The organism is Peribacillus faecalis (assembly GCF_014712675.1).
Lineage (GTDB): Bacteria > Bacillota > Bacilli > Bacillales > DSM-1321 > Bacillus_AD > Bacillus_AD faecalis.
Genome location: NZ_JACXSI010000070.1, coordinates 1 through 109,910, shown reverse-complemented (window position 1 = coordinate 109,910; position 109,910 = coordinate 1). Strand labels below are relative to the sequence as shown.

The following is a 109,910-nucleotide window of genomic DNA, read 5'->3' as shown; positions in this document are numbered from 1 at the left end:
CCTGAAAGATGATCAGGTTGATAGGTTGGAGATGGAAGTGCGGCGACGCATGGAGTTGACCAATACTAATCGAACGAGGACTTAACCAAATAGAAAAGCGAAGGCGACTGTACAGTTTCGTTAGGAGCCGTAGCTGGACAATACAACGTGTTTTTAATGCAAATTACTTACCTTCTGTTATCTAGTTTTGAAGGAATAAAAATTTCTTCTTGCAATTTTTGAAGAAAGTATTATAATAGTACTTGTCTTTGAAAAATGTCTGGTAATGATGGCGAAGAGGCCACACCCGTTCCCATTCCGAACACGGAAGTTAAGCTCTTCAGCGCCGATGGTAGTTGGGGGTTTCCCCCTGCGAGAGTAGGACGTTGCCAGGCTACATATGGAGGATTAGCTCAGCTGGGAGAGCACCTGCCTTACAAGCAGGGGGTCGGCGGTTCGATCCCGTCATCCTCCACCATATATTGCCGGTGTAGCTCAGTTGGTAGAGCAACTGACTTGTAATCAGTAGGTCGTGGGTTCGACTCCTATCGCCGGCACCATTTTTAAGATAAATGAGCCATTAGCTCAGTTGGTAGAGCATCTGACTTTTAATCAGAGGGTCGAAGGTTCGAGTCCTTCATGGCTCACCATTTATAGATTATGCGGGTGTGGCGGAATTGGCAGACGCACCAGACTTAGGATCTGGCGCCGCAAGGCGTGGGGGTTCGACTCCCTTCACCCGCACCACTTTAATTAAATATTTGCGGAAGTAGTTCAGTGGTAGAATACAACCTTGCCAAGGTTGGGGTCGCGGGTTCGAATCCCGTCTTCCGCTCCAATATATCAATGCCGGGGTGGCGGAACTGGCAGACGCACAGGACTTAAAATCCTGCGGTAGGTGACTACCGTACCGGTTCGATTCCGGTCCTCGGCACCATTGATATTTTAAAAAATGCGCCCGTAGCTCAATTGGATAGAGCGTCTGACTACGGATCAGAAGGTTATGGGTTCGACTCCTTTCGGGCGCGCCATTACAATTCTAATAAGAAAAGAACGGGGAGTAGCTCAGCTTGGTAGAGCACTTGGTTTGGGACCAAGGGGTCGCAGGTTCGAATCCTGTCTTCCCGACCATTCTTTATGGGGCCTTAGCTCAGCTGGGAGAGCGCCTGCCTTGCACGCAGGAGGTCAGCGGTTCGATCCCGCTAGGCTCCACCATAAAGTTTTGATATAATAATATAATTTGGCGGCGTAGCTCAGCTGGCTAGAGCGTACGGTTCATACCCGTGAGGTCGTGGGTTCGACTCCCTCCGCCGCTACCAAATTATTGGACCTTTAGCTCAGTTGGTTAGAGCAGACGGCTCATAACCGTCCGGTCGTAGGTTCGAGTCCTACAAGGTCCACCATTTCTATAATCATTTGGAGGTATACCCAAGTCCGGCTGAAGGGATCGGTCTTGAAAACCGACAGGGGTGTAAAAGCCCGCGGGGGTTCGAATCCCTCTACCTCCTCCATAATTTTTCTTCAGCAAAAATATGTAATTTATATCGTCGCGGGGTGGAGCAGTCTGGTAGCTCGTCGGGCTCATAACCCGAAGGTCGCAGGTTCAAATCCTGTCCCCGCAATAATAAGTGGTCCCGTGGTGTAGCGGTTAACATGCCTGCCTGTCACGCAGGAGATCGCGGGTTCGATTCCCGTCGGGACCGCCACTTTTTATTGCAAAATATGGCTCAGTAGCTTAGTCGGTAGAGCACGAATGAGTAATCTTCTAAGAAAACTCATCAAGCGTACAGATTGAGAGTCAACATGAATAATCCTTCTGAAATCTGGACGAAGGATAAAGCAGAATCGTATAAGCGGTTGAATATATGAATATGGCTCAGTAGCTCAGTCGGTAGAGCAAAGGACTGAAAATCCTTGTGTCGGCGGTTCGATTCCGTCCTGAGCCACCATATGAAATCAAAAGATAACGGCGATTGTGGCGAAGTGGTTAACGCATCGGATTGTGGTTCCGACATTCGAGGGTTCGATTCCCTTCAGTCGCCCCATATATACGCGGGTGTAGTTTAATGGTAAAACCTCAGCCTTCCAAGCTGATGTCGTGAGTTCGATTCTCATCACCCGCTCCATTATGGGCCTATAGCTCAGCTGGTTAGAGCGCACGCCTGATAAGCGTGAGGTCGATGGTTCGAGTCCATTTAGGCCCACCATAATAATGTTCCGCAGTAGCTCAGTGGTAGAGCACTCGGCTGTTAACCGAGCGGTCGTAGGTTCGAATCCTACCTGCGGAGCCATATTTTTGTCCGGGGAAGTACTCAAGAGGCTGAAGAGGCGCCCCTGCTAAGGGTGTAGGTCGGGTAACCGGCGCGAGGGTTCAAATCCCTCCTTCTCCGCCAGAACTGGCCCGTTGGTCAAGCGGTTAAGACACCGCCCTTTCACGGCGGTAACACGGGTTCGAATCCCGTACGGGTCATACGATGAAAAGATGCAGATTATATCTGCATCTTTTTTTATGTTCTATTAAAGAAAGACTCTCGATCAATCAATCGAAAGTCTTTTTGTTTTTGCTTTTGAATGGTAGATTTGATAAAGAAATAGAGCCAGGATGGATAAAATAGCACCAGAGATGAAAGGCAAATTAATTGAAACAGAGAATAACCATCCGCCAAGTGGCGGTCCGACAATTCTGCCGAATGAGTCAAAGGAAGAAAGTAGCCCGGTTGTATTTCCATATCCGCTGCTTTGATTTTTAGTTAATAGTGCGGATATCGCCGGTCTGATTACTCCGTTACCCATTCCGAATATAGTTAAGAATACAGCTGATGTCCAGAAGTTTGAAGACAACAGAATTAATACAAATCCAATCGCAGATACGATAATTCCAACTCGGATTACTGCGCCCTCTCCGTATTTCTTGGTCATTTTACCGACTAAACCGCCTTGTACAAAGGCGCTGCCTAGCCCCATAATCATAAAAATATAGCCTAATTGGACAGCATCAACACCTGCTCTTTTGGCTGCGAAGTAAGCAAATGTTGTTTCTAGACCGGCGAGAGAAAGAGTTACAATTAACTGCAGTATAAACATGATTGATGCAGGTCCTTTAAGAGCGTTGTCCGTTTTCTTTTCTGTTTGATGGTCCACCCGTTTTTCTGCAGGGAGAGATTCCTTCAAAATCAAGATTACTAATAAACATGTAATTGCAGAAGAAATACCGGCAACTAAAAATGGCAAGGATAAACTAGATTTAGAAAAGATGCCTCCTATTGCCGGACCAAAAATAAACCCGAGACCGGTAGCTGCTCCTATTATGCCCATACCTTTCCCGCGATCTTCTTCTGTTGTGATATCAGCAACGTAGGCCATTGCAGTGGGCATATTGGCTGAAGAAAGAACGCCACCAATTATTCTGGCGATGAATAATCCCCATAATGTTTCTGCACTTGCCGTGACGAAAAATGAAATAGCTAAACCGGCTATCCCGATAATCATCACAGGTTTTCTGCCTACCCGATCTGATATACGTCCCCACATCGGAGCGAATATCAGTTGCATGATTGAATAGATGGCCATTAAAAACCCAAGTTCTGTCGGAGATGCTCCTATTTCCTCAGCTAAGAACGGAAGAACTGGAATAATGATACCGAATCCAACCATTACTAAGAACATGACTAAAAATAGAACAGGAAGTACTTTCTTTGAATCCATTATGAATCAACTCACATTCAGTAATGTAATATGTTCCGCGTAAAGTTAGTCAGTTTTGACTAATCTGAATTATATCGTATATGGTATTGACTGTCATTTAAGAAGACTTAATTAATGTGTATAAAACAGAGAATAAATAATGGAGAGTTTGTGCTGGTGCCATCATATAAATTTTTTAAAGGGGGTGGCTACCTTGAGTAAGGAGAAAGGTTCGGTTTCAACAAAGGTGGTAAAGAACGGTGTTTCATTCGGAGCAGCTTTAGCTATTACTATATCCTGGAGTCTGCATCAATCTGTCTTTTGGGCAATCATTCATGGTTTATTTAGCTGGCTATATGTTATTTATTATTTAATAACAAGATAAATAAGTAAAGATACGCTTCAATTCAACTATTTGAAGAGCGTATCTTTATTTAATATGCATACAAATTTTTGAATTAATCTAACCTTACACCTGGCATGCACGGAGGCTTACAGGATGGAGGTCATATCGGAGAAGACACGCGGACGTGTCGTTTTTAGCCGATGTTCATTACTTGCCATAACTCTGTGAAACCAAAAACGGGTTTCAAGGTGCGACTGTCTTTGTCCTGCAACATGGCTCCTTTTTCATCAAGGTGAATCCAAGTTGCATATCACTGATAAAAAAGGACCGGTGCCGTTTTTTCTTATTCTTCATATCCATCTGTCTTATGCAACGGAATGTTGCCGATAATTGATTCGGTGTCAGCATCGTCTAGCATTTCTTCATATTGTTCATGAGTTTTCGAAGGAGTGATGATGATTTCTTCACCGGTTATGTCGCTGGCAATAAACGATTCTATTGCCTCAGTAAAGCCCTCGTGATCATCACGATCCTCATATAAATTTCCATACTCCTCAAAGTATCCGGTAAAGTCTGCAGGAGTTTCTGATGTACCATAACGGGCGACTTCCTGAAACGTATCTAATCCGTCGTTAATATAATCAGTGCGATTCCTGTCGAAAGAATCTCTTGAAGCAGGCTCCAATAGTTGTTCTTCAACCGGACGATCTGTCGCGATTGTCCGATCAGGTGTATGTTCAATACAATAAACAGAATAAGGAATGACTTCTAAGCGCTCATATGGAATTTCAGCACCGCAAACAACACAGTTTCCGTAAGTGCCGGATGCCATGGCATGAAGAGCTTGATAAACTTTTTCCAATTCATTAGCTGTATGGTCTTCAATGGCGTGATCCTTTTCTCTCTCGAATAGTTCCGTTCCAAGGTCGGCCGGATGATTATCATAAGAAGATAGCTCGGTAACAGAATCCTTTAAACCTCTTTCATTTTCATCCCATGCTGTTTGATCTAACGTCCCTTTAAGTTCCTCTTTCATTTGTTCCAATTGCTCTTTCAAGGATGCGATTTGTTGTGAAGAAAGCATATATGTAAAGAAACCTCCTTTAAGAAAGTATGTATTTCCGGATGGTAAAGATTTTACGAGTCGTCTTACATAGTATAAACAGGAGCAAAAAATTCATGCTAAAAAAAGCTGTTCACCTAATAAGTGAGCAGCTTTGAAAGAACTTATATGAAATAACTGATTAAGAGTCCCAAGGCCAGTAAAAAACCGAAGAAAGTATTTGTTTTTGCCGTTGCGCCCATTGCCGGGGCCATTTCTTTCGGTGTTTGTCCTGCAGAGAAAATTTTAATGGATTTGATCGGCAAAGCGATACTCAGGAAAACAAGTAATAACCAAGGGGATTCTAATTGTAAAATAACTAGGATGGCTACGATTGCATACGCAATAATGAACATTGCCGCCAAAATCAAGATAGCATTTTTTTTGCCGACAACAATTGCTAATGTCTTTCTGCCTCCTACTGTATCTTCGTCGATATCGCGAATACTATTCGATAAAAGAATGGCTCCTACCAATAACGTAATCGGCAATGAGATAAATATGGATAGAATTGTTACATCGCCGGTTTGAATAAAGAAGGAGATCAAAATAAAAAGCATTCCCATGAAAAATCCAGAGAAGATTTCACCAAACGGCGTTGCAGAGATTGGATATGGACCTCCTGTGTATAAATAGCCGACAGCCATTCCGATCAACCCAATAAGGCAAAGCCACCAGGAAGTTTCATTGCAAATATAAAGACCCAGAATCATTGCCAAACCGTATAGGCAAAATGCAATAGTCAAAACTGTTTTGGGCGCGACACCTTCCCGGACGATTGCTCCGCCGATTCCGACAGAATGCTCAGTATCAATACCTCGTTTAAAATCATAATACTCGTTAAACATATTGGTTGCTGCTTGAATCAGCAAACAAGCTAAAAGCATAGACAGGAATAAAGGGATATGTATTGTCCCGTAATGAAGTGCAAGAGCCGTACCGATTAAGACGGGCACAAATGAAGCTGTTAAAGTGTGAGGTCGGGTTAATTCCCACCAGACTTTCCAGCTCGGCTTATTCGGTGCGGACTCTGAATTAGCGTGCATCTGCATGGATTTGTCTCTCCTTAATATAAATAATTACTTTATTATTATAAATGCAAAATATAAAAAATAGTTGAAATATGGTTTATTTGGTGTAAAATTAAGTATTTTCCCTTAAAAACTCTTCTGGTAACCTTAAATGGTAGAGGTTATTTTTAATTTAAAATATAATAGAACATAAGACATAGTATTAAAATTACTGTGTATGGTTAATTTTGTAATTAGATTAGTTAGTCAATTGACATTATTCTTGAAACAAGTGTATCTTTAAGAAGGCTTTAGCAGATATATAGAAAGAAGGGGGGATTCATATGGCTATCGTAGTTGACACAGAGCTCCTTGAAGGTTTGCAGGAAGCAGTAAAAAAAGCGAATGATACAAATACTGCAGTACTTTTCAGTAAAGTAGTGCAAATGCAAGCTTTAAGTCCCCTATCATTTTATGAGATTGGAAGAGAACGCTATTTAGGAGAGCGCCTCTTTTGGCAGGAACCTGATACACATTCTTCCATTGTAGGATTAGGGAAAGTTGAAACAATCCAAACAGAACCATCAGAAGATAGATATAAGAGTATATCTTTTGACTGGAATGAAGTAATCAAAAATAGCATAGTACAATCTGAAAACAAACATATTCCAGCTACTGGTCCAATCCTTTTTGGAGGATTCTCCTTTGATTGTGGAAAGAGTCAATCCTTACTATGGGATCATTTTGGTGATAATTTTTTCTATATCCCTCAATATATGATGACTCTCATAAATGATCAGGCATTTTATACAACGAATATCCTTTGTTTGCCTGGAGGAAATATAAAACGCCTTATAGAAGCATATGAACAAGGTGAACAGCTGATACAGACAATTAAAGGGCAGAAAGTTGCCGTTAGTAATATGCTTGTCTCTAAAGAAGAAGTCGAGCCTGAACAATGGAAAGAGACCGTCAGCAAAGCGGTTCAAACGATTAAGAGCGAGGGTATCGATAAAATAGTACTTGCGAGAGAACTGAAGCTGACATTTAATAGCGCAATTTGTGCAGAGGCTGTTTTAGAACGTTTATTGAAGGAACAAAGCTCCAGCTTCGTTTTTAGCTTGGAGTCCGGAAATGCTTGTTTCATCGGAGCCACACCTGAACGTTTAGTAAAAAAGGAAGGTAATGAAGTGCTTTCTACTTGCTTAGCAGGTTCAATTGCCAGAGGGAAGACTGAAGGTGAGGACGAACAGTTAGGACAAGAGTTGTTACATGATCCGAAGAATTTAATGGAGCATCAATTTGTGGTGAATATGATTCGCAGAACGATGGAGACTACATGTACGGAAGTGATCGTTCCAAGTAGTCCGATTTTAATGAAAACAAAGCATATTCAGCATTTATATACGCCAGTTCGGGCGGTTTGTGAAAACTATACAACGATTCTTGATTTGGTGAAAAAGCTGCATCCGACTCCTGCGCTCGGCGGCTTGCCGCAGGCTGCTGCCGTCAGATGGATTAGGGAAAATGAGTTGCTAGAAAGAGGTTTATATGGCGGACCATTGGGATGGATTGATTCAAACGGAAATGGCGAATTCGCTGTCGCACTCCGTTCCGCATTAATAAAGGGGAATGAAGCGTCTCTTTTTGCAGGCTGCGGCATTGTAGAAGATTCTAAGCCTGAAGAAGAGTATCAAGAAACGTGGATTAAGTTCAAACCGATGTTAAATGCATTAGGAGGCGTATAAATATGAATCATCAAGAGGCTCTTACAGCATTTATTGCAGCATTTATAGATGAGCTTTCAAGAATGGGGGTAAAGCATGCAGTCATTAGTCCCGGGTCGAGATCGACGCCTGTCAGCATGTTGCTGGCAAGCCATCCTTCCATAGAGACACATATGAATATTGATGAGCGTTCTGCTGCGTTTTATTCTTTAGGGTTAGCGAAGGCGACACAAAATCCGGTTGCAATGATATGCACATCCGGAACCGCTGCTGCAAATTATTATCCGGCTATTGTAGAAGCGAAACTTTCAAGGGTGCCGCTCATTGTGATTACAGCTGACCGACCACATGAACTGCGGGATGTCGGAGCTCCGCAGACAATCAATCAAATACATTTGTATGGTGACCATGTTAAGTGGTTCAGTGAAATGTCTGTGCCTGCGGGAGAGGATAGCAGTCTCGCATATGTGCGCAATATAAGCCGCAGAGCCGTCATTGAGGCGAAGAAAAAGCCGGCGGGACCTGTACATTTAAATATGCCGATTAGAGAACCTCTTATTCCGGATATGAAAGAGGATTATTTTCATGCCGGCAGTTTTAATCAAGAAGGACAAAGGCAACTGTGCGATATAGGCAGCATACAGGCTAGTGAAGCAACTTTAGCGGGCTTAGCAAGCAAGCTCGAAAAGTATCAAAAAGGTCTTATTATTTGCGGAGAGATGCATGATGCAACTTTTGCTAAAGAAGTCATTCAGTTAGGAAAACAGCTTAAATATCCAATATTGGCGGATCCGCTGTCACAAGTCAGAACAAGCTCAGACTCGGATGGCATTATCGACTGCTACGATAGTTTACTGAAAGTGGAAACAGTAAAAACACAGTATAAACCGGACATTGTTATTCGTTTTGGAGCGATGCCTGTATCGAAACCGTTAATGCTGTTTTTAAAAGCCTGCAAGGAGGCCATACATATTGTAGTTGATAGCGGCTCGGGCTGGAGAGAGCCGGCTGGCTTATCGGTTTCCTTTATATATAGTGAAGAAGCGTGGCTTTGTGAGCAGCTTACAGAGCTAGTTTCCGCAAGAGAGAGCAATACATGGGATAGAGATTGGAAAGCGCTTAATAGTCAGGCAAAGCAAATACTATCTTCACTTAGGGAAGAAGCTGATCTAAATGAGGGAAAAGTATTCCTTGAATTGCAGGACGTGACGCCGGATAATTGTCAAATTTTTGTTAGCAATTCAATGCCTATACGCGATTGTGATACATTTTTCCATACTCATAATAGTAATAGGAAAATTCACTGTAATCGAGGTGCAAATGGGATAGATGGTGTAGTTTCTTCTGCAATTGGAGTGAGTGCCACAGGTTTGCCGACGTTGCTGGTTATTGGAGATTTAAGCTTCTTTCATGATTTAAATGGTTTATTGGCAGCAAAAATGATGGACAGAAATATCACAATTGTCGTAATAAACAATGATGGAGGCGGCATTTTTTCATTTTTACCACAAGCGTCCGAAAAAGATCATTTTGAAGACTTATTTGGAACACCGCATGGTTTGGATTTTTCACATGCAGTCAAAATGTATGGCGGAGAGTTTACAAGAGTGAGAGATTGGCAGCATTTTAATAAAGCTGTTTCCGATTCTTTCGAAAAAGAAGGACTTAAAGTGATTGAAGTGACAACAAATCGTGAGAAAAATGTCCAATTACACCGAGAATTGCAACAAAATGTTTCCCAGGAAATAAATCTGTCGTTTGACGGTGGAAAATATGGAAATTAACTGTAATGGAGTCTCCTATTATGTCGAATTATACGGAAAAGGTGAGCCGCTCTTGCTGTTGCATGGATTTACAGGAGACCAATCAACTTGGAGTCAACTTATCCAAACGTTGCAGGAAAATTATTTATGCATCGTGCCTGATTTAATTGGGCACGGCAAAAGCGAGAGTCCGCAAGACTTTTCAAGATATGAATTGAAACAGGTCGCTGCGGATTTAAAGAAAATGCTGGGGAATTTGAATATCGCTTCTTGTAACGTGCTGGGTTATTCGATGGGTGGCAGGCTGGCATTGCAATTCAGCGTCCTGTATCCGGAAAGTACAAAAACTTTGCTGTTAGAGAGCGCCTCACCGGGTTTGCTGCTCCCGGAGGAAAGAATGTTGCGCAAAAAGCAGGATAATCAGCTGGCTGACCGTATTGAGCAAGAGGGCATAAAAGCGTTCGTTGAGTATTGGCAGAGTATCCCGCTGTTTAAGACTCAAGAGAAACTATCAACAGAGAAAAAAGCGGCTATTTATGAACAAAGAGTAAGCAATTCGGAACTCGGTTTAGCCAATAGTCTCCGCGGAATGGGAACAGGGATGCAGCAATCGTTATGGGAGGAGCTCACTATCCTTCAGTTTCCAGTTTTACTTTTAACTGGCGAATATGATGAAAAGTTTTGTAAAATTGCAGAAAAAATGAGTAAGATGATTCCAAATTGTGAATGGCAAACGATCTGTGAGGTTGGTCATGCAATTCACGTGGAAGATTCAGAAATGTTTGGTAGAATAGTAAGTGGGTTCATAGAGAACAGGAAGGAGAGAGAGTATGACAATTAATTGGGTACAAGAACGTGAATATGAAGATATTATTTATTCAACGTATAATGGTATTGCAAAGGTTTCAATTAACCGTCCGCACGTACATAATGCATTCCGTCCAAAAACGGTTATGGAATTAATTGATGCATTTTCTTACGCGCGCGAAGATTCTAATGTAGGCGTTATCATTTTAACAGGTGAAGGTGGTAAAGCTTTCTGTTCCGGCGGAGATCAAAAAGTTCGTGGTCACGGCGGATATGTTGGCGATGATCAAATTCCTCGTCTGAACGTATTGGATTTACAACGTTTAATCCGTGTGACTCCGAAGCCGGTAGTAGCCATGGTTGCAGGTTATGCAATTGGCGGAGGTCACGTCTTGCATATCGTATGTGACTTGACGATTGCTGCAGATAATGCTGTATTCGGTCAAACAGGACCAAAAGTGGGTAGCTTCGATGCCGGTTATGGTTCAGGCTATCTTGCACGAATTGTCGGCCATAAGAAAGCTCGTGAAATTTGGTATTTATGCCGTCAATACAATGCACAAGAAGCACTTGATATGGGTCTAGTCAATACAGTTGTTCCTTTGGAGCAATTGGAAGAAGAAACGGTGAAATGGTGCGAGGAAATGCTTGAGAAGAGTCCGACTGCTCTTCGCTTCCTAAAAGCGGCATTCAATGCAGACACAGATGGTCTTGCAGGCATTCAACAGTTCGCCGGAGATGCAACGCTGCTATACTACACAACTGATGAGGCGAAGGAAGGACGCGACTCTTTCAAAGAGAAACGTAAGCCTGACTTTGGTCAATTCCCAAGGTTCCCTTGATCAGCCTAATATAAATAAAAAGAAGCTTGGCAAACTATTATTGTCAGGCTTCTTCTTGCATTTTAGAAATAGAAAGCGGTGTGGGGAAAAGTAATGGAACAAAACAATAATATGCCGAATTGGCTAAAAAAACGTGCGCAGCTCTCTCCGCAACGGACTGCCATCATTTATGAAGAAAAGCAATACTCATTTCAAGAATTGTACGAGCTAGTGATGAAGCTTAGCCGAAAACTGCATAAACTTGGAGTTCGTAGCAATGAAAGAATAGGCTTGTTGATGAATACAAAGTTTGAAATGGTCACAGCTATACACGCTTCTATGCAATTAGGTGCTGAATTGGTGTTATTCAACTCTAGATTGACGAATCAGGAGCTTTTATGGCAGTTTGAGGATTCCCAGTTAGATTGGCTTATCACGGAAGAGCATTTCAAGGGAATTGTCGATAGTAGATTTTCGCCGGTTTTTATTGAAGAAATGGAGTCAGTAAAGGAAAGCGATTCTTTTGAAGAAGCTGAAGAGTTTCATTTGCATAGAACGGCGACCATAATGTATACATCCGGAACGAGCGGATATCCAAAAGCGGTTAGGCAGACGTATGGGAATCATTGGTGGAGTGCGGTCGGTTCAATGCTGAATCTTGGACTGCATGAAAATGATCGCTGGCTCTGTACGATGCCTTTATTCCATATTAGCGGCTTATCGATTTTAATGAGAAGTATCGTGTATGGTATGACAGTCATTTTACATAAGCAGTTCGACGAAAAGCTTGTCAATGAAGATATACGCCGCTATGAAGTGACGATTATGTCGGTTGTCACATCGATGCTTAATCGGATGTTGGTGCAACTTGGCGATAATAATTATCCAGCTTCATTACGTTGTCTGTTGCTTGGTGGGGGTCCTGCGCCATTAAGTATTTTGGAAAGCTGTAAGAATAAAAAGATACCGGTTTTTCAAACGTATGGTATGACAGAAACGTCTTCACAAATTGTGACGCTCTCACCTGAGTATAGCCTTGAGAAGCTCGGTTCGGCAGGAAAGGCACTGTTTCCTTCGCAATTGAAGATTATGGTTGATGGCCGTGAAGCCGGAACAAGGGAGATTGGTGAAATTTTGGTGAAGGGTCCGAATGTAACTGTCGGCTATGTGAATAGACAGGAGGAAACGAGTAAAGCATTTCTCGATGGTTGGCTGAAAACAGGTGATATCGGCTACTTAGATGAGGACGGTTTCTTATATGTGGTTGACCGGCGTTCAGATTTAATTATTTCTGGCGGTGAGAATATATACCCTGCTGAAATTGAAGCGGCATTATTGAAACATCCGTCCGTGTTTGAAGCTGGCGTTACGGGTGCTGAAGATGCGAAGTGGGGACAAGTCCCGGTAGCGTTTGTTGTGGTGAATGATTTAGCAGATCCAGATGAGCTTTTGAATCATTGCCGTCAATATTTAGCTGGATATAAGGTGCCGAAACAGCTTCATTTCGTGTCTGAATTGCCAAGAAATGCGTCTAATAAACTGTTGCGACGTCAATTGTTGAAATTAATTGAACAGTAGAGGTGTCTGGTTATGGATATTCATTCAATTACTTTACGCTATATAGAAGCGCCGCTGAAGGAGCCTTTTGTAACCGCGCTTAATACTGTGAAGACAAGGGAAGCAATTATATTGGAAGTGAAAGATCAAAATGGTACAAGCGGCTGGGGAGAGGTCGTTGCCTTTTCGAGTCCTTGGTATACAGAAGAAACGGTTAAAACCTGTTTATACATATTGAAGGACTATTTAATTCCACTTTTAAAAGGGCAGATCATTTCGCATCCGAATGAACTGCAGAAAGTATTTGCATCTGTACGAGGCCACCATATGGCGAAGTCGGGTTTGGAATGCGCCTATTGGGATTTGTATGCAAAACAAAAAAATATACCGTTGTATAAGCTGTTTGGCGGAAGTAGAAATACAGTGGAAACAGGTGTTGTGATTGCTTCTCACGACTCATCTGCCGCTATCGATCAAATCTCTGAGTATAAGGAGCAAGGATATAAACGTTATAAAGTTAAAGTTAATCCGCAAACGGCCGTTAGTTTTGTGGAGAAAATCCGGATCGCATATCCTGATTTGCCACTGATGATTGATGCCAACTCATCCTTTACGATGGGACAACTTAATACATTAAAACAACTAGATACTTACAACTTAATGATGATTGAACAGCCATTAGCATATGATGATTTACTACAACATCATTACTTGCAGAAAGAACTAGAGACACCTATATGCTTAGATGAGAGTATCACTTCTGTTCAAATGGCAATTAATGCGTGTGAAATGAAGAGCGGACAGATCATATGCGTAAAAATGGGGAGAGTCGGAGGATGGTCTTCTGCTTTGCAAATTCACGATTATTGCCATATGAAAAATGTACGGCTATGGTGTGGTGGAATGATTGAATTTGGTATATCCAAAGCCCATAACATGGCGCTGGCAACTCTAGATGGTTTTCGAATTCCTGGAGACATCTCCTCCTCTTCTCGATATTGGGATGAGGATATTGTTACACCGGATATTGCTGTTGAAAACGGCAGTATCATATTACCTGAAAAACCCGGTATTGGATTTGATATTGATATTCAGGTGTTAAATAAAAGAACGAAATTAATGGAACAATACGGGGTGGGAAAAGAAAACGTTTTCTAAAATAGGGTTAAAAATAGGCGGATAGGTATATTGTCTGTCTGGATAATTATGTATAATAGGTGTAAGCTGTTTAGATCGACATACTATTAATGGATAGGTAGGGGATCTTGCGATGACAAAAGAAAAGAAAGCCTATTTAATAGCTGAAATTTTATTGGAACGAAGCATGCCTGACTATGTAATTAGAGTAATAACCGATCTCGGTGAAGAGGATTTAATGTATTTGAAAGAAAAAACGGATCACATGCATCATTAATGTATAACTATAAGGAGTCGCAAACGCAATCATGGATTGCTTTTGCGACTCTTTATAGTTTTATGAAAGTTAAGGTAAACTAAGCAGAAATTAAAACGTTTTTTCGATATGTCTAACCTTATACCTGACATGCTAGGTCCTAAGCCATCCCACCCAAGAAACCAAAACCGGGTTTCTCGTGCGGGGCTCTCAGGATGAGAGTCACAGCGACGTTGCTACAGGACGTAGCGTTCTTAGTCGCTGTTCCTTCTTAGTCTTTGTCTAGCTGCAGCGGCCACCCCCTCGAGGTCATAAGCCAAATCAATCCAGAAATTTTACAATTTCCTACGTGATTCGTCTTATGCATGTCGGAGGCTCTCAGGACGAGAGTCACAGCGATGTTGCTACAGGACGTAGCGTCCTTAGTCGCTGTACCTTACTTGCGGTCCGCTTCCGCTTTTCGGTTCCCGCATGGCTCCTTTTTCATTGAGGCAATTCCATGTAGCATATACTTAATGAAAAAGGACCAGTGACGGTTTTTCTAATTCTTTAGTGAATTAGAAAATTTCACATTGTGTATAAGTTAAAACAAATGTATCGACGTCCAGCTCCAGCGCCCAGCACCTATTGCCCTTCGGCAACCTCCCTTCGATAAGTCAACGCTGAAATGTGGAATCGGCCCGCATAGCCCCGCCCAGCATAAGACAGCTCTCAGGAGGAAATCCGGGTTTGATTTCCGGAGGAGAGATGGCTTATGCCCCGAGGGGCTGGCCGATGCAACTAGACACATCGAAACACTGTCGTTCTTCGTGTTTCCTATATCTCGGTCGGCGGCCTCCAGTTCATACGGTGCTTTTTAGAGGACGCTTGCGCTTTTGTTCCTATTCCATCAAACCTAGTTGTGTGGCTTGATTGGCGATGATTCGGTCGATATCGGCTGGTAAGTTATGCAATGAACCAAATTCGTAGTTCCAGTAGTTCGTAAATGAATCTACAACAATTGGAAAGGTTACAGTATTGGTTTCAGCAAGCTCCTCTTGAAAGTCTCGGAGCAATCGGTCTTGATTCATCAGTAATCTCCCCTTTATTCTGAAGTTGCGGTTGTAAAATCAGTATAAGGAATCTTTGGGACGAAAGGTTTGGCATCCTGTTTCGCCGCTCGTTCTCGCCCGACCCTCAGAATAAACGTCAATCATAATATTTTTTGCGGAACAACGGTTGCCGTGTTTCCAGAAAAAACAGCTGTTAGCGCTACATTTTACGTCTTTAGCCATGAAAGCACCCTCCTTATACAGATAGCTTTCACTTTTGCCGCACCTAGTATGTTTGGAAAATGTTTAAAGCACTTTGTCGTCAATGCCATTCAGCCAATCACTGATGGTTGTAAGGACATCTTTGACCGTGCCTTCTTTAAAAGGTGACTGCAAGTGAGCAGACTCTACCAATCCAAGGAAGGATTTGCTTCCGCCAAGGTCACAAAGCTGCAAGTAATCATTCCATACGGAAGGGTCATTTTCGATTGAGCGTTTCCAGAACTGGAATGCGCAAATTTGTGCCAATACGTAATCGATATAATAAAAAGGTGAATTATAAATATGTCCTTGAGTTTGCCAATAGCCGCCATTCTCTAAGAAGGTATTTCCGTCATAGTTACGGTGCGGCAAATACTTTTGTTCGATTAAGCGCCAAGCTTGCTTTCGCTCAGCGGGAGATGCCTCAGGATTCTCGTAAACAAAATGCTGATATTCATCGACAGTAACACCATAAGGTAAGAAATTTAAAGCGGAACATAAATGGGAAAACTTATATTTATCAGTATCCTCTTTAAAGAAGAGTTCCATCCAAGGCCAAGTTATGAATTCCATGCTCATTGAATGGATTTCGGCTGCCTCGTAGGTAGGCCAGTAATATTCAGGAATAGACAGATTACGGCTTCGGTATACTTGGAAAGCATGGCCGGCTTCATGTGTCAGCACATCGATATCCCCTGAAGTACCATTAAAGTTTGAAAAGATAAATGGCGCCTTATAGTCCGGCAAATAAGTGCAATAGCCTCCGCTTTCTTTACCTTTCTTCGCGACTAGATCCATCAGTTGCTCATTTAGCATAAAATCAAAAAACTCTTTTGTTTCCGTTGAAAGCTCTGAGTACATTTTCTTTCCGTTTTCGACAATCCAAGCAGGATCTCCTTTTGGAATAGCATTTCCAGTCTGATATTCAAAGCTTTCGTCGTAATATTTTAAATCATCAACGTCGATGCGTTCCGCTTGTCGCTGTTTAAGCTCGTTAACAAGTGGAACAACAGATTCTTCTATTTGTTTGCGGAAACCGGCAACCATATCCGCATTATAGTCTGTACGGTTCATACGGTAATAGCCAAGCTCAACAAAGTTTTTATATCCTAATGTCACTGCTATTTCATGGCGCACTTTCACAAGCTGATCATAGATACTGTCCAAGCGGTCTTCATTATCAGCTAAAAATCCGAAATAAGCTTCGCCTGCTTGTTTTCGGATGTTTCGGTCACGGTTCTCCATAAATGGTTTTAGTTGTGCAAGTGTTCGTTCTTCGCCCTGAAAATCAATTTTTGCAGAAGCAATTAATCGGGAATACTCACTGGATAATTTATTTTCTTTTTGCAGAAGCGGGATAATTTCCGGTGAAAAAGTTTTCAATTGTGCTTCTGCCAAATGAAAGAGCTGGCGGCCGTAGTGTTCCTCTAATTGTTGACGAAACGGAGACTCAATCAATTGTTTATAAAAGTCGCTTATGAACTCTTCGACTAGAGGAGAAAAATCATCCATAAAATCATTTTCCTCTTTGTAAAATGTATCATTCGTATCAATAGAGTGGCGAATGTAACAAAGGTCAAACATTGTTTGAATTGTATTTCTTAGTTTATTAACTGCATCAATGGCTTCAATTTGCTGTGTTGCGTTTGGAGCTTTAATGAATTTTTCAATCGCTTTTGTAAAACCTGCTTTTACTTCTTCTAGTCGTGGACGTTTATATGTATAAGATGAAAAGGTCATTTGAACACTTCCTTTTTAATTTTCTATAAAATCATTGTATAACAAATAATGGAACGATGAACAGCGATATAAAAAGGCCAATCCGATGAATAAATGCATCCTTTGGACTGGCCTTTTACGTTTTTCTTATTTAAGTGCTGTTTTTAATGTTTTTAAATTGTCTTCCATGATGCTGAAGTAATCTCTGCCTTCAGCAATATCTTTATCGGTCAAGACAGACAGGTTGTGCAACGTAAGGGATTCTGCGCCAATCTCTTCTTGAATGATGGTAGTAAGCTTAGAATCGATATTTTGTTCGAAAATAACGTAATGAATATCGTTTTCTTCTGCAATCTTCATAATGTTTTGCAGCTCTTTTTGTGATGGCTCACTTGAATTCGTTAATCCTGTCACAGAAATCTGCTCAAGTCCGTATCTTTCTTCCCAGTAACCATATGCAGAGTGAGAAACGATGATTTTCTTTTTCGGGCTGTTTTCAATAGTATCAGCGAATTCTTGATCTAATGCTCCAAGCTTTGTTTTTATTTCTTCATAGTTTTTCTCGAAATATTCTTCTTGTTCCGGCTTTAGTGTAGCAAGCTCATCTTTAACCGCTTCTGCCATGTGAATCATAATTTCCGGATCAAGCCAAACATGGGGATCGACATCTCCGTGGGCATGGTGTTCATCAGTAGATGCTTCCTCAGAGTCGTGGTCATGATCAGTATCTTCCTCTGTAGCGTGATCGTGATTAGCATCCTCTTCTACTGCATGCTCATGATCTTCTGTTGCTAGTTCACCTACTGCAATGACAGGAACATCTTCATCTTCAAGGATAGATTTAGCGTTGTTAACGAACCCTTCTAAATTGTATCCGATGTATAGGAACAGATCAGATTCAGCCATAGAAACAATATCCTTTTGTGAAGGCTCGTATGTATGCTCGTTAGAACCTGGCGGATATACGGTTTCAACATTTGCATATTCACCACCAATTTCTTCAGCAAGGAATTGTAATGGATAGACTGTAGTATAAATAGTTAATGCATCATCTGAATTGGCATGATCCTTCGTTGTGTCTGAATTTCCGCAAGCTGTCAAGAAAGCGGCGAAAATAAGCAAGAAAGACAATAATAGCTTTTTATTCATAATTACCTCCAATTAATCGTAGTTATTACGATTTATATCATTCAACATTATTAGTATTTGAAAAAGCAAATGATTATACGCTTTTTTAAGCTGACCTCACCAAAAAACGTAACCATTACGATTTACATTCTGTATATTACGGCATAAAAAAAATAAAATCAACAGTTTATTTTCGATTTTGAATAAAAAGTTTATTTGCAATGTCATTTAGTCTTTTTGTTCGGATGTTTTTCCGGTACCATGTCAATTCCGCCTGGATGGAATGGATGGCATTTTAAAATTCTTTTTATCGTAAGATAGCTTCCTTTTAAAGCTCCGAATCGCTGAATGGCTTCTAAACCATAAGCAGAGCATGTCGGATAAAATCGGCATGTCGGAGGTTTCAACGGTGAGATGCATTTGCGATAAAAGGTAATAAGAAGCATTAAAATCTTTTTCATTGTCCGTTTCCTCACATATCATAAAATGAATATTTCTTTGTACATTATACACCGTTTGTATCATTTATTATAATGAACTGTTTTGATGTGATATAGAAAAGAATTTAGCGAAACTAGCTGAAAAATTACTTTATAAATTATATGATGAAAGTAATCATATTTCTTAATTTCATAAGATAGGAGAGCTGGTTTATGAAAGTTTCAACAAGAAAGGTTGCCATTGTAGGTACTGGATTGGTCGGTTCAAGTACGGCCTATTCATTGGTTAATCAAAATATTTGCGATGAAATTATGTTGATTGATATCAATCGGGAAAGAGCGGTTGGTGAAGCGATGGATCTTCAGCATTGTGTCGATTTTACAACTACTGCTCGTACGAAGGTAAGTGTCGGTTCCTATGAAGATTGCGGAAATATGGATATTGTCATCATTACAGCGGGGGGGCCTCCAAAACCAGGGCAAACTCGTTTGGATACCCTGGAGGTAAGCGCCTCTATCGCCAAAACAGTTGTCCAAGGGGTGATGGCAAGCGGATTTAACGGCATTTTCCTCGTTGCATCCAATCCGGTAGACATTATTACATACTTAGTTTGGAAGGAATCCGGTCTGCCGCGCAATCAAGTAATCGGAACAGGCACATCAATAGATTCATCGCGTCTAAAGCAAATCTTGTCGCAACACATAGATGTGGACCCGCGCAGCATTCATGGATTTGTTCTGGGAGAACATGGAGATTCTTCATTTGTAGCTTGGTCGCATGTGACAATTGGAACGAAGCCATTTTTGCAGATTATCGATGAGCATAAAGAACGGTTCAGTGATATTAATTTAAATGAAATTCCGGTACAGGTTCAAAAGGCCGGTTTCGAAATATTGGCTCGTAAGGGAACGACATATTATGCGATTGGAAATGCATTAGCTTATATTACCCGTTCAATCTTTAATGATGATTATAAAGTTATCGCTGTTTCCGCTGTGCTTGATGGGGAATATGGAATGACCGATATTTGTATAGGCGTTCCGGCGATTATTACACGTGAAGGTATTAAAGAAATTGTAGAGTTGAACTTAGCACCGGACGAAAAGGTCAAATTTGCTCAATCGAACGACGTGTTAAAAGAGTATATGACGAAGATTTATGCTTAAATTCACTGCTGGTTTTGATTGCGCTCTTCTGTTTTATTATCAATCGGATCGACTGTATGCTTGAATTGATATGCTTTCGTAGTTGTAACAGCAGCTAAAATGATGACAGCAAAAATGATGATGATTGAGATGATTAATACAACAGTCATATTGGCACCACTCCTTTTATTAATTTTATATCCATATTGTACCATGTGGCGATTCTAAAGAATGTAAAGAAAGTTACGATATTATATAGGAATTGATTTTTTAGAAGGGGGGGGGGCGGGGCTTATGGAACTTAGCGCAAATGATGAGGATTCAATTAGCGAGTCTGCAACAGACGGTCAGTTTGAGTGTTTGCAGAGTCAGCTCTCGACAAGTGCTGCTCAAGCAGTCGTTATGCAAAATGATATGCAGGCAGCTCAGCCGCAAGCGGCACCGCATCCTTATGCTGGCAATATTATTGATTTAAAGACATAAGATATATCAAGTGAAAAGAGACAGTAAGAGATGGTGTGAAATCCAAACTCTTATGTCTCTTTTTTCTGTAACAATATTTTAAGGGCTGCTCCTCCTCAATGAATATTGCGAAAATCATGAGAAGATGGATCTTTAGTGCTTGCCGGATTCGTTAGAGCAAACTTTTCTTTTAAAGTTTCGGTAATGTATACGCCCATAAAGCTTCGTAATTCCAGTTCATCCATTTCTGTTACATATTCCAAAATTTCTTCTTTGCTCAGCTGCTCCAATACAGCGAGAACAAGAATATCGATATCTTCATCGTCACCGGTAAGCTTGGATCGGTAATGCTCGAATAAATCATCAATTAATTTCAAATTAAACACCCCATTTTATGTAAAGTAGTGAAGAAGAACATGCAGATATTAATAGAAATCATATAATAGGTAAGGACAAATATTGCTTATAGCAAATTTGTTTTCTCCCCGTCATACAAAGTGCCACTATAATGAAATACCCTCATTTCTTCAATAATAATCAAATTCCCGGAACTCTCTGTTTAATAGTTAGCAACCTGTTATTTCATATATTTATGAAAGAGGTGTTAAAATGAAGAAGCTAGGTCTTATCTTACCGATTTTTGCATTTTTAAGCGGCAGCATTATTAATGTTAGTCAAAATAGCGCAAATTACACGCAATGGCTGCTCTTAGCATTAGCTGTTTTATTGGGAATAGACTTTATAAGCTATCTTTTTTCCGAGAAAATAGCGAAACAGCTCCAATGGATCAAAGTTTTAAAAGAGGTATACAAAAATATTCTAGTCGGCGGGGTCATTGTCATCAGTTTTATATTGGATGGCATCCTTCAGACAGGAGAAACAATGAGGCATGCTACTATCATTTTTTATATAGGATATGAAATGATGATAATTTTAAATTATGCTGTTCAAATGGGTTTGCCTTTGCCGGCAAAGCTGGAAGAGTTCATGAAAGAATTCAAAAAGTAAGTGTTTCATGAGGAGGACTATATGGATTACACATTTGCTGATGTGCTTGGCTCTCAAGTGCATTTCTCTACCGAATTTCATCCCCTTTCTTCTGAACCGAAGCATGTATTGGTTATTGTGCGAAGTCCGGAAGGCTGGGTATTGACGAAACATAAAACAAGAGGATTGGAGTTCCCGGGCGGAAAGCTCGAGAAGGGAGAAACAATCGAACAAGCGGCGATTCGTGAGGTTTGGGAAGAGACTGGGGCGATTATAAAAGAGCTTCATTATATCGGACAGTATTCAGTGGATGATGGGCAAGATTTTTTTGTGAAAGACGTGTACTTTGCTCAAACGGAAGCACTGCAACAGAAAGAGAACTATTTAGAAACGGACGGTCCGATGATTTTACCGCAATTGCCGGATTCCTTCGATGAAGAGCAGTATAGCTTTATTATGCGAGATCAAGTTATGAAGCTAAGTTTGCAAATAATTAAAGAAAAGCATTCTTTGTAACATTATAGTCCCGTATTTTTACGTTTGGGACTATAATGTTATTTTTAATTAGATAGCTGTCTAACCTTACACCTGCCATGCTCGGTCCTAAGCAGCTTCCCCCAAGAAACCAAAGGCAGGTTTCTTGCGTGATTCTTCTTAGTCCTCCCGCATGGCTCCTTTTTGATTTGTAACCCATATCGTAAGAAGGTATGCATCTGAAGTTCACTGGAAGTCCGGAGTATGCGCATTACCAAAAAGGACCGGTAACGGTTTTTCTTTATGCAGCATCATCGTTTAATTAACTTGCGCTCAAGCATCTCAACTAACTGATACATGATGGTCGCGAATAGGGCAATCATCAGCAGTGAAAGCATCACTAATGTAAAATTGAAGACTTGAAATCCGTAAATAATCATATAACCAAGACCTTTTGCGGAAACAAGAAACTCTCCGACTATGACACCGACCCAAGATAATCCGACATTTACCTTTAAAGTAGAGATAATGACCGGCATTGAAGAAGGGAGAATAGCTTCCTGAAAGGATTGCCGTTTGGTCGCTCCGAATGTTTGCAATACTTTCAGGTAGTTATAGTCGACTTCTTTAAAAGATGTGTAGACGACGATAGTAGTGATGATAACGGAAATGATTGCTCCCATTGCAATAATAGAGGTAAAACCGGGACCTAATGCTACGATTAGTATCGGTCCGAGTGCAACTTTTGGCATAGCGTTCAAAATGACCAAATAAGGATCGGCAATCTTTGAGAAAAAAGGGAACCACCAGAGCGTAGCTGCGAGCAATGTCCCGGCAAGTGTTCCAAGAACAAAGCCGAGAACGGTTTCGAATAAGGTAACACCTATGTTCGATAACAAAGAGCCGTCGTTGATTTTCTCAATGAAGAGGGAAGCAACCTTTGTCGGCGAACTGAAAATAAGCGGGTCAATCCATGAAAAGCGGCTGGCTATTTCCCAAAGCGAAAAGAAAGTGATGAATATCAGAGCCTGATAGATGCGGACAAGTCGCTTCTCTTTTATGATGCTTTGCAAAAATTGATGATGCAATTGTTTAATGTTCATTTGTATGCTCTTCAATGGCTTCAAACTCCTTCCAAATCGTTTGAAATAATGAAGAGAACTTCGCGTGATTTCGCGCTTCAAACGGTGTGATTGTTCTCATTTCATCCGGCACGTCAAATGTACGGAAGACCTTGCCGGGATTAGCTGAAAACAAGTAAATCCGATCACTCATCGCAATAGCTTCCCCGATGTCGTGAGTAACAAGTATAGCGGTTTTTTTAAATGTCTTTAATGTGGAGAAAACGAGATCCTCCAGCTTAAGCTTTGTAACATAATCAAGAGCTGAGAAAGGCTCGTCAAGCAGCAGCACTTTCGGGTCGGTTGCTAAGGTACGCACGAGAGCAACCCTTTGTCTCATACCTCCGGATAGCTGATTAGGAAATGAATTTTCCGTATCGGAAAGTCCGATTTCATTTAATAGCTTCAGCGTTCGGATTTCGAGATTGGGCTGAGGACTTTTTTGGAGCTTCAATCCCAGCAATATATTTTCTTTAATTGTCTTCCATGGAAACAAATAATCTTGCTGCAGCATGTAGCCGATTTCTTGTTTATCACTGGCTGTTAATGGCGCTCCATCCAAATGTAGCGTACCGTGCACAGGATTCAGAAGCCCGGCGATGATTGAGAGCAGAGTCGTCTTGCCGCAACCGCTCGGACCAAGAATTGATATGAATTCTCCTTTTCCGATGCTGAGTGAAATATCTTCAAGGGCTAAGTTTGCTTGCTTTTCAGTGAAGTAAACGTGGTGAATATTGTTAAGAGTAAGGAAGCTCATTTAGTAAAGCCTCCTCACTCATTTTCTAGCGCTTTTTGGGCAAAATCAGTATTGACCAGTGTTGCATGATCAACATCTGAAGGCAGCTCTCCGGCTTCACCCATAATAGCCTTTAAATTATTCCATTCATCTTCATCTAAAATAGGATCAGTCGCAAATGAATCTTGATTTTTATAACGATCGACAACAGTCTCAATCAGTTCAACACTCGTGTCTTCAAAGTATGGCAAAATGACTTCAGCGACTTCTGCAGCGCTTTTATCTTGTACCCATGTTTGTGCTTTTAGGATGGCGTTTGTGAATTTTTGTACCGTCTCTGATTCTTTATCTAAATAACTGGTTTTAGACATGAACGTTGTGTAAGGAACCTTACCGGATTCCATTCCAAAGGAAGCGACAATATGACCTTTTCCTTCTTGTTCAAATATGCTTGCCTGTGGTTCGAATAATTGAACAAAGTCACCTGTTCCTCCCAAGAAGGCATTCGGTATATTGGCAAAATCAACATTTTGAATGAGGTTTAAATCGGAAAACGGGTCAATGCCATGTTGCTTCAATACATATTCTCCAACCATTTGAGGCATGCCGCCCTTGCGCTGTCCTAAAAATTCACTGTCCTTTAACATATCCCAAGAGAAGTCGGCAATCTCTTCACGAGCTACGAGGAAGGTACCGTCTGTTTGTGTGAGTTGGGCAAAATTTATTACAGAGTCTTTCGAGCCCTGAGCATGCACATAAATCGATGTTTCAGAACCGACTAATGCCACATCAGCTCCGTCAGCCAGCAAAGTAGTCATCGTTTTATCGCCGCCCCACGTTGTTGTCAATTTAATCTCCAGGTCTTCTTCTTCAAAGAAGCCTTGTTCAATTGCAACATAAAGAGGTGCATAAAAGATGGAGCGTGTTACTTCCGCGACACGAACTGTTTTTGTTTCAGTACTGCTGCACGCTGTAATGAAGACGGCAAGTGATATAATAAGCGATAATTGGATGAATATTCTTATCTGCTTTTTCAATGCGGGTTCCTCCTTAATTAAGTAATATAGGCACTGCTTAGTACGATATCGTATGCACTATAGAAAATTGTGTGATTGCCTATGGAACTCGAATGATAATTCTTCAATGAACTTTAGGAATAAACGAGAGGTTGATTTCTTTGACACAAATAGATGGAACAATTGTTTCGATACAGCCATTCCCGTCGCCGAATCCGTCCGTCCGCTTATCTACCGTCACCTACATAAGCAGCGGATTGAGAGTGAAAGGATTATTGGCTGAACCGGATGGAAATGAACCGATGGACGGTTTTGTATATTTGCGAGGCGGCATTAACAATGTCGGAAAAGTAAGGCCTGGCCGCATTATTCAATTTGCGGCTGAAGGAATGATTGTGTTTGCTCCTTACTATCGAGGCAATTTAGGCGGTGAGGGCTTTGAGGATTTTGCCGGCGATGATCGTAATGATGCGATAGCGGCAGTCAAGGTTCTTGAGCAACTGAAAAGAGTCAATAAAATACATGTATTTGGATTTTCACGAGGCGGCATTATGGCATTATGGACAGCTGTTTCTGTGTCTGGCATATGCTCTCTTGTTATTTGGGCCGGTGTCAGTGATATGGTGTTGACTTATGAAGAGCGAGTCGATATGCGCAGGATGATGAAGCGAGTCATTGGTGGAACTCCTTCCAAGTACCCGGAGCTATATAATAAAAGAACACCGGATGAAGAGCTAAAGAAGCTGGAGTGTCCAATATTAATTATTCATGGTGAGCGTGACAGCAATGTTTCGATTGAGCAAGCAAAGCTTCTTCAAAGCAGGCTGAAGAAATACGGAAAGAAAATGGAGACGTGGTACTTTGCTGATTTCACACATTTCTTCCCTCCTCAGGAAAATCGAGATACAGTGAAAAAATTAGTAAACTGGATGAAAGCGCATAGCCAGTCATGATAAAATAGGTGAAAAGGGGGAATCATTATGGGAATGCCATTAGAGCTTAATACAATGATTGTCACAAAGGGAAAAGAAAAAAGACTGGGCACTAGCAATGATTTTACTTTAACGAAAAGCGGTTACCGAATTTATCCATTGGATATTCCGATTTCTGTGCAAAAAACAAAGCATAGTGAGTTAATCGGTACCGGTATTGTAAAGAAGGTAACTTGGGAAGACAATCAAACAATAGTTACATATGAATTGACATCACTTCATTCCACTAATTAACAGACCGTAAATGGGTCTGTTTTTTTTCTCTACTATAATGGCTTTGAAAATGGCTTTGAAAAATCATATAGGAAGGTCCATTGGTTGTTATTGAGGTAGATGGTGTCAAACAAGAGCTGATTTCAGGAGACGTTACGGCAGGAGATGTTCTCATATTTAAAGAAGGCAAACGGCAAAAAGATAATGCGGCAACAAAAACAAACCGTATAACACAACAATTAACAATGTAAACCGCACCGATATTTCAGTGCGGTTTTTCTTTGGTATAAAAGGATTTATATGAAAACAACGCCTCTTTTGGTTACTTAATTGGCATAGTAATTAGCTTGTTATTTAACACCGTGACAATAGCTATTGTCAGTTTGCGATTTGGCTTGTTAATTCGCTTGTGAAAACCATAGATGATTAAACGAGAAGGAATACGAGGGAACATAATCGAATATTTAATTAAGGTTAAATTCGGTCTAACCTTATAAAACGAAGGACAGGTTAGTGGAAGAAGGGAGTTGTTTTTTTGTGGCAGGGTATAACTCTCTGTCCCTTATTTTGTTTTGTTTTAGTTATTCAATAGAGCGAATATAATATATAAAAAGCAAGCTAAAAAAAAGGCTGGTATTATCCCTATACTTGCACGTATTAAATATAGTTTAACAGGCTTCGATGTATAATTATCTAATTGGATTTTACTCACATAGTGAGACACAATCAGAATTGTTGAGACTACTATAAAAAAGACAACCGTGCTATTAACCATAGAGAAACACGTCCTTATCCTGTTTTAGGTTTATAATATATGTAGAAAATGGATGGCACAAGAGAATAAAGTAATAGTTTTTATTCAACTAGCAGGGGCGATTGCGAAATATGAGCAGTCGCTTTTTCATTAACGAAGCAGGTTAGCGGATGAAGATGTTAATAATTCAAAAAGCAAAATCTAATGAAAGTTTACGTTATAATGTTTAACAAAGTAGATATGATTTGAGGAGAAGTAATGTGATTAAATACGAAAATCAGTTGATAGAAATTATTAAAACAGACGACTACATAATATCTTTATTAAAAGCCGTTGAGAAGTTAAATTTAAATGATGCTTGGATTTCTGCTGGACTCATTAGAAATAAAGTATGGGATGTTTTACACAACATTAATACACCAATAAATGACATTGATGTTGTATATTTCGATAGGTCAGATACAACTTGGGAAACAGAAAAAGAATTAGAAAAAAAATTAGAAATTATAGTTCCTAATCAACCCTGGTCAGTAAAAAATCAGGCAAGAATGCATTTGAAAAATGGATTTGAACCTTATAATTCTTCTTTTGATGGCGTTGCCCATTTTACTGAAATACCTACTGCAATTGCTGTAAAAATGTGTAATAGTGAATTAGAAATAATGGCTCCATACGGACTAGAGGATTTGTTTAAAAAGATAGTTAAACCTACTCCCTACTATCAAAATGATAGAAAGTTACATTCAATATACAGTGAACGTATGAGGGTGAAAAAATGGGATACAATCTGGACCGGCTTATTTATAGAAGCTTAATGTTATTCTTCAGCGAAGATGGCATTCTTTTTATCCTCTTTTTATGACATTATGCTTGTAAGTAATGTTAACTAGAATTTAGTGTCTCTTTGAGTATGAAAGCTAGGTTGAATTGTGAAATACTTTACTTAAACAAAACCAGCTAATAGTTTGTCAAACATTTCACTTAATCATATAATTTTGACATGCTATACTGAAAATAAGGCATGACAAATAAACTTCCTTCAACGTTATGGAAGTTCCTTGAATATATGTGAAAATTTATTTTAAGCAACATCTTGGAATGTTGTTTTGGTTTTCAAAAGAGCGTAAATCCAACCTAAAAGCTTGTTAGCACAGGCAATAATGGATACTCGATACGGTTTTCCTTCGTCCCGTTTTTTGTCGTAAAACTCACGTAGTCTCTTGTTTCTAGGGATGAGTTCTTTTGTCGTTCGTTTTTTACGTGCATCTCGAATGGCACATCGGACAGCTGTAAACAAGGCATGTCTAAGCCTGCTGGAACCCCTTTTCGTGATGTGATTCTTGGTACCTTTGAAGGTGCCAGACTCGAATACGCTAGGATCGATTCCCGCAAAGGCAACTAACTTTTTAGGGTGATTAAACCGATCTATTTCTCCAATTTCAGAAATAATCGTTGCCGCGATTTTTTCACCGATTCCAGGAATGGATTGGATAATCTTATATTCTTCTATATTTTTTGCTAAAGCATCTATCTCTTCTTCAAGCTTGGATAGATGCTTTTTGTACTCAAGAAGAATCTTAATAAGCATCTCTAAACTAATCAGGTGGCTATGATATAAGGTCTGCTGAAATGGATTTCGCTTAGCTGCTTTCATCAGTTTGGTAGCTTGATTACGGGCCCATTTCTGAGATCGGCTCTTGCACAGTTCCTTAATCTTCATAGATAAGGTCTCTTCACCAGCCTCCAAGATCTCTTCAGAGGTTGGGAAGGCTGATAAAGTAAGTAAAGAGACATCCGAATATAACTCTCCAAATACACCTACATACTCTGGAAATACTTGATCCAGCACGGATTGAAACTGCAACTTCGTCTGCACAAACATACCTGTCAAATTCTCGTGCTGTCTCGTCAGATTACGCAGGTTTAAAAGCTGAATGCCTCGCTTTTTATATGGCTCTAAATCCTCTTTGTAATACAGCTCGCAGAGGTGGTGGGCATCAATTATGTCTGTTTTGACCTTACGTAAACTCGAACTTTTTGCTTTATATGAAATGAGTGGGTTCACAATGATTAACAGATAACCTCTTTTTTCGAAATACTGTACAACAGGCATATGATAATGCCCGGTGGACTCCAAAATGAAGGGAGGTTTTGAGCCTGTTAAGTTTTCTATCTCTTTGACAAATGCATGTAGTTCCTGTAATCCTTCTAGTGTATGTGCGACTTTAAAGCTCTTTTTATAGGGTGTCTTTTTCTCCAAGAATGCTTGAACCTGACTTTCTCCTTTTGCGACATCCAGACCAATGACTGGATTCATGATGATCTCCTCCTCCTCAATAAATTAGCTGGTAACCCCTAGATGGCTCCTTATAGTGTCATAGCTTCGCTTGTTATACGGGATCTAAGTCCCAACCAGCTTCAATCATGTTTCTATAAGTAGGGGGCGAACGGTTTAGTTGTCGGGATTGAATCCCACAGGGGCTTACGTTCTACCCCAGCTACCTCTAGTATTCTAGACCTCAAACAAAAAGGTCAACCAATTAACTTGGTCAACCTTATAATACGAACAGGGGCTTTAGTTTAATAAGAAAAGAGAAACCGTCAGAGAATCTTTAAATTTCCTCTGACGGTTTTTGTGTTAATTGTATATCTAATAAGGGTGCTAATTATCTTATTGAATCGGACCGCCTAATTCTTTAATGCTTGTTGCGACATTAGAGAATTTTTTGAAGTTCTCACGGAATTTCGCAGCTAATTCTTTTGCTTTTGCTTCGTAAGCCGCTTTGTCATTCCAAGTTTTGTGCGGTTGCAGAACATCATCAGGCACACCTGGTACGTGCTGCGGTATTTCAAGTCCGAAAATAGCGTCTTTTACAGTTTCAACGTTATTTAAGTCTCCTTCAAGAGCAGCTTGAATCATAGCGCGAGTATAAGCAAGCTTCATGCGGCTGCCGACTCCGTATTCTCCGCCAGTCCAACCAGTGTTAACTAAAAATACATTTGCGTTGTGCTCGTCGATTTTTTGTCCGAGCATTTCAGCGTAAACCGTTGCAGGAAGCGGTAAGAACGGTGAACCGAAGCAAGTTGAGAAAGTTGCTTCCGGAGACGTAATTCCACGCTCAGTTCCAGCTAGTTTACTAGTGTAACCGCTTAGGAAGTGATACATTGCTTGTTCTTTTGACAGTTTGCTGATTGGAGGCAATACGCCGAATGCATCAGCAGTCAGGAAAATAATTGTGTTAGGGTGTCCAGCGATACTTGGAACGATAATGTTATCCATTGCATCAATTGGATAAGCAGCACGTGTATTTTCCGTTAATGATTTGTCCGCATAGTCCGCTACTCTTGTATTTTCATCTAAAACAACATTTTCTAATACAGAGCCGAATCGGATAGAATCAAAGATTTGAGGCTCTTTTTCTCTCGTAAGGTCGATACATTTCGCATAGCAGCCGCCTTCAATGTTGAATACGCCATTTGAAGACCATCCATGCTCATCATCACCGATCAATTTACGGTTAGGATCAGCGGATAATGTTGTTTTACCTGTTCCGGATAGACCGAAGAATAAAGCAACATCTCCTTCTTTTCCTACGTTTGCTGAACAGTGCATCGGAAGGATTCCTTGCTCAGGCAATAAATAGTTCATTACAGAGAAGATTGATTTTTTCATTTCTCCGGCATATTCCGTACCACCGATTAAAACGGTTTTATGCTTGAATGAAATGATAATGAAAGTTTCTGATTTTGTTCCATCCACTGCAGGGTCAGCTTTAAAATTAGGGGCTGAAATGACTGTGAATTGAGTTTCATGCGTTTTCAGCTCATCTTCTGTCGGACGGATGAATAACTGATGTGCAAATAAATTGTGCCATGCATACTCATTGATGACTGTAATAGGTAAGCGGGATTTCGTATCAGCGCCAGCGTAGCCATTAAATACGAATATTTCGTCTTTTTCTTTTAAATATGACAGTACTTTGTTATACAAGTTTAAAAAGACTTCCTCAGAGATAGGCTCATTGACAGATCCCCAGTCAATTTTGTCTTTAGAAGTTTCTTCTTCTACAGTATATTTGTCCTTAGGGGAACGCCCAGTATATTTACCTGTTTCTGCTTTAACGGCACCGGTAGATGACAGTACACCTTCGTTTCGTTGCAAGACCTTTTCAACCAATTGTGGTACAGACAGTTGTACACTTATGTTAGCTCCATGTAGTAACGCATGCAGCTCATTTGTAATTTCAATTGTATTCATTATGAGATACCATCCTTTATCTATAATGTTATTTTAGATGTTTAATAAACTTATCAAATAGTATAACACATTAAAATAAATAGTCTATACTAATTTGACTTAAATTCAGAAAGTTATTTCAATTAAGGTGCCGGTTGCAGGTCGTCTTTGCATTGTATGCCAGAAGCACTGTTCAATCTAATTATACAATGGTTTGCCTCATTATAAACGAATGATTAGCTTAAAAACATAAAACATTCAAATAATTTCGTTATACTTTTGAAAATCATCACAGAGTGTTATTGTTGACAATTAAATTGTTTGTGTTATCATTCTTAAATGAACGGATTCTCTTATCCTGAGTTGGTGGAGGGAACAGGCCCTACGAAACCCAGCAACCTGCTTATTAAGCAAAGGTGCTAACCTGGTGCAAGGCAATGGTCCTTGAACGATAAGAGCGAAAGGCTAAATGTACAAACGATCACTACCTTTCCTCAAAATCAAGGAGAGGTTTTTTTATTTGCATAAGCGTAAAAAAACTTCTTTTCAACCACTCTAATTTTCTCATTCCAAGAGAAATGAATCCCGTCAACAAAAGAGGGAAAAATGAATAGTAATAATCATTCATATTACCTCGAACACAATTGAGGAGGGTACTTTGATGTCCAATAAACGTAGACTATTTACTTCTGAGTCAGTAACAGAAGGTCATCCGGATAAAATCTGTGACCAAATTTCTGACAGTATTTTAGACGCCATTTTGGAGAAAGATCCAAATGCGCGCGTAGCATGTGAAACTTCCGTAACAACAGGTTTAGTGCTTGTTGCCGGTGAAATCACGACTAGCACTTATGTTGATATACCGAAAACGGTGCGCGATACGATTAAAGAAATCGGCTATACTCGCGCAAAATATGGTTTCGATGCAGAGACATGTGCAGTATTAACTTCTATTGATGAGCAATCTGCCGACATCGCTGCGGGTGTAGACAAGGCGCTTGAAGCAAGAGAAGGCTCAATGAGCGAAGAAGAATTAGATGCAATCGGTGCGGGAGACCAAGGTTTAATGTTTGGTTTCGCGTGTAATGAAACAGAGGAGCTTATGCCTTTGCCGATTTCATTAGCACATAAACTTTCAAGACGTTTAGCGGAAGTTCGTAAAGATGAGACACTTGCATATTTACGTCCGGACGGCAAAACGCAAGTAACAGTCGAATATGACGAAAATAACAAACCGGTGCGTATTGACACAATAGTTATTTCAACGCAACATAACCCTGAAGTAACGCTTGAGCAAATTCAGAACGACATTAAGAAGCATGTCATTAACCCTGTTGTTCCTGCCGAATTGATTGATGAACAAACAAAATACTTCATCAATCCTACCGGCCGTTTCGTAATTGGCGGACCTCAAGGTGATGCCGGATTGACAGGCCGTAAAATCATCGTTGATACGTATGGAGGCTATGCACGTCACGGAGGCGGTGCCTTCTCAGGTAAGGATGCGACTAAAGTTGACCGTTCGGCAGCTTATGCGGCTCGCTATGTGGCGAAAAACATTGTTGCTGCAGGCTTAGCTGATAAAGCTGAAGTTCAGCTTGCGTATGCAATTGGTGTAGCGAGACCTGTATCGATCGCTATCGACACGTTCGGAACCGGTAAAGTCGAAGAAGATGTTCTTGTATCAGCTGTTGAGAAAATCTTTGATTTACGCCCAGCTGGCATCATCAAAATGTTGGATCTTCGCAGACCGATATACAAAGGCACAGCCGCGTATGGTCACTTTGGACGTACAGATCTTGACCTTCCTTGGGAAAGAACAGACAAAGCTGAGGAAATTAAAGCAGCTGTAGCTAATAACTAAATTGAAAAAAAGCCTCATGCATTTGCATGGGCTTTTTTTGCTTCTTAAGAAAGTATAAATTTTTGAACTTGGAAAGCTGTCTAACCTTATACCTGCCATGCTCGGAGGCCTACAGGATGTAGGTCATATCGACAAAGACATTCGGGCGTGGTGATTTTAGCCGATGTTCATTACTTGTTGCCTCCCCCAAGAAACCAAAGGCGGGTTTCTCGTGTGATTGATCTTAGTCCTCCCGCATGTCTCCTTTTCCATTGAAGTAAATTCAAGAGGCGGACTCAAAAATGAAAAAGGACCGGTAACAGTTTTTCTTTCTTTATCGGTATTTAATCATCTGTGATAAAATAGCTTGTATAAGGTGTCAGTTTATTTAGATTGTAAATTTTTGTAGTATTGTCCCTTTTCAGCGTATTCTCGGCTAATACGAAGCATGTCTTTAATATCTTCTTCGTTTAGTTCGCGAACAACTTTAGCCGGTCTGCCGAAAGCCATTGCTCCAGGCGGAATGACTTTGCCTTGAGGAACGAGACTGCCCGCTCCGATGAAGGCTCCTTCGCCAATTTCGGCACCGTCTAATATAATCGAGCCCATACCGATGAGCGCACCTTTTCTAATTTTACAGCTATGCAGAATAACACTATGGCCGATTGTTACGTCATCTTCAAGAATTAGCGGATTATTAGGACTTTGATGCAAAACAGAGTTGTCTTGAATATTGACTCTGTTTCCAATAATAGTAGGAGCTACGTCTCCCCGAATAACAGAGTTAAACCAGACGCTTGATTGTTCCCCGATGACTACATCTCCGGTAACAACTGCATAATCAGCTATGTATGCGCTTTCGTGAATTGTAGGTGTTTTTTGATGATAAGGATAGATTGCCATTTTTTACGCTCCTTTGATAAATTGCCCTTTAAGTTTGGATTATATATAATAGTTTAACTAGACAATGACAGTTCTGTATACTTTTAAGCTTTTAAATAGTTATACATAAGACGTTGACAACAAATATCCTAAAGGAGGATAAAGCATGTATAGATGGGAAGCTGCGGGCGATGCCAAAGCAGTAATCGTAATAGTACATGGGTTTGTGGAGCATCAGGGAAGGTACACTTGGTTAATTGATCAGTGGCGTTCCGAGGGATACCATGTCATAATGGGGGATTTGCCGGGACACGGTTTGACATCAAGAGCAAGTAGAGGTCACATAGACTCCTTTGGAGAATATATTCAGGCAGTGAAAGAATGGGTACACAGTGCTTATTCATACAGTTTGCCGATTTTTTTATTAGGGCATAGTTTAGGCGGATTGATTTCAATTCGTTTATTGCAGGAATCAGAGCTGAATATAGCTGGTACGATTTTGACTTCACCATGTCTTGGACTACTTCAATATCCGCCAAAAACAGTGCATGCTGCCAGTGCTTTGTTAAACATCGCCTATCCAACATTTAAAACTTCTACCAAAATCTCCGTTGACATGCTGACGAGAAACGAAGAACTTCGCGATCCGAAGAACAGTGAATCGTTATTTATGCCGAAAATCTCTGTTCGTTATTATCGTGAACTGTTGACTGGTATTAAGGAAGCTTTTGAGAATATTCCGGATTTGGAAGATGTTCCGATTATGGTGATGCAGGCAGGAGATGATCGCCTGATTAATAAGACGAATGTCCGAGAGTGGTTTAATTTTATATCAAGCAGCGAGAAGTATTATAAAGAATGGCCTGGTCTTTTTCATGAGCTTTTCTTTGAACCGGAAAGGGAAGATGTGTTTTTTTATGCAAAAGGATTCGTTGAAAATCGCTTGCGTACATTAGGGTATGTTGTTTCATAAAAGGAGGAGCTACTTGTGAAGATTCCGGCCACACCAATAACGTTAATGAATAAAGTATATAAAGAGATTTTTCCTGAGGTGCAAAAACAATTGCATCATTGGAAAAGGGAAGCGATGCTCATACCGGATGACGAACTTCGGGAGCAGGCAATCGCCAGTATCGAATATAAAGATTTTCATTGTGAAGGTGGAGCCATTTTAGCAATTTTGGCGGAAGAGCATAAGCACGAAGCGATTTCATTTATTGTCGCATACCAGACAATCAGCGACTATTTGGATAATTTATGCGATCGCAGCACGTCTCTGTATGATAAGGATTTTGAAGCGCTGCATGAAGCGATGTTTCATTCTTTAATGCAACAGTCAGAGACAGTGAATTACTATCGTTTCCGCAAAGAGCAAGATGATGGCGGATATTTGCAGAAGTTGGTGGAAGCTTGTCAGTCATTTATGAGAAAACTGAATCGTTATGACTGCATTGAGTCTTATTTGCAGGAGCTTTGCACATATTATGCCGATTTGCAAGTGCATAAGCATGTAGCGGTTCATGAGCGGGAGGATCGATTAAAAAAGTGGTTTTCTGTTTATGAGAATCAGCTGCCGAATATGAGCTGGTTTGAATTTTCTGCATGTTCGGGTTCGACACTGGGCATTTTCTGTTTAATATCATCTGCTTTGCGCGATGATTTTGGTGAGAAGCAGGCTGAGCAAATTTATCAAGGCTATTTTCCTTATATTCAAGGGCTCCATATTATGCTTGATTATTTTATTGATCAACAGGAGGATATTGAAGGAGGAGACTTGAATTTCTGCTCCTACTATCAAAACCGTGAAGAACTATACAGCAGAATGGAGCATTTCGTCACAAAAGCAGAGCACTATTTGCAACAATTGCCTCATAAAGATTTTCATAAGCTGATTCATAGCGGTCTGCTCGGTTTATATTTATCAGATGAGAAAGTTGACTCGCAAAAAGAGACGAAGCAGTTGGCGAAAAGAATGGTGAAGCTCGGGGGAGCACAATCACGTTTTTTCTATGTCAATGCAAAGCTGTATCGAACAATTAAGAAACTGATACCCGGCAAGTTTGCTATGTCCGGTGTGAAATTTTAAAAAAGGCCTGTGAGCAAAATATTGCTCGCAGGCCTTTTCTGAGGCTTTAGGAAATTATAAGGAACTACTTTGTGTATAAGTTAAAAAGTGTATAGACGTCCAGCTCCAGCACCCAGTTGTTCAAAGATAAGATAGTATATACTTTTGAACTTAGATAGCTGTCTAACCTTACACCTGCCATGCTCGGGCCTAAGCCATCCCACCCAATAAACCAAAACCGGGTTTCTTGTGCGGTTTGTCTTAGTCCTGCCGCATGGCTCCATTTTCATTGAAGAAAAATCAAGGAGTGAAATCAAAAATGAAAAAGGACCGGTGACGGTTTTTCTTGCTTATTTTCTTTTCTCAATCGCAACAATAAATGGCGGTGCATTTCTTTGGTTCATAAAGCCGTAGTGAAGGACATGAGCCCGGTCTTGAGGCAAAGTTGTCACGTAAGACATCAGGGCATCTTTTTCTATCGCGCCTTCCGGATGACCGTGATAAACAACGAGGACGATAATTCCTTCAATCGCCATCAAATCAAGCAATTGCTCAATGGCAGCGATCGTTGAGTCCGCTTCGGTAACGATCGACTTGTCTCCGCCAGGTAAGTAGCCAAGATTGAAAATCGCAGCTGTTACTTTACCCTTACAGTCTTCAGGAAGGACATTTTTCAGCTGGTCGTGACTTTGCAGAAACAAAGTCGCTTTTTGTTCAGCATTATTTTCGGCAAGTCGTTTCCTTGTTTGTTGGATTGCCTCTTCCTGTACGTCGAAGGCGAATACATGTCCATCTTCGCCAACTAGATTTGTCAGAAAAAGCGTATCGTGACCATTCCCGGCTGTGGCATCAATCGCATAGTCACCGGATGAAATCGCCTTTTCTAGTAAAATACGCGCATATGGGAGGATTCGATCAAGCTTCAATGTTTTTGCCTCCAACAGCTGTGTAATATTTTCCTTGCCAGCTATCACGACGTTTCAGCTCCGCATCAATCGCATTTAATACTTCCCATTTGTTAACGCTCCACATTGGTCCAATCATTAAATCGATCGGTCCGTCACCCGTAATACGGTGAACAATCATTTCTGGAGGGATGATTTCCAATTGATCGACGACAAGCTTGATGTACTCATCGAAAGATAAAAATTGCAGCATACCTTTTTCATATTGCTTCACCATTGGCGTTCCTTTTAATAAATGAAGCAGGTGGATTTTGATGCCTTGCACATCAAGTTTTGCTACTTCGCGTGCTGTTTCGAGCATCATTTCAGGAGTTTCCAGTGGCAGGCCGTTAATAATATGCGAACAAATACGGATATTGTGCTTGCGAAGCTTTTCTACACCTTTCACATACGTTTCATAATCATGCGCACGATTAATGATGTTAGCTGTTTTCTCATGGACAGTTTGTAATCCTAACTCCAGCCATAAATATGTTCTTTCGTTAAGCTCTGCTAAATATTCGACAACATCATCTGGCAAGCAATCCGGGCGAGTAGCGATGGATAGACCGACTACACCTTCTTGCTGCAGGGCAGGCTCGAACTTTTGTTTTAAAACTTCCAATGGGGCATGCGTATTAGTATACGCTTGGAAGTATGCCATATATTTGCCATCCTTCCATTTTTGGTGCATTTTCGCTTTAATGTCTTCGAATTGTTTTTCTATTGGATCGACACGATTTCCGGCAAAATCTCCTGAACCTGCCGCAGAGCAGAACGTGCAACCGCCAAAAGCAACAGTGCCGTCACGGTTCGGGCAATCGAAGCCGCCATCAAGCGCAACTTTAAACACTTTATGTCCGAATGTGTTTCTTAAATGGTAGTTCCAAGTGTGATAGCGTTTGTCATCACTTGCATATATAAATGGGTTATTCTGATTCAAATCAGAAACCTCCTTAGTTAAAATTGTGCATGAAAAATATTGTAACATGAATGCCCGACGTTATCCATTGAAGGCTGTACCAAATGCGGAATCGACCCGCAAGTAAGGAACAGTGACTAAGGGCGCTACGTCCTGTAGCAACGTCACTGTGACTCTCATCCTGAGAGCCTCCGACCAGCATAAGACAGCTCTCTGTAGGAAATCCGTTTTTGATTTCTGGAGGAGAGATGGCTTATGACCTCGAGGGGCTGGTCGATGTAGCTAGACAACTAATGTTCGTTGGTATAAAGAAAAAACTCCCACTTAGTAATGGCTACTTTATTTAAATAGAAGGCACATAAATCTCACACAATAAGATGAACAATATTATTTTATTATGGGAGGTACATGTAAAATGGCAACTAGACAATCGATTGATGCATGTTTACAAAACTGTGAGGAAGCGTTAGGTTTTGCTCAGCATCAATATGAGGAAGCGTCTAAACAGGAGCATTATAATGATGATTTATATACACAAAGCCAGCAATTGCTGGAGACAGCTTACAATGAATTAGAAATGATGTCCCGAAGCGCCAATGAACAGCAGCGCCAACAGTTGGTGAGAATGAGAATGCAAATCGAACAAATGCAGCACAATATGATTTTACTGAGACATTAAAAGAAAAACCGGAACCGGTCCTTCTTTGCTTAATGTAATGAAGAATTAATTAGCAGATATAATGATGCGAGATAAGGTCTGGAAAATCGCGAATCAAAGAAGAGACATGCGGCAGGACTAAGACAAGCCCGTCATGAATCCCGGTTTTGGATTCATAGAGGGAATGGCTTAGGACCCAGCATGTCAGGTGAAGGTTAGACATGAAAATCACGTTTAAAGAAACATCGGCTAAGATCGTCACGTCCTGTGGATTCTGTCAGCTTGTAGTCTGAAAAAGATTACAAGCTTTTTTAAATTATTTGAAACCGTATCGTTGATTGGGCGTATAATCAAGGTAGCAAGATTCGAGGAGGAAATAGAAATGAATAATCATGAGATTGATTACAGACTACACGGGGACGACATGCAGTTTGTGGAAGTGGAATTGGATCCAAATGAGACAGTTGTAGCTGAAGCAGGAAGTTTAATGATGATGGAAGACGGTATCAAGATGGAGACAATCTTTGGTGACGGTTCTCATCAATCTTCAGGCGGAGGATTAATGGGGAAATTATTCTCAGCCGGAAAACGTGTTATTACTGGAGAAAGTTTATTTATGACAGCTTTCACAAATAGCGGCACAGGGAAGAAATGCGTTTCATTCGCTTCTCCATACCCGGGGAAAATCATTCCGATGGATTTAAGCGAACATGACGGCAAAATCATCTGTCAAAAGGACGCTTTTTTAGCGGCAGCTAAAGGTGTAAGCATCGGGGTTGAATTCCAAAGACGAATTGGCGCCGGTTTCTTTGGAGGCGAAGGATTTATTATGCAAAAACTTGAAGGAGACGGTTTAGCTTTCATACATGCCGGCGGGACGATCGTTCGTAAAGATTTGGCTCTTGGTGAAACGCTTCGGGTTGATACAGGTTGCTTAGTAGCTTTTACTAAATCTGTTGATTATGACATCGAGATGGTTAAAGGTGTGAAGACAGCATTATTCGGTGGTGAAGGATTATTTTTTGCGACTTTAAGAGGTCCGGGTACAGTCTGGATTCAGTCACTTCCATTCAGTCGCTTGGCAAGCCGTGTATTTGCTGCTGCGCCTTCAAATGGTGGAAGAAAAGATGAAGGCAGCGCATTAAATGGATTATTTGATATTTTAGGTGGGGACCGTTCAAATTAAGGCGAAAAGATAAGTCTTATTCATATAGATTTACTATAAAACGGAGTGATAGTACTAGGCTGTCACTCCGTTTTTATGTGGCTTTGAAGATAGCTCAGCAGATAGTACGTATCTCTAAAAATTCTCAAAATTACAACTTAACCAATCCCAAGCACTATTCGTTGCAGAATTTAGTGAAGGTCACTAAAATTATTTTGTTATACGAAATAGAAGCAGGGAGCGGATGGTGAAATGCCAAGAAATCTTTGGTTCATTGTGATCGGAATGGTCATTAATGTGACGGGCTCTTCTTTTTTATGGCCCTTAAATACAATATATTTACACGATCACCTTGGAAAATCGTTATCGATTGCCGGTTTAGTGCTGATGGTTAATGCCTTTGCGACGGTAATCGGAAACTTAATAGGTGGTTTTTTATTTGATAAAATTGGCGGTTATCGCTCCATTGTCGTTGGTGCAGTCATTACTTTATCGGCATTGATCGGGCTGACAATCAATCATGGCTGGCCGCAATATGTGGTTTGGATGATCATTATCGGATTCGGATCAGGTTTGATTTTTCCGGCAATGTATGCGATGGCAGGTTCGGTATGGAAAGAAGGTGGAAGAAAAGCTTTTAATGCGGTCTATGTTGCGCAAAATCTGGGTGTAGCAGTAGGTTCTGCATTAGGTGGCTTGATCGCTTCTTTCTCTTTTGATTATATATTTGCTGCCAATATGATTATGTATGTAATCTTTCTTTTGTTAGTGTTATTGACTTATAAAAATATTGAAAGCGACCCTCAAGTAAATGCGAGCGCCATTCTGCAACAGCCGGTGAAAAGCAATAGAATGCTTTATGCTTTGCTGGTGCTATGTACAGGTTATTTATTATGTTGGGTCGGGTATGTACAATGGACGGCAACAATTTCCGCATATACACAGGAGATTGGCGTGACGCTAAGACAATATAGCTTACTATGGACAATCAACGGGGCACTTATTGTATTAGGGCAACCTTTTGTCAATAAACTGATCAGCATATTCATGAAGAAAGTGAAGCTGCAAATGATTGTCGGGATGATTATTTTCATGGGCTCCTTTGCTATTGCAGCTTTTGCGACGAATTTTTCCGGTTTTTTAACGGCAATGTTGATATTGACTATCGGTGAAATGCTTGTATGGCCTGCGGTGCCGACGATTGCCAGCGAGCTGTCTCCGAAAGGGAAAGAAGGCTTTTACCAGGGCATCGTCAACAGCACAGCGACAGCAGGACGAATGATTGGACCTTTATTGGGCGGGTTGCTTGTAGATTTTTATGGTATGCAGATGATGTTTTTCGTATTAATGATTTTGTTTGTTGTAGCGATTGGAACGACACTTCTTTATGATAAATTGCTGTCCAGAACCAGAACGGAAAAAGTAGCAGTGGCAGAATAACTCTAACTGAATAATTTACTGTAAATAGAGTTATACTAAGGCTACTTGCAATTTTCTCTAAAATTTACTAAAATAACAGTTAACATCTTTTTAATTGAAAAATAATAGCGTTGAAAAGGATTAGTAGCATGAAGGAATGCTTCAGAGAGCTGACGGTCGGTGCAAGTCAGTGCAGGAATTATGTGAACTCGCCTTGGAGCTGCAAGTGTGAATTATAGTAGTGCTTGCCGTATCATTTACGTTACAAATGTTTGAGCGGGACGTTTTTTAAAAGCGTCAACTAGGGTGGTACCGCGGGAAGATATAATCAATAATCCTCTCGTCCCTTTTTAGGGATGAGGGGCTTTTTTGTATATAAAAAAACAAAGTATCGTGCAGTTAGTTTGTATTTAGGAGGAAATTAGATGAGCTTTAATCATCAGGAAATCGAGAAAAAATGGCAGAAGTACTGGGAAGAAAATAAAACTTTTAAAACGCGTGAAGAGGAAGGGAAACGCAAATTCTACGCATTAGACATGTTTCCTTACCCATCAGGAGCGGGTCTTCATGTAGGGCATCCGGAAGGATATACAGCAACGGATATTTTAGCTCGTATGAAACGTATGCAAGGCTACAATGTTCTTCATCCAATGGGATGGGATGCATTCGGTCTGCCAGCTGAGCAATATGCTTTAGATACAGGCAATGATCCAGCGGAATTTACAGCGAAAAATATTGATACTTTCCGTCGTCAAATGAAATCGATCGGTTTCTCTTACGATTGGGACCGCGAAGTGAACACAACAGATCCGAATTACTATAAATGGACACAATGGATTTTCACAAAGCTATACGAAAAAGGTTTAGCATATGTGGATGAAGTGGCTGTTAACTGGTGTCCTGCTTTAGGAACAGTTTTAGCAAATGAAGAAGTTGTTGATGGCGTGAGTGAGCGCGGCGGACATCCGGTAGAAAGACGTCCTATGAGACAATGGGTACTGCGCATCACTGCTTATGCAGATCGCTTAATCGAAGATTTAGATGAGCTTGATTGGCCTGAAAGCTTAAAAGAAATGCAACGCAACTGGATTGGACGTTCTGAAGGGGCGGAAGTGAAATTTGCGATTGACGGACATGATGAGAGCTTTGAAGTATTCACGACTCGTCCGGATACATTATTCGGTGCGACATATGCAGTATTAGCGCCGGAACACGGTTTAGTAGAAAAAATTACGACAGCAGAACAAAGAGAAGCCGTTGAAGCATACATTCAAAAAGTAAACAGCAAATCTGACCTTGAAAGAACAGATTTAGCAAAAGAAAAAACAGGCGTATTCACAGGGGCTTATGCGATCAATCCGGTTAACGGTGCAAAAATGCCAATCTGGATCGCTGATTATGTATTAATGAGTTATGGTTCCGGTGCAATTATGGCGGTACCTGCTCATGACGAGCGTGATCATGAATTCGCAAAAACATTTGATCTGCCTATCATTGAAGTTGTTGCAGGAGGAAATGTTCAGGAAGAAGCGTACACTGGCGACGGTCTTCATGTTAACTCCGGCTTCTTAGACGGCTTAAATAAAGAAGAAGCGATTTCTAAAATGATTGCTTGGTTAGAAGAGAAAGAGATTGGAACGAAAAAAGTAACATATCGCCTTCGCGACTGGTTATTCAGCCGTCAACGTTATTGGGGCGAGCCAATTCCGGTTATTCACTGGGAAGATGGCACAAGCACAACAGTTCCGGTTGAAGAGCTTCCATTAACATTACCGAAAACAACAAACATCCGCCCTTCAGGCACTGGCGAATCACCGCTTGCTAACATTGAAGAATGGGTAAATGTTGTTGATGAAAATGGACGCAAAGGTCGTCGTGAAACAAACACAATGCCTCAGTGGGCAGGAAGCTGCTGGTACTTCTTACGTTACATCGATCCACATAACACAGAAGCTTTAGCAGACCCTGAAAAATTAAAACAATGGCTGCCTGTTGATATTTATATCGGCGGAGCTGAGCATGCGGTTCTTCACTTACTGTACGCTCGTTTCTGGCATAAATTCTTATATGATATCGGTGTGGTTCCAACGAAAGAGCCATTCCAAAAACTGTTCAACCAAGGGATGATTCTTGGTGAAAACAACGAAAAAATGAGTAAATCTAAAGGCAATGTTGTAAACCCTGACGATATCGTAGCTAGCCACGGTGGAGATACACTTCGTCTTTACGAAATGTTCATGGGTCCATTAGATGCATCAATCGCTTGGTCTACAAATGGTCTTGACGGTTCTCGTCGCTTCTTAGACCGAATCTGGCGTCTACTTGTTGATGAGAATGGCAACATTTCATCTAAAGTTGTCGACACTGATGATACAGGAAAACTTGAAAAAGTATACCACCAAACAGTGAAGAAAGTAACGGAAGACTTTGAAGGCCTTCGCTTTAACACTGCGATTTCACAACTGATGGTGTTCATCAATGAAGCATACAAAGCGGAAGTATTGCCTAAACAATACGTTGAAGGCTTCGTGAAATTAATTTCTCCAATCGTTCCGCACATCGCTGAAGAACTTTGGAGCAAGCTAGGCAACGAAGATTCAATTGCATATGCTGCATGGCCTGCATATGATGAAGCAAAATTAGTCGACGATGAAGTAGAAATCGTTGTTCAAATCAACGGTAAAGTGAAAGCGAAATTAATGGTACCAGCTGATGCAACTCGCGAGAAATTAGAAGAGATTGCAATGGGTGAAGACTCCATTAAAGAGCAAATCGACGGAAAAACAGTACGCAAAGTAATTGCTGTTCCTGGTAAATTAGTTAATATAGTTGCGAATTAATTAAGAAATACCGTCACCGGCCCTTTTTCATTTATGAATTTGCCTCACTAATTCATTTCAATGAAAAAGGAGCCATGCGGGAGGACCAAGCATGGCAGGTGTAAGATTGGACACTCAACTCCGTTCCAAAATATATATTTATCTTTAAACAAAATCCCGGAATGAACCTGATGGTTTTTCCGGGATTTTTTATGCTGTTTAGAAAGACTTTCTAAACAGTTACTGGACTGGCTCCAGCGGGTCGGACGAATTATTCACAAATTGGGAAGAATTAATTTAAAAAGTGGATGAATTGTTTGCGAATTGGGGTGAAATGTTGAGAGAAGCAGATGAATTGTTTATAAAAGTAGAAGAATAAACTGTAAAACTGGAAGAATTACGATAGAAACCTGTTTATTCTCTGAGGAGGAACCTTGTGAACGAAGAGCCGGTTCCTGGTTTGGTGCAGAATTTAACCATGAGAAGGAGCTTCGACTGGTAAACTTGCAAGTAAAAGTGGCTTAATCAATGAAAACTCCTTGCCAACAGAGTAAATCAAGCAAGTAACGTGAATTTCGCCTTTACAACGATTACAATGAAAGCAGTTTAATGAACGATACAGGAGGAAGATGGGATGAGTGAAATTAAAACGATTACAGCCGGGGAGCTTCAAGCAAAGGTGGAAGCTGAAGAAGTGTTGAATATCATTGATGTTAGAGAGGATTTTGAAGTAGCGAACGGGATGATTCCGAATGCCATTCATATTCCGATGAACACAATTCCGGAGAAATTAGATGTATTCGATTCGGAGCAGACATATTACATCATTTGTGCAGGCGGGGTCAGAAGCGAAAATGTTTGTCATTATTTAATCGCAAACGGCATTCAGGCTGTCAATATGGAGGGCGGCATGTACAGCTGGAGCGGTGAAGTGGAATAAGAAAAAACGTCACCGGTCCTTTTTCGACATGATTAAGCTACTTAGATTCGCCTCGTTGAAAAAGGAGCCATGCGGGAACCGAAAAGCGGAAGCGGCCCGCAAGTAAAGAACAGTGACTAAGAACGCTACGTCCGCATATCTTCGTCGCTGTGACTCTCGTCCTGAGAGCCTCCGACCAGCATAAGACGAATCATGTAGGAAATTGACAAATTTCCGGAGTGATTTGGCTTATGACCTCGAGCTGTCAAATTCATCACTTGTCAGTCATGAATTTGACAAGATACTCAAGGAAGTCTAATTGCAGATGAAAACTGGCTGGCCGCTGCAGCTAGAGTTTTGGTTTCTTGGGTGGGGTAGCTTAAGACCATGTATGTCAGGTGTAAGGTTAGACAGCTATCTTCGTTCATAAAGAAGCAGCCCGTTCAGCCTCTTTGTATGTTATACTTTTCTGTCTTTTTGGTCAAAATGAAAGAAAAGGCTTAAAAGGGAGAGGTTGAAATGGTTAAAGTGAAGGTCTTTGATTATGAGCATGAGAAAGATTTAGAAAAAGAGATGAACGCTTTCTTGAAAGACATTGCAGAGGATCAGCTTCTTGATATTAAATATGATGTAGCAGCAATCGGAGAAGATGAGGATGAACAAATTTATTGTTTTTCTGCGATGATTGTTTATAGGACAAAATAAAACAAGCTTGGGCATTGCGCTCAAGCTTGTTTTTTATGTTTGTGACACTCATCCTGAGAGCTTCATTTCATACGGTGCTTTTTAGGGGTCGCTTCCGCATTTCGGTTCCCGCATGGCTCCTTTTGCATTGAAGAAAAATCAAGTAGTGAAATCAAAAATGAAAAGGACCGGTGAGGTTTTTCTTATTATAAAGAACGGCAATAGGCGGCAGCGTTAACACCGGCTAATCGCCCGGTCACAAGTGCAGACGTGATGTTATATCCGCCAGTGTAGCCGTGAATATCTAAGATTTCGCCGCAGAAATAGAGACCATTCATTAATTTCGAACTCATTTCTTTCGGATGAACTTCTTTAACGGAAATGCCTCCGCCGGTCACGAATGCTTTTTCTAAAGAAAGCGTTCCGTTTACGGTAAAAGTGAAGCCTTTGCACAATTGAACAAACGTCCGGAGTTTATCATGGGCAATGATATTGCCCGGCTCATTTTCATCAATTTCAGCCTTATGCAATAAAAATTGCAAGTAGCGCTCCGGCATTTCGCCTTTTAATATATTTTTGATTGCTTTTTTGTTACCATCTTTTAACAGCTTATTGAAATGCTGGAAAAGCTCTTCTTGATTATAATCAGGGAAATGGTCAAGTTTCATCGTCACTTCCGTCAAGTTCCATTTTTTCATTGCTTTCACGACAAATTGGCTACAACGCAGAACAGCAGGGCCGCTGATGCCAAAGTGTGTAAAGATCATATCCATTTTATGTGTGATCAACGCTTTTCCTTTTGGGTTCAATACGCTCAGCTCGACATCTCGAAGTGACAAGCCTTGCAGTGATTTGTTTCTGATGAACGGTTCACCGGAAGTTAGCGGAACTTCAGTCGGATACAGTTCCGTGATAGTATGCCCGGCCTTTTTCGCCCAAGCATATCCGTCTCCGGTCGATCCGGTCTGCGGGACAGATTTACCGCCTGCAGCAAGAATGACAGCATCGCATTCGAATGATTGTCCATCCTTTAATAAAACAGAACTTACATGTCCATCTATATATTGAATATCCTTTACAGGCGCATTTTTCATCACCTTGACACGGTAGCGCTCGAGTTGGCGCAGCATCGCATCGACAACATCGGATGATTTATTGGAGACCGGGAACATTCTTCCGTGATCCTCTTCTTTTAGAGCAACACCAAGCTTTTCAAAGAAAGCGATAATATCTTTATTGTTATATATACTGAAGGCACTGAATAAAAAACGGCCATTTCCGGGAATGTGCTTAATAATTTCATCTACGGGCAAGTTATTAGTGACGTTGCAGCGTCCGCCTCCGGATATCGCCAGTTTTCTTCCGAGCTTATCTCCTTTTTCCAGCAAGAGCACTTTTGCCCCTTTTTCTCCGGCAGCGATTGCTGCCATCAAACCGGAGGGCCCGCCACCGATAACGACTACATCAAATTTCATGTTTTCACCAACTAATTCATATTTCATGACTATTATTATAATCGAAGTTGCTCTTATATAAAAATAGTTGGTAGAATAGAATGTATTCTGGTGAAAAAGTCACAATAGTCAGATACAGAATGCTATTTCTATGTAATGCCTAATAAAACCATTTCAGATACAGACAGGTTGTGTGGTAAGATTAAGGGCGAGTTACATAAGGATCTACAATAGAGAGGGATTATATGTCATCTAAATTATTAAAAGGTACTTTTATATTGACGCTGGGAATGGTTCTTTCCAAAGTGCTCGGTTTATTATATGTTATTCCGTTCAATGCAATTGTAGGAGCGGAGGGGCTATCCTTATATCAATATGCATATGTACCTTATACAATCTTTTTAAGTATCGCAACAGGCGGATTGCCATTGGCTGTATCCAAGTTTGTTGCTAAATATAATGCATTAGGTGAGTATGCGATTGGGCAAAGATTATTTAAATCAAGCTTGAAAATCATGATGGCTACCGGATTCATCGCTTTTCTTGCCATGTATTTGTCCGCTCCATCTTTAGCAGCAGCTATGAAATCCACACAGGGCTTCTCTGCTGAGGATATCACTACTGTTATGAGGGCTGTCAGTTTTGCTTTAATTTTAATTCCTGTGATGAGTATGATCAGAGGATATTTTCAAGGAAATGAATCGATGGGGCCAACCTCTGTTTCGATGGTATTGGAGCAACTGATTCGTGTAGTTGTGTTGCTTGGCGGCTCATTTGTGGTTGTGTATTTGTTTAACGGCAGTATTGTGGCAGCGATTAGTGTTGCGACATTCGCTGCATTTGTTGGGGCAATAGGAAGTTTGGCAGTATTGCTGTGGAATTGGAAAAAGAGCAAACCTGCTCTGGATGCTCAGCTGCTGAAAGACAAAGGTGAAGTTCACATTCCGCTCGGGCAAATGTACAAAGAGATTATTATTTATGCGATTCCGTTTGTATTTGTCGGAATTGCGATGTCACTCTTCCAACTTGTTGACCAGTTGACCTTCAATAAGGCAATGGCAGATATCGGGCTTGGCCACACTTCTGAGACAGCGTTAGGAATTTTGAATGTTTCGGCGCAAAAGCTCGTCATTATTCCGATGACGCTTGCGACCGGATTCTCAATGGCGATTGTCCCGTCTGTTACGAAGGCTTTTGTTGAAAATAATAAAGCGGAGTACACGAATCAACTGAATCAGGCATTTCAAATTTTGCTTTTCTTGACGTTGCCGGCGGTATTCGGCATGTCTTTATTGGCTGAACCGATTTACACGCTGTTTTATGGCTATGACGCATTGGGTGTTAGCGTGCTGCAAACATATGCACCGACAGCGGTGTTATTTGCAGGCTTCTCTGTATCCGCTGCTATTCTGCAAGGAATTAACCAACAGAAGTACACGGTGTTAAGCTTACTGGTTGGGATTTTGGTCAAGCTTGTTTTAAACATTCCGTTCATTCATTGGTTTGAAACAGAAGGTTCTGTATATGCAACGACGTTAGGATATCTTGCGGCGACATGCATTAATTTATATGTCATTTATTATTTTACTGGCTTTAAATACAATACGATTGTAAAGAGAACATTGTTAATGGCGATTTTCACAGCCATCATGGCAGGAGCTGTATGGTTGACAATGACAGGCCTATCCTTCTTCTTGGATGCAACTAACAGGTGGCAAGCGATCATTATAATTGTTCTGAGTGTAGCTATCGGGGCAATATTCTACTTTGCTTTAGCGCTAAAGTCCACACTGGCTCGGCGATTGTTCGGCAGCAAAATCGACCGTTTGAAAAATAAATTAGGTGTCTAAAAGAAAAAAGTCTGAAATAGAGAGACCTTGCTATTAATGGCGAGGTTTCTTTTGCTAATATGAATGATGGAGTGGTTACAAAATGAGAATAGATAAAATGCTTGCGAATATCGGCTACGGCAGCCGCAAGGACGTTAAAAAACTATTGAAAGCAGGGGCAGTCAAAATTGATGGCACTGTTATAAAGGATGCAAAGCAGCACGTTGATCCGGAAACACAGCTCGTGACGGTTTACGGTGAAGAAGTGGAATATCGTGAGTTTATTTACTTAATGATGAATAAACCGCCTGGTATTTTATCGGCAACAGAAGATGACCGACAAGAAACCGTTGTCGATATTCTTGAAGAAGAGGATCAAATTTTTGATCCGTTTCCGGTAGGAAGATTAGATAAAGATACAGAAGGTCTGCTGCTGTTGACGAATGACGGCCAGCTGGCGCACAGACTGCTTTCTCCGAAGAAACACGTGCCGAAAACGTATTACGCGCGAATAAGCGGAGAAGTGACGGATGCGGATATTGAAGCATTCAGCAAAGGGGTTACGCTTGAAGATGGCTACCACACAAAGCCAGGACAATTGAAGATTTTATCAGCTGGTCCGGTCTCGGAGATAGAATTGACGATAACTGAAGGCAAGTTTCATCAAGTGAAACGAATGTTTGAAGCAGTCGGCAAGAAAGTGACTTATTTAAAACGGCTGACAATGGCTAATCTCGTATTGGATGAAACATTGGAATTGGGAGAATATCGCGAGCTGACTGATGAAGAATTGGAAGCATTAATGCAATACGAAAAAAAATCCGAGCTGTGAGAGGCTCGGTTTTTTATTAAGAGGTAAATATATATTAAGAGGTTCGTTTTATTTTTTTATTTGTAGCCTTCCACTGGCCGCGGCTCGGGCTTATAACTAAGTCATTATAAGCAAGCACATTTAAATCACGTTGAATAGTACGAGGAGTGATGCCAAATTCATCGACAATGTCTTGCGTCGTTACAGTACCGTTTTGTCTAATGAAAAGGTAAACGGATTTGATACGGGTTAGCATCCTATTGGTTGAAGGTTTCAAAATACCACTCCTTACTTCTTATTAGCTTACAGGAATGAAGTTTCGCCTAACTGGTACTTACGGTTACATTCCCGTTACTTCCCAAAACAAGTGCTAACAACAACTACAAACTGTTAAGAATAAAGCATTGTGATTTTGAAATTCATACATCTCCTTTTCCTCAATGGAAGAGCGTAAAGAGGGCTATCAAAAATACATTTGATAATCTCCCGTGTACACTTATATTTTAACTGCTATTAGCTGAAAAAGCTAACAAATTTCTGAAAACTTTCAAAAAAAGTTTTATTACAGTAATAATATGATGAAATTTGAGGAAGTTATACATTATTTGAGAAATATTTACATAATTTACGCAGAGTAATTCATTATATAGAAGTAATTCTTTCAGAAGCAGGCTTTTATTTGGCAATTATGTATTAAGAATCAGCCGTTAAGGAGTATAATTGTAAGAAGAGTCAATGAAATTTAATTCTTGCCGGAATTTAGAGGCTGCATAGAGATTTCAATCAAAAGGAGAGTTTACTGATGAACCAAATAAATTGGACAGAAGAAGTGAATAAACGAAAAGAGCAACTGATTAAAGATACACAGGAGTTTTTGCGTATTAAAAGTGTGCTCGATGAAGAAAACGCAACACCGGAAGCCCCTCTTGGCAAGGGCGTTCAGGAAGCGCTGCAATATATGCTGAAAAAAGGCGAAAATGACGGCTACACAGTAAAGGATGTTGAACATCTGGCAGGTCATATAGAAATGGGAAAAGGTGAAGATATTCTCGGAATTCTTTGTCATGTTGATGTTGTTCCGGAAGGAGACGGATGGAGCAGTGATCCGTACGGCGCCGAAATTCGAGACGGGAAGATTTTCGCCCGCGGTGTACTTGATGATAAAGGCCCGACAATGGCTGCTTATTATGCGATGAACATCGTGAAAGAATTGGGACTTCCATTATCAAAACGCGTGCGCATGATTATAGGAACGGATGAGGAGTCAGAATGGAGATGTGTTGATACATACTTTAAGCATGAGGAAATGCCGACATTAGGATTTGCACCGGATGCTGATTTCCCGATTATTTTCGCTGAGAAAGGGATTTGGGATTTTTATATGAATCAAGCTCCGAACTTGGAAGCCGGTTCAGCAGATATAACAGTGAAGCAATTTGAATCGGGAAGAAGATTCAATATGGTCCCTGATTATGCAACAGCAGTTCTTGAAGTGAAAGAGGCGCCAGCAGCTATTAAAACAGAATTCGAAGCATTTCTGGCTAAAAATGAATTGAAAGGTGCAGCGAAAGAAGAAGGCAATACGATTGTCCTTGAACTTGAAGGGGTTTCAGCTCATGGGATGGAGCCGAAAAACGGTGTAAATGCCGGTCTGTATTTATCGCTATTCTTGAATGAACTTCCATTATCTAAGCATGCAAATGACTATTTCACTTTTGTTGTGAATTATTTATTTAACGATTCAAGAGGCAAAAGCTTCGGTATTGCCTATAACGATGAAGAAACAGGAGACGTAACGCTGAATGTCGGTCTGATGCGCTATTCCAAAGAAGAAGGCGGACAAGTCGGCATCAACTTGCGCTACCCGGTTTCTTATGGTCATGGAGTAGCAAGTGATAAACTGCAGAAAGTTTTAAAAGAAAATCACTTTGCTTTAAGTACACTTTCTCATTCAAAACCGCATCATGTGAAATCTGACAGTTTCCTGGTGCAAACTTTATCGAAGGTGTATGAAGGACAAACGGGCGAAAAAGCCGAATTGATTGCGATCGGTGGCGGAACATATGCCCGTTCTTTAGAAGCGGGTGTCGCATTCGGACCGTTGTTCCCTGGGCGAGAAGATATTGCGCATCAAAAAGATGAATATATGTATATAGAGGATTTATTGAAGGCAACTGCCCTATATGCAGAAGCAATTTACGAACTGGCGAAATAATTGCTTTTACGATAAAAGGGATGGGGGAATGAAGTATGGGGAAGGTTTTTCTTAATGGACAATTCATTGACCGTACAGACGCCAAAATAGACATAGAGGATCGTGGCAATGTATTCGGCGATGGCATATATGAAGTTGTCCGCGTTTATGACGGAAAGCTGTTTACTTTAGAAAAGCATTTGCAGCGATTAATGCGGAGCGCTGAAAAGATTTATTTGAGAATGCCGTATGAGCCAGAGCAGATCAAAGCAATTTTGATGCAGTTAGTGAAAGAAAATGATTTAGAACTCGGCATTGTTTATATTCAGGTAAGCAGAGGGGCGGCGGTACGTCAGCATATCTTTCCGGGTGAAGATGTGCCGGTCACTTTTTTTGCCTTTACAAAAGCGTTAAAGCGTCCTGATGCTCAGATGAAAAATGGTGTGAAAGCGAAGACAGCGGAAGATATACGCTGGTTGAAATGCGATATTAAAAGCTTAAATTTACTGGGTAATATTTTAGCGAAACAAGATGCAGCAAGTGAAGGCTGCTATGAAGCGATTTTTGTTCGCGATGGTTTTGTGACCGAAGGCAGTTCTTCCAATATTCATATAGTGAAAAACGGTAAAGTGAAAACACACCCTGCCAATCATCTCATCCTAAACGGCATATCACGTATAGTCATGCTGGAACAATGTGAGAAACTGAATATTACTGTCGAACAATCGCCTTTCACCGAAAATGAGCTTTTACAGGCTGATGAAGCATTTATGACAAGCACAACATCGGAAATTACTCCGATTGTCGAAGTGAACGGGGAGAAGATCGGCAATGGGCTAGTCGGTCCAACCACCTTAAAGCTTCAGCAATCATTCGAATCAGTAATTAAGGAGCAATGCAAAGCTTAGTGATTCTTTTATAGGGTCGGTGCAAGAAGATTCTTGTGCCGGCTTTTATTTAATAAATGATAGGAGGTGACTGTGTGAAAAAGCACTATTTTATTGCGCTACCTCTTCCGGAGAACGTGAAGCAATTTTTGCAGGAAAAAGTGGAATTATTGAAAAAACAACTGCCATTCCAACGATGGGTGCACCGGGATGATTTACATTTGACACTTGCATTTCTCGGCGATGCAGAACCGAACCAACTTTTAGAATGCTGGAAAGACTGTGAAATGGCGCTTCAAAATGAACATCCGTTTACCCTTCACATAAATCACTTCGGTATTTTCGGCAAAAAGGAACAACCGCGAGTTTTCTGGTGTGCACCTCATTCAGAAGACCAACTGATATCGATTCAGTCGGCTGTAGCTGATGCTTGCAAAAAAAATAATTTCGCTTTGGAAGAACGACCGTTTCGGCCGCATATAACACTGGCAAGAAAATATCGTTCAGAGGACCTTTTTACAGAAGGAGACCTTCGATTGTGTCAACAGCTCTTGAAAGATTGTCCGCCATTCCTTGTAGAAGAAGTAACTTTATTTGAAACAAGGATGGACCAAGAGCCGAAATATATAAAGAGAGAAAGATTGTATTTAAGATAAACAGGGGATTGGTGTGAAAAATGGGACAGCTCATCAAATTACAAGATTATATTTCTCGTTATGAGCAGGATATTTATCGGTATCCGACTCAATATGTGAGATTGAAAAAGCAACAATGGTCCAAACTGCAACATGCTTTTCAAACAGGGGTACTGCAAGAAATGATTCAGGCAGATACTGAAGAAGAGCCATGGATTGAAGAAAAACCGAGCTTATTGGATAAACTGAAAAATGTTGTGAAAAGAACGGAGAAAAGGGGAGAAGCGGAAGACAAGGCTGAAAAGAAAGCGAAAGCAGGCCAGGAAGAAGAAATGTTCTTTTCGATGATTACTGTGCCGGAAACAGAGAAAGATTTGAAAGTGACCTTTCTGGATCAGTTGTTTCACTTTCAAATGAAGTGGGCAACAACGACTATACGTGAACGATCCTTAGTCGATCGAGCGTATTATCGGGATGAAAAATTAAAGCTTCTTTTGCAGCGTTTTCCTGATACATATCTTATCTTATTTGAACCGGTTCTTCGTATTAACAAAGCACCGATTCAGATCGATACCATCATATTAACTCCTACTGCCGCTTGGTGTATCACGTTTTTGGAAGAGATGGATTTATCTGTTTATGAAGGTAACAATGATAAGTTTTGGGTGAGAAGGCATCACGAGGAAAAGGAGCAAAGAGTGCTGAATCCGTTGATTTCTTTACAGCGCTCAGAAAAAATAATCAATAAGCTTTTTAACTTATATCAAGTTGAATTGCCGATTAAGAAAGCTGTTATATCAAGGAATAGTTTTATTGAATATACTTTAGGCATGAAAGATTTATTCATTTTAGATAAAAAGCGCTTTCCAGAATGGTTCGAGATGATGAGAAAGTCAAATTCTCCTATAAAGCGCCAGCAAATAAAGGGTGCGGAGGTTTTACTAAACTATAGCCAAACAACGTCCATGATGCGAATGGAATGGAGTGATTACGATGATGTTGGATCCAGTGATGCGGAATCGTGATCAAGCTAACCATCAATTTGTGCACATTATTAAAAACGGCAATCCCGCCTCCGTAAACAGCCGGAAAATTTGGAAGGAAACGGAGAAACGATTGCAAGAGAAGGAAATTCAATATGCTGTATATAGTACGGAATACGCTGGTCATGCTAAAGAGATTGCAAAAGAAATATTGAATAAGTACCGGACAAGAACCGTTTTGCTCATTGTTGGCGGCGATGGAATGATACATGAAGTAATTAATGGTGCCGCATCATATTCTCATGCTGTCATTGCCTGCATTGCGGCCGGCTCCGGCAATGATTACGCGAGGGGTGTACAGAAGATTCGTAACGTTAGTGAAATTACGCATCTTTTAAACGAGTCTGAACATCATACGGATGTCATCGATATAGGGGAAATGCAATACAAACATCAAAAAATGTTTTTTGTAAATAGCTTAGGACTTGGGTTTGACGCCAGCATATGCAAGGCTGTCAATGGATCGAAGCGGAAAAAGCATTTTCAAAAATGGAAGCTTGGAAAGTTTATATATTTATATTATTTATTCAGGCAATTATTTATATTTCGGCCATTTCCATTGCAGATTGAAGCTGATGGAAAGAAAAAGACTTACAATAAGGTATGGTTTATCGTAGTGGCTAATCAGCCATATTTCGGAGGTGGATTAAAGATTGCCCCCGCTGCTTCAGTCCATGATGGGAAACTTCATGTTATCGTTGTCAGCAACATACCTTCATTCTTGTTTTTGCTTATGTTTGCGACCGTTTTTTGGGGCGGGCACTTAAAAATGTCAAAGTACGTTGAACAATTTATGTGCAGCCGCATACATATGGCGACAGAGGAAGATGTGCCGATTCAGGCTGATGGGGAAATTGTCGGATATTCCGAGGTGGATGCAAAAGTAGTCCCGGAAAAATTGAAAGTTATATCAAAGTAATTGTGTATATTCAGTAAAGTATTTCTTTTTATACTTACTTGACGGAATAGGGCATTTTACATAAAATCTAGATTAGGTGTCTATTGCATATAATGCGATAGTTGTCTTTTAGTTTTAAAATCTAGTAAAATATGATATTATTCTATATTGTCTACTCTGAAGAACCTGATTGGTTTTTCATTTTTATAGATGAAAAAAGCTACTGAATGAAATTGAAGGTGACCATGTTGGATCAAATATTGGGTCAAGAATGGGAAATTGTTCCTGCTGGCGGAGCGACAGGAGAAGCCTTTATAGCAATAAATGGGGAGAACAAACTTTTTTTAAAGCGAAACTCATCACCATTTTTAGCTGTTTTGTCAGCTGAAGGAATCGTGCCGAAGCTAGTATGGACAAGGAGACTCGAAAGCGGAGATGTTATAACTGCACAACGATGGCTTAATGGCCGGGAATTAGCCCAAGAAGAAATGAGGGACAGTATGGTCGCTCGATTGTTGAGGAAAATTCATCAATCTGCACCGCTGCGTTCAATGCTTCTAAGAATGGGTAAAGTTCCGTTAAAGCCAGAACAGCTTTTAGATAATATGAAAACTTCGCTTGATGATGAGCTCTCTTCAATATCAAACATCAGAAAAGCTGTTGAAATATTAGACAATATGCTGCCAGATATCGTATGTGATGAATATGTTGTTTGTCATTGTGACGTTAATCATAATAATTGGCTGCTATCTCAGGAAGATGAGCAGTTATTTCTAATTGATTGGGATGGAGCCATGATTGCCGATCCGGCAATTGACCTCGGCATGCTCCTTTTTTGTTATATTCCTCATGAGGAATGGAACACATGGCTCGAAAATTATGGGGTCCCATTAACGGATTCGTTAAACAGAAGAATGAAATGGTATGTTATATTCCAAATCATTTCTTCTGTCCAGTGGCATAAGTCAAAAGGTCGTTTTCAAGAAATGAACCATTGGCTGAGCCAATTGCAAACTATTTTAGAGGAAGATTAAGTATATTGATCGATTGAGTCAACCCAGCTAGTTAGTTGACTTTGGTGTGTCGTAATGTGATTATCCAAATTGTCGCTTGTCTTTCCGCTTTGGCTGTAAGTATAGATTTCATTCAAAATCGGAATGATCTGCTGACTTACTTGTCCGTTTGCCAAAAGGGATTTGACAAGCCGTTCAACTTGTTCGCATTCAGACACCGAGCCGCAGCAATCGCTTTGATGGTTCGTTAAAATATCTTTTAATATTGTTACTTGATGTTGTTGTGAAAGAGGCATTGATGATCAACCTTTCTTAATAAAGCTTAAGCTCCTTATTACAGGGGCTTTTCTTTTGTAGAATGCCTTAAATTGTTTGTTACTATTCATGCTTAATTGCTTTGAATTTTCATGACATTAACTAAAACTACATGAACGAGGAGTTGCTATTATGCGTTTAAAATATAAACCGTGGGCAAAAGATAAATTGGATGCACATCCGCAATTTGTTGTGAGAAATCCGGAAGACCATAAAGGACGCTGGAAAGAGGTATTCGGCAATGACAATCCGATCCATATCGAGGTAGGCAGTGGAAAAGGACGCTTCATTGCAGGAATGGCGCAAATGAACCCTCATATTAACTATATTGCAATTGAAGCGTATGAAAGTGTCATCGTTTATGCGCTTGATCGTTTCATTGAAGCGGATCTGCCGAACGTGAAGCTGATGGCGGTTAATGCTGTTGACCTTCGCGATTACTTTGAAAAAGGCGAAATTGATCAAGTATATTTGAATTTCTCTGATCCATGGCCGAAAAACCGTCATGAAAAGAGAAGATTAACATATGCTTCTTTCTTAAATGTGTATGAAGATATATTACGCCCTGAAGGCGAAATTCATTTCAAAACAGATAACCGCGGATTATTCCAGTATTCATTAGTGAGCATGTCTCAATATGGCATGAAGTTAAAAGATGTTAATTTACATCTTCATCAAACTGCTGATGAAACCAATATTATGACAGAATATGAAGAGAAGTTTTCGAAAAAGGGAAGTCGCATCTATAGAGTGGAAGCACAATTTACGAAGTAAGATAAAAAACACCGCAAGGAGCGATTCTTGCGGTGTTTTTTTGTATAAGGATCGGTGCCGCACTTTAGTATATAAATTGGCAACAAGGTGGAAGATTCTTCGACGTAGTCACCAATTTAAAGTTTATAGTATAAGTGCAACTAGACCTTTGACTGCGCCTTATCAGGCTTGTCAAAGGCAAGTTTTCTAAAAAGATAAGAAGTTTATATTTCTATACTTAGATAGCTGTCTAACCATATACCTGTCATGCTAGGAGGCCAACAGGATGTAGGTCATATCGGCGTTGCCACAGGACGTGGCGTCTTTAGCCGATGTTCATTACTTGCATCCCACCCAATAAACCAAAACCGGGTTTCTTGTGTGGCCTCTCACGATGAGAGTCACAGCGAAGTTGCTACAGGACGTAGCGTTCTTAGTCGCTGTTCCTACTTAGTCCTTGTCTAGCTGCAGCGGCCAGCCCCTCGAGGTCATAAGCCAAATCACTCCGAAAATTTTACAATTTCCTGCGTGATTCGTCTTATGCTAGTCGGGGCTGAACGGGCCGCTTCCGCATTTGGTTCCCACATGGCTCCTTTTCCATTGAAGAAAAATCAAGGAGTGATATCAAAAATGAAAAAGGACCGGTAACGGTTTTTCTCTATTGCTCCACCATCTCGACTACTGTGCCGGTTTTTGCATCGGCGAAAAATTCATACTGTTTTTGTTCGCCGTCTAATATTCTTGTCAATCCGCCCTTAAAGACATTTGTCTGCAATCCATTTTTTTCGAACGGCTCCGGCGTCATTAAAATCCAAGAGCCGATGACTTTTCCTGTTTCATTCATTTTGCGTTTAACAGCATCTAAAATATCATCCGGTGATTGCAGTTGGTTATTGCTGATTAATGTTTTTGCCGCATAGCCGCAAGCAAACCCGATTACAGCTCCGATTGCCAAATCGCGCAATTTCATTGTATATACCTCCTTGCTCATTTAATAAAAATCCAATATTAATAATTAGTATATAGGAGTCATATTGGAACTTCAATTTAAGTACGACATATGATTTCAAAAGTTCGAAAAACCATTAAAGTTTTAAAATGTGGTAGTGTTCTTTAAGTTTCGGTAAAATAGAAATGTTACATATGGCAGAAAAAACTTAAAAAGAGGAGCGGGATTATGAATCAAGACACATTAGCGTTATATAAAACATTGACAGAATTGCCTGGTGCTCCGGGATTTGAACATGATGTAAGAAAATTTATGCGTTCGGAATTAACAAAATACAGCGATGAAATTGTTCAAGATGGCTTAGGGAGTATTTTTGGCGTCAAAAAGGGCGATGAAAAAGGGCCTGTTGTAATGGTTGGCGGCCACATGGATGAAGTTGGTTTTATGGTGACATCGATTACACCGAATGGCTTGCTTCGTTTTCAAACGCTTGGCGGCTGGTGGAGCCAAGTGCTATTGGCACAAAGGGTTCAAATTATAACAGATAATGGGCCGGTTATCGGTGTTATTGCATCTATTCCCCCTCATTTACTAGATGAATCTCAGCGTTCGAAGCCAATGGATGTTAAAAATATGCTGATTGATATCGGTGCCGATGATGCAGAAGATGCTAAGGCGATTGGTATTAAGCCTGGACAGCAAATTGTGCCGATTTGTCCGTTTACACCAATGGCGAATAATAAAAAGATTATGGCGAAGGCTTGGGATAATCGACTTGGATGCGGATTGGCAATTGAGCTTCTGAAAGAAACTCATGGCGAAACATTGCCGAATATTTTATATTCAGGAGCGACTGTTCAAGAAGAGGTTGGTCTAAGAGGTGCGCAAACGGCAGCGAACTTAATTAAGCCGGATATTTACTTTGCGCTTGATTGCAGTCCTGCGAATGATATGAGCGGGAACAAGGATGTGTTCGGCCAACTTGGAAAAGGCGCATTACTTCGCATCATGGACCGTTCGATGATAACGCATAAAGGTATGAGAGAATTTGTATTGGATACAGTAGAAAGTAATAACATTCCGTATCAATACTTCGTTTCTCAAGGCGGAACGGATGCAGGACGTGTACACATCAGCAATGAAGGAGTTCCGAGTGCATTTGTGGGTGTTTGCTCTCGTTATGTGCATACGCATGCAGCAATCATTTCTGTCGATGATTATGAAGCAGCGAAGGAAATGCTGATTACACTAGTGAAAAAATGTGATCGTACAACTGTAGACACGATCAGAAGCAATGCTTAAGTGAAGGGATTATTTCAGTAATGAAGATAGCGATAGGCAGCAAGAATCCCGCAAAGGTAGAAGCGGTGAGAGATTGCTTTATAAACGAAGCGAATTCGGTTATACCGGTAGATGTACCTTCGGGAGTATCGGATCAGCCGTTTTCCGATGAAGAAACAATTGAAGGTGCAATTAACAGAGCGAAAGCTTCCCGTTTGGCTGCCGGTGCTCAAATTGGCATTGGACTAGAAGGAGGCGTTGTACAAACTCCATACGGCTTATTTCTATGTAATTGGGGAGCGTTGGCAGTTGAAGGTGAGGAGCCTATTATTGCCGGAGGGGCAAGAATTAAGGTGCCTGCTGATGTTGCGGAGCGTCTGATGAATGGAGAAGAGCTCGGCCCTGTGATGGATGATTATACGAAACAAAATAATGTCCGCCATAAGGAAGGTGCAATTGGGGTCTTTACAAGAGAAGCGGTTTCCAGAAGACAAATGTTTGTGCATATTATGCAGATGCTAATTGGCCAATATCGTTATCGTGAAAGCGGAAAAATTTAAAAGAGATGGTAAAGGTGGACCCGAGTAATGAGGCGAAGTTCGATTAATATATTTTTGTTGTTAAATGTTCTGATGCTTTTTATGTATGGCTGTTCATCAGATATAAATGAAGAAAAGATAGAGGCAGTGGAAGCAGCGGAGCGTGCATTTGAGGAAACGCCTGAAGCTACGAATACAATCAACGGAGATACAAAGTTCTACTTGCCTTCTGGTTATGACATAGAAGAAGAGGATGAATATAATCTGACGCTTCATTATAAGGGAGATACAATTCTTCTTTTTATAAATCCTAATGAAGGGGCCGATAGCACGCTTCAGCTTGACTTAATTAAACAAAATGCTGCTGATTATATAGAGTTGGAAACGTTTGAAGCAACGAAAAAGGTCGGTTATGCTGGTTTGAAGGAAATCGATGAAAATACGTATGAACTGACTGTCGGCATCGGCGGGGTGAAAATTACTACTCAAACGAAAACGAGCCGACTGGCAAACTACGGCGAGCAATTGATGAAAATCGCCAATTCAATTGAACAACAATGAATCGGGTGGAGAGAAAAGATTTTTCTTTCCGCTTGTTTTTCAAAAAATAAGAAAACATATATTTTTGAACTTAGATAGCTGTCTAACCTTACACCTGCCATGCTCGGTCCTAAGCTGTCTCCCCCAAGAAACCAAAGGCGGGTTTCTTGTGTGATTCATCTTAGTCCTCCCGCATGTCTCCTTTTTGATTAGCATTATATTTAAAGAAGCCAATCATTCGAAAATATTGCTGATTCTTGGGTATGTGCCCCACCAAAAAGGATTGGTGACGGTTTTTCTAATTAATGATCTTTGCTATGATTAGATAAATATAAAATAATATGACTATGTGACTATGGAGGTTATTTAATACATGAAAAAGTTAGAAAGTATTGAGCAGTTCAATGAGTTAAAAAATAACGAAAAGGTTGTATTTTTATTTTCTGCCGACTGGTGTCCGGATTGCCGATTTATCGAACCGTTTATGCCGGAAGTTGAAAACGAGTTTTCACAATTCACTTTTATCTATGTAGATCGTGATGAGTTCATTGAAGTTTGTGCAGAAAGCGATGTTTTCGGCATCCCAAGTTTTATCGCCTATGAAAAAGGAACAGAACTGGGCCGATTTGTAAGTAAAGATAGAAAGACAAAAGAAGAAATTGAGAATTTCTTGAAGGCATTATAAGAAAAAGTGTAAGCAGCTGAAGTGACTGTTCTTCCTTTTAAGGAGAGATATATATGAAGATGACAAACAAGAGAATGAAGGAAATTCTGTGCGACAAGCTGAAAGGTTATGATTTTTCCTTTGATTACAATAAAGAAAAAGAAGAATTGCGTGTAGAGAATACAGCTACAAAGAAAGGCATTACAATCTCGCTTCCACCTATTGTGGCAAAAGCGGAAGTGGCAGAACAGCGGGCAATTGATGAAACAGTTTATTATGTGAAAGAGGCTTTGGAAGTGATGGGCAGTCAGGTTAGTCTGCAAGGAATGGAAGAGCACATTTATCCGGTTATTCGCAGTACTTCGTTTCCTGCTGCTAGTCAAGATGGTTCGGAGTTTGTCACAGACGAACATACAGCAGAAACAAGAATTTATTATGCACTGGACTTAGGGAATACGTATCGTTTAATTGATCAGCGGCTAATGAAAGATAGCGGTTGGGTTCAATCGAAAGTAACGGAAGCAGCGCAGCAAAATTTATTGAAGTTGTCTACACAAACGGTGAGTGATTCTGTTGGGGACAATATTTTTTATTTTGTCAGCACAAAGGATGGATACGATGCCAGTAAAGTGCTGAATAAACAATGGCTAAAGAGCATGAGAGAACAGGTCAAAGGCGAAATGGCTGTTGCGGTTCCTCATGGAGATGTGTGTATTGTTGCAGATATTCGCAATAACGTCGGCTATGATGTGCTTGCGCAAATGTGTATGAGCTTTTTTGCGAGCGGTCATGTGCCTATTACAGCACTGTCCTTCATTTATGAAGATGAAAAACTAAATCCAATCTTTATTTTAGGAAAAAATAAAGTAGACGAATCGAAATAACAGAAACTTTTTATAGCATTAAGGGTCTATTCAAAAGCAGTATAAGCTTTTTTGGATAGGTCCTTTTTATTATTTCTGAATACAAACGAGAGAATCTTCTGTAAATCCTCTGATTTTGCTTCATATTTATTAAAATGCTGTTAAAATAAAATAATGATGATTAGTTATTAGAAAGAGTGATTTACTTGAAATGGTTGAGTAAAATTAAACAGTGGTTTAAATCAGAAGAGATTTATGAAATAGAAGAAATCATTTTAAACGATGATGAACAATTAGATTTACAAAAGTTGCACAAACAAGGTGTTAAAGTTACAACGATTAATGAAAGCCACTTTTATAAAAAAGATGAGAATGAACCTGTAAGGCAAACAACAACAGAATTTCGGAAGCCGCAATTTCAAGAGAAGGCTCCTTCATCAAATGAACTAGATGCCAAAATTCATTATCAGTATCCGAAGGGCGAATTTCGCTTCCCGGTCATTCCGGATAATGTAAGTGAAAGAAGAAAAAAAGGGCAGCAGCCGCCTGTGCGTGTTAAGGGAGGACGTCCAATTATAGACAGTTATGAAAAAGTCGTACCTATCCACAAAGCTGCTCCTGTTGCGAATAATGCAGGCCCGGATCGGAAAAGGCCGTTTCGTCCGACAGAAATACCTTCTCCTGTCTACGGATTTCAGAAACGTCCAATACACGAGGAACATGAGGACTCGTTAGAATTTGAACTGAATCGTAAAAACCGGCACTCGGAGTTCATCCATACTGGTTTTGCAAGAGGAGCAGAAGAGAAATATCCTATTGAGGGAACAAGCGCTGATACAGATATACCGGCATTTTTCCGCAAGAAAGACCCGGCAGTTATCGCTGCTGATTCAATTGGAAAAGAAGAAGTTTCGCCAACGGTAATCCGTACAGAACCAGTGGAGCCGATTATTTCGGAGCCGGTAGAGGTGCGTAATCTAGAAGAGGATAATTTTGAGTCTGTTAAGGAGAAGATTCCTACTCATGAGGAAATCACTGTTTCTGCTGAGGAGATAATTCCTTTACACGAGGAAATCACTATTGCTGCGGAGAAGCCGGCTGAAATAGTGGAAGAAACAATCATTGAAGCAGCTGCTGAAGCGGAAATAGAAGAGATTACTGAAAATGCTGTGATTGTTGAGAAAGCTCATGAAGAGACAGCGGCTTCAACCGACATGTTACTTCAGACAGAAACAATTGCGGTAAATGAAACGGCCGATGAGGTGCCGGAGCAAGAGAATCAATCGGCTCCGCGTGCCCCTGAGGAACGTAAACGCAAGCAAATACCTTTCAATGTTGTGATGCTTCGTCAAGACAAAGCGAAGCTGCTAAAGAAGCAAGAGCAAAAGAAGCATGAAAAAAAAACGATAGAAACTGAGCCTGCCGGCATAAGCGAAGAACCTGTTGTTTTTAATGGCGCTGAACAAGAAGAAGAACCTGCTCCCTACTATCAATTTCCAAGCATAAATTATCTTTCTCCTTCTGTGCAAGCTGAACAAGATAATGAGTGGCTGGACCAGCAGGGACAAATCTTAAATGAAACTTTGTTTAATTTCAATGTTAAAGCGAGTGTTGTCAACATTACGCAAGGACCGGCTGTTACGCAGTTTGAAATTCAGCCGGAACCGGGTGTGAAGGTCAATAAAATTACTAATCTGGCAGATGATATTAAATTATGCCTTGCAGCCCAGGATATCCGAATAGAAGCTCCAATTCCGGGAAAACACACAATCGGCATAGAGATTCCGAACAGAAAAAGTCGTCCGGTCTTTCTCCGAGAAATATTGGAGAGCGATTCTTTCAAAGACAGTGGTTCGCCATTGACAGTAGCGCTCGGATTAGATATTACAGGACAGCCCATTGTCACGGATTTAAGAAAGATGCCGCACGGTTTGATCGCAGGAGCAACGGGGTCAGGGAAAAGTGTCTGCATTAACTCAATGCTTGTCAGTCTTTTATATAAGGCGACTCCGCAAGAGGTTAAACTGCTGTTAATTGACCCGAAAATGGTTGAACTTGCTCCATACAATCATATCCCTCATTTAGTGAGTCCGGTCATTACCGATGTGAAGGCTGCTACAGCAGCGCTGAAATGGGCTGTAGAAGAGATGGAACGGAGATATGAGTTATTTGCGCATACTGGTGTACGTGATATCGGACGTTTCAATATGAAGGCGAGAGAGGCAGGGCAATTTTCTGACCAATTGCCGTATATCGTCATTGTCATTGACGAGCTGGCGGATTTAATGATGATGTCGCCGGCAGAAGTAGAGGAATCAATTTGCCGTATCGCCCAGAAAGCGCGTGCTTGCGGTATTCACCTCGTTGTTGCGACACAAAGACCCTCTGTTGATGTTATTACAGGGTTGATTAAAGCGAATATTCCAACGCGAATTGCCTTCTCAGTGTCATCTCAGGTCGATTCAAGAACGATACTGGACAGCGCCGGGGCTGATAAGCTATTAGGACGCGGCGACATGCTCTTCCTAGAGAACGGGTCGTCGAAAACGGTACGTCTGCAGGGTACTTTTGTTACGGATGAAGAAATTGAAGAGGTAGTCGACTTTGTTCGAAAAGAACAGGAACCGCAATACTTGTTCCAACAAGAAGATCTGCTGGCGAAAGCTCAAGTTGCTGATGAGAGAGATGAACTATTTTTAGAGGCATGTGAATTCGTTGTATATCAAAATGGTGCTTCGACTTCCAGTCTGCAAAGACGTTTCCATATCGGCTACAACAGGGCAGCCAGATTAATGGAGATTTTGGAGAGAAACGGCATCATTTCTGAAGCGAGAGGCAGCCGTCCACGGGAAGTATTAATGACAAAAGATGAATATCAGGAATGGGTGCAGATGCAAGAGTATTAATCGAGCCATTTAGGTATAGTGCAGAAGCATTTCTTTAGATTTCGAACATAGTTCACATTTCGTGTATATAATAAAAAATAACGCCTATATGAATTTGTTGCCAAGTTTGGCACTGTAATTGTTTTATGATATAATATTTCTTTAAGAAATAGACTTAGTATGCACTTACAAATTCATCATATAAATGACGCGTGTTTACTAATAATGCAAAACGTCATATGCTGTACTGCAGATAGACGATTGTTGGAGGTTCTCGTATGACTGTTTACCATTTTGTTGGTATTAAAGGATCAGGAATGAGTGCATTGGCTCAAATTCTTCATGATACTGGGCTAAAAGTACAAGGATCCGATATTGAAAAACATTTCTTTACTCAAGATGCATTAGAAAATGCAGGAATTAAAATCTTACCTTTTGATAAGAACAATATTACAAATGATTTAACAATAATTGCAGGCAATGCTTTTCCGGATACACATGAAGAAATAGAGCGAGCGACAGAATTGGGGATTCCTGTCATTCGTTATCATCATTTTTTGGAAAAATACCTTAAAAACTTTACTAGTATAGCGATCACTGGAGCGCACGGTAAAACATCGACAACCGGTTTAATGTCTCACGTTTTAAAAGGCTCTGATCCGACTTCGTTTTTAATTGGTGATGGAACGGGAAGAGGAGACAGCGAGGCAAAATATTTTGTATTCGAAGCGTGTGAATATCGTCGTCATTTCTTGTCTTATTACCCGGACTACGCGATTATGACAAACATTGACTTTGATCACCCGGACTATTTTGCCAGCTTGGATGATGTATTTTCAGCATTCCAAGAGATGGCTCTTCAAGTAAACAAAGGAATTATCGCATGCGGTGATGATGAGCAGCTGCAAAAAATTCAAGCTCGTGTGCCTGTTATCTTTTACGGCTTTAATGATGAAAATGATTTCCAAGCTAGAAATATACAAACTTCAACTGAAGGAACAACTTTCGATGTATTTGTAAGAAACACGTACTATGAGACATTTACAATTCCTTCGTTTGGAAATCATACGGTGTTGAATGCATTAGCGGTCATTGCACTTTGCAAATATGAGGGCATTGATGCGGAAATCGTCAAACAACAGTTGAAAACGTTCAGCGGCGTTAAAAGAAGATTTACCGAAAAAGTAATCGGCACGCAAGTTTTAGTTGATGATTATGCACATCATCCTACAGAGATTAAAGCAACGATTGAGACGGCAAGCAAAAAATACCCGGATAAGAAAATTGTTGCGGTATTCCAGCCTCATACATTCTCTCGCACTCAAAAGTTTTTAGATGAGTTTGCAGAGAGTTTGAATAAAGCGGATAAAGTATTCTTGTGTGATATCTTTGGATCAGCGCGTGAACATCAAGGTAAGCTTTCCATTTACGACTTATTGGAAAAAATACCTGGCGGAGAGCTTTTACTTGAAAGCAATACGCTTCCGCTAAAGGAATATGAAGACAGCGTTATTCTGTTTATGGGTGCCGGGGATATACAAAAATTCCAAGTAGCTTATGAGAATTTATTAAAATAAAGAGTGCAAAAAGCACCCTATTGGATAGACTTTATGAAAAGGTCTGCCTATAGGGTGCTTTTTATGTTTTATGCCTTATCAAAAGGACCGGTAACGGTTTTTCTTATTTTAAATTTTCAGGATTCAGGCATTCCAGCTCCGGAAGAACGAAGCGTCCGTCTTTTCGGATTAGAACGTCGTCGAAGTAGATTTCTCCGCCGCCGTAGTCAGGGCGCTGAATGTTTACCATGTCCCAGTGAATGTTAGATGAGTTGCCATTGTAGGCTTCGTCGTAACATTGACCTGGTGTGAAGTGGAAGCTGCCATCGATTTTTTCATCAAATAAAATATCTTGCATAGGATGTAAAATGTATGGATTTACGCCGATTGCAAATTCACCGATATAACGGGCACCTTCATCCGTATCAAATATTTTATTGATGCGGTCTGTGTCATTTGCTTCTGCATTGACGATCTTTCCGTTTTCAAATGTCAATTTCACGTTTTCAAATGTAAATCCTTGATAAGGTGATGGTGTGTTGTATGTAATGACGCCATTTACAGAGTCTTTAACAGGAGCTGTGTACACTTCACCGTCAGGAATGTTCATTTCGCCGGCACATTTGATAGCCGGAATATCTTTAATAGAGAAAGAAAGGTCAGTACCCGGTCCTGTAATTCGGACTTTGTCGGTTTTATTCATTAAATCAACCAAACTGTCCATTGCCTTGCTCATTTTGCTGTAATCAAGATTGCATACATCGAAGTAGAAATCTTCGAAAGCTTCTGTACTCATTTTAGAAAGCTGTGCCATAGAATTGTTCGGGTAGCGCAATACAACCCAACGTGTTTTCGGTACACGGATTTCTCTATGTACTTTTTTGCCGATTGTATTACCTTCAATGCCCATTTTTTCTGCCGGAACATCTGCTAATTCGTTAATGTTATCTCCGGAACGAAGACCGATGTAGGCATCCATTTCCTTCATGACATTTGCTTCGAATGCAGCCATCATATCGTATTGTTCCTGCTCTGCTCCAAGTAGAAGCTCGCGGTTAACTTGCTGATCTTTTAAAGAAACAAACGGATATGCGCCTGCCTTATATGTTTCGCGAACAAGCGCTTTAACTAAATCGCGCTGAAGCCCGAAGTTTTCAATTAATACTTTTTCGCCTTTTTTAAGCTTTAAAGAATAGTTGATTAAATTATGTGCTAATACATCAATTCTAGGATCTCTCATGATGTCCCTCCATTTCTGATTGCACCTGAAGTGCTAATATTATTGTATCCTAATTAGTTCAATAGTGTTAAGTTTTTGCAAGTTGAAAAAAATCTTGAAAATTTTAACTTTAGAAGGAAGAATAGTTTATAATAACATCAATAGGGGTATTAAAAATAGACCATCTCAGGAGGTGCGCAGTACTTGGAAATAATCTTGTATTTAAGTGCGGCTTTGGCTGCTATAGCTTTCTTTATACTTGTTATTTACTTAACCAAGACTTTAAAGTCATTACAAGTTACGTTGGACAGTGTTTCATCGACATTGACAGGTTTGGAAAAACAATTACAAGGACTGACTACTGAATCGACATTACTGCTGCATAAAACAAATGCATTAGCAGAGGATCTTCAAAAGAAATCTGAGAATTTAAATTCGGTAGTGGATGCTGTTAAAGATGTGGGTACAACAGTTAAAGGCTTTAATACATCTTTGCAAAAAGTTTCGGCTAAAGTGGAAGATGAGTTAGTTGCCAATGAAGATAAGATTGCTCAAGTTGTACAATGGGGCAACGCCTTTTTTGAGTTGAAGGATTTATGGCAAAGAAAAAAAGCAGAAAAAAATCAAATTCAACAGGAAAATACGACTGTGGAAGAGAATGATAATCAACAGCCTACTAAAAAGCGTTTTTTGCGATCCAGGGGGTAAGAAAATAAGATTCATGGAAGGAGAATAATTATGACTGCCAATGAAAAACAAGAATTTGTAAGGGAAGAAAAAAATGATATCAATACGAAGGATTTCATGATCGGAGCTTTAATCGGAGGCATGCTCGGAGCAGCTGCCGCACTTTTACTCGCGCCGAAATCAGGGAAAGAGCTTCGCAACGATATTAATGATGGTGCAAAGTATATTTCTGATAAAACAGAAAAGCTAAGACAAACAGCTATCGAGAAAAGCACAGAAATCGCTGAAGCAGCGAAATCAAAAACAAACACTCTTTCAGAAAAGGTTTCTCAGCAGTCAGCAACTATTCTCGAAAACGTAAAAAATGTGAAACAAAAAGTAACGAAAGCTGCTCCAGAGGCGACAGGTACAGAAGCGGAATCAGACTCTGTGGCAGAGCCTGCAGTTTCTGAGCCCGTTGCTGAAGAGACAGAAAAAGTGACTGTATAGTCGATTAGATATATTTTCTATAGGCAGGGCTGTCTATAAAGTTATTGATGACTTTATGGACAGTCCTATTTACTTGTTTAATTTTAATGAAATAAAGGATAATAAAAATAAGCATAACTTTTTTTACGAGAGGATGGCTGAACAATGGCAATGCAGCATATTACTTCGAAGGCTGAGTTTGATGATTATAACAAAAAAGATGAATTTATTTTATTAAAGCATAGCAATACTTGCCCTATCAGTGCCTACGCATATGATCAATATGTTAAGTTTACAGAAGAAAACCCTAATTTTCCTGCCGTGTACCTTGTTGTGCAGGAGGATAGAGCTCTATCAAACGAGATAGCAGAAACATTTCATGTTAAGCATGAATCTCCCCAAGTGATCGTCTTTAAGAATGGCAATGTTGCATATCACACTTCGCATCGGGATATAACTGTCGAGGCGCTGGAAGGTGCTATTCAGGAGCAATAAGTAAAGAAAGGGTATCCCGCTCACGTATGCGGAATACCCTTTTTCAATAGATAAGAAAGTTTATTTTTTGAATATAGATAGGGCCGTTGGCGGTTTTTCTCGATGTCTAATCTTACACCTGCCATGCTCGGAGTATAAGCCGTGCCGGCTAGGAAATCAAAAAGCAGATTTCCCATCCGCCCGTCTTACATCTGCCACATGGCTCCTTTTTCCCCGATGTGGACGTAAGTAGCATAATCATAATCATGTTGAAAAAGGACCGGTGCCGGTTTTTCTTAGTTTTGCGGACTTGTTGCCGGCCACATGATTTTTAAATCGTCACCAGGCTGAATCTCTTCATGAAAGCTAATTTCTTTATCGTTTCTTAGCAAGACGAAGCGGGATTTTCCTTTGCTCGGCAAATCAAGTTCGACATGGCGGAAAAGATCTTGGAAAATAAACGGTTCGATTTTATTTTGAATAACTTTTAATTTCTCGCCGTTCCTCAAGACATCCTCGTACTGAAGCAGTTGGTCGTCTCTATATATTTCTGTCAGTCTTTTTTGCAAAACAATTTTTTTGCCGTTAAATGTGACAGGTATGGAATGCTGCATCACAAGCTGAAGACTCTCGGCCGCTTCCTGGAGCGTTGGGGAAGAAGGGCGTTCAATAGTAATAAAATCGCCATCCTCAAAGCTTGACGTCAGTTTGGATTCAATTCCATTTTTAATGACCTTTCCGGTAAACTTAGCTAATGAATAGCTCTTATTATTTAAATAAATGATAAAAGGGTTAAGCTGCTGCTTTAGTTGCTGCAGTCCAAGAGCCTGCAAAAGTGCTTCAATCGTTTCCGGTAATCTGCAAGTGATCTCATCTCGGTCTTGAACCGATTCATTGCTGCTGACTATTTGTTTATTTTTCTTGATGACGGCTTCGATTACATATTTTGTCTGATTAATGATGACTGATTTACGCGGAATATCATCGATTAAATCTTTTATTTTCACTTCTGTTCCTGTACCGTCTTCTCCTTTTTCAACAATGATACGGTCGTTAGGAGAAACGGCATCATCAATAGAAGCCGGCCGGCCGTTGATGGAAATGCTCGGAGCACTTCCATGCTTTCCTGGTACAGTAATCAGTTGACCGTTTACATTGGCAATGATAGCCATGCCCGGTTTTCCATATAGTTTATTCACTTTAATTCCGGACGCGAGCAGGCAATCAGCCACGGTCAATTTCTTAATATCGAATAATCGAACAGTTGCTTCGTTCACGTAGACAGTTATGTATTGGACTGGGTTTTTTTGTGCGGCGATTGCAATACCGATAGGAGTTACCAGTTCCGGTCCTTGTGGGACGCTTTGGTCAATCGTCAAATTTTGAATCGCATCAATTCCTCTGACCGCAACGCGATTGTTTGGGAGTTGAAGTCTCTCAGCTAATAGCTGAGGCAATTCAGGAGTAAGACTTCCTCCTCCAACAAGCATAACGGCTTTAGGTGAGCGATTATTATTTAATTGCAATATTTCTGTACTGATACTATCTGCAAGTTTATTTAAAGCCGGCCTTATTTTGTCAATAACATCTTGTTTAGGCAATTCTTCTTCAAAGCCTAATATATCGGTGACGGTAATGTGATCATTGTCCATAAGCTGCCGTTTGGCTTGTTCAGCAAGCGGGAAATCAAGCAAAAGCTGATCACTGATTGCCTCAGTAACTTCATCTCCCGCAACAGGGACCATGCCATAAGCAATTACGGTACTCATATCGGTAATTGCGATATCGGATGTTCCTGCGCCTATATCTACTAAAGCAACATTCAATCTTCTCATTGATTGCGGGATTAAGACATTAATAGCTGCAATCGGTTCTAACGTTAATGCCTGCATTTCTAAATCTGCACGCTTTAAAGCGGATATAAGCGATTCAACAACGACTTTTGGCAGGAATGTCGCAATGATTTCAACGGAAGCTTCCTTCCCGTTTTGATCGATTAGGCTCCCGATTTCCACATCATCGAGCCGATAATACAGAACGGAATAGCCTACACAGTAATAATCAAGGCTGTGGCTGCTTTCATTCTTCTCAGCCACTAAAGATTGAGCTTCTTGAACAGCGCTAAGTTCTAAGTGCAGTATGTCTTCTTTATTCATCATCGGCTTGCCTTTAATATTGACCGTGATTAATGAGCGTTCAGTTTTTAAAGCTCTTCCTGCAGCGGCGACGTTGACATATTTAAGTTCACCATGCCGTGATTCCAGCTGGTTCTTTATTTCGGTTATAACCTTTGATACAGCTAATACATCGTGAATCTGACCATCAAGCATAGCTCGTTCTGTATGCTCGATAGAGGTGACATCGGTTACGCAATAGCGATCATTTTCTTTTTCTAAAATGATTCCGACAACAGAACGGGTACCTATATCAAGGGCAAATAATTTCTCTTGCAATCAACACACCTTCTTTTAGTTCGATATGAGAGTTCTCTTCATTATACAATGTATTTACTTTTAATTATAAATAGTATGAAAAATTATAATAAATAAAGTAAGTACTATATAATTGTATTAATAAATATGTAATAATTACTTTAGTGCTTAAAAGCGTTTAATTACAAAAGTATTTACGTGACAATTAGAACCGTTTGCATTATAATGAGTTCTAATTAAATGAATGACATTTTAGGGAATTGAACACAGAAAGGAATGGGAAGTTATGAGTAACAAAGAATTAAACGAGTTACGTGAGAAGCTGGACGATATCAATCTTTCTATTTTGCAGCTTATTAATGAAAGAGCGGCTGTTGTCCAAGAAATTGGCCGAGTCAAAGAGAAACAAGGGGTAAATAAGTACGACCCGCTTCGTGAACGAGCAATGCTTGATCTAATTGAAGACAATAACCAAGGACCGTTAGATAACGGTACAATTAAACATATCTTTAAAGAAATTTTCAAAGTGAGCCTGAATTTGCAAAAAGATGATCAGAAGAAGGCACTGCTAGTTTCCAGAAAGAAAAAGCCAGAGGATACAATTGTTACTATTAAAGGTCAAAAAGTAGGCAATGGCACACCGACAATGGTATTTGGACCTTGTGCAGTTGAATCATATGAGCAAGTAGCTGCAGTGGCGCAAGTATTACAATCGAAAGGCCTTAAGTTCATTCGCGGCGGGGCATATAAACCTAGAACATCTCCTTACGATTTCCAAGGTCTTGGACTTGAAGGAATGCAAATTCTGAAAAAGATCGGTCAAGAATACGGACTTGCAGTAATAAGTGAAATCGTTAGTCCTCGCGATATCGAAACAGCTCTGGACTATATTGATGTCATTCAAATCGGCGCGCGTAATATGCAGAATTTTGAGTTATTGAAGGCGGCTGGATCGGTAGATAAGCCGGTGCTTCTGAAAAGAGGCTTATCGGCGACAATTGATGAGTTCATTCATGCAGCAGAATACATCATGTCAAAAGGAAACAGCAATATCATTTTATGCGAGCGCGGAATCCGCACATATGAAAAAGCAACAAGAAATACATTAGATATTACAGCTGTGCCTATTCTTAAGCAGGAAACACATTTACCGGTTATGGTCGATGTGACACATTCAACAGGACGTAAGGACTTACTGTTGCCGGCAGCTAAAGCGGCGCTTGCAATTGGTGCAGATGGTATCATGGCCGAAGTTCACCCTGATCCGAGTGTGGCTCTCTCTGATGCGGCGCAACAAATGGACTTTGCCGAGTTTGAACAATTCATGGCAGGCATCCAATCTCAGCTGAAAGCAGCAACATTATTGTAATTTCAGCAGACTATATTTGAATAGTAATAATAGAGGAGTTTTAAAATAAATATTTATTTTAAAGCTCTTCTTTCTTTATATTATATGGAACAAAGAGTTATGGAATCGCTTACTATATTAAGCTTTTAGAATAATTCCGATTATAGTTAAGAAACTTGAAAATTTTTTCACGAGAGTATATACACATTTTTATGAAAAAATGTATAATAGTGAATACAATATTTTAATATTTTGAAAATTCTAAAGTATTAAACATCTAAGGTAAGTCTTAGTTTATAATATCCGGTTACAAAGGTGGTGTTAAACGTCGATCTGCAGCATTAATAAATGATCAGCTAAAAAAACAGGATCAAAAAAAGAAGGAGGAGTTTGATGGAAGAGTTTGTTGGTTGGTTAAATGGGGTTTTGTGGCATGATTATTTTATTTATACAATACTCGGAGTCGGTTTGCTTTTTTCGATTTTGACTCGTTTTGTACAAGTCAGACATATTAAAGATATGTTTGTGCTAATGTTCAAGGGGAAAAGCTCAGAGGCTGGGGTATCTTCATTCCAAGCATTATCGATTGCTCTTGCAGGTCGTGTCGGTACAGGTAATATTGCCGGGGTAGCAACTGCTATCGCCTTTGGTGGACCTGGTGCAGTTTTTTGGATGTGGACAATTGCCTTTATTGGTTCTGCGAGTGCTTTCATTGAGTCAACGTTGGCGCAAATTTATAAAGTAAAGCAAAAGGGACAATATCGAGGCGGTCCGGCTTTTTATATTGAAAAAGGTATGGGTGTTAAATGGTTTGCCTATCTTTTCGCTTTTGCTGCGCTAATAGCAATGGCAATTTTAATGCCGGGTGTGCAGTCTAATTCGATTGCGACTGCAGTAGACAATGCATTTAGCATTCCTTCATGGGTTACAGGTTTGATCATTATCGTCTTATTGGCGATTATTATCTTTGGCGGAGTTAAGCGTATTGCCACTGCCGCTCAAGTTATTGTTCCTTTTATGGCTATCGCATACATTCTTTTATCCTTCATTATTGTATTGATTAATATTACAGAAGTGCCTGCAATCATCAGCCTGATTGTCCGGAGCGCATTTGCAATGGATTCTGCTTTTGGCGGTATTGTCGGTATGGCGATTGCATGGGGAGTAAAACGTGGTATTTATTCCAATGAAGCCGGTCAAGGTACTGGTGCTCACCCTGCAGCAGCTGCAGAAGTTTCCCACCCTGCCAAGCAAGGTTTAGTACAAGCGGCATCTGTTTATATCGATACACTTCTTGTATGTTCGGCAACTGCATTTATGATTTTGTTCACAGGCATGTATAACACTTATGAGGAACAAGGCGATTCTTTAGAAAGTTCTACTTATATTGTTGAAAATGTCAGCGGTGTTGAGCATGGTCCAGCTTATACTCAGGAAGCAATTGACACAGTATTCCCAGGTTTCGGTTCCGCATTCGTAGCGATTGCTCTTTTCTTCTTTGCTTTCACGACAATTATGGCGTATTACTATATCGCTGAAACGAATGTAGCCTACATGCTCGGCAACCGCAATGGTACTATAGCGATGAATATACTGAAACTGGTCCTTTTAGGGACTACAATGTATGGAGCTGTCCAAACAGCAGATTTAGCTTGGGCTCTAGGTGATGTCGGGTTAGGAATAATGGTATGGCTAAATGTCATTGCAATTATCATATTAGTAAAGCCGGCATTAATTACATTGAAGGACTACGAACGTCAGAAGAAACAAGGACTTGATCCGGTATTTGACCCGAAAGCACTTGGCATTAAAAACGCAGATTTCTGGGAGCATGAATACAATAAAGATACCGGTTCAGAAGCAGAAAAGAAAACTGTGTAAAAAGCATTAAATGAAAGAAGCTACCTTTTCCTGCGTATGAAAAAGGTAGCTTTCTTTTTTCTATTTGTCATTTCTGCAACTGATATGATCGATATATCTGTTGCAGAAATAAAATTGAATATTTAATCAATTACCAATATCAGTACATATAGGAAAAAGGTATAATATAAAAGGGAACCATCCCATAGGTTGAAAAAATGTGAAAACAGCATTGCAGTAATCGGTTCCTTATCGTAATATAAAGTATTAATAGTATATTATTTACAATGTGTACATATTATTATTGATGCTGTGTAACGCAGAAAGTTAGCTAAGTTGAAAAATCTATAAACTTTTATATATATGGTTTCGATTTAAGAAAACAGATTTGCGGAAGAATATTTTGTAAAGGAGTGCCTATTGAATGAATAATATCACCATTTATGATGTAGCAAGAGAGGCAAACGTTTCGATGGCAACGGTTTCGCGTGTAGTGAATGGAAATCCGAATGTTAAGCCTGTCACAAGAAAGAAAGTCATGGACGTAATCGACCGTTTAGGTTATCGTCCGAATGCGGTAGCAAGAGGTTTAGCGAGTAAGAAAACGACAACTGTCGGTTTGATTATCCCGGATATTTCTAACATATTCTATGCCGAATTGGCACGAGGAATTGAAGATATCGCAACAATGTATAAATATAATATTATTTTGAGTAACTCAGATGAAAATACGGAAAAAGAACTGCATTTGTTGAACACAATGCTTGGTAAACAAGTAGATGGTCTTATTTTCATGGGATCTAATATTACGGAAGATCATCTTGATGAATTTAAGAAATCTCCTGTGCCGATTGTGCTTGCTGGTTCCATTGAAGATTCAGGGGAAATGCCGTCTGTTAATATTGATTATGAGCAAGCTGCTTATGACAGTGTGACTTTCTTCCTGTCTAACGGGCATACAAAAATTGCATTGGTAATCGGCAATCGTGAGGAATCCATCAGTCAGAAGAAACTGGCAGGTTATAAGAAGGCGCTAGAGGAGAAAAATATTGCTTTCAATGAAGATTATGTGATTGAAGGTGATTTTTCTTACGATTCAGGTATTGAAGCTGTGAATCGCCTTTCTGAATTAAACGAAAAGCCGACAGCAGTGCTGGTAGGAGCAGATGAAATGGCGGTCGGCGTTGTGAATGCCATTCAAGATAAAGGCTTTAAAGTACCGGATGATATTGAAGTAATTAGTTTTGACAATACAAAGCTAACTTTGATGGTCCGCCCTCAAGTTACAACAGTTGTTCAGCCTTTATATGATATCGGCGCAGTTGCAATGAGACTATTAACAAAGCTTATGAATAAAGAGGAAGTACAGGAACGGGCAGTTGTTCTGCCACATCGGATTGAGGAACGTAATTCTACAAAATAAAAGGTTTCTTGCAGACGATTTTTTTGACGTCTGCAAGAAACCTTTTTTATTTCTTAAGAAAACATTAAATGTTTGAACTTTATAGTATCTGCCTTTTCAAAAAAGTATCGGTTACGGTTTCTCTTTATTGCTCAACTTTTTTATTAGAGCGGATTTGGTAGAGAGCTTTCTCGACGACTTGAAAATTCTTTTCGGTTATTTCATCTTTTCTTGGAATCGGATTATATATTCCATCAGGATCTTCCCAAGTGGTCGGCAAAGCGACAGGGGATTCTTTTTGCCACCTTTCCACCCATTCAAGCGGAAGTGGTCCATTTATATTTGTTGTATCTGTCATTTCTATCCATATTCTTGACCAGGCACGCGGAACAACTCTCCATATGTCATAGCCGCCTCCTCCGACCGCAATCCATTTGCCGTTGCAGTATTGGTGCGCCAGTTCATGTGCTAGCTGGGGAATTTTTTCATATATTTTCATCGTTGCCGACAAATGGGTGAGCGGATCATAATAATGCGAGTCAGCGCCGTTTTGTGTCAGTATGACATCGGGTCTGAAAAATTCAGTGATTTCTCGGAAAGCTGTTTCATAAGCATATAGCCATGAGTCATCTTCGGTGAAGGCATCCACCGGAATATTGAATGAATAGCCGTAACCTTTCCCTTGACCGCGTTCATTCGTATTTCCTGTACCGGGAAACAAGTAGCGTCCGGTTTCATGAATAGAAAAAGTGCAAACTTGGTCATCGTCGTAAAAGGACCATTGTACACCATCACCATGATGGGCATCTGTGTCCACATATAGAACTTTCGCATTGTATTTTTCTTGTATGTATTTAATGGCTACGGAACTATCATTGTATATGCAAAAACCTGATGCTTTCCCTCTGAAACCGTGATGCAGTCCGCCGCCAATATGGAGGGCATGCTGTGATTGACCGGTCATTACTTGATCAACCGCAGTTAATGTGCCTCCCACAAGCATTGCGCTTGCTTCGTGCATATTCGGAAACATAGGTGTATCGTCAGTCGCTAAGCCATAATTCTCCGCCTGTTCGGCACTCAGCAACCCTTGTCCTGCCAATTTTACTGCCTGAATATAATTAGGGTCATGTATTAGCTCCAATTCTTCATCTGTTGCCATTCTTGGCGGGATAATATGCCGATCCTCAATTAACTTCGATTTTTGAAGCAGGTCCAATGTTATATTCAATCGTTTTTGATTGAAGGGGTGTTCTTGGCTAAAACGGTATTTCAACAGTTCTTCTGAATAAACGAAAACCGCTTTGTTCATAATGGGAACTCCGGAGCTTTCGGCCAAAGAACAGTGAAACCGTTAGTCTGCAATGCTGATACGATATTAAGAGGATTCATTGTTTTCACTCGTAATACTACGATAACGCTTTTTTCATCCGTCTGGTCAGGTCGCATTAAAATACTGAGTATATTGACATTCTTTTCTTTAAAAATAGCTGCTAACTCATGAAGCATTCCTGATTTATTAGTAACTTTAACTTCGATGTGAGAGCCGGGCTGATCGGCGCCTGTAAATTTCACAAATGTATGAAGCAAATCAGATTCTGAGATAATGCCGACTAATGAACGGCCGTTTAAAATTGGCAGGCATCCGATTTTATTTTCATAAAAGAGCATGGCAATGTCTTCTACGAAGTCCAAAGAATGTCCTGTCACTACATTTGTTTTCATAATCATGCTTAATGGCTTATCTAATACATCCTCAATTTGCTCATTCGCATATAAGATAGAAGGCGAGGCATTGCGTATACTTTGTGTCGTTACCAGACCAATCAGTGAATTGTTCTCATCGACAATCGGAATGTGACGTATTCTGTTTTCTCTCATGACTCTCATGGCTGTTTGAATCGTGTCACTACTGTTTAATGTAATTACATCTTTACTCATGATTTCTTCAGCGATCATAAAGATACCCCTTTTCATTTTCTGTATAGTCAATGAAGTCGGACATAGATGTAAAATCAGTTAATTAATACATATAGCGGTTCATAAATCGAAGCTGATCAAACTTTTCAATCGATTCTACTCCTACTCGGGAGCCAATTTTAGCCATTAAGCAATTGGCGGGATGGGAGGAGATTTCCGGGTCATCGGTCGCAAAATATTCCAATCCTCCGGCACTCATCATCTTTTCCATTACTTTTCGGTATTCCCAAACGTTGAGTCCCGTTCCTTTTAAATCCCAATGCCAATAATATTCTGTGGTGATGACTATGTAATCGTTCATTGCATCATCCATCATAGAAACCGTTAGCAATCCTTTGCCGATGCCGCAACCGCGGTACTTGGCGATTACTTCTATAGCTCCAAGTTCGATTAAGTCTTCCATATTTCCCTCGGACCAGCGTTCGAGCGGGTCCGGATACAGAAAAGTTGCATAGCCGACAATTGTATCGTCTACTCTGGCAATGATAATCCTTCCTTCGGGTAACTTGGATATTTCAACAATTGCTTTCTTCTGCTGTGCAGGAGGGCGAAATGCGACAAGACCTTCGTCAAACTCATACTTTTCAAGATTTTCAGGAAGAACAGGTCCTTCAATTATTACGGTTCCTAAAGAAGTATTCAGTTCTTTTTTATAATACGTCTTTACATGTTCCAAAATTTCACCACCTATTGAACGAATCTATATAAAGTATGGTTATGCTATTTTTGAGCTTATAAGAATAGTATACATAGTTTACCATGATTTACTGTTAATTGTAAGCGCTGACAGATTATTATAAAAGTCGACATTTGTAAAATTTTATAAAATTGTCAAATTTTAGTTTTAAGGTTATAATTTAATATATTTCTAGTAAGAGGAGATGATTGGCAGTGAAAGCGCTATCAGTTGTAAATGGGGATTTTAACTTGAAAGATTATGATGAAACGCGTAAGCATTTCAATTGGAAGGAAGCAGAGAAAAATTTCTCTTGGTCGGATTCAGGAAAAGTTAACATTGCATATGAAGCTATTGACCGTCATGCCTTAGGAAATAGAAAAAATAAAGTTGCATTATATTATCGCAATGCAAATCGAAATGAAAAGTATACATTTAAAGAAATGATGGAAAATTCAAATAAAGCAGCGAATGTTTTAAAAGAAATAGGCGGAGTTGTGAAAGGTGACAGAGTGTTTGTTTTTATGCCGCGCTCACCGGAAATATATTTTGTGATTTTAGGGGCGATTAAGCTAGGAGCTATTGTTGGCCCTTTGTTTGAGGCGTTTATGGAAGGTGCTGTTAGGGATCGTCTGGCAGACAGTGAAGCGAAAATCATTGTAACAACTCCTGAATTAGTCTCGCGTATTCCTGCAGATGAACTGCCGGCACTCGAGAAGATTTTTATTGTTGGTGATGAAGTGAACGAAGAAGGAAAAATCATCAGTTTTAATAACTATTTTCAAGATGCGGGTAAGCAGTTGGATGTGGAATGGGTCGACCTGGAGGATGGGATGCTTCTTCACTATACTTCGGGTTCAACCGGCAAACCGAAAGGAGTATTGCACGTACATAATGCCATGATTCAGCAGTATCAGACAGCGAAGTGGGTATTGGATTTAAAAGAAGATGACATATATTGGTGCACAGCAGATCCGGGTTGGGTAACAGGCACCGCATATGGTATTTTTGGTCCGTGGCTTCATGGCACTTCCAGTGTGATTATTGGTGGCCGTTTTAACCCGGATGCCTGGTATGAAGCAATCGAGAATTATGGCGTCACAGTGTGGTATAGTGCCCCGACGTCTTTCAGAATGCTGATGGGTGCCGGAGATGCTGTTGTGGAAAAATATGATTTAAGCTCGTTGCGTCATCTTTTGAGTGTAGGAGAGCCGCTCAATCCTGAGGTAATACGTTGGGGAATGAAAGTGTTCAATCTCAGAATTCATGATACATGGTGGATGACGGAAACAGGTTCGCAGCTGATTTGCAATTACCCATGCATGGAAATTAAACCGGGTTCAATGGGCAAACCGATTCCCGGAATTCAGGCGGCTATCGTCGATGATAGGGGGAATGAGCTGCCTCCTAACAGAATGGGGAATTTAGCAATTAAAAAGGGTTGGCCATCTATGATGAAGCAAATATGGAATAACCAAGAAAAATATGATTCTTATTTCATGCCGAATGACTGGTACGTTTCAGGAGACTCAGCGTATATGGATGAAGACGGCTATTTCTGGTTCCAAGGAAGAATCGATGATGTCATTATGACAGCAGGAGAACGAGTAGGTCCGTTTGAAGTAGAAAGCAAACTTGTCGAGCATCCAGCCGTTGCGGAAGCAGGAGTTATCGGTAAGCCCGATCCGGTGCGAGGTGAGATTATTAAAGCATTTATCGCTCTGCGAGACGGCTATGAGGCAACTGATGAATTGAAGGAAGAAATCCGTCAATTTGTGAAAAATGGGTTGGCAGCTCATGCAGCGCCAAGGGAAATATCATTTAAAGATAAATTGCCAAAAACACGAAGCGGCAAGATTATGCGCAGAGTACTGAAGGCATGGGAACTTGATTTGCCGACAGGGGATTTATCAACGATGGAGGATTAGAGTAATAGTTTTAAATGTAATAGAAGGACCTCCGGTTAATCCGGAGGTCCTTCTGTTTGATGTTATTGACTGTTCTCGCTGTTATCATCACCTGAGCCGTTTCCGGCTCCACTGTCAGGTGGAGGGGTATTTTCCTCTTCAGGTATTGTTGTTTCCGGTGGCGGCTGGGTTTCTTCAGGTGCCGGATTCGCAACTTGCCCTAGTATTATAATATTGGATGAAGCAGACTCATTACCGGCTATGTCTACGGCTCTAACAGTATATTCGCCTACGTCCCCGGTGAAGGAGAATGATGCGTTAGAATTGCGTATTGTTGACACTTGTTGTCCGTTTTTGTAAACACGATATCCGATAATGTCTGAATCGCCGTGTTTGCTCCAAGTAATTGTGTTTCCGTTGGCTTGGATACTTAAAGGATATGGAACAGCACCGTTTTCATTCATTGTTTTGATTCCTCCGACTGCTGCCCCTTTAAAGTTGCCAGACAGACCGGAAGTCGATACATATTTACCTGCAATTAGCCTTAAGAAATTCTCAGACATAACAGATCCGGTATCCACAAATTCAGCAGGGGTGGTCGGCAGAGCTTTATATTTTGAATCTCCGATTGTTACAAAGGTTGCTGTGCTCGTAGCTTGTCCGGAAAATGAAACGGCGTATTTCACCGGGAACAAGTCTGTGCCGCTAATGCCCGCCGTGCTGCAAATATCGCCGGATAGTTTGAGCAATGCGCAAAAGGATGTTTTTATAATCCCGTTTGGCATCGTAAAACGCTTTTTCGGTCCGATTAATTCCGGATTGACAGTATAGGCGGCATTCAGCAAATCGGCCCACAAGTATTGGTTCCTCTGGCTGTAGCTTAATCCATTATATGAATAGCTTAAAGATTTTGGCGTGTCATAGCCATTCCAAACACCGAAAGTAATGGTCGGGTTGGAGGCCACAAACCAAGCATCGTAGAAACTTTGGCTTGTCCCGGTTTTACCGGCAAAATCCGAACTGAAATTTAAACGGTTCCGAGCCGCAGTTGCAGTTCCTCTTGACAGAACGTCCCGCATCATATCAATCGTCAAATAAGCAGTTTGCGGAGAGAATACAGTATCTGGCTTTATTTCATGTTGATAAATAACCTCTCCCTTTTTTGTTTCGATTTTTTCGATCATATATGCATCAACGAATTGTCCGTTATTGGCCAACGTCGCATAAGCATTGACGTTTTCTTCAACTGTTACTCCATCTGTCAGTCCGCCGATAGACATTGAATAGTTAGAGTAGTCTCCTTCGGTTAAGCTTGTGAAGCCCATTTTAGCTAAATATTGAACCGGATTTTGATTGATAATATCCATGTAAAATTTGACGGCCGGCACGTTGTCAGAACGGACTAATGCTTCCCTTGCAGTCGTTAAACCTTTGTATGAGCCCGATGCATAATTAGTTGGCCGATAAGCCCCTTGAGGCGTAGGAACGGATATAGGCGCATCAAGCACTAATGTGCCTGGGGCCAATGCCCCCAGCTCTATACCGGGTGCATATACAAGAATCGGTTTCATTGTTGATCCGTTTGGCCGGGTAGTATAGGTAGCGTGATTCACCTGTTTCCGATTGAAATCTCTGCCGCCGACAAAGCTGAGAATTTTACCGGTTGCATTTTCCATCAGCACTGCTCCTAGTTCAACCGGTTCTATAACCAACTCCTCCTGCTTTGTTTCCTTATTGGTCACTGTTTCCGGCAGATCTCTTCCGTAATGTTTATAATCGGCAGCTACTTGCTGCATTTTAACATACATGTCTTTATTGATCGTTGTGTGGATTTTATAACCGTTTTGGCGCATTGCTTTTTTAGCGACGGCATAGTAATGGTTTGTTAAATCTTCACTTTTATCTAAATCCTTCTGGCTGTAACCATCTTTTTCTGCAAAGTACGGGACTAATAATTCTATGGTGCGCTCTTCTACCTCAGTTGTAAGATAAGGATACTGGGCGAAGGCTGGATCCTGTTTAGGAATGAAATCTTTGGTGATGTCGTAGGCTAAGGCATCTTTATACTCTGCTTCAGTTATAAAACCTGCGCTCAGCATACTGGATAAAACGGTTTTCTGTCTGTTCAAGCCCGGTTCAAGATTTGATTTGACCTCACCTTTATTGGTAAAAGGCGTGTATCCAAACGGACTTTTAGGCAATCCAGCTATGTAAGATGCTTGAGCAAGGTTTAAATCTTTTGCATTAACACCAAAAATTCCTTGAGCTGCTGCTTGCGCACCGGCTATATTGCGGCCGGATGAATTTCTGCCGAATGGAGAGACGTTCAAATACGCCTCTAAAATTTCGTCTTTTTGGAAATACTTTTCGACACGCATTGCTAATATGATTTCTTTCGCTTTTCGCTCAAATGAAAGTTCGTTTGTAAGCACCTGTTGCTTAACGAGTTGTTGTGTCAAAGTGCTGCCGCCTGATTGTACAGACGTGTTGGCAACTTCCTGAAATAAAGCACGGAATATCGCTTTTGGTACGATTCCTGCATGTTCATAAAAGTATTCATCTTCTGTCGCAACAACGGCATTGATTAAATGTGGTGATATTTCCTCTATCGGTATGATTTCACGCTCGAGGTCTGTATTAATCTTTCCGAGATATACATTGTCGGCAAAATAAATTTCTGATGTCTCTTCAAGGTCATAAATATCCTTCGTCAACGATTCTTTCGAGCGCACGTCTTCATCTTTTACCAGTGAAGCGAAATAACCTGCTCCAACCCCTCCAGCAAAAGCTGCACCGATGACCCCGAAGATGAGGAATAATAGAATAATATTCCAAATGACGTGGTAGCTGATTCGGAAATATTTTCTCGTTTGCGGCTTGTCCGCTTTTTTGAAAAAATCCAGAAAAACAGTAAGCATTTTATTTTTATTCATTTTTCTCATCCCCCTGAAATTCAGAGTTAATTATACCATATATGTTGGTATAATTAGGTATATTTAGTGAATTTTATGATTTTTCTAATGAGGTAGGTGTTTGACTTTTTAAATTTGATATTATAGAATACTGTACATCAAGTTTAAAACTGTCAGTTGAATAATGTTGCGAAGACAGGTGTCAGTAGTGAATCTATCACTGTATGCAGAGAGCCGGTGGTTGGTGAAAACCGGAACATATAGATGTCATGAATTACTGCCTCGAGCATTTGCTGGGAACGCTTTTTGATTTAGTAAGTAGCAGCAAACGGTTTATAGCCGTTATTTATGTGAGCGGAGAATTTCTTATTGGGAGTTCTCAAGTTGGGTGGTACCGCGATTATTTCGTCCCTTCATTTTATGAAGGGGCTTTTTTGTGTTTATTATGATTTCGCTGCACATTGTCGGGCATCCTATAGATTCAATAGATAGGGCGGATAGTTTTCAAAAAAAGAAATAACAGGAGGAATAACAATGGATTTACTTCAAGATTTACAATGGAGAGGCATTATTTATCAACAAACGGATGAAGAAGGCTTAAAAGAGCAATTGCAAAAAGAAGCTACATCTCTGTATTGCGGTGTCGACCCTACAGCAGACAGCATGCATATCGGACACTTACTGCCGTTCTTGACTTTGCGCCGTTTCCAAAAAGCTGGACATAAGCCGATTATTCTAGTTGGCGGAGCGACTGGTATGATTGGTGACCCAAGCGGGAAGACGCAAGAGCGTCAGCTGCAATCGGTTGAAGCGATTCAACATAATGTAAAATGTCTGCAAAAGCAATTAGAGCGCATTTTTGATTTTGAAGGAGAAAACGGTGCAGTTATGACGAATAACTATGACTGGATCGGCGCTCTGGATATGATTACTTTCTTGCGTGACTACGGAAAACATATCGGCATCAACTACATGCTGGCGAAAGATACAATCGCTTCACGTTTAGATACAGGTATTTCTTTCACTGAGTTTACGTACACAATTTTACAAGCAATTGACTTCAAGCACTTATATGAAAACCACAATTGTAAAATTCAGCTTGGCGGAAGTGACCAATGGGGCAACATTACGACAGGATTGGATTTAATCCGTAAAACACAAGGTGAAGGAGCTAAAGCATTCGGTTTAACTATCCCGCTTGTTACGAAATCTGATGGAACAAAATTCGGTAAAACTGAAGGCGGCGCTGTTTGGTTAGATGCAGAAAAAACAACTCCTTATGAGTTTTACCAATTCTGGATCAACACAGCGGACCAAGACGTAGTGAAATACTTGAAAATCTTCACGTTCTTATCGAAAGAAGAAATTGAAGCATTAGAAGCATCTGTTGAAACAGATGCTCACCTTCGTAAGGCTCAAAAAGCATTAGCAGAAGAAATGACTCGCCTTGTACACGGACAAGATGCACTTGACAAAGCAATCAACATTACACAAGCATTATTCAGCGGCAATGTGAAAGAATTAAGTGCAGAAGATATTAAGCAAGGGTTCAAAGATGTGCCTTCTTACGCACCGGCTGCAGATGAAGAGCTTGCATTAGTAGATGTGCTTGTGAATGCAAAAATCTCTCCGTCTAAACGTCAGGCACGTGAAGATATTGCAAACGGAGCAATCAGTATTAACGGTGATAAAGTGACAGATGTTGCGTATGTTTTATCATCAGAAGATCGTATTGAAGATCAATTCACTGTCATTCGCCGCGGCAAAAAGAAATATACATTAATTCAATATTAATGAAATGATAAGGGACCTATCCAAAAAGTCATATGTGACTTTTTGGATGGTTTGCCTATAGCTTGTTTGAAAATAAATAGGATTACTGAACTTCGTGATTTTATTTTCTTTTATGGATAGGCGTTGCTTTTATCGCAAATAAAACAGCTGGAGAAAATTCTGAGTTTTTTCTCCGGCTGTTTTTTATCTTTTTGTCTATATTTTTTTACAACACAATGGCTGCCGGAAAGTCGAATTGAAAAATAAAAAAACCACCTGCAAATAAACTGTACCCTATAATATAGACACTTGAAAAAAAGTCTATCCTATAGGGTACTTTTGTTTATAATGAGAAAAAAGATAGCGGAGCGGGATGAAATGGCAAAAAGATATTTTACGAAAAAAGAACAAGAACAACTAAAATGCAATCCGAATGTACAAGCAGTTAGCGAGAAAGCCATTACGTATAAGGATGAATTTAAACGTCATTTTATTGTGGAAAATGAGAAAGGCAGATTACCAAGAGAAATTTTCGAGGAGGCCGGCTTAAATGTTGAATTAATCGGCATAAAACGAATCGAATCTTCAGGGAAACGTTGGCGGTCTGCTTATCGCAAAGCAGGCGTAGAAGGTTTGCAAGATACACGTAAAACACATTCAGGTAGATCATTAGAGCGTGAGTTGACATTAGAAGAAAAAATTGCACGATTAGAGGCAAAAAATAAATTATTACAGGCAGAGAATGAACTTTTAAAAAAGCTCGATCTACTCGAAAGGCAGATGTTGAAAAAGAAATCCTAATCCCAACAGAATTAAAATTTGAACTGATTTACAAAACGATACAAAAGTATCATTTAAAACGACTTGTCAGCTACTTGTGTGAACTGATGGGTGTATCACGTTCAGGCTACTACAATTATTTTAGTAATCACTCGGTTCAAAAAAGAATGGAACGTGAATTATCCGATGAAGCAGTGAAAGAAATCATTTTAAAGGCATACCGATTCCGGGGACGCAAAAAAGGAGCACGCCAAATCAAAATGACTTTACAGAATCAATATGGGATTACGTATAACTTAAAACGTATTCGTCGCATTATGAAGAAATTTGAAATCATCTGCCCGATTCGAAAAGCCAATCCAGCGCGACGTATAGCCAAGGCGACAAAAGAACACCGCACGTGTCCAAATGAACTACAACGCAACTTTAAACAAGGTGTGGCGGGAAAAGTATTATTGACGGATATTACGTATTTAACGTACGGAGGCGGTAAACGCGCTTATTTATCAACGATTAAGGATGCAGAAACGAATGAAATATTGGCGTATGAAACGTCGTCTTCGTTAGGTTTAGACATTGCCCTCGATACGCTCCGTAAGTTGAAGAAACACCGCCATTTAAGAGAAGATGCCATTATCCATTCTGATCAAGGTTTCCATTACACCAATCCACAATATCAAAAACTTGTGAAGAAAATGAGATTAGGACAATCGATGTCACGCCGCGGGAACTGTTGGGATAACGCCCCCCAAGAATCATTCTTTGGACATTTTAAAGATGAAACGAGTATAAAAGAATGCCAGACACTTGAAGAAGTAAAGCAAGAAATTAAGAGTTATATGATTTATTACAATCATTATCGAGGTCAATGGAACTTGAAAAAGCTGCCGCCTGCAAAATACAGACAGCAGCTTCAAGAAGTTGCCTAGTTTTTTTTCAAAATGTCCTTTACAAAGGGTACACTTTAAAAAGCAGATGGTTTTTTTCGGCTACTAACGAGAGTACCACTCAACGATAAGTGCTTCGTTAATTTCAGCAGGCATTTCAGAACGTTCTGGTAAACGAGTGAAAGTACCTTCTAATTTGTCAGCATCAAAAGTAACGAAATCTGGAGTGAAGTTGTTCACTTCGATTGCTTCTTTGATGATGTCAAGGTTGCGTGATTTTTCACGAACTGAAATTACTTGACCAGGTACTACTTTGTATGATGGAATGTCAACGCGTTTTCCATCAACAAGGATGTGACCGTGGTTAACAAGCTGACGAGCTTGACGACGAGTACGTGCTAAACCTAAACGGTAAACAAGGTTGTCAAGGCGAGACTCTAGTAAAGCCATGAAGTTTTCACCAAGGATACCATGTTTCATTTTAGACGCTCTATCAAAGATAGTGCGGAATTGACGTTCGTTTACTCCGTACATGTGACGAAGTTTTTGTTTTTCTTGTAACTGAAGACCATATTCAGTTAATTTTTTGCGTTGGTTTGGACCATGTTGTCCTGGAGCGTAAGGGCGTTTTTCTAACTCCTTACCTGTTCCTGATAATGAAATTCCAAGACGACGAGATAGTTTCCAACTTGGACCTGTATAACGAGCCATGAATGACTCCTCCTCTTTTGTTTTTATTTTGTAAAATAAAAACATGTGAAAACAAGTGATCATACCCATTTTATTTTCATGTATCCTCGCCCTAGCAGCCAAGGGTTACAAGATACACCTCCTGATGAGGAATAAAATGGACTTACAATCCGTTTGCACAAGCCGCATATTTTACACAAGTGCCATTATATAACGTGGTGTGATGAAAGTCAAGGAAGGGTGGGATGAATCTCTATTTGATTTTAAGCGGATATGACGCTTTTTTGTTTTTAAAGAGAATTACACACAATATTCTGTAAAAATATAGTTATTTTGTGCTATTATTTATAGAAGCTAGGGTATAATTTTGCGCCAAAAATTAAATGAAAGAAAATTAGTGCAATTTCTATAGGTAATCAGACCTAATGAATTGTAATACATATGAATAAAGCAATTTAAAAATGTTTATATTTGTTATGAAGTCAGGGGGGATGGATATGGGTTTTCAAGAATCTCATTGGTTAATGGATTTAAAGTTAATCTTTTTGGACTGCTTGGAAGATGATAAGGGGCAATTACATTTTGATGATATTATTTATAAGTATTTGCAATATGTAAAAGACTTTTTCAAGGCGGAAGAGGCAATTTATTATCAATACAATAGCATACAGCGGCAGTTTCAGCTTTTGGGGCATTTGCCGGATAAATCTTTCAAAAATCAGGAAGTGTTCATTGCAATAGACGATGAAATGGAAAAACACCTGAAAGACCAAGTATTTTTTTTGGAAGATATTTGTTTAATCGGTCTAAGAAAATATGATTTCTATTTGCCAATCGTAAAAGACGGCAATTTGCTTGGGATTTTGTCATTGAAAGAAGATAGAGATAGAGAAGAGGAAATTGCCTATGATCCATCCTTTCTGACGGAGTTTTCCGAAGGCTTTGGTAAAGTGGTACAGACAGCATACAATATTACGAAAGTTGTTGCGGAGGAAAAACGATACAAACAGCTATTTAGGGTCACAGAAAAATTCCATTCATCAATGGACATGGATGATGTGCTGGGAGAAATCATTTATACGCTTCAGCAAGTATATCCTTCTTTCAATTATTATTTGCTGTTGTCGCAAGATAATCATAATCATGGACAGTTGCCGATCAAAGGGCTGGAATATGATAGTGCCAATATAGCAGCTATGCAGTCCTATGTGACAGGGACAGCAATATTTGACGACTTCACGAATGAGAAAGAATCTGTTTTATACGCTCCGCTTAAAGGGAAACAAGGTGTATATGGAGTGTTGGAGGTCATATCGCCCGATACATATGTGTTTCCGAGATATGAAGTGGAGTTTATCACTTTGCTTGCCAATACGGCCGGAAGTGCGATCGAGAATGCTCAGCTTTATCAGCAATCCAAACAATTGATTGCTGATTTGCAGCTTATTAACGAAACGTCCCACCGTTTGAACTCGAATTTGCGCTTAAGCGAAATGATGGATTATATGCAGACGCAAATTATCCAATACTTTAATCCGGATGAAGTCGGTTTTATTATGTATAAACCTGAAAAACAATATGAAGTTCTTACTGGAAGTACCGATTATTTCGTAGATCATCCTGAAAACCCATACATTCGCTTTGTGAAAGAGAGACTTTTCAGTGAGAGTGGTTCAATTTTCTTAGGGGATGTTACACTGACTGCAGAAAATGATGATATGTATAAATCAATTATGGCAGTGCCTATGATTCAGAACGGTAAAGTCAGAGGGTGTGCGGTTGTCATGCATCGAAGTCCTTATCACTTCTCATTTGAAATGTTTAAGTTACTTCAGTCGCTTATCCACCATTCTACATTGGCTGTTACTAATTCTTTACTTCGTGAAGAATTGGAAAGAATGGTTGTTACGGATCATTTGACACAATTGTATTCACGGAATTTTCTAGATGAAAAAATGGCTGAGTCGATGGAGAAGGATGGTGAAGGTGTATTCGTTCTGATCGACATTGATGATTTCAAAGGCGTAAATGATACGTATGGACACCAAGTTGGCGACGATATCATCGTTCAAGTAGCCAATGTAATCGCCAATAGTGTCAGAGCTTCTGACGTTCCTGCCAGATGGGGCGGGGAAGAATTAGCGATATACTTGCCCAAAGTGAACATGGAGACGGGGGTCTCAATCGCAGAGCGAATAAGGAAAAGAGTGGAAAGGGAAACAATTCCTGCTGTCAGCATCTCGTGCGGCGTGTCCTGCTGGAAGTCAGTACAGGAAGATAGTGCCCAAGCACTTTTCAAGCGAGCGGATACCGCGCTGTATAAAGCAAAAAACTCTGGTAAAAACAGAGTTGTGACAAGTGCATAAATTTATAAAAGAAGAGACAGTTTTGAAGTCGGTTACACTTCAGAACTGTCTCTTTTGTTGGCATATAAGGATTGTGATTCACCAAAAAGGACCGGTGCCGGTTTTTCTTTAAAAAAGAAAGCATATAATTTTAAACTTAGATAGCTGTCTAACCTTATACCTGCCATGCTCGGAGGCCAACAGGATGTTGGTCATATCGGCGTTGTCACAGGACGTGACGGTTTTAGCCGATATTCCCCTCCTGCCTCGTCCAAGAAACCAAAACCGGGTTTCTCGTGCGGGGCTCTCACGATGAGAGTCACAGCGACGTTGCTACAGGACGTAGCGTTCTTAGTCGCTGTTCCTTCTTAGTCCTTGTCTAGCTACAGCGGCCAGCCCCTCGAGGTCATAAGACGAATCACTCCAGAAATTTTACAATTTCCTACGTGATTTGTCTTATGCAGGTCGGGGCTGAACAGGCCGCTTCCGCATTTCGGTTCCCGCATGTCTCCTTTTTCATCGAGGCGAATTCAAGTAGCATATTCATGATGAAAAAGGACCGGTAACAGTTTTTTCTGCACTATAGGAAATAAATTGGCAGCGAGGTGGAAGATTCGACGTAGTAGCCAATTTTAAGTCCATAGTATAAGGGCAACTAGACCTTTGTCTGCGCCTTATCAGGCTTGTCAAAGGCAAGTTTTCTTTATAAATTCTCTTCCAATACTTTTACGAATTGCTCTAAATGTTTGGCTTCTTCTTTAGAGAAGCGGTTTTTAATCGGGCTGTCTATATCAAGCACGGCGATTAATGAGCGATTTTTAAAGACCGGAATGACAATTTCAGATTTTGAGGCAGCGTCACATGCGATATGCCCCGGGAATTGATCGACGTCATCGACTACAAGGGTTTTGGCTGCTTGTGCCGCTGTTCCGCAAACGCCTTTTCCTATCGGGATGCGAATGCAGGCAGGCAGTCCTTGGAATGGGCCTAACACAAGACCGCCATCCTCGAATAAATAAAATCCTACCCAATTGATTTGTTTCAAAAATACATTTAACAAAGCTGAAGCATTACTCAAATTGGCGATTAAATGATTTTCTCCTGCTAGTAGAGCTGATAGTTGTTTGTTCAATAAAGAATAGTTTTCTTCCATTGATCCGTTATATGAAATGGATTGAAACATAATAGTGCCTCCTATTTTATATTTAATATTTCGACATATTTATTGTCACTTTAACATTTCTGTCTGAAGCTGTCGAAACAATTTTAAAGGAACTTATGCATCTTTTCGAGAATAATTTCGTAACGGAATGTTCTTACAATTTTTGGGTGATTTGCATTTATTGTGAATGAAGAGATTGGAGGGAATGGCCATGATGAATCAATGGAAGATTAAGAAAGATACAAAGCAAGCGATTATTGAGGCGGCTTTGCAATTATTTCATACAAAAGGATTTGATGGCACCTCAATCCGTGATATTGCTCAAAAAGCAAAAACAAATTCGGCTAATATATCATATTACTTTAAAAATAAGCATGGTCTGTTAGAATACTGTTTCGTTGATTATCTAGAGGAATATATAAACATTATTGAACATGAAGTAGCCTTGCTAGAGAAGACTTCGGCTGATCAATGTCTGTTTTCTGTCGTTTCAAAGCTGCTCAACTATCAAAAAAAGAACTATTTGGCAGCGCGATTCGTTATGCGTGAGATGTCATTAGATACAAATTTGAATCGTGAAATTATTACAACGTATATGGCCAGAGAGAACTATAACTTTCAATGTATCATCAATCATGGCATTAAGAGAAAGGTATTTAAGAAAGTATGTCCGTCAACGTTTATTTTGCAATTGAAGGGTTTGCTGTCTGCGCCAATAATGCATGTGCATTATGCGCAGGAATTGCTCCAATTTTATCCGCAAGAACAGTACTATATGAATAAATATAGACATCAGTGCGAACTTTTTATCAATCAGTACTTGTTGAAAAAAGAAAAAGTCGTTACATGAATCCGAGCAGTGAGAATCTCTCTGCTCGGTTTAACAAGTCACTTCCGCATTTCGGTTCCCGCATGTCTCCTTTTTCATCGAGGTGCATCTAGTAGCGTATTCTTGATGAAAAAGGACCGGTGACGGTTTTTCTAGCTGTCTAACCATACACCTGCCATGCTCGAGCCTAAGCCATCCACTCTGTGAAACCAAAAACGGGTTTAACGGCGCGGCTGTCTTAGTCTTGCCGCATGTCTCCTTTTTCATTGAAGTAAATTCAAGAGGCGAATTCAAATATGAAAAAGGACCGGTGACGGTTTTTCTTACAACTGTGACGGTTTAACTAAAACAGCTTTCGGATGAAGCTGCTTAAATCCTTGCCCCAAATCTTTTGCCTGGTGGGCATCACTTCCGTAAACAAGCGGTATTTTAAGAGCGATTGCTTGTTCAATAAGTTCTGCAGAAGGATAAGGTTGTCTGTAGTATTCTTTATTGACACCGGCACCGTTATAATCGAGTGCCAGATTTTGTTTTTTTATCAAATGCAACAGCTCAGTCTCTGTTTCATTGAAGTCATTGACAGCGGGATATTTGAGCTGGAATTTGCGTGCTAAAGAAAGATGGCCGATTCTTTTAGGCTTAAATTTGCCTAAATCAGAAAGAATGGCTTTTTTTAATGTGTCGTAGTAGCGGTCATATACCCGGTCAATAGAGCCAGCGACTTGGGCAATGGTGCCGAAATAATCTGAGCTGTAATCGATGCAATAATATTCGCTGTTCAGTTTTATGAAATGTACAGATAATATACTGTCATCCAACTGAGGACCGATTTCGTTAAGGAAATCGGTAATTTCCTGTTCGTATCCGGTGAGATAGTCAATTTCCAAACCGATGTTGATTTTGATGCTTTGTTTATATTTTTCTTTTAAAATCCACAACTTATCAATATATTCAGACAACTGACTCGTTGACATCGCACTGTCCTTTGTAGGAGCGGTATCGGTAAAACCTTTTGGTAACGGGGCATGCTCGGTAAATGATATCTCCTCTAATTTGTGCTTAATTGCCCAATTGATATAGGTGTCAAATGAGTCGGCGGTACCGTGCGGGCAAAATGGAGTATGGACGTGACCATCTGCAATCAAAATTCACTCCTCCTTCAAATAGCTTTTTGAATATATTTTTTTAGAAAAATGTAAATAACTGCGCAAAAAAGTTTGTATACATGGTATCATAAAATCAATAAAAAGCGTAGATTAACAGTTTTTTTGAAAAGAAAAAAAGGGTTTTTTGTATATTATTGGCGAAATTTATAAATAAACCATTCTTTATAATTTTTAAATGTTCATATATAGATTAAACGGATAGATACATATAGGTACAGGGGGCTTTAATTAATGGAAATTGTCATTGGCTTATTTGTAGTAATTCTAGCTGGAATTGTAATGGGCTACTTTTTCAAAAAGAAGAAATACACAGATATTGATCGGTTAGAAGAGTGGAAGTTACAGATTGTGAATCGTCCTGTTTTAGAAGAACTTTCAAAGGTGAAACAGCTCAATATGACAGGCGAGACAGAGGAAATGTTCGAAAAGTGGCGCGATGAATGGGATGAAGTCATTACAATCGATCTGCCAGGGGTAGAAGAGTTGTTATTCGATGCAGAAGAGTGCATAGATAAATACCGTTTTTCTCAATCGAAAGCTATTCAAAAAAGTATTTCCGATAAACTGAAGGAAATCGAGAATAAAATACAATGCATCATTGATGAGCTAAACGAGCTTGTCGGAAGTGAAGAGAAAAACCGAATTGAAATGGAAGATTTTAAGGAAAGCTACCGAATTGCGAAGAAACAGCTATTAGCTCACAGGCATGCTTACGGTAAAGCGGCAAATCATTTAGAACGTCAATTAGAAGAGGTTGTCGCTATCTTCTCATCATTTGAAGAGGCGACAGAGAACGGCAACTATTTACATGCCAGAGAATTGGTATTGAAAATAAGAGCGAGTATGAAAGACTTCGAGGAAAAGATGAAATGTATTCCGGATTTATTTGTAGAATGCCAATCATATTTGCCTGGGGAATTAACAGATTTACGAAATGGTTATCTGGAGATGGTAGAGAGCGGTTATGTATTGGATCACATTGATCTTGCCAGCCAGATGGTATCTATTGAAAAAACGCTTCAAGAATATGTTGAAAACATTGAAAAAGCTGAAATTGAAGAGGTGCAAAAAGGTCTTGATGACGTAAAAGACCAAATTAATCACTTGTATGAGTTATTTGAAAAAGAAGCTGCTTCCAAGCAATATATTTTTAAGCAACGGGATGTTGTAATGGATCGAGTATCGGAAGTGACTTTTAACAATAATAGACTAAAAGTTGATTTAATTTCTATTCAAGCAAGTTATCATCTATCCGAAGAAGACGTAAAACTGCAGAAGAAATTTGAAAAACAAATATCGACAATCAGTAAGCAATATGAACAAATCCGCATGAAAATTGATGAGAATACTTTAGGTGCTTCCATTCTTGCAGATGACATGAAGGAATTGGAGAAATCGCTTGAGGCGGTCAAAAGTGAACAGGACGCGTTTATTCAAAAAATTGGTGATTTGCGCAAGGATGAACTGGAAGCGAAAGAAGCTATTAAAGAATTGCGGATGAAGCTGAACCAAAGTATTAAATGGTTCAGTAAGCATAATGTGCCGGGAGTGCCAGAACATATAAAAGCACATTTGGAAAAGACTAATGAAGCGATTGAAGACGTTGAATTGAAATTGAATGAAACTCCGCTTGATATGGCGTCAGTAATTATATTTTTAGAAAAAGCAGTTTCGATGGTCGATCAATATATTGAAACTGTGAAAGAGTTAATAGAAACGATGCTTTTAGCAGAAAAGGTCATTCAATATACGAACCGCTATCGCAGCCGCAATGCCGGTATTCTGGAAGCGCTGCTGACTGCGGAAAATGACTTTAGAAATTTTGAATATGAATCAGCTCTGGAAACTGCGGCAACTGTTCTTGAGAAGGTTGAACCGGGAAGCATTCAAGCTATGCAAATTAAGCTAGAGTTTGAGGAGTAACAAAGACTAATGAACGGCTCGGCGGGTATAAACCTGCCGAGCTTTTTTAATAACTTAAATAACAACTCAAAAACCACCCGATTTGGGTGGTTTTTGAGTTCTAATCCGGGATTACATTGGATTCAGTGTTATGTTCCATGCCGAAGATGATGGCAATTCCGTATCCTATTAAACAGCCGATGATTCCGGGGATTAGCCAACCAATTCCTTGGGAAGATAAAGGCAAGGATGAAACGAAATTTCCGATTGCGCCTAAGTTAATGCCAGCTGATATTAGAGCATCACATAAGCTGATGATTCCTGTAGCGATCATGCCGCCCATGTAAACAGCTGAAAAGCCTTTGAAATACTTGTGCAAGAAAGATAATAATATCAGCATGATAGCTAATGGGTATATGAAACTTAAGATTGGCAGTGAAAACGAAATTAAAGTAGACAATCCGACATTTGCAATGACAGTACTGAAAATCGCTAAAACATAGACGATCATCTTATACGATAATGCAGGCACCTGTGCAGAGAAGAAATGCGCACATGATGTGATTAACCCGACAGAAGTCGTCAAACATGCCAGTGTAATTGCTATTGCTAAAATAATCGAGCCTAGATGGCCGAATAATACTTTAGTTGAAGCTGTAATAACGGCTGCTCCATTATCAAGGAAGCCGATTTCATTAACGCTCGTTGCTCCGATGTAAGTGAGCGCCAAGTAGACGAGCGCTAAACCTATAGCAGCAATGAGGCCTGCTTTTCCGACAACATTTGTAATTGTCTTTTTATTGGTAACGCCCAGGTCTTTCAGTGCAGCGATGATGACAATGCCAAAAGCAAGACCGCCGATAGTGTCCATTGTTAAATATCCTTCAATAAAGCCGTTAAAGAACGAATTGGTTACATAATCTTCAGCTGGGCTAGAGATAGAGCCGATTGGAGTAATAATGCTCTTAATAGCCAAAATAGAAAGTATAACGAGTAATACCGGTGTGATAATGGTTCCGATTCGGTGCACCATTTTTGACGGATTCAGTGAAAGCCAAACGGAAAGCGAGAAAAACACGACTGTCAATATAAATAAAGATAAAGTTGATTGACTTGCAGATTCACTCAGAAAAGGCAAGACCCCAACTTCATAAGTAACAGTTGCAGTTCTTGGTATTCCGAATAACGGTCCGATCGCTAAGTAAATGATAATAGTAAAAGCGATGCCAAAAGCCGGATGAACGCGACTTGCTAAATTTTGCAGATTCCCTGCTCGGCCAATAGCGATAACAGATAGCAACGGCAGACCGACACCTGTCACTAAAAAGCCTGCTACTGCAATCCATATATTCGTCCCTGCTTGTTGTCCGAGGAATGGAGGGAAAATAATGTTTCCTGCACCGAGGAATAATGCGAAGAGCATCAAACCGATGGAGAGAACCTGTTTGTTAGATAACTCATTATTCATGATGTAGAACCTCCTGATGTAAGAAATATCTGAATTTTATAACGATTAGAGTGTCCGAAAACTAAATAGTTTGTCAATTGATAATAATATAGTACATTACAATAAACGCTCACGGATTCACATGAACATATTATTACATATGGGTGAAGATTTTTGTGAAAAAAATGATATAAATGTGTTGGAAATATAAGTAAGTCTTCATTTTCAGATAAATATGTTATAATTAAGATTTGCATAAGCGGGAAATGGACGGTGTAAACGAATGATTTATTTTGATAATAGCAGTACAACAAAACCTTATAAAGAAGTTGTCGATTCGTTTGTCACAGTATCGACAAAATATTTTGGAAATCCATCTTCTTTGCACGGGTTAGGTGCAACTTCTGAAAATTTGCTTTCCCAGGCTCGTAAGCAAGCGGCTGGTCTTCTGCAAGTGAAAGAACAGGAAATTTATTTTACTTCGGGAGGTACCGAAGGGAATAATATCGCTATTAAAGGAGTGTCAATGGCCTTTCAATCACGGGGCAAGCACATTATCACTTCTGCAATTGAACATGCTTCTGTTTTGGAGCCGTGCAAGCAGCTTGAAAGTTTTGGATTTGATGTTACGTATGTGCCGGTTGATGCTGAAGGCCGGGTTTCGGCAAAGGATGTCATTCAGGCTGTTCGTCCTGATACGATTTTAGTTTCGATTATGCAGGTGAACAACGAAATAGGCACGATTCAACCGATTGAAGAGATTGGCGCATTTTTAAAGAAAAAAGATAAAATATTTTTCCATGTGGACTATGTCCAAGGTATTAATAAAGTAGATTTGCGAATAAAGGAAAGTGGTATTGATTTATGCTCGCTTTCTGCTCATAAATTTCATGGCTTGAAAGGGACAGGCTTATTGTATGTCCGTGAGGGTATCCGTTTATCGCCTCTCTTTTCCGGGGGGAACCAAGAACGACGCTTAAGAAGCGGTACGGAAAACGTTGCAGGTGCTGTTTCTTGTGCCAAGGCATTGAGAATGTCATTTGAAGCAATGCAACAAAATGATGGAAGGTTGGCACAAATACAAGCATTTCTTCGTTCAGAACTGAAGAAAATAGATGGTGTGGTTATTAACTCACCTGAAAATCACTGTGCGCCACATATTTTAAATTTCTCAGTACCGAAAGTGAAGTCGGAAGTTTTGGTGCATGCCCTCGAGGATCGGCAAATTTACGTGTCGACAACGAGTGCTTGTTCATCAAAACAAAAGTCTTTTAGTGATACAATCTTAATGATGACAGATGATAAGGAACGAGCGATCAGCAGCATTCGCATCAGCCTTTCTTATGAGAATACGATGGAAGAAGCGAAGCAGTTCACTGCCGGCCTAAAGGCAGTACTTGAAAAATTAAAAGAAGTCATGAGGTAACTAAAATGAAATATGATCAAATTATGGTTCGGTATGGCGAACTTTCTACAAAAGGAAAAAACCGCAAAGTGTTTGTCGGTAAATTAAGAAAGAGTGTAAAAAATGTATTAAGCGGCTTTGATGGTCTGGAAATTGAGGCATCTCGCGACCGAATGTATGTCCATTTAAATGGTATCGATTATAAAGCGGTTTGTGAAAAACTGAAAAAGGTATTCGGCATTCAATCTCTAAGTCCTGTTATGAAAGTCGATAAGGATGTTGACGTAATGAAGGAAGCAGCTCTGCAATACGTGAACAATCTGACAAGGGAAATCCATACGTTTAAAGTGACGACGAAACGAGCAGATAAAACATTTCATATGGACACGAATGAAATCAACCATGCAATCGGCGGCCACATCTTATTCCATAAAGACGGCGAACTGAGTGTAAACGTAAAAAATCCTGATTTAAACTTAATTGTTGAAATTCGAAAAGAAGCTGTATATCTGACAGGTGAAGTTATTCTTGGTGCCGGCGGATTACCGTTGAATTCAAGCGGTAAAGCGATGCTGATGCTTTCAGGAGGCATTGACAGCCCGGTTGCCGGTTTCTTGTCTATGAAACGCGGGATTGAAGTGGAGTGCATTCATTTCTATAGCCCTCCATTTACAAGTGAGCGATCTAAACAAAAAGTGCTTGATCTTGCACGCGTGCTTTCTGAAACAAGCGGTCACATGGTAGTCCATGTTGTTCCATTCACTGACATTCAGAAACAGATTCAACTGCAGATTCCTGAAAGCTACTCAATGACAACGACTAGAAGATTAATGCTTCGTATCGCAGAAGGTATTACAAAAGAAAAGAACGGATTGGCGATTATTACGGGTGAAAGTCTTGGTCAAGTTGCCAGCCAAACATTGTACAGCATGAATGCCATCAATGAAGTAACGAATTTCCCGATTATCAGACCGCTGATTACGATGGATAAAAATGAAATTATCGCAATCGCTCAGGAAATTGATACATTTGATATTTCAAGTCGGCCTTTTGAGGATTGCTGTACGGTCTTTACACCGGTAAATCCTAAAACAATGCCTCGCCGTGAAAAAGTGAATCATTATGAAAGTTTTGTTGAATTCGATGAACTAGTAGAACAGGCAATCAAAAATATCGAAACAGTCCATATCCGTCCAGGAGATTTCGCGGGCAAAAAGGATATCGAGCAAGAGTTGTTCTAGTAAAAGTACCCTCCCTAATTTGTGATTAATTACCATAGTGCTGTTTGTATACGGGCATGTGTTTTTACACAATCTATACTCACAAGGAGGTGAAAAACACATGTCAAACAACAGCAGCTCAAATCAATTGCTTGTACCAGGCGTACAAAGCGCTCTAGACTCAATGAAATATGAAATCGCTTCTGAATTTGGTGTACAACTTGGGCCGGATGCTACAGCTCGTGCTAACGGTTCAGTTGGAGGCGAAATTACAAAACGTTTAGTGCAAATGGCTGAACAACAATTAGGCGGATACCAAAAATAATTTCATAAATATGGCTACAGAGGCTGTCCGAATCTTTCGGCAGCCTCTTTTTGACATCTATATAATAGCCAATAATGTACTTCTTATATACGTGGACAATGCGAATCTTTGTATAATTTTGTTAAAGAAATATAGTATAATGATGAATAATATTCATGGGGGAATGGGGCTAGTGACATGACAGCAGTCAAAGAAAAAGAGGGCATCATTTATGGTGCAGTTTCTTACGTGCTTTGGGGAATTGTTCCGATTTATTGGAAACAGCTTGAACATATTAGCGCTATTGAAATACTGATTCATCGGGTGCTATGGTCATGCATGTTCATGATTTTGCTGTTAGCCGTTACGAGGAAATTGCCTGCGCTAATGAAATACATAAAGGAAATCGCTTCTGATTTCAAGAAGCTGCTGGCGCTTTTCGCGGCCTCAGCGTTAGTGAGCGCCAATTGGGGAATCTTTATATGGGCTGTCAATAATGGACGAATATTGGATACAAGCTTAGGTTATTACATGAATCCGCTAATAAGTGTTCTGCTTGGAGTAATTGTACTAAAAGAGAGATTAAGTAAAGCTCAAGTTGTATCGTTTGGTTTAGCGGCGGTGGGAGTCCTCATTTTGACATTATATTTTGGGGAGTTTCCGTGGATTTCATTCGGTCTGGCATTATCATTTGCTTTTTACGGTTTGGTAAAAGTTATGATCGGCGCTGAGGCGGCGATTGGCCTCACTTTGGAAACTTTAATGATGCTGCCGGTTGCGATTGGTTACTTATTTTTTTCTTTTGCAAAGGGAGATATGATAATACCTGCATCAACTGACCTTCTTCTCCTCATCGGCGGAGGCATTGCGACAGCTATGCCTCTCCTGCTATTTGCAATAGGAGCTAATCGCATCCCGTTTACGCTGCTCGGCTTTCTGCAGTATATAGCACCTACATTATCGATGCTCGTAGGCGTGCTGCTTTATGGCGAAGTATTCACCAAAGTTCATGCCTTAAGCTATGCTTTCATTTGGAGCGCATTGTTGTTATTTTCATTTTCACAATTGAAGATGAAAATAAACAGGCAAGCGGTAGACAGTAAAAAAGCAATTGTTTCATCGGAATAGATGAATCAATTGCTTTTGCTTTATATTACTCTGCTGAGTGTCTCTTGTTCATTTTTATACTGTTGCTGCTTTTGTTTTTTTATAAAATACGTAACAATCACAACAAGGCTAATGAGAATGAATGCATATGGTACGATACGCATTTCGGTCAATCCAAGCAATAAGAATGAACATGCCGTAATACCTGCGCAAATGAGTGCGTAAGGCAATTGAGTCGAGACGTGCTGAATTTGTGTGCAGCCTGCTGCAACGGAAGCGACTGTTGTTGTATCAGATACAGGTGAACAGTGATCACCGAATAAAGAACCTGATAAAACAGCGCTCATTAAGAAGAACATAATCGACGGATCGCTGGTAACTGCTATTTGTGCAGCAATAGGAAGCATAATAGCGAATGTTCCCCAGGAAGTACCTGTTGAGAAGGCCATCGCACCTGTCAGTAAAAATAAAATAAATGGCAGAAGTGAAACAGGTAATGTTGTTTGTTCAATGAAATGAGCTAAGTATTCTCCGGTTCCTAATTCTCCTATGAAGTAAGAAAGCATCCAAGCGTATATTAAAATTTCAACAGCTGGAACAGTTGTTTTCAGCCCTTTGACAAGAATAGACGGCAAACTGTTCAGTTGCTGATTCATTGCAGTTACTTGGCGAAAGAATAACAGAAAGCCTGCTAATGAAGCAAATAAGGCTCCGCTCATTAATGAAAGACTTACTTCACTATTTGAAAAAATTTGGCTAAGGTTAAATGATCCGCTGTTTTTGTAGCCGGTGATCACCATCATAGCAACGGCGATAATAATCAAAATCGAAACAGGGATAATTAAATCCGAAACTTTTCCTCTGTTTGAATCTGATTCTGCCTTCTGTTCATCATTATTGTTCAATTGCTGTCCCATTTTGCCGATATTTATGTCAAATGATGCGGAAGAAAAAACAAACAATAATGTTGAAATAGCGTAAAAGTTAGTAGTAGCGATTATCATGAAAGCGACTAATGGACTTTCAGGCATATTATGTACAGTAAAAATGCTTGTAAGAATCGCGATTATATATGCCCCCCAACTTGATAACGGACATAATACGCATGTAGGGTCGGATGTTGAATGAATAATATATGCAAGCTTTGTTCGCGGCACTTTCGTATGGTCGATTACCGGGGTCGTGATTTGGCTTGTGACAAACATATTAAAAACATCATCCGGAAACAAACTGATACCGCATGTTGCCGTCATCAGTTGCGCTCCGCGTTTCGTTTTGATTCTTCGTCCGATTAATGCTCCGAATGCGCGGTTTCCGCCGAGAGCGGTAATTAAACCGGTTAATATTCCAAGCAACAATAAGAAACTGAGTATATAAAAATTCCCGCTATTCCACTCTCCATCACTATAAAAAATATGCACGATTGCATCTATCACAGTTGAGATGCTTTGGCTGATTTGCCCATTATTTAAGACAAGCGCAGCCACGATGATGCCGATTCCTAAGGAAAGAACGATCCTTCTCGTAATAATTACTAATGCAATAATAATGATGGGAGGAATTATACTTAGAAATGAACTTTCCATTTAAAAACCTCCAACTTTAATAAATAAGGAATAATTATATCATCAATATTAGTTTGTGAAAATACACACAGAAGATGTCATATTGAATACGCACAAAAATAAAGGATCCTCCACATAGAGAATCCCTGTAAACAGCATTATTTATTTAGGGAGAAAAAGCCCTCCTTAAAGCAAAAATTCGCTTTATAAAAAGGTACGTTTAACTTTTTCCCAATAAGAGTTATCTTTTAATTTTACGGTTTTAATGACTTTCTTGCTAAGTTTGATTTCTATCTTTTCGATGTGGTGACTATTGAACGCTTCGTTATCCAAGCCGATAATCGGATAGGAGTTTCTTGGGTCATTAATGCGCAATGTCAATTTTCTCCGTGTGCTTAATACAAATGAGGAACCAAGCGTACGGTATGAATTGTTATTGAGAGAGGCCAGCTCGCTTACTTGATAGCAAGGCAACGATGGATCGACAACTGCCCCGTTGATAGATTTGTTGTAGCCGGTACTGCCGGTCGGCGTTGAAATAATTAGTCCATCTCCGCTGAAAGTCTCAAAGTGCAAGTGATCGATAAAGACATCGATAGCGAATGTTTTAATGATGGAAGAGCGGATGCTCAACTCATTCAAACAATAAAAGGGCGGCTGATTATCGATCGATACTTCAATAACCGGATATTTTCTCACTTCCAGTCGCGCCTCTGTAATTGCCGATATCATTTTATTTTGATCATCGATAGAAAAGTCGCAATACATATTTAAATTGCCGGACGAGGAAATCCCAGCATATAGACAGTCACTCCGGAAGTTGGATCTTCTGACTGCTTGAAGGAAATCCCCATCTTCACCGATGCTGACAATTATATTTGCATCTTTACTGTCATCTACTATCTTGAAATTGTGGTTTCTTCCTAATGTCAGAAGCGATTCCGGGATATCCCATTTGTTGTGCTTCCTGTTGTAAAAATAAATATTTTGCTTGCTAGCCATAAAGTTATAGTCACGTCCGTTCTTAAAATGTTAGTTTAATTGTAAAATAATTATTAATATTTTAACATTAATGCGAAACAAAATTAAATATGAAGCGTATATTTAGTTAGGATTTAAAGGAGGGGTACATAATGAATGGGAAGCGTTGGGCTGCATTAATCATTGCAGCGGCTTTATTGTTTTTTTCTCTTATAGTCAATATTACTACGTCAGCATTATTTAGTGAGGAAGAGACAGATTTGTTCAACGAATTGTTTGCAACAGCAGATGAATCGTTTATAGAAGAAGTGGTGGAGGAAGGCAGCGGTTCCGATAAAATTGCTGTTTTAAGCGTCGATGGCACAATTTTGGCGGACAGTTCAAGCTCGCTTATCAGCAGCGGCGGCTATGATCATGAGAGCTTTTTGGCTCAGCTGGATTATGCTGCAGAAGATGATTCGGTAGCGGGTATCGTTATGTATGTGAATTCTCCTGGCGGCGGAGTAGTAGAGAGTAGACAAATTTATGATAAGATCCAACAAATCAAGAAGGATACTGAAAAGCCGATTTATGTATCGATGGGCGGAATGGCGGCTTCGGGAGGATATTATATTTCGGCGCCTGCAGATAAAATTTTTGCTCTCGAAGAAACGTGGACCGGTTCGCTTGGTGTTATCATGTCGAGCGTGAACTTCACCCAGCTGCTTGAAAATATCGGTGTGGAAAGTGTCACAATCAAAAGTGGGGAATATAAGGATATTATGTCTTCTACAAGAGATATGACAGAAGAAGAACAACAAATCATGCAGACGTTGAATGACAACGCCTTTAATCGTTTCGTGCAAGTTATTGCTGAAGGACGCGGAATGACGGAAGCGGAAGTTCGTGAAATTGCTGACGGACGAATTTATGACGGCATACAAGCGAAGCAAATTGGTTTAGTTGATGACTTTGGCTATTTGGAAGATGTGACAGCTGCTATGAAATCGGATCTTGGAATAGAAAATGCTCAAGTAGTACGCTATACATCAGCACCTAATTTCAAATTTAGCCAATTTTTCTCGGCCACGATGCAAAATTTATCGGGTGAATCGTCAGAGCTTTCGGGTTTGATGCAAAAGTTAACGCAATCCAATTCTCCTAGACTCATGTATTTGTATGCGGAATAGGAGGGAGATAAAATGACTGGTACAAATTCAAACCATTCGGATCAAAATGCGAAATCAAATCAAGATGAATTAACAGTTCACAGTGCACTGCCGAATAACGACGAATATTATATCAACCAAAATAAGCCGGATGATGAAACGGTTGAGCATGTTAAAAGCGATGATGGAGCTTATGCCGGATTTTGGCTGAGATTTTGGGCTTATTTAATCGATCTTGTTTCCATTTGGAGCCTGGATCACTTATTAGTGAAACCAATTTTTAAGATGCTGAATATTTCACAGTATGATTTTGAGATTTTCTCTCCTATTACGATTGGTTCTGCTATCGTATTCTATTTATATTTTGTGCTGATGACCAAGTATTTCGGTCAGACGCTTGGCAAGATGGTGCTTGGAATAAGAGTTATAAGTTTGAAGGATCAATCTTTATCGTGGGGAACAGTAATTTTTCGCGAATTAATCGGCCGATTTATCGTTAGAACACTTATGTTTGGTTTTACTTATATCCTTGTCGGAGTATTGCCGAAGAAACAAGGTTTGCATGATATTTTTGCAGATACAAGTGTGATTCAGGAGAGAAGTCGAGCTAAAGTATAATAGAGTTAATTATAAAAAGAGTGAAGCCATTGCGGTTTCGCTCTTTTCTTCATGAAGAAAAAGGACCGGTGCCGGTTTTTCTAATGTTTATCACCTTTCATTTGTGTCGAAGATGGTTGAATAAAAGGGTGATTGATTTTGAAGATCTTCATTGTCAGTTTATTTGCTTTGATACTGTTTATCATAGTTCTTGTTATATCCAGACTGACGATAACAGCTCATTACAGGCATGCAAATAAAAAAGACTTTATTACGATACGGATCGTAGCAATGTTCGGCTTGTTGTCTAAAACGTTTGTAATCCCTGAGACATTACTGGAGAAAGATGCTGAAGGTACGTTGATAGAAGAGGAGTGCGAAGCTGAATGGGAAGAAAAGTCGCCATTTTTCAAAAAGCTCAAAGCAGGTGTGAATGTGGCTATAGATTGGATCCGTTTTTTCCGGCTATCAAAGCATACAGTCAGAAAGTTTTTGAAAAAAACAATCGTCCATGATTTATCATGGCAAAGCATAATTGGAGCGGGTGATGCTGCACTGACCGGAAAGCTTGCGGGTGTGGCATGGAGTGTGAAAGGAATTGTGCCGATGTTTGCTTATCAATTTATGACTGTTCGCTGTCAACCTGTTATACATTTGAATCCGGTCTTTAATAGTCATATTGTTCAGACGGAATTTCGCTGTATATTCTCGTTTCGGGTTGGAGATGCTATTTTAACAGCGATACAGCTTTTACGTTATTGGAAGAGATTTGGTCCGAGGACACCTTCTTCCGTATCATTCAAGGCGGATAAAACCGTATTTCAGGAGGAATAGCTATGTCAGAACATCCAATTCATGGTTTGATGAATGCAGCAATGGAAAATTTGAAACAAATGGTTGATGTTAACACGATTATTGGTGATCCCGTTGAAACACCTGATGGAAGTGTTATTTTAACCGTTTCAAAAGTAGGCTTCGGATTTGGTGCAGGAGGCAGTGAGTTTCCGGGTACCGCTCCCGGCAGTGCTCCTACGGCAAACAGTACGGGTCAGCAGCAAAGAATGCCATTTGGCGGAGGAAGCGGCGGAGGTGTATCGATTACGCCGATTGCTTTTTTGATTGTGAATTCAAGCGGGGTGAAATTATTGCATCTCGATGAAAATACTCATTTGCTGGACAAAATTTTAGATTTGGCCCCGGCAGCAATGGAAAAAATACAATCTATGATCGGTAAAAAAGATAAGGATAAGGGTATAGATATACAGGCTAACGATAACGCAGCGGATTTTAATACTCAGTAACCATCCAGTTTTTTCTATTTCTATAGGGGTAAGCTGATTAATTGATTTAAATCGGGAGAGCGAATACAATAATAATATACATATTTTGTAAAGGGGAGAGAATTAAATGGCAAATATCACATTCAAAAATAATCCGGTAACATTGATTGGAAATGAAGTAAAAGTAGGGGATAAAGCACCTGATTTTTCAGTTTTGCGTAACGACTTATCAGTTGCTACTTTGGCAGATTATGCAGGTAAAGTGAAAATTATCAGTGTAGTTCCGTCAATTGATACAGGTGTATGTGACGCACAAACAAGAAGATTCAACGAAGAAGCCAGTCAATTAGGCGATGTTAAAATATTGACTGTAAGCGTAGATTTGCCATTTGCTCAAAAACGTTGGTGTGCAGCAGCAGGCATTGATAATGTTGAAGTGCTGTCTGATCATAGAGACTTATCTTTTGGCGAAGCATACGGCGTAGCGATTGCTGAATTACGTTTATTAGCTCGTGCTGTATTCGTCATTAACAGCGAAGACCAAGTTGTATATGTTGAGTATGTAAGTGAAGCAACAAACCATCCGAATTACGAAGCAGCAATTGCAGCCGCAAAAGCAGCGAAGTAATGGAGTGAAATATTTGATAGGCTGATCCATTCTGTTTGTTTTTGCGAACAGCTATGGATCAGCTTTTTTTCTGAAGTGCGTAATAATTGTTATTGATAATGCAAACCGGGTAATGGTATTATATCTTACACTTTGCGAACAATACATTTTATCGCTACAATGGAAGGCATAGAACGGAGGTCTTTAGTTTGAAATTTGAAAGCATTGAACAGGCATTTGAATTGTTTGAGCAGACAGCGAATGTCATTGAACAGGAATGTAATTGTACATATTTAGAAGCGCTAGCAGAGACAGCGGATAATATTTTTCATCATTCAATTCTTCAAGAGGAATTAAGTGAGATGTCAAAGAAACGGTTGTTGAAACAATATGATCAAGCGGATTTCTCACAGTTGGATGAAGAGACTACAAGAAAAGCATTTCAGTTGGCTATTTTAAAAGGAATGAAAGACAACATCCAGCCTAACCACCAAATGACGCCTGATACGATAGGGATATTTGTAAGTTATTTAGTCCGCAAATTTATGGGAGATAATAAGCGATTCAGATTATTTGATCCGGCGATTGGTACAGGCAATCTTGTTTTTACGATTATGCAGCAATTAAAAGAGTGTGATATTCATGCAATCGGAATTGATGTCGATGATGTTTTAATTAAACTTGCATACAGCGGCGCTAATCTGTTGCAACAGCCTCTGGAACTGTATACAGGAGACAGCATGAAGCCGTTATTCATTGACCCTGTAGATGTCGTTGTCAGCGATTTGCCGGTCGGCTACTATCCTGATGATGAAAGAGCGAGCGAATTTGAAGTGTCCGCTTCTGATTCAGAAGAGCATACATATGCGCACCACCTGTTGATTGAACAAAGCATAAAACATTTGGCTGAAGGGGGATATGGAATTTACATCGTTCCGAACAGCCTATTTGAATCAGCTCAATCTGTATTGTTAAATCAATATTTGAAGAAGGCTACTTATATTCAAGGTTTGGTCGCATTACCATTGAATCTGTTCAAAAATGAATCAGCTGCAAAGAGCGTTTTAATCGTCCAGAAGAAGAAAGAAGGGATTCAGCAGCCGAAACAAGCGTTACTGGCTCAATTACCTCACTTTTCCAATGCAAAAGCAATGAGTCAAATGTTGCAACAGATGGATGAATGGTTTAAAGCAGAAAAAAATAATTAAAAAGAAGCAGATTTCGGTTTGCGTTCAATTTTAACGCAATTCCAGTAGAAAGAGACTTTCTCAACAAGTTTTCACAAGCTTTTGAGAGAGTCTCTCTTTTTATTTCTTGTGAAATAATTAACGAAAACTGTTTTAGTTTTTAGGATAAAATAAGTAATACAGATTTTTAGTTTAATAAAAAAACTAGATTTTTCCTTTTAAATTTTCATAGAAAACCTTGAAAAAGCAGTAATTCAATGCTTAAATGAGAAGGAGATTATTATAAAACAGAAGTTTTAAAGATATATATAACAAAATAGAAGTTTTGCAAAAGGAGACGAAGAAACAGATGTGCAAGGTTATCGCAATTAATGCAGGCAGCTCTTCGCTAAAATTCCAATTATTTGAGATGCCATCAGAAACAGTTATCACTAAAGGCTTAGTTGAAAGAATCGGTCTTCCTGATTCTATTTTCACAATTTCAGTGAATGATGAAAAAGTAACAGAAGTAACAGATATCCCTAACCACGAAGTTGCAGTGAAAATGCTATTGGAAAAATTGATTAAACATGAAGTTATTTCTTCATTTGAAGAAATTAATGCTGTTGGTCACCGCGTTGTTCATGGCGGAGAAATCTTCACAGATTCAGTTGTCATCACTCCAGACGTGTTACAACAAATCGAAGGCCTTTCACATTTAGCACCACTGCATAATCCTGCAAACATTACAGGTATTAAAGCATTCCAAAAAGTATTAGATGTTCCCGCAGTAGCAGTGTTTGATACAGCATTCCACCAAACAATGCCTGAAAACTCATTCCTATATAGCCTTCCTTACGATTACTACAAAGAGTTCGGTATTCGTAAATACGGCTTCCACGGTACATCACATAAATATGTATCTGAAAGAGCAGCTGACATTCTTGGCCGTCCGCTTGAAGACCTACGCTTAATCTCTTGCCACCTTGGTAATGGAGCAAGTATCGCAGCAATCGAAGGCGGAAAATCAATCGATACTTCAATGGGCTTCACGCCTCTTGCAGGTGTTACAATGGGTACTCGCTCAGGTAACATTGACCCGGCTTTACTTCCATACATCATGGAAAAAACAAACTCTACAGCTGAAGAAGTAATCGATGTACTGAACAAAAAGAGCGGTCTGCTAGGTGTATCCGGATTCTCAAGCGATCTTCGTGATATCGAATCAGCTGTAGAAGAAGGAAACAGCCGTGCTGAGCTTGCATTAGATGTATTTGCCGGCAAAATTCACAAATATATCGGTTCTTATGCAGCGAAAATGTGCGGAGTGGACGCAATCATCTTCACTGCAGGAATCGGTGAAAATAGTGATGTAGTTCGTGCTCGTGTACTTGAAGGTCTTCAATTCATGGGTGTTTACTTCGATGCTGATTTAAACAAACAAAGAGGAGATGAGCGAGTAATCAGCGAATCTCATTCACCGGTTAAAGTTATTGTTATCCCTACAAATGAAGAAGTAATGATCGCACGCGACGTTACAAGATTAGCTGCAGTTTAATATTATAATAACCGTCACCGGTCCGCATGTGATGAACATCGGCTGAAAACGCCACGTCCACATGTCTTCGCCAATATGACCTACTTCCTGTAGGTCTTCGAGCATGGCATGTGTAAGGTTAGACAGCTATCAACGTTCAAAAATAGATTCTTTCTTATCTTTAAAAAAGGCTGCTTCAGATAAAATGTACCCTATAGAGTAGACACTTCAAAAAAGGTCTACCTATGGGGTACATTTTTTATATAATGAAGAAACATCAAAGAAATACTGGGGAAGAATATGAGTAAAAAA

98 protein-coding genes, 21 tRNA genes, 2 rRNA genes, 1 riboswitch and 2 other annotated features are annotated in these 109,910 nt (G+C 40.0%); of the genes, 87 read left to right on the top strand and 34 right to left on the bottom strand.

The window, feature by feature from the left end:
- From IEO70_RS19845 to IEO70_RS19735, 23 genes are all read left to right on the top strand, one after another.
- A 23S ribosomal RNA gene (locus tag IEO70_RS19845) occupies positions 1-89 on the top strand; the annotation flags it as partial.
- Positions 90-258: 169 nt separating this feature from the next.
- A 5S ribosomal RNA gene (rrf, locus tag IEO70_RS19840) occupies positions 259-374 on the top strand.
- A 7-nt stretch (positions 375-381) separates the two neighbouring features.
- A tRNA-Val gene (locus IEO70_RS19835) sits at positions 382-457 on the top strand.
- A gap of 6 nt (positions 458-463) precedes the next feature.
- A tRNA-Thr gene (locus tag IEO70_RS19830) sits at positions 464-539 on the top strand.
- 14 nt (positions 540-553) lie between these two features.
- Positions 554-629, top strand: a tRNA-Lys gene (locus IEO70_RS19825).
- Between the two features lie 12 nt (positions 630-641).
- Positions 642-726: transfer RNA gene (locus tag IEO70_RS19820), tRNA-Leu, on the top strand.
- A gap of 16 nt (positions 727-742) precedes the next feature.
- Positions 743-817 (top strand) — tRNA-Gly (locus tag IEO70_RS19815).
- Between the two features lie 10 nt (positions 818-827).
- A tRNA-Leu gene (locus IEO70_RS19810) sits at positions 828-916 on the top strand.
- A gap of 17 nt (positions 917-933) precedes the next feature.
- Positions 934-1,010, top strand: a tRNA-Arg gene (locus IEO70_RS19805).
- A gap of 23 nt (positions 1,011-1,033) precedes the next feature.
- Positions 1,034-1,110, top strand: a tRNA-Pro gene (locus IEO70_RS19800).
- Between the two features lie 8 nt (positions 1,111-1,118).
- A tRNA-Ala gene (locus tag IEO70_RS19795) sits at positions 1,119-1,194 on the top strand.
- A gap of 27 nt (positions 1,195-1,221) precedes the next feature.
- Positions 1,222-1,298: transfer RNA gene (locus IEO70_RS19790), tRNA-Met, on the top strand.
- Between the two features lie 7 nt (positions 1,299-1,305).
- Positions 1,306-1,382 (top strand) — tRNA-Ile (locus IEO70_RS19785).
- 15 nt (positions 1,383-1,397) lie between these two features.
- Positions 1,398-1,490 (top strand) — tRNA-Ser (locus IEO70_RS19780).
- A 37-nt stretch (positions 1,491-1,527) separates the two neighbouring features.
- Positions 1,528-1,601 (top strand) — tRNA-Met (locus IEO70_RS19775).
- Positions 1,602-1,609: 8 nt separating this feature from the next.
- Positions 1,610-1,685, top strand: a tRNA-Asp gene (locus tag IEO70_RS19770).
- A 167-nt stretch (positions 1,686-1,852) separates the two neighbouring features.
- A tRNA-Phe gene (locus tag IEO70_RS19765) sits at positions 1,853-1,928 on the top strand.
- Positions 1,929-1,948: 20 nt separating this feature from the next.
- Positions 1,949-2,024: transfer RNA gene (locus tag IEO70_RS19760), tRNA-His, on the top strand.
- Between the two features lie 7 nt (positions 2,025-2,031).
- Positions 2,032-2,105 (top strand) — tRNA-Gly (locus IEO70_RS19755).
- A gap of 4 nt (positions 2,106-2,109) precedes the next feature.
- A tRNA-Ile gene (locus IEO70_RS19750) sits at positions 2,110-2,186 on the top strand.
- A gap of 9 nt (positions 2,187-2,195) precedes the next feature.
- A tRNA-Asn gene (locus tag IEO70_RS19745) sits at positions 2,196-2,270 on the top strand.
- Between the two features lie 11 nt (positions 2,271-2,281).
- Positions 2,282-2,372, top strand: a tRNA-Ser gene (locus IEO70_RS19740).
- A gap of 5 nt (positions 2,373-2,377) precedes the next feature.
- A tRNA-Glu gene (locus tag IEO70_RS19735) sits at positions 2,378-2,449 on the top strand.
- Between the two features lie 65 nt (positions 2,450-2,514).
- Here IEO70_RS19735 and IEO70_RS19730 read toward each other — a convergent pair.
- Complete coding sequence (locus IEO70_RS19730) at positions 2,515-3,684, bottom strand: MFS transporter (RefSeq protein ID WP_191000093.1); 1,170 nt, start codon at positions 3,682-3,684, stop codon at positions 2,515-2,517.
- 193 nt (positions 3,685-3,877) lie between these two features.
- Here IEO70_RS19730 and IEO70_RS19725 point away from each other — a divergent pair, with 193 nt between their 5' ends.
- Complete coding sequence (locus tag IEO70_RS19725) at positions 3,878-4,048, top strand: hypothetical protein (RefSeq protein WP_191000092.1); 171 nt, start codon at positions 3,878-3,880, stop codon at positions 4,046-4,048.
- A 304-nt stretch (positions 4,049-4,352) separates the two neighbouring features.
- Here IEO70_RS19725 and IEO70_RS19720 read toward each other — a convergent pair whose 3' ends face one another.
- Together IEO70_RS19720 and IEO70_RS19715 are read right to left on the bottom strand one after the other, a co-directional pair.
- Entirely contained in the window at positions 4,353-5,093 is a 741-nt protein-coding gene (locus IEO70_RS19720) for a TraR/DksA C4-type zinc finger protein (RefSeq protein ID WP_191000091.1), read from the bottom strand.
- A gap of 143 nt (positions 5,094-5,236) precedes the next feature.
- Positions 5,237-6,163, bottom strand: a complete 927-nt coding sequence (locus tag IEO70_RS19715) for a 1,4-dihydroxy-2-naphthoate polyprenyltransferase (RefSeq protein ID WP_191000090.1) — start codon at positions 6,161-6,163, stop codon at positions 5,237-5,239.
- Between the two features lie 302 nt (positions 6,164-6,465).
- On the opposite strand from IEO70_RS19715, the gene IEO70_RS19710 reads away from it, so the two are divergent.
- From IEO70_RS19710 to IEO70_RS19680, 7 genes are all read left to right on the top strand, one after another.
- Positions 6,466-7,869, top strand: coding sequence for an isochorismate synthase (locus IEO70_RS19710; RefSeq protein ID WP_191000089.1), 1,404 nt, complete (start codon positions 6,466-6,468; stop codon positions 7,867-7,869).
- Positions 7,870-7,871: 2 nt separating this feature from the next.
- Entirely contained in the window at positions 7,872-9,632 is a 1,761-nt protein-coding gene (gene menD, locus IEO70_RS19705; protein WP_191000088.1) for a 2-succinyl-5-enolpyruvyl-6-hydroxy-3-cyclohexene-1-carboxylic-acid synthase, read from the top strand.
- Positions 9,622-10,452 (top strand): 2-succinyl-6-hydroxy-2,4-cyclohexadiene-1-carboxylate synthase, encoded by an 831-nt coding sequence (menH, locus tag IEO70_RS19700; protein WP_191000087.1) that lies wholly within the window; start codon positions 9,622-9,624, stop codon positions 10,450-10,452. Before menD ends, menH begins: the two co-directional genes overlap by 11 nt.
- Positions 10,442-11,260: a 1,4-dihydroxy-2-naphthoyl-CoA synthase gene (gene menB, locus IEO70_RS19695; protein ID WP_191000086.1), complete on the top strand. Its 819-nt coding sequence runs from the start codon at positions 10,442-10,444 to the stop codon at positions 11,258-11,260. The genes menH and menB overlap by 11 nt, the downstream gene beginning before the upstream one ends.
- Positions 11,261-11,353: 93 nt before the next feature.
- Positions 11,354-12,817, top strand: coding sequence for an o-succinylbenzoate--CoA ligase (locus tag IEO70_RS19690; protein ID WP_191000085.1), 1,464 nt, complete (start codon positions 11,354-11,356; stop codon positions 12,815-12,817).
- 12 nt (positions 12,818-12,829) lie between these two features.
- Positions 12,830-13,954 (top strand): o-succinylbenzoate synthase, encoded by a 1,125-nt coding sequence (menC, locus tag IEO70_RS19685; RefSeq protein ID WP_191000084.1) that lies wholly within the window; start codon positions 12,830-12,832, stop codon positions 13,952-13,954.
- 112 nt (positions 13,955-14,066) lie between these two features.
- Complete coding sequence (locus tag IEO70_RS19680; protein WP_191000083.1) at positions 14,067-14,210, top strand: hypothetical protein; 144 nt, start codon at positions 14,067-14,069, stop codon at positions 14,208-14,210.
- A gap of 860 nt (positions 14,211-15,070) precedes the next feature.
- Here the strand turns inward: IEO70_RS19680 and IEO70_RS19675 are convergent.
- The 5 genes from IEO70_RS19675 to yidD all read right to left on the bottom strand — a co-directional run bounded on the left by IEO70_RS19675 (position 15,071) and on the right by yidD (position 18,789).
- Positions 15,071-15,259, bottom strand: coding sequence for a hypothetical protein (locus IEO70_RS19675; RefSeq protein WP_235973671.1), 189 nt, complete (start codon positions 15,257-15,259; stop codon positions 15,071-15,073).
- Positions 15,260-15,298: 39 nt separating this feature from the next.
- Positions 15,299-15,463 (bottom strand): DUF1540 domain-containing protein, encoded by a 165-nt coding sequence (locus tag IEO70_RS19670; RefSeq protein WP_191000082.1) that lies wholly within the window; start codon positions 15,461-15,463, stop codon positions 15,299-15,301.
- A 63-nt stretch (positions 15,464-15,526) separates the two neighbouring features.
- Positions 15,527-17,221, bottom strand: coding sequence for a M3 family oligoendopeptidase (locus IEO70_RS19665; protein ID WP_191000081.1), 1,695 nt, complete (start codon positions 17,219-17,221; stop codon positions 15,527-15,529).
- Between the two features lie 126 nt (positions 17,222-17,347).
- Positions 17,348-18,349 (bottom strand): metal ABC transporter solute-binding protein, Zn/Mn family, encoded by a 1,002-nt coding sequence (locus IEO70_RS19660; protein ID WP_191000080.1) that lies wholly within the window; start codon positions 18,347-18,349, stop codon positions 17,348-17,350.
- A 203-nt stretch (positions 18,350-18,552) separates the two neighbouring features.
- The gene (gene yidD / locus IEO70_RS19655; RefSeq protein ID WP_191000079.1) at positions 18,553-18,789 is read right to left on the bottom strand and encodes a membrane protein insertion efficiency factor YidD; all 237 of its coding nucleotides are present in this window, start codon (positions 18,787-18,789) and stop codon (positions 18,553-18,555) included.
- A 192-nt stretch (positions 18,790-18,981) separates the two neighbouring features.
- On the opposite strand from yidD, the gene IEO70_RS19650 reads away from it, so the two are divergent.
- Positions 18,982-19,935, top strand: a complete 954-nt coding sequence (locus tag IEO70_RS19650) for an L-lactate dehydrogenase (RefSeq protein ID WP_191000078.1) — start codon at positions 18,982-18,984, stop codon at positions 19,933-19,935.
- A gap of 2 nt (positions 19,936-19,937) precedes the next feature.
- Here the strand turns inward: IEO70_RS19650 and ytzI are convergent, their stop codons facing one another.
- Positions 19,938-20,084, bottom strand: coding sequence for a YtzI protein (gene ytzI / locus IEO70_RS19645; protein ID WP_191000077.1), 147 nt, complete (start codon positions 20,082-20,084; stop codon positions 19,938-19,940).
- A 124-nt stretch (positions 20,085-20,208) separates the two neighbouring features.
- Between ytzI and IEO70_RS19640 the strand changes: the two genes are divergently transcribed.
- Complete coding sequence (locus tag IEO70_RS19640; RefSeq protein ID WP_191000076.1) at positions 20,209-20,397, top strand: hypothetical protein; 189 nt, start codon at positions 20,209-20,211, stop codon at positions 20,395-20,397.
- A 95-nt stretch (positions 20,398-20,492) separates the two neighbouring features.
- Here IEO70_RS19640 and IEO70_RS19635 read toward each other — a convergent pair whose 3' ends face one another.
- Positions 20,493-20,762 (bottom strand): DUF6154 family protein, encoded by a 270-nt coding sequence (locus IEO70_RS19635; protein ID WP_407949813.1) that lies wholly within the window; start codon positions 20,760-20,762, stop codon positions 20,493-20,495.
- A 223-nt stretch (positions 20,763-20,985) separates the two neighbouring features.
- Between IEO70_RS19635 and IEO70_RS19630 the strand changes: the two genes are divergently transcribed.
- Positions 20,986-21,384 (top strand): phage holin family protein, encoded by a 399-nt coding sequence (locus IEO70_RS19630; protein WP_191000074.1) that lies wholly within the window; start codon positions 20,986-20,988, stop codon positions 21,382-21,384.
- Between the two features lie 21 nt (positions 21,385-21,405).
- Positions 21,406-21,879 (top strand): RNA deprotection pyrophosphohydrolase, encoded by a 474-nt coding sequence (gene ytkD / locus IEO70_RS19625; protein ID WP_191000073.1) that lies wholly within the window; start codon positions 21,406-21,408, stop codon positions 21,877-21,879.
- Positions 21,880-22,148: 269 nt separating this feature from the next.
- Here ytkD and IEO70_RS19620 read toward each other — a convergent pair whose 3' ends face one another.
- From IEO70_RS19620 to IEO70_RS19610, 3 genes are read right to left on the bottom strand one after another with little or no spacing between them, the layout of a single operon-like run.
- Positions 22,149-22,940 carry an ABC transporter permease gene (locus tag IEO70_RS19620; RefSeq protein ID WP_191000097.1) on the bottom strand — a complete coding sequence of 264 codons (792 nt, stop codon included), beginning with the start codon at positions 22,938-22,940 and terminating at the stop codon, positions 22,149-22,151.
- On the bottom strand, positions 22,930-23,715 hold the full coding sequence (locus IEO70_RS19615) for an ABC transporter ATP-binding protein (protein ID WP_191000072.1): 786 nt from the start codon (positions 23,713-23,715) through the stop codon (positions 22,930-22,932). The genes IEO70_RS19620 and IEO70_RS19615 overlap by 11 nt, the downstream gene beginning before the upstream one ends.
- Before the next feature lie 14 nt (positions 23,716-23,729).
- The gene (locus tag IEO70_RS19610) at positions 23,730-24,692 is read right to left on the bottom strand and encodes an ABC transporter substrate-binding protein (protein WP_407949820.1); all 963 of its coding nucleotides are present in this window, start codon (positions 24,690-24,692) and stop codon (positions 23,730-23,732) included.
- A 179-nt stretch (positions 24,693-24,871) separates the two neighbouring features.
- On the opposite strand from IEO70_RS19610, the gene IEO70_RS19605 reads away from it, so the two are divergent.
- The 4 genes from IEO70_RS19605 (at position 24,872) to IEO70_RS19590 (ending at position 27,484) form a co-directional block, all read left to right on the top strand.
- Positions 24,872-25,663 (top strand): alpha/beta hydrolase family protein, encoded by a 792-nt coding sequence (locus IEO70_RS19605; RefSeq protein ID WP_191000070.1) that lies wholly within the window; start codon positions 24,872-24,874, stop codon positions 25,661-25,663.
- A 27-nt stretch (positions 25,664-25,690) separates the two neighbouring features.
- Positions 25,691-25,936 (top strand): DUF2584 domain-containing protein, encoded by a 246-nt coding sequence (locus IEO70_RS19600; protein ID WP_191000069.1) that lies wholly within the window; start codon positions 25,691-25,693, stop codon positions 25,934-25,936.
- 80 nt (positions 25,937-26,016) lie between these two features.
- Positions 26,017-26,166, top strand: coding sequence for a hypothetical protein (locus IEO70_RS19595; RefSeq protein ID WP_191000068.1), 150 nt, complete (start codon positions 26,017-26,019; stop codon positions 26,164-26,166).
- A 763-nt stretch (positions 26,167-26,929) separates the two neighbouring features.
- On the top strand, positions 26,930-27,484 hold the full coding sequence (locus IEO70_RS19590) for a nucleotidyltransferase family protein (protein ID WP_191000067.1): 555 nt from the start codon (positions 26,930-26,932) through the stop codon (positions 27,482-27,484).
- Between the two features lie 266 nt (positions 27,485-27,750).
- On the opposite strand, the gene IEO70_RS19585 is transcribed toward IEO70_RS19590, so the two are convergent.
- Both IEO70_RS19585 and pckA read right to left on the bottom strand, forming a co-directional pair.
- Complete coding sequence (locus IEO70_RS19585) at positions 27,751-28,986, bottom strand: IS110 family RNA-guided transposase (protein ID WP_191000066.1); 1,236 nt, start codon at positions 28,984-28,986, stop codon at positions 27,751-27,753.
- A 354-nt stretch (positions 28,987-29,340) separates the two neighbouring features.
- Positions 29,341-30,927, bottom strand: coding sequence for a phosphoenolpyruvate carboxykinase (ATP) (gene pckA / locus IEO70_RS19580; protein ID WP_191000065.1), 1,587 nt, complete (start codon positions 30,925-30,927; stop codon positions 29,341-29,343).
- A gap of 329 nt (positions 30,928-31,256) precedes the next feature.
- Positions 31,257-31,364, top strand: a riboswitch (SAM riboswitch).
- A gap of 203 nt (positions 31,365-31,567) precedes the next feature.
- Between pckA and metK the strand changes: the two genes are divergently transcribed.
- Positions 31,568-32,770 carry a methionine adenosyltransferase gene (metK, locus tag IEO70_RS19575; RefSeq protein ID WP_191000064.1) on the top strand — a complete coding sequence of 401 codons (1,203 nt, stop codon included), beginning with the start codon at positions 31,568-31,570 and terminating at the stop codon, positions 32,768-32,770.
- A gap of 363 nt (positions 32,771-33,133) precedes the next feature.
- Here the strand turns inward: metK and IEO70_RS19570 are convergent, their stop codons facing one another.
- Positions 33,134-33,652 (bottom strand): gamma carbonic anhydrase, encoded by a 519-nt coding sequence (locus IEO70_RS19570; protein ID WP_191000063.1) that lies wholly within the window; start codon positions 33,650-33,652, stop codon positions 33,134-33,136.
- Positions 33,653-33,797: 145 nt separating this feature from the next.
- Here IEO70_RS19570 and IEO70_RS19565 point away from each other — a divergent pair, with 145 nt between their 5' ends.
- Together IEO70_RS19565 and IEO70_RS19560 are read left to right on the top strand one after the other, a co-directional pair.
- A complete protein-coding gene (locus tag IEO70_RS19565; protein ID WP_191000062.1) occupies positions 33,798-34,604 on the top strand; it encodes an alpha/beta fold hydrolase in 807 nt (268 codons plus the stop codon).
- Between the two features lie 45 nt (positions 34,605-34,649).
- Positions 34,650-35,717, top strand: coding sequence for a tetraprenyl-beta-curcumene synthase family protein (locus IEO70_RS19560; protein ID WP_191000096.1), 1,068 nt, complete (start codon positions 34,650-34,652; stop codon positions 35,715-35,717).
- 329 nt (positions 35,718-36,046) lie between these two features.
- Here the strand turns inward: IEO70_RS19560 and IEO70_RS19555 are convergent, their stop codons facing one another.
- Complete coding sequence (locus IEO70_RS19555; RefSeq protein WP_191000061.1) at positions 36,047-36,622, bottom strand: class I SAM-dependent methyltransferase; 576 nt, start codon at positions 36,620-36,622, stop codon at positions 36,047-36,049.
- Positions 36,612-37,583 (bottom strand): TIGR01212 family radical SAM protein, encoded by a 972-nt coding sequence (locus tag IEO70_RS19550; RefSeq protein WP_191000060.1) that lies wholly within the window; start codon positions 37,581-37,583, stop codon positions 36,612-36,614. Before IEO70_RS19550 ends, IEO70_RS19555 begins: the two co-directional genes overlap by 11 nt.
- A 394-nt stretch (positions 37,584-37,977) precedes the next feature.
- On the opposite strand from IEO70_RS19550, the gene IEO70_RS19545 reads away from it, so the two are divergent.
- From IEO70_RS19545 to IEO70_RS19520, 6 genes are all read left to right on the top strand, one after another.
- Entirely contained in the window at positions 37,978-38,241 is a 264-nt protein-coding gene (locus tag IEO70_RS19545; protein ID WP_191000059.1) for a YtzC family protein, read from the top strand.
- A gap of 361 nt (positions 38,242-38,602) precedes the next feature.
- Entirely contained in the window at positions 38,603-39,406 is an 804-nt protein-coding gene (locus tag IEO70_RS19540; RefSeq protein ID WP_191000058.1) for a TIGR00266 family protein, read from the top strand.
- A 231-nt stretch (positions 39,407-39,637) separates the two neighbouring features.
- Complete coding sequence (locus IEO70_RS19535) at positions 39,638-40,825, top strand: MDR family MFS transporter (protein WP_191000057.1); 1,188 nt, start codon at positions 39,638-39,640, stop codon at positions 40,823-40,825.
- 101 nt (positions 40,826-40,926) lie between these two features.
- Positions 40,927-41,155, top strand: a binding site (T-box leader).
- Between the two features lie 74 nt (positions 41,156-41,229).
- On the top strand, positions 41,230-43,644 hold the full coding sequence (gene leuS / locus IEO70_RS19530; protein ID WP_191000056.1) for a leucine--tRNA ligase: 2,415 nt from the start codon (positions 41,230-41,232) through the stop codon (positions 43,642-43,644).
- Positions 43,645-44,257: 613 nt separating this feature from the next.
- Positions 44,258-44,563: a rhodanese-like domain-containing protein gene (locus IEO70_RS19525; protein ID WP_191000055.1), complete on the top strand. Its 306-nt coding sequence runs from the start codon at positions 44,258-44,260 to the stop codon at positions 44,561-44,563.
- 498 nt (positions 44,564-45,061) lie between these two features.
- A complete protein-coding gene (locus IEO70_RS19520; protein ID WP_191000054.1) occupies positions 45,062-45,247 on the top strand; it encodes a sporulation protein Cse60 in 186 nt (61 codons plus the stop codon).
- A gap of 185 nt (positions 45,248-45,432) precedes the next feature.
- On the opposite strand, the gene IEO70_RS19515 is transcribed toward IEO70_RS19520, so the two are convergent.
- A complete protein-coding gene (locus IEO70_RS19515; RefSeq protein WP_191000053.1) occupies positions 45,433-46,701 on the bottom strand; it encodes a BaiN/RdsA family NAD(P)/FAD-dependent oxidoreductase in 1,269 nt (422 codons plus the stop codon).
- Positions 46,702-46,925: 224 nt separating this feature from the next.
- Here IEO70_RS19515 and IEO70_RS19510 point away from each other — a divergent pair, with 224 nt between their 5' ends.
- Positions 46,926-48,530: a putative polysaccharide biosynthesis protein gene (locus IEO70_RS19510; protein WP_191000052.1), complete on the top strand. Its 1,605-nt coding sequence runs from the start codon at positions 46,926-46,928 to the stop codon at positions 48,528-48,530.
- Positions 48,531-48,612: 82 nt separating this feature from the next.
- Positions 48,613-49,341 (top strand): pseudouridine synthase, encoded by a 729-nt coding sequence (locus IEO70_RS19505; protein WP_191000051.1) that lies wholly within the window; start codon positions 48,613-48,615, stop codon positions 49,339-49,341.
- A gap of 34 nt (positions 49,342-49,375) precedes the next feature.
- Here the strand turns inward: IEO70_RS19505 and IEO70_RS19500 are convergent, their stop codons facing one another.
- Positions 49,376-49,597 (bottom strand): DeoR family transcriptional regulator, encoded by a 222-nt coding sequence (locus tag IEO70_RS19500; RefSeq protein WP_191000050.1) that lies wholly within the window; start codon positions 49,595-49,597, stop codon positions 49,376-49,378.
- A gap of 525 nt (positions 49,598-50,122) precedes the next feature.
- Here IEO70_RS19500 and pepV point away from each other — a divergent pair.
- The 6 genes from pepV to IEO70_RS19470 all read left to right on the top strand — a co-directional run bounded on the left by pepV (position 50,123) and on the right by IEO70_RS19470 (position 56,011).
- On the top strand, positions 50,123-51,535 hold the full coding sequence (gene pepV, locus IEO70_RS19495; RefSeq protein ID WP_191000049.1) for a dipeptidase PepV: 1,413 nt from the start codon (positions 50,123-50,125) through the stop codon (positions 51,533-51,535).
- 35 nt (positions 51,536-51,570) lie between these two features.
- Positions 51,571-52,422, top strand: a complete 852-nt coding sequence (dat, locus tag IEO70_RS19490) for a D-amino-acid transaminase (protein ID WP_191000048.1) — start codon at positions 51,571-51,573, stop codon at positions 52,420-52,422.
- A 74-nt stretch (positions 52,423-52,496) separates the two neighbouring features.
- Positions 52,497-53,057 carry an RNA 2',3'-cyclic phosphodiesterase gene (thpR, locus tag IEO70_RS19485; RefSeq protein WP_191000047.1) on the top strand — a complete coding sequence of 187 codons (561 nt, stop codon included), beginning with the start codon at positions 52,497-52,499 and terminating at the stop codon, positions 53,055-53,057.
- A gap of 20 nt (positions 53,058-53,077) precedes the next feature.
- The gene (locus IEO70_RS19480; RefSeq protein ID WP_191000046.1) at positions 53,078-54,061 is read left to right on the top strand and encodes a nuclease-related domain-containing protein; all 984 of its coding nucleotides are present in this window, start codon (positions 53,078-53,080) and stop codon (positions 54,059-54,061) included.
- Complete coding sequence (locus IEO70_RS19475) at positions 54,030-54,998, top strand: diacylglycerol/lipid kinase family protein (RefSeq protein WP_191000045.1); 969 nt, start codon at positions 54,030-54,032, stop codon at positions 54,996-54,998. Before IEO70_RS19480 ends, IEO70_RS19475 begins: the two co-directional genes overlap by 32 nt.
- A gap of 227 nt (positions 54,999-55,225) precedes the next feature.
- A complete protein-coding gene (locus IEO70_RS19470; protein ID WP_191000095.1) occupies positions 55,226-56,011 on the top strand; it encodes a phosphotransferase family protein in 786 nt (261 codons plus the stop codon).
- On the opposite strand, the gene IEO70_RS19465 is transcribed toward IEO70_RS19470, so the two are convergent.
- A complete protein-coding gene (locus IEO70_RS19465) occupies positions 56,008-56,286 on the bottom strand; it encodes a YtzH-like family protein (protein WP_191000044.1) in 279 nt (92 codons plus the stop codon). The genes IEO70_RS19470 and IEO70_RS19465 overlap by 4 nt on opposite strands.
- Before the next feature lie 151 nt (positions 56,287-56,437).
- Between IEO70_RS19465 and trmB the strand changes: the two genes are divergently transcribed.
- The gene (trmB, locus tag IEO70_RS19460) at positions 56,438-57,079 is read left to right on the top strand and encodes a tRNA (guanosine(46)-N7)-methyltransferase TrmB (protein WP_191000043.1); all 642 of its coding nucleotides are present in this window, start codon (positions 56,438-56,440) and stop codon (positions 57,077-57,079) included.
- Positions 57,080-57,716: 637 nt separating this feature from the next.
- Here the strand turns inward: trmB and IEO70_RS19455 are convergent.
- Positions 57,717-58,028: a PepSY domain-containing protein gene (locus tag IEO70_RS19455; RefSeq protein ID WP_191000042.1), complete on the bottom strand. Its 312-nt coding sequence runs from the start codon at positions 58,026-58,028 to the stop codon at positions 57,717-57,719.
- Between the two features lie 207 nt (positions 58,029-58,235).
- On the opposite strand from IEO70_RS19455, the gene IEO70_RS19450 reads away from it, so the two are divergent.
- The 7 genes from IEO70_RS19450 (at position 58,236) to murC (ending at position 66,356) form a co-directional block, all read left to right on the top strand.
- Positions 58,236-59,309, top strand: a complete 1,074-nt coding sequence (locus IEO70_RS19450) for a M42 family metallopeptidase (protein WP_191000041.1) — start codon at positions 58,236-58,238, stop codon at positions 59,307-59,309.
- 20 nt (positions 59,310-59,329) lie between these two features.
- Entirely contained in the window at positions 59,330-59,848 is a 519-nt protein-coding gene (locus tag IEO70_RS19445) for a DUF84 family protein (protein WP_191000040.1), read from the top strand.
- Between the two features lie 27 nt (positions 59,849-59,875).
- Positions 59,876-60,388, top strand: coding sequence for a hypothetical protein (locus IEO70_RS19440; RefSeq protein ID WP_191000039.1), 513 nt, complete (start codon positions 59,876-59,878; stop codon positions 60,386-60,388).
- Positions 60,389-60,740: 352 nt separating this feature from the next.
- Positions 60,741-61,052 carry a thioredoxin family protein gene (locus tag IEO70_RS19435; protein WP_191000038.1) on the top strand — a complete coding sequence of 104 codons (312 nt, stop codon included), beginning with the start codon at positions 60,741-60,743 and terminating at the stop codon, positions 61,050-61,052.
- Between the two features lie 53 nt (positions 61,053-61,105).
- Positions 61,106-61,915, top strand: coding sequence for a DUF1444 domain-containing protein (locus IEO70_RS19430; protein ID WP_191000037.1), 810 nt, complete (start codon positions 61,106-61,108; stop codon positions 61,913-61,915).
- 185 nt (positions 61,916-62,100) lie between these two features.
- Positions 62,101-64,800: a DNA translocase FtsK gene (locus IEO70_RS20100; protein WP_235973668.1), complete on the top strand. Its 2,700-nt coding sequence runs from the start codon at positions 62,101-62,103 to the stop codon at positions 64,798-64,800.
- Positions 64,801-65,057: 257 nt separating this feature from the next.
- Complete coding sequence (gene murC, locus IEO70_RS19420) at positions 65,058-66,356, top strand: UDP-N-acetylmuramate--L-alanine ligase (protein ID WP_191000036.1); 1,299 nt, start codon at positions 65,058-65,060, stop codon at positions 66,354-66,356.
- A 103-nt stretch (positions 66,357-66,459) separates the two neighbouring features.
- Here murC and IEO70_RS19415 read toward each other — a convergent pair whose 3' ends face one another.
- The gene (locus IEO70_RS19415; protein ID WP_191000035.1) at positions 66,460-67,575 is read right to left on the bottom strand and encodes an aminopeptidase; all 1,116 of its coding nucleotides are present in this window, start codon (positions 67,573-67,575) and stop codon (positions 66,460-66,462) included.
- A 183-nt stretch (positions 67,576-67,758) separates the two neighbouring features.
- On the opposite strand from IEO70_RS19415, the gene IEO70_RS19410 reads away from it, so the two are divergent.
- The 3 genes from IEO70_RS19410 (at position 67,759) to ytxJ (ending at position 69,204) form a co-directional block, all read left to right on the top strand.
- Positions 67,759-68,262: a DUF948 domain-containing protein gene (locus tag IEO70_RS19410; RefSeq protein ID WP_191000034.1), complete on the top strand. Its 504-nt coding sequence runs from the start codon at positions 67,759-67,761 to the stop codon at positions 68,260-68,262.
- Between the two features lie 30 nt (positions 68,263-68,292).
- A complete protein-coding gene (locus IEO70_RS19405) occupies positions 68,293-68,730 on the top strand; it encodes a YtxH domain-containing protein (protein ID WP_191000033.1) in 438 nt (145 codons plus the stop codon).
- A 144-nt stretch (positions 68,731-68,874) separates the two neighbouring features.
- A complete protein-coding gene (gene ytxJ / locus IEO70_RS19400) occupies positions 68,875-69,204 on the top strand; it encodes a bacillithiol system redox-active protein YtxJ (protein ID WP_191000032.1) in 330 nt (109 codons plus the stop codon).
- A gap of 275 nt (positions 69,205-69,479) precedes the next feature.
- On the opposite strand, the gene IEO70_RS19395 is transcribed toward ytxJ, so the two are convergent.
- On the bottom strand, positions 69,480-71,636 hold the full coding sequence (locus IEO70_RS19395; protein WP_191000031.1) for a cell division protein FtsA: 2,157 nt from the start codon (positions 71,634-71,636) through the stop codon (positions 69,480-69,482).
- Positions 71,637-71,901: 265 nt separating this feature from the next.
- Between IEO70_RS19395 and IEO70_RS19390 the strand changes: the two genes are divergently transcribed.
- The 3 genes from IEO70_RS19390 (at position 71,902) to ccpA (ending at position 76,246) form a co-directional block, all read left to right on the top strand.
- Positions 71,902-72,984: a bifunctional 3-deoxy-7-phosphoheptulonate synthase/chorismate mutase gene (locus IEO70_RS19390; protein ID WP_191000030.1), complete on the top strand. Its 1,083-nt coding sequence runs from the start codon at positions 71,902-71,904 to the stop codon at positions 72,982-72,984.
- 372 nt (positions 72,985-73,356) lie between these two features.
- Positions 73,357-74,844: an alanine/glycine:cation symporter family protein gene (locus IEO70_RS19385; RefSeq protein WP_191000029.1), complete on the top strand. Its 1,488-nt coding sequence runs from the start codon at positions 73,357-73,359 to the stop codon at positions 74,842-74,844.
- A 403-nt stretch (positions 74,845-75,247) separates the two neighbouring features.
- Positions 75,248-76,246, top strand: a complete 999-nt coding sequence (ccpA, locus tag IEO70_RS19380) for a catabolite control protein A (RefSeq protein ID WP_191000028.1) — start codon at positions 75,248-75,250, stop codon at positions 76,244-76,246.
- 124 nt (positions 76,247-76,370) lie between these two features.
- Here ccpA and IEO70_RS19375 read toward each other — a convergent pair whose 3' ends face one another.
- The 3 genes from IEO70_RS19375 to IEO70_RS19365 all read right to left on the bottom strand — a co-directional run bounded on the left by IEO70_RS19375 (position 76,371) and on the right by IEO70_RS19365 (position 78,881).
- Positions 76,371-77,537, bottom strand: a complete 1,167-nt coding sequence (locus IEO70_RS19375) for an acetoin utilization protein AcuC (RefSeq protein WP_191000027.1) — start codon at positions 77,535-77,537, stop codon at positions 76,371-76,373.
- Positions 77,534-78,184 carry a CBS and ACT domain-containing protein gene (locus tag IEO70_RS19370; protein ID WP_191000026.1) on the bottom strand — a complete coding sequence of 217 codons (651 nt, stop codon included), beginning with the start codon at positions 78,182-78,184 and terminating at the stop codon, positions 77,534-77,536. Before IEO70_RS19370 ends, IEO70_RS19375 begins: the two co-directional genes overlap by 4 nt.
- Positions 78,185-78,248: 64 nt before the next feature.
- Entirely contained in the window at positions 78,249-78,881 is a 633-nt protein-coding gene (locus tag IEO70_RS19365) for a GNAT family N-acetyltransferase (RefSeq protein WP_191000025.1), read from the bottom strand.
- A gap of 209 nt (positions 78,882-79,090) precedes the next feature.
- Between IEO70_RS19365 and acsA the strand changes: the two genes are divergently transcribed.
- Positions 79,091-80,809, top strand: a complete 1,719-nt coding sequence (gene acsA, locus IEO70_RS19360; RefSeq protein WP_191000024.1) for an acetate--CoA ligase — start codon at positions 79,091-79,093, stop codon at positions 80,807-80,809.
- A gap of 62 nt (positions 80,810-80,871) precedes the next feature.
- On the opposite strand, the gene IEO70_RS19355 is transcribed toward acsA, so the two are convergent.
- Entirely contained in the window at positions 80,872-83,721 is a 2,850-nt protein-coding gene (locus IEO70_RS19355; RefSeq protein WP_191000023.1) for a transglycosylase domain-containing protein, read from the bottom strand.
- A gap of 162 nt (positions 83,722-83,883) precedes the next feature.
- Positions 83,884-84,116 (top strand) — a binding site (T-box leader).
- 118 nt (positions 84,117-84,234) lie between these two features.
- Here IEO70_RS19355 and tyrS point away from each other — a divergent pair.
- Both tyrS and IEO70_RS19345 read left to right on the top strand, forming a co-directional pair.
- On the top strand, positions 84,235-85,494 hold the full coding sequence (gene tyrS, locus IEO70_RS19350) for a tyrosine--tRNA ligase (RefSeq protein WP_191000022.1): 1,260 nt from the start codon (positions 84,235-84,237) through the stop codon (positions 85,492-85,494).
- Positions 85,495-85,851: 357 nt separating this feature from the next.
- Positions 85,852-87,182, top strand: a protein-coding gene (locus tag IEO70_RS19345; RefSeq protein ID WP_407949793.1) for an IS3 family transposase whose coding sequence is annotated in 2 segments (ribosomal slippage) — positions 85,852-86,236 and positions 86,236-87,182 — 1,332 coding nt in all. Because the reading frame shifts where the segments join, the coding sequence is not laid out codon by codon here.
- Between the two features lie 63 nt (positions 87,183-87,245).
- Here IEO70_RS19345 and rpsD read toward each other — a convergent pair.
- Positions 87,246-87,851 (bottom strand): 30S ribosomal protein S4, encoded by a 606-nt coding sequence (gene rpsD / locus IEO70_RS19340; RefSeq protein ID WP_191000021.1) that lies wholly within the window; start codon positions 87,849-87,851, stop codon positions 87,246-87,248.
- A gap of 476 nt (positions 87,852-88,327) precedes the next feature.
- On the opposite strand from rpsD, the gene IEO70_RS19335 reads away from it, so the two are divergent.
- A complete protein-coding gene (locus tag IEO70_RS19335) occupies positions 88,328-90,196 on the top strand; it encodes a diguanylate cyclase (RefSeq protein WP_191000020.1) in 1,869 nt (622 codons plus the stop codon).
- A gap of 682 nt (positions 90,197-90,878) precedes the next feature.
- Here IEO70_RS19335 and IEO70_RS19330 read toward each other — a convergent pair.
- Positions 90,879-91,358: a GAF domain-containing protein gene (locus IEO70_RS19330; protein WP_191000019.1), complete on the bottom strand. Its 480-nt coding sequence runs from the start codon at positions 91,356-91,358 to the stop codon at positions 90,879-90,881.
- 190 nt (positions 91,359-91,548) lie between these two features.
- Between IEO70_RS19330 and refZ the strand changes: the two genes are divergently transcribed.
- A complete protein-coding gene (gene refZ, locus IEO70_RS19325; RefSeq protein ID WP_191000018.1) occupies positions 91,549-92,187 on the top strand; it encodes a forespore capture DNA-binding protein RefZ in 639 nt (212 codons plus the stop codon).
- Positions 92,188-92,489: 302 nt separating this feature from the next.
- On the opposite strand, the gene hisJ is transcribed toward refZ, so the two are convergent.
- The gene (gene hisJ / locus IEO70_RS19320) at positions 92,490-93,311 is read right to left on the bottom strand and encodes a histidinol-phosphatase HisJ (RefSeq protein ID WP_191000017.1); all 822 of its coding nucleotides are present in this window, start codon (positions 93,309-93,311) and stop codon (positions 92,490-92,492) included.
- Between the two features lie 252 nt (positions 93,312-93,563).
- Between hisJ and ezrA the strand changes: the two genes are divergently transcribed.
- Positions 93,564-95,255, top strand: coding sequence for a septation ring formation regulator EzrA (ezrA, locus tag IEO70_RS19315; protein WP_191000016.1), 1,692 nt, complete (start codon positions 93,564-93,566; stop codon positions 95,253-95,255).
- Between the two features lie 100 nt (positions 95,256-95,355).
- Here the strand turns inward: ezrA and brnQ are convergent, their stop codons facing one another.
- On the bottom strand, positions 95,356-96,702 hold the full coding sequence (gene brnQ, locus IEO70_RS19310) for a branched-chain amino acid transport system II carrier protein (protein ID WP_191000015.1): 1,347 nt from the start codon (positions 96,700-96,702) through the stop codon (positions 95,356-95,358).
- Positions 96,703-96,964: 262 nt separating this feature from the next.
- On the opposite strand from brnQ, the gene IEO70_RS19305 reads away from it, so the two are divergent.
- The 4 genes from IEO70_RS19305 to rarD all read left to right on the top strand — a co-directional run bounded on the left by IEO70_RS19305 (position 96,965) and on the right by rarD (position 100,738).
- Positions 96,965-98,107: a cysteine desulfurase family protein gene (locus IEO70_RS19305; protein ID WP_191000014.1), complete on the top strand. Its 1,143-nt coding sequence runs from the start codon at positions 96,965-96,967 to the stop codon at positions 98,105-98,107.
- Between the two features lie 5 nt (positions 98,108-98,112).
- Positions 98,113-99,327: a tRNA uracil 4-sulfurtransferase ThiI gene (gene thiI, locus IEO70_RS19300; protein ID WP_191000013.1), complete on the top strand. Its 1,215-nt coding sequence runs from the start codon at positions 98,113-98,115 to the stop codon at positions 99,325-99,327.
- Positions 99,328-99,427: 100 nt separating this feature from the next.
- Positions 99,428-99,631 carry an alpha/beta-type small acid-soluble spore protein gene (locus IEO70_RS19295; RefSeq protein ID WP_191000012.1) on the top strand — a complete coding sequence of 68 codons (204 nt, stop codon included), beginning with the start codon at positions 99,428-99,430 and terminating at the stop codon, positions 99,629-99,631.
- Between the two features lie 177 nt (positions 99,632-99,808).
- A complete protein-coding gene (rarD, locus tag IEO70_RS19290; RefSeq protein ID WP_191000011.1) occupies positions 99,809-100,738 on the top strand; it encodes an EamA family transporter RarD in 930 nt (309 codons plus the stop codon).
- 20 nt (positions 100,739-100,758) lie between these two features.
- Here rarD and IEO70_RS19285 read toward each other — a convergent pair whose 3' ends face one another.
- Both IEO70_RS19285 and IEO70_RS19280 read right to left on the bottom strand, forming a co-directional pair.
- Positions 100,759-102,303, bottom strand: a complete 1,545-nt coding sequence (locus IEO70_RS19285) for a Na+/H+ antiporter NhaC family protein (RefSeq protein ID WP_191000010.1) — start codon at positions 102,301-102,303, stop codon at positions 100,759-100,761.
- Positions 102,304-102,486: 183 nt separating this feature from the next.
- Complete coding sequence (locus IEO70_RS19280; RefSeq protein WP_191000009.1) at positions 102,487-103,284, bottom strand: NAD kinase; 798 nt, start codon at positions 103,282-103,284, stop codon at positions 102,487-102,489.
- A gap of 131 nt (positions 103,285-103,415) precedes the next feature.
- Between IEO70_RS19280 and sppA the strand changes: the two genes are divergently transcribed.
- The 7 genes from sppA (at position 103,416) to IEO70_RS19245 (ending at position 109,619) form a co-directional block, all read left to right on the top strand.
- Positions 103,416-104,432 (top strand): signal peptide peptidase SppA, encoded by a 1,017-nt coding sequence (sppA, locus tag IEO70_RS19275; RefSeq protein ID WP_191000008.1) that lies wholly within the window; start codon positions 103,416-103,418, stop codon positions 104,430-104,432.
- Positions 104,433-104,444: 12 nt separating this feature from the next.
- Positions 104,445-105,029, top strand: a complete 585-nt coding sequence (locus tag IEO70_RS19270) for an RDD family protein (RefSeq protein ID WP_191000007.1) — start codon at positions 104,445-104,447, stop codon at positions 105,027-105,029.
- A gap of 138 nt (positions 105,030-105,167) precedes the next feature.
- On the top strand, positions 105,168-105,842 hold the full coding sequence (locus tag IEO70_RS19265) for a DUF2953 domain-containing protein (RefSeq protein WP_191000006.1): 675 nt from the start codon (positions 105,168-105,170) through the stop codon (positions 105,840-105,842).
- A gap of 2 nt (positions 105,843-105,844) precedes the next feature.
- Positions 105,845-106,309, top strand: a complete 465-nt coding sequence (ytfJ, locus tag IEO70_RS19260) for a GerW family sporulation protein (RefSeq protein WP_191000005.1) — start codon at positions 105,845-105,847, stop codon at positions 106,307-106,309.
- 106 nt (positions 106,310-106,415) lie between these two features.
- The gene (gene tpx / locus IEO70_RS19255; protein ID WP_191000004.1) at positions 106,416-106,916 is read left to right on the top strand and encodes a thiol peroxidase; all 501 of its coding nucleotides are present in this window, start codon (positions 106,416-106,418) and stop codon (positions 106,914-106,916) included.
- Between the two features lie 188 nt (positions 106,917-107,104).
- Positions 107,105-108,103, top strand: a complete 999-nt coding sequence (locus tag IEO70_RS19250) for a class I SAM-dependent methyltransferase (protein ID WP_191000003.1) — start codon at positions 107,105-107,107, stop codon at positions 108,101-108,103.
- A gap of 328 nt (positions 108,104-108,431) precedes the next feature.
- Entirely contained in the window at positions 108,432-109,619 is a 1,188-nt protein-coding gene (locus IEO70_RS19245; RefSeq protein WP_191000002.1) for an acetate kinase, read from the top strand.
- Positions 109,620-109,910 lie beyond the last annotated feature (291 nt).

Excerpts from the sequence above, each read along its gene's own strand:
- ytxJ (WP_191000032.1), top strand. The coding sequence starts at position 68,875 with ATGGCAATGCAGCATATTACTTCGAAGGCTGAGTTTGATGATTATAAC.
- IEO70_RS19465 (WP_191000044.1), bottom strand. The coding sequence starts at position 56,286 with ATGCCTCTTTCACAACAACATCAAGTAACAATATTAAAAGATATTTTA.
- IEO70_RS19630 (WP_191000074.1), top strand. The coding sequence starts at position 20,986 with ATGAAGAAGCTAGGTCTTATCTTACCGATTTTTGCATTTTTAAGCGGC.
- IEO70_RS19375 (WP_191000027.1), bottom strand. The coding sequence starts at position 77,537 with ATGAACAAAGCGGTTTTCGTTTATTCAGAAGAACTGTTGAAATACCGT.
- IEO70_RS19615 (WP_191000072.1), bottom strand. The coding sequence starts at position 23,715 with ATGAGCTTCCTTACTCTTAACAATATTCACCACGTTTACTTCACTGAA.
- IEO70_RS19475 (WP_191000045.1), top strand. The coding sequence starts at position 54,030 with ATGATGTTGGATCCAGTGATGCGGAATCGTGATCAAGCTAACCATCAA.
- IEO70_RS19560 (WP_191000096.1), top strand. The coding sequence starts at position 34,650 with ATGAATAAAGTATATAAAGAGATTTTTCCTGAGGTGCAAAAACAATTG.
- IEO70_RS19710 (WP_191000089.1), top strand. The coding sequence starts at position 6,466 with ATGGCTATCGTAGTTGACACAGAGCTCCTTGAAGGTTTGCAGGAAGCA.
- IEO70_RS19335 (WP_191000020.1), top strand. The coding sequence starts at position 88,328 with ATGGGTTTTCAAGAATCTCATTGGTTAATGGATTTAAAGTTAATCTTT.
- IEO70_RS19370 (WP_191000026.1), bottom strand. The coding sequence starts at position 78,184 with ATGATCGCTGAAGAAATCATGAGTAAAGATGTAATTACATTAAACAGT.
- IEO70_RS19660 (WP_191000080.1), bottom strand. The coding sequence starts at position 18,349 with ATGAATAAAAAGCTATTATTGTCTTTCTTGCTTATTTTCGCCGCTTTC.
- dat (WP_191000048.1), top strand. The coding sequence starts at position 51,571 with ATGGGGAAGGTTTTTCTTAATGGACAATTCATTGACCGTACAGACGCC.
- IEO70_RS19330 (WP_191000019.1), bottom strand. The coding sequence starts at position 91,358 with ATGTTTCAATCCATTTCATATAACGGATCAATGGAAGAAAACTATTCT.
- IEO70_RS19510 (WP_191000052.1), top strand. The coding sequence starts at position 46,926 with ATGTCATCTAAATTATTAAAAGGTACTTTTATATTGACGCTGGGAATG.
- IEO70_RS19570 (WP_191000063.1), bottom strand. The coding sequence starts at position 33,652 with ATGGCAATCTATCCTTATCATCAAAAAACACCTACAATTCACGAAAGC.
- IEO70_RS19720 (WP_191000091.1), bottom strand. The coding sequence starts at position 5,093 with ATGCTTTCTTCACAACAAATCGCATCCTTGAAAGAGCAATTGGAACAA.
- IEO70_RS19415 (WP_191000035.1), bottom strand. The coding sequence starts at position 67,575 with ATGAGAGATCCTAGAATTGATGTATTAGCACATAATTTAATCAACTAT.
- IEO70_RS19600 (WP_191000069.1), top strand. The coding sequence starts at position 25,691 with ATGGGAATGCCATTAGAGCTTAATACAATGATTGTCACAAAGGGAAAA.
- brnQ (WP_191000015.1), bottom strand. The coding sequence starts at position 96,702 with ATGAATAATGAGTTATCTAACAAACAGGTTCTCTCCATCGGTTTGATG.
- IEO70_RS19405 (WP_191000033.1), top strand. The coding sequence starts at position 68,293 with ATGACTGCCAATGAAAAACAAGAATTTGTAAGGGAAGAAAAAAATGAT.
- tpx (WP_191000004.1), top strand. The coding sequence starts at position 106,416 with ATGGCAAATATCACATTCAAAAATAATCCGGTAACATTGATTGGAAAT.
- IEO70_RS19285 (WP_191000010.1), bottom strand. The coding sequence starts at position 102,303 with ATGGAAAGTTCATTTCTAAGTATAATTCCTCCCATCATTATTATTGCA.
- leuS (WP_191000056.1), top strand. The coding sequence starts at position 41,230 with ATGAGCTTTAATCATCAGGAAATCGAGAAAAAATGGCAGAAGTACTGG.
- ytkD (WP_191000073.1), top strand. The coding sequence starts at position 21,406 with ATGGATTACACATTTGCTGATGTGCTTGGCTCTCAAGTGCATTTCTCT.
- thiI (WP_191000013.1), top strand. The coding sequence starts at position 98,113 with ATGAAATATGATCAAATTATGGTTCGGTATGGCGAACTTTCTACAAAA.
- sppA (WP_191000008.1), top strand. The coding sequence starts at position 103,416 with ATGAATGGGAAGCGTTGGGCTGCATTAATCATTGCAGCGGCTTTATTG.
- IEO70_RS19305 (WP_191000014.1), top strand. The coding sequence starts at position 96,965 with ATGATTTATTTTGATAATAGCAGTACAACAAAACCTTATAAAGAAGTT.
- tyrS (WP_191000022.1), top strand. The coding sequence starts at position 84,235 with ATGGATTTACTTCAAGATTTACAATGGAGAGGCATTATTTATCAACAA.
- IEO70_RS19390 (WP_191000030.1), top strand. The coding sequence starts at position 71,902 with ATGAGTAACAAAGAATTAAACGAGTTACGTGAGAAGCTGGACGATATC.
- IEO70_RS19730 (WP_191000093.1), bottom strand. The coding sequence starts at position 3,684 with ATGGATTCAAAGAAAGTACTTCCTGTTCTATTTTTAGTCATGTTCTTA.
- ezrA (WP_191000016.1), top strand. The coding sequence starts at position 93,564 with ATGGAAATTGTCATTGGCTTATTTGTAGTAATTCTAGCTGGAATTGTA.
- pepV (WP_191000049.1), top strand. The coding sequence starts at position 50,123 with ATGAACCAAATAAATTGGACAGAAGAAGTGAATAAACGAAAAGAGCAA.
- IEO70_RS19270 (WP_191000007.1), top strand. The coding sequence starts at position 104,445 with ATGACTGGTACAAATTCAAACCATTCGGATCAAAATGCGAAATCAAAT.
- IEO70_RS19280 (WP_191000009.1), bottom strand. The coding sequence starts at position 103,284 with ATGGCTAGCAAGCAAAATATTTATTTTTACAACAGGAAGCACAACAAA.
- refZ (WP_191000018.1), top strand. The coding sequence starts at position 91,549 with ATGATGAATCAATGGAAGATTAAGAAAGATACAAAGCAAGCGATTATT.
- IEO70_RS19670 (WP_191000082.1), bottom strand. The coding sequence starts at position 15,463 with ATGGCTAAAGACGTAAAATGTAGCGCTAACAGCTGTTTTTTCTGGAAA.
- IEO70_RS19620 (WP_191000097.1), bottom strand. The coding sequence starts at position 22,940 with ATGAACATTAAACAATTGCATCATCAATTTTTGCAAAGCATCATAAAA.
- IEO70_RS19640 (WP_191000076.1), top strand. The coding sequence starts at position 20,209 with ATGGAACTTAGCGCAAATGATGAGGATTCAATTAGCGAGTCTGCAACA.
- IEO70_RS19690 (WP_191000085.1), top strand. The coding sequence starts at position 11,354 with ATGGAACAAAACAATAATATGCCGAATTGGCTAAAAAAACGTGCGCAG.
- trmB (WP_191000043.1), top strand. The coding sequence starts at position 56,438 with ATGCGTTTAAAATATAAACCGTGGGCAAAAGATAAATTGGATGCACAT.
- IEO70_RS19455 (WP_191000042.1), bottom strand. The coding sequence starts at position 58,028 with ATGAAATTGCGCGATTTGGCAATCGGAGCTGTAATCGGGTTTGCTTGC.
- IEO70_RS19445 (WP_191000040.1), top strand. The coding sequence starts at position 59,330 with ATGAAGATAGCGATAGGCAGCAAGAATCCCGCAAAGGTAGAAGCGGTG.
- IEO70_RS19440 (WP_191000039.1), top strand. The coding sequence starts at position 59,876 with ATGAGGCGAAGTTCGATTAATATATTTTTGTTGTTAAATGTTCTGATG.
- IEO70_RS19245 (WP_191000002.1), top strand. The coding sequence starts at position 108,432 with ATGTGCAAGGTTATCGCAATTAATGCAGGCAGCTCTTCGCTAAAATTC.
- IEO70_RS19565 (WP_191000062.1), top strand. The coding sequence starts at position 33,798 with ATGTATAGATGGGAAGCTGCGGGCGATGCCAAAGCAGTAATCGTAATA.
- IEO70_RS19450 (WP_191000041.1), top strand. The coding sequence starts at position 58,236 with ATGAATCAAGACACATTAGCGTTATATAAAACATTGACAGAATTGCCT.
- IEO70_RS19430 (WP_191000037.1), top strand. The coding sequence starts at position 61,106 with ATGAAGATGACAAACAAGAGAATGAAGGAAATTCTGTGCGACAAGCTG.
- IEO70_RS19650 (WP_191000078.1), top strand. The coding sequence starts at position 18,982 with ATGAAAGTTTCAACAAGAAAGGTTGCCATTGTAGGTACTGGATTGGTC.
- IEO70_RS19545 (WP_191000059.1), top strand. The coding sequence starts at position 37,978 with ATGGCAACTAGACAATCGATTGATGCATGTTTACAAAACTGTGAGGAA.
- IEO70_RS19515 (WP_191000053.1), bottom strand. The coding sequence starts at position 46,701 with ATGAAATTTGATGTAGTCGTTATCGGTGGCGGGCCCTCCGGTTTGATG.
- IEO70_RS19525 (WP_191000055.1), top strand. The coding sequence starts at position 44,258 with ATGAGTGAAATTAAAACGATTACAGCCGGGGAGCTTCAAGCAAAGGTG.
- IEO70_RS19535 (WP_191000057.1), top strand. The coding sequence starts at position 39,638 with ATGCCAAGAAATCTTTGGTTCATTGTGATCGGAATGGTCATTAATGTG.
- pckA (WP_191000065.1), bottom strand. The coding sequence starts at position 30,927 with ATGAATACAATTGAAATTACAAATGAGCTGCATGCGTTACTACATGGA.
- ccpA (WP_191000028.1), top strand. The coding sequence starts at position 75,248 with ATGAATAATATCACCATTTATGATGTAGCAAGAGAGGCAAACGTTTCG.
- menB (WP_191000086.1), top strand. The coding sequence starts at position 10,442 with ATGACAATTAATTGGGTACAAGAACGTGAATATGAAGATATTATTTAT.
- IEO70_RS19675 (WP_235973671.1), bottom strand. The coding sequence starts at position 15,259 with ATGAATCAAGACCGATTGCTCCGAGACTTTCAAGAGGAGCTTGCTGAA.
- IEO70_RS19520 (WP_191000054.1), top strand. The coding sequence starts at position 45,062 with ATGGTTAAAGTGAAGGTCTTTGATTATGAGCATGAGAAAGATTTAGAA.
- ytzI (WP_191000077.1), bottom strand. The coding sequence starts at position 20,084 with ATGACTGTTGTATTAATCATCTCAATCATCATCATTTTTGCTGTCATC.
- IEO70_RS19385 (WP_191000029.1), top strand. The coding sequence starts at position 73,357 with ATGGAAGAGTTTGTTGGTTGGTTAAATGGGGTTTTGTGGCATGATTAT.
- IEO70_RS19480 (WP_191000046.1), top strand. The coding sequence starts at position 53,078 with ATGGGACAGCTCATCAAATTACAAGATTATATTTCTCGTTATGAGCAG.
- IEO70_RS19505 (WP_191000051.1), top strand. The coding sequence starts at position 48,613 with ATGAGAATAGATAAAATGCTTGCGAATATCGGCTACGGCAGCCGCAAG.
- IEO70_RS19680 (WP_191000083.1), top strand. The coding sequence starts at position 14,067 with ATGACAAAAGAAAAGAAAGCCTATTTAATAGCTGAAATTTTATTGGAA.
- IEO70_RS19585 (WP_191000066.1), bottom strand. The coding sequence starts at position 28,986 with ATGAATCCAGTCATTGGTCTGGATGTCGCAAAAGGAGAAAGTCAGGTT.
- rpsD (WP_191000021.1), bottom strand. The coding sequence starts at position 87,851 with ATGGCTCGTTATACAGGTCCAAGTTGGAAACTATCTCGTCGTCTTGGA.
- IEO70_RS19295 (WP_191000012.1), top strand. The coding sequence starts at position 99,428 with ATGTCAAACAACAGCAGCTCAAATCAATTGCTTGTACCAGGCGTACAA.
- IEO70_RS19355 (WP_191000023.1), bottom strand. The coding sequence starts at position 83,721 with ATGAATAAAAATAAAATGCTTACTGTTTTTCTGGATTTTTTCAAAAAA.
- IEO70_RS19435 (WP_191000038.1), top strand. The coding sequence starts at position 60,741 with ATGAAAAAGTTAGAAAGTATTGAGCAGTTCAATGAGTTAAAAAATAAC.
- ytfJ (WP_191000005.1), top strand. The coding sequence starts at position 105,845 with ATGTCAGAACATCCAATTCATGGTTTGATGAATGCAGCAATGGAAAAT.
- metK (WP_191000064.1), top strand. The coding sequence starts at position 31,568 with ATGTCCAATAAACGTAGACTATTTACTTCTGAGTCAGTAACAGAAGGT.
- IEO70_RS19540 (WP_191000058.1), top strand. The coding sequence starts at position 38,603 with ATGAATAATCATGAGATTGATTACAGACTACACGGGGACGACATGCAG.
- IEO70_RS19715 (WP_191000090.1), bottom strand. The coding sequence starts at position 6,163 with ATGCAGATGCACGCTAATTCAGAGTCCGCACCGAATAAGCCGAGCTGG.
- IEO70_RS19665 (WP_191000081.1), bottom strand. The coding sequence starts at position 17,221 with ATGACCTTTTCATCTTATACATATAAACGTCCACGACTAGAAGAAGTA.
- murC (WP_191000036.1), top strand. The coding sequence starts at position 65,058 with ATGACTGTTTACCATTTTGTTGGTATTAAAGGATCAGGAATGAGTGCA.
- yidD (WP_191000079.1), bottom strand. The coding sequence starts at position 18,789 with ATGAAAAAGATTTTAATGCTTCTTATTACCTTTTATCGCAAATGCATC.
- menC (WP_191000084.1), top strand. The coding sequence starts at position 12,830 with ATGGATATTCATTCAATTACTTTACGCTATATAGAAGCGCCGCTGAAG.
- menH (WP_191000087.1), top strand. The coding sequence starts at position 9,622 with ATGGAAATTAACTGTAATGGAGTCTCCTATTATGTCGAATTATACGGA.
- menD (WP_191000088.1), top strand. The coding sequence starts at position 7,872 with ATGAATCATCAAGAGGCTCTTACAGCATTTATTGCAGCATTTATAGAT.
- rarD (WP_191000011.1), top strand. The coding sequence starts at position 99,809 with ATGACAGCAGTCAAAGAAAAAGAGGGCATCATTTATGGTGCAGTTTCT.